The organism is Nitrosospira sp. CT (assembly GCF_059489795.1).
The window spans coordinates 1-95,953 of record NZ_JCAHZJ010000004.1; the positions used below are offsets into that span (position 1 = coordinate 1).

The window sequence follows — 95,953 nt, forward strand, 5'->3', positions numbered from 1 at the left end:
GCGTGCGCAACGTGACAACAGCTGCTTACACCCATCAGGACATGCCTTTCGAGATGCTGGTCGCCAAACTCGCTCCCAAACGACACTTGAGCCAGGCCCCGCTCTTCCAGGTAATGTTCAATCTGCTGAATATCGGGGAACGACGCCCTGAAGCTGTCTCGCAATCCCGGAGTGCTGAACCCGATGCTTTATCCGCTGACCAGTTAAACATCCCCGTAGCCGAATTCGATGAGCCCACGAAATTCGACCTCACCTTGTATGCCATGGAATACGATCGAACCATCAGGCTCGAGGCCGTATATGCGTTGAATCTTTTTGAGTCCGCTACCATGCAACGAATTCTTGGCCACTTTATAACGCTTCTGGAAAACATAGTTACTCATCCCGATTCACCGCTCTCCCGTTTGCGGCTCACCCGTGACATACCCTTGGGAAGGAACACTGTCGCATCCCAAATTCCTTTTAATCCGTTCCCGGAGCAGGCGATCGAGCAGTCTATAGGAAGCCGCTTCCGGGAACAGGCGGAACATTATCCCGATCACGTCGCGATCTGGATGAGTAACCATCGTTGGACTTACAGAAAGCTGGAAGAACTATCCAACCGGATTGCCAATGCAGTTCTTGCCATGCGAGGGGAAGGCGCAGAACGAATTGCGCTGCTCTTCCGCGACGGGGCGTACATGATCGCTTCAATGCTCGGTGTACTAAAAGCCGGGAAAGCGTATATTCCCCTGGATCCTGCTCATCCAGAGGCCCGGATTGAACAACTCATCGGCAGTTCCAGCGCAGCTGCAGTCCTGACAGACGTGACCGGCTTTTCTTCGGCGCATGTCCGGTCAATTCTGCTTGCCGAGACTGAATGCTACGACGTGAGTCTGCCGCCTCCGGTTTCTCCAGATGCAGTGGCCTATATTCTCTACACTTCAGGTTCTACAGGAGCGCCGAAAGGCGTAGTACAGACTCATCGCAACGTCCTGAGTCAGGTGCGCGCCTACAGCAATAATCTGCACATATGCGTAGAGGATCGCCTCACATTTGTCTCTTCATATGGCGTGGATGCTGCCGTTCAGGATGTATTCGGCGCCCTGCTGAATGGCGCGACACTGTATCCTGTTTCGGTGCGAGAGGAGGGTGTGGGTGCGCTTGTCAATTGCCTTGTGGAACATGAAATTACAGTTTTTCATTCGACACCCACCGTATTCCGTCACCTTGTCAATGACATACCGGAAAATGCCCGTCTCGAAAAACTCCGCCTCATTGCACTGGGTGGGGAAGTTATGTATCGGCGCGATGTCGACCTGTTTCGGGCGCACTTCAGCCCGGATTGCCTTCTCGTCAATGGTTATGGTCTGACTGAATCAACCATGGCGCTACAGTATTTTATCGACCACAAAACGCCATTGGTGCGGGATTCCGTTCCGGTCGGCTATCCGGTTGATGGCATCGAGCTTCTCCTGCTGGATGAAACCGGGGAATCGGCGGAGGTTTATTGTCCGGGAGAGATCGTATTGTGCGGTCCCTCTATTGCCCTGGGTTACTGGCGACAAGGCAGTATCGCGCCGTTTCCGGCGGGTACGAACGGACGACCTCTTTATCGGACCGGCGATCTCGGCCGTCGGCTTCCGGATGGCAGTATCGAATTCATCGGGAGACGGGATTTTCAGGTAAAGGTACGTGGTTATCGCATTGAACCGGGAGAAATTGAAAATCAACTTCTGGCCTGCCCTGGAGTGAACCAGGCAGCTGTTATCGCGGAAGAATCATGCGATGGCGATGGCGAAAGGCTTGTCGGATATGTCTCCGCACAGCCCGGACACGCCCTGGCCCCAGGTGATTTGCGGCGGCATCTTGCCAGGCAACTGCCCGATTACCTGGTACCGTCAACGTTTGTCATACTGGAGGAACTGCCCACAACCCCCAGCGGGAAGCTCGATCGCCAGGCGCTGCCCACACCGATTACGCTGACTGACAGCTTCGTCCCTCCGCAGAACGCTGCGGAGGCAAAGATTGCGGAAATCTGGCGGCAAATACTCGGCATCGAGAATATCAGTGTTCAGGACAACTTTTTTTCAATCGGCGGGCATTCGCTTCTTGCAACCCAGGTTATTTCGCGGCTGCGGGATGAATTCGGGGTGGAACTGCCGCTCCAGCAGATTTTTGAGACGCCCGTCATTGCGGATCTGGCGCTCGTTGCTACTGGCGCACAGTCGGAGAGCGTACCATTGCCAGCGATCCGGCCATTACCGCGATGGAGGCATCGCGCAAGCGTCTCCGCACTTGGAGAGGTCGAGCTTTCGGCAGACCTGAAAGCACTGCTGGACCGTTTTGCCTCTGCCGACAGTCCCGTTCAAACAGCACTTTAAGGAGATTAAGGAAACTAAGGAGGCAACAATGGACATCATACAGCAACGGGAAAGTCCTGAAATAAACCTCGTCGAGACCAATGACGAGGTTACGCTTTACATAGGTGACGGTCAGGCCATGCAAGGATGGGAACAAGCACTCATGTGGGAATCAGCCGATATCCTTTGCGGGTTTGGCTCGGAATTCCTCGAAGTGGGCTTGGGTTTGGGCATTTCAGCACTGCGGATCGCCGCCAACCCCGCGACCCGCCACCATACCGTAATCGAAAAATTTCCCAAGGTCATCGAGCTTTTTCGTGAACGTAATCCCTCGCCCCCGACACCGCTGGAAATTGTGGAGGCGGATTTTTTCGAGTATATCCATCAGATGAAACCGGAAAGCGTCGACGGCATTTTCTTCGACCCCTATCTCGTCCCGGTTTCACTATGGGATGAGGAAGAGTTATGGATGGAAGTAATGCCGGCGGTAACGCGCACATTGCGACAAGGCGGAGTCTTTATCCCCTGCTTCTCTACCCGCCCGGTGCTGCGATGGCAATTCGTCCATCACTTTGACCGGATCATGGTCGAGCGGCGATCCTATGCCTCGTACGCGACGACCGATTACGTCACAAGGAATAGCGGTGAAGCCTATATACAGTGCTTCATCCGGGTTCGATAGAAGTCCTGCGACCCGATCAATGTGCTATTGATCAGATGGATGCCAGCGGAGGCCTGACTCATAATCCCAAAATTCAACTGCGTTGATCGACGTGTTGACAGCAACGCAGCCGACCATGTTTCTTTTTGGCTTAAAGAGCAGCAATTGCCAGGAATCCGCAAGAGCATGATCATCGGAGTCAAAGAGAATCTTCGGCTCGTTATTCACGATGCCAATCTCGAAGCTGTCCAAGGGCTTGGAAAGTCCTCGTCCCAGCGCTTTGATGTAGGCCTCCTTGCAGGTCCACAGCATGAAAAATGCGTCATCCCGGGCATCATGAGCCATCCCATCCAGCCAGGCCTGCTCGCCAGTTGCAAAATATGAGGAAATCGACCCGAGCGAACTGAAATCCCGGACTGTCTCAACATCCACTCCTATCTCGGCTCCGCCTGTGACGGCGTGGATTATGCAATCGCCGGAATGCGTTACATTGAACTGCACTGAACTGTCGGGATATTGAAGAAACGGTTTGCCGTACTGATTTTTTTTGAACCGAATCCGCTCAGGAGCAAAACCTGTATATCGGGCCATCAACGAGCGAAGAGAGGCGCGGGCTAGAATGGATTGTTCCCGATCCTGACGGAAGTGGAAGCGGGCAGCATGAAGTTTCTCCTCTTCATCAAGAAGCGACAGGTGATAATCGAACGATATCCGCGTTTGCGCAACCGATACGAACCAGAGGTGAGCCGTTCGTTCGGGAAGTCCGATCACCGTGGAAGCTCCATCATTCATGCCCTATTCCCACATGTGCTGTTGTATGCCAAACGTATCCGCGTAGTTGCGCCGGTCCACAGAATGTGGCTATCAATTTTTTTGGTGACCGCGCCAACAGCATAGAAGCCTCCAACAATACCGTTAGCTAGTATCCGGCACGGGCCGCAGCATTATGAGATGGACTTACCCAACCGCATCAGCTTTTCGCAATGCACGAGACGTTGAGTGAGTATCACGCGAGTTCCAGGATGGAAGGAAGGAATACTTCGGTAACCAATATGGACTGGCCATGCAGTGTGAACAGGGAGCGGCGCGCCCACAGACTCGCCGGCTGTACCTGCAACTTGCGGCAGGCGCGGGTGAAAAGCGGATGAGCGGACGTCAGTTTCTTGAAGCGGAGCGGTGTACGCTTGACGATAGGATTGGTAAACAATACTGTCCCCAGCGACTTGTTACCAAGTCCAACCAGGCTGCGCCATGCGCCGCGCAAATCTTTCCGTGCCACCACGGAATGGGCAAATACCACTGGCGTCTCGCCGCAATATAAATACACTTCCCGCACTAACGCCAGTTCATCCCGCCGTAAATTCATCACTGCCAGCTCATCGCCGCAGACCGTTGCCAACGACTGGAACACGGGCTTGACGCTGAATTCCCCGCAGCAGCGGCGTTGAATAAGCTGGGTAAGAGAGCCGTGATTCTGCAACCAGCTACGGGCGCGGGGCGATATGGAAGAGAGTGCAGGATGCCAGTCCGATAGCGGGGCAGCATTCATTCCGGAAGAGCTGAAAAGGGTGAATTATGCCGCATAATCCAGCCCGGCTGAATCCCTCCCCACCTTTGCCTCCTTTGTCTCTTAACTTTCCCCTTGGAATAAAACTGGATCGTACCAATGCGGCAGGCGGGGCATTTGCCATCAAGGCCGCATCCGATGGGGCCCGTGGGCAATCCGTGAGGGATTTCTTGAATGAGTAGAAGGTACGATAACGGATGATATGGGAACGACGGGAAATTCCTTGATCTCTTGCGGGGCTGTCCTTGTCAGTCAGGACTCATTGGCGAGCATTACCGGGATTGATGCCTGCCACACCTGCAACCGTTCCAATCAGCGCGGCGAACCGGATAGGCTTGCAAAGATACTTCTGGAAACCTGCACTGACCGCTTTGACTTGCGCCTCTCCCTCACTCAGCACAGAGAGCGCAACCGCAGGAATATCCCTGCCTTTGTCTGGCGGAAAATTGCGCACAGCCTGAATGAACTGGTAACCATCGATGTGGGGCATGATGATGTCACTGACGATCACATCCAGCCTGTGCGCTTGCAGCTGTTTCAATCCCTCGGCGGCACTGAGGCAAACGATGACGTTGGCTTGATAGAAAGACAACATGCGTTTCGTGACATCCAAGGCTCCTGGTTCGTCATCCACGATCAAGACCTTGAGTCCGGAAAGAAGCACCAGATCTTCTATCTGCATCAGTGGCCTCCCTCGGATTTGATAATTTGCCCTTGCCATTGCCAGAAGGCATTGGTGGACGATCAAAGCAGACAGTATCACGAGCTACGTGCGCCAATCGTGCGGTATCGCACTCTACTTTTTCCTCCCCACCAGAATGCCGCAGGTTATACGCCTCGTCTTGAATCAAAGACAACGAGATCATCTTAAGTCCACCTTTTTTGGTACGGTAGCGAACATATTTCTGGTCCAAGAATGGACAAAAATGCGATCAGAAAAACACGAATTTTCCACACGTACGAAAAATTCCATTTGCTCGGCGAGTGGCAGAATGAGTTACGCGCAACACGAGAGCGAGCAGACCTTATGGGCAGGGATAACGAGAACTGGCGTTCGCTTTGGACGCTTGAAATGATTTCGCGAATTGCGGTGCACCGATCCGGCGTCACGGCCAGAGTGGCGCGCTCACCAGATGATCCAGGGAAAGACCGTATCTCGCTTGAAAATACGGCTAACGTGGATTTGTCAGACTGGGATCTGGACGAGCTTGCCGATGAAGTAATGGCGCTCTGGTTGGACGGAAATTTTGAGCGTGTTTGAAGGATGTGTCGGCATTATTGCCTTGGGGGCAATCCGGGCGGTTGCCGCAATCCACTTCACTCGGGCGAGAATGCGTCAATAAGGGAACGTAGCGCGCCCATCAATGTCAGCGCCCATATCAGCAATGCGAACCATCCCCAATAGTGCGGAATAACCGCCAGGGATTCATCTCCCGCCGCTTTCGCCAGAGCAAGGGTACAGGCCGCGTACATTCCCATCGGAAAGACTCTGCTCCATGCCGGAGGATCATAAACCTGATATTGCCGCCCCAATGCCAACCTGGACCAGGGAAAGACTTTAACGCACAGCGGTACAGGCCCGGTGATCCCGACGCACGTGAATTTACGGATATCCATGATCACCTGATAGGGAATCCACAATGTGCCAACGACCCAGGCAAATATCGTCATCCCCAGTGCACATTCCCGTATGCCGTTCCATGCGGGAAGGAGGGGTAAATGCGTGACAAAGTCCGCGCCCGCCAGCGTGATGATTGCGGCAGCGCCCATGCAGATCCAGTACGGCGCATCCCAATCGACAGTCTCGAATCGCCTGAAAAACAGGCAATAGGTTACCAGCGACACGATCACCAGGTACAGGATGAATCCAAGGATCCAGAACGCACCCACTGTTACGTAAGCGTAATCAGGTGGTGTTGCTATTGCCTCAAGCAGATGAGTGGCGAGCAGGGCCACTGAAACCGTGCCCACCACAACCAGCAGCGTCGCACCGCTCACGATTTCGTGGATGGGTTTCGAGCGCGCGGAGACGAGGTTGACGATAACTGAATAAATGCATATGAACCAGCCGACCAGCGCCACCAGCCAAAGTGACGCTGCCAGCCCGGCAGCATGCTCGAAGACAAACAGTTGCATACCAATCGTATTGGTTCCAATCACGAACGTCAGAAACAGCCAGGCGCGCTGCAGCGTCAGGAAATCCGCCTTCAGATCCGGCAGGAAAAATGCCATCCGTGCGACGAAGACGATGCATAGGGCCAGATAGAAAACCAGATTCAGTACGAAGAGCGCCTTTGCTATGGCGGAAAAGCTCATCGCTTCAAAGGCAAGCGATACGATACCGGTCGCCATCACCATGGCAAAGTAGGCAGGATGAAAATTCTTTATGCCGTTACTGATGATGGCCCGGTATCGGCTCATGATAGTGCCCGTTCATGAGGCGGAAATGATCAAGGTTTTCGTGAAAGCAACAGCAATAACATCGGTACGCCCAGCAAAGCGGTCAATACGCCTACGGGTAACTGTTGCGGCGCCCATAACGTGCGCGCCAGGGTATCCGCCAGTGTGAGAAAACTCCCCCCCAATAATACTGCCAGGAGCAGTAGCCAGCGAAAATTGCTGACTCCCAGCAGGCGAACGGCATGCGGCACAATCAGGCCGACGAAACCGATGACCCCCGCGAGCATCAGTGCTGCAACTGTGGCAAGGGAGGCGCAAAAATAAATCCCTATTTGCAACGGTAGCACAGCCACGCCTAAGGTTCTTGCCTTCATTTGACCCAATGTGAGAACGTTCAGGCTGCCGGAAAAAAGCAGGCTCACGGCGGATACGAGAATGAGCGTTATCCAGGCAGGCAACGGTTCTTCGGCACGCGAAACATCGCCCATCAACCAGAACAGCATGCCCTTGACATCGCTCGCGGGTGCAAGGGTAAGAATCAACGTTGTGAGCGCCCCGCAGCCAGCGGACAACACCACACCGGTCAGAAGCAGCCGGTAAAGATTCCAGTTGCCTGCGCGAAAACTCAGGCCGAATACAATGGCAACGGCCGCCAACGCTCCCGCCAGGGACGTCAGATTCGTAAGCAAAGTTCCCCATCCAAGGAGCATTGCAAGGAGTGCACCTACGGCTGCACCCCCGGAAACCCCCAGGATATACGGATCGGCGAGGGGATTGCGCAATAAAACCTGCAACAGCGCGCCCGCCAGCGCCAGAAGACCGCCACAGGCAAAGGCGGCCAGTACCCGTGGCAAGCGGAGTTGCCAGATAATCTGATGGGAGATGCTTTCGGTTGAAGACAGCAGCGCCTGAACGACGCTTGAAACCGGAATATGAACGCTGCCGAACAGCAAGCCGGTGAAAAGGCTGCCCATAGCCAGCAAACCGAAAAGAATCAGCAGCAGGGGGTAGGAATATCTGGCGAAGGTCGGTCCTGAGGTCATGTCAACGCGCAGACATATCCCCGCCGGAATGAAGCGAAGGCGAACAGTGCAACAATTCCTGGTTTCCGTCGGGTCGTTTCAGTATGGGCAGCATGGGCTGCTCTTTGCCACCCTCTCGCTCTCCCTATACCCCCACCTCTGACTGCTATCGCAGGCTGATGACGGGCCACCCGTTTTTTTCCGCATGCGCCCTGAGTGTTGCGTCAGGATCAACCGCCACCGGGCGGGTCACTTTTTTAAGGAGTGGCAGATCATTTAAAGAGTCGCTGTAAAACCAGCTTTCCAGGAAAGATAACCAGGTCAGGTTATGCTGATCCAGCCAGCTTTCCAGGCGCACTATCTTGCCCTCCTGGAAACAGGGGGGGCCGGAAACCCTGCCCGTGAATTCCCCATCCTTCTGCTCCGGCTCGGTGGCGATGAGATGATTTATGCCAAACGCCCTTGCAATCGGCGCCGTCACGAAACTGTTGGTTGCCGTAATGATGACGCACAAATCGCCGCCAAGCATGTGCCGATTGACGAGCTTACGCGCCTGCGGCGTGATCAGGGGCAGAATTCTTTTTTCCATGAAATCCCTGTGCCAGGCATCCAGCTGGCTGCGCGGATGACGCGACAGGGGCTTCAACTGAAAATCAAGGAACTCCTGGATATCCAGAGTGCCGGCCTTGTACTGCTCGTAGAATTCGATATTGCGGGCCTCATGGACTTCTCGGTCGAACACCCCCTGCTCGATCAGGTGCTGTCCCCACTGGAAGTCGCTATCGCCTGCAAGCAGCGTATTATCGAGGTCAAACAGAGCGAGGTTCATGAGGCCGGCTGCAATAGCTCGCGTACCAGCGGAACAGTTATTTTCCGGTGACTCGCCAGTGAATATTTATCCAGTTCGTCAAGCTTCGCCATCAGGGAAGTCAAATCGCGCCGCTCATGCCGCAGCAGGTAGTCACATACCTCCTGAGGCAAAGCAAGGCCGCGGCTGCTGGCGTGGTTTTTCATGGCTTCCATTTTTTCCTCATCAGTCAGTTCGTGAACCTCATACACCAGGCCCCATGCAAGGCGCGTAAGCAGATCTTCGCGCAGCTTCAACTGCCCGGGAGCAACAGAACCGCTTACCAGCAGGAATGCTCGCCCTTCGTCACGGATGCGATTATAGAGATGAAATAGTCCGATCTGGGCATCGGCGCCAAGGCGATCCACGTCGTCCACCATCACGCAATCTACCTCGCTGCCATTCGCAAAAGACGTTCTCTCGCCACACGCGAAATAAAGCGTGTTCATGTCATTGCGCTTGCACGCACTGGCCACACCCTGCAGCAGATGGCTTTTTCCGCAACCCGTTCCACCCCATAAATAAACAAAACGCTCGTGCTCCCGCGCCATTAGAATGTTATCCAGGGTTTGCAACAACTCGGCATTGCGGCCCGGCACGAAATTGGACAAGGCTGGTGGCGGAGGGATTATGTCCAGCGGTAATTGCTTCATCAACGAGGGGTCTGTTACTGGATATCAGGATAAGAAACAGGTGATACGGACGCAGACGCAGATCGGGAGTATTGTCCGAAAAACCGCTATCAAACTCGAACGGTCAGAGGAACGGTGTTGAGGCTCCGTGTTAGGTTCCTTGGGCGCCATTTGCGGTAAAATTGCGGCTTCAAACGCCACTCTATCTGTAACAGGACGAGAATTCAACTTGACCACATCCCAGCCTCCCGAAGAAAACCTTGCTCCTCTCTCTTACCGCGCCGCCGGTGTCGATATCGACGCGGGCGAACGCCTGGTGGAAAACATCAAGCCCTACGCAAAACGTACCCTGCGTCCTGAAGTGCTGGCTGGCATCGGCGGCTTTGGCGCGCTTTTCGAAATTTCCCGAAAATTCAACAATCCGGTACTGGTAGCGGGTACGGACGGGGTAGGTACCAAGCTGAAGCTTGCGTTCGAATCTGGCAAACACGATACGGTCGGCATCGACCTGGTTGCGATGAGCGTCAACGATATTCTGGTGCAGGGAGCAGAACCACTGTTTTTCCTGGACTATTTCGCGTGTGGAAAGCTGGACGTGGATACTGCCACCCTGGTAGTGAAAGGTATTGCCGCCGGGTGCGAGCAGGCGGGATGTGCCCTGATCGGCGGAGAAACCGCTGAAATGCCGGGCATGTATCCGGAAGGCGAATATGATCTTGCAGGTTTCGCTGTCGGCGCGGTCGAGAAGGATCGAATCATCACGGGCACAACCATTGAGGCCGGCGACGCAGTGCTGGGGCTTGCTTCCAGTGGCGCCCATTCAAATGGCTATTCCCTGATCCGCAAGATCATCGAAAAAAATAATGTGGATTTGTCCGCCGATTTCCATGGCAAGGCGTTAATAGATGTAATCATGGCGCCTACCCGGATCTACGTGAAGCCTCTGCTCGAACTCATGAAGCATGTACCGGTTAAAGGCCTGGCGCATATCACAGGCGGCGGTCTGCTGGAAAATATTCCGCGCATTCTGCCTGAAGGCCTTACGGCGATACTGAAGAAAGAAACCTGGGAGATGCCTCCGCTTTTTGCCTGGCTGCAGCGGGAAGGCAATGTGGCCGATAGCGAAATGCACCGCGTTTTCAATTGCGGCATTGGCATGGCCGTCATCGTGGCGCCGGAGTATATCGATACCGCCACGCAGTTGCTGCAATCAATGGGGGAAATCGGGCGGCGCATTGGCACCATTCGCGAGCAGTGCGCGGACGAATCCCGGACGATCATCGAGTGAGCAGCGTGAAGCAACGAGGCACAGGCGGGATCTGAATCCTGCTGCTGATCCATGAAGTCACTCGTAATCCTTATCTCCGGCCGGGGCAGCAATATGCAGGCACTGCTGGAAGCGAATCTTCCCGCCCGGATAGCGGCGGTCATCAGCAACAAGCCAGAGGCGCCAGGACTCGAAATCGCGCGTAGCCGCGGCTATGAAACCATTGTGCTGGACCAAAGGTCATACCCGGATCGCGAGGTGTTTGACCAGAAACTTGCAGAGGTCATTGATGCCTACGCACCGGATCTCGTTGCCCTGGCCGGTTTCATGCGCCTGTTGGGGGGTAGTTTTGTCAGCCGCTATGAAGGCAGGCTGATAAACATTCATCCCTCGCTGCTGCCCGCTTTTCCCGGTCTGCATCCCCACAGGCAGGCGTTGAAGGAGGGCGTGAAGGTGCATGGATGCACAGTGCATTTTGTCACCGCCGAAACAGATCGGGGTCCGATCATTATACAGGCGGCTGTTCAGGTTATACCTAGTGATACCGAGGAAACGCTGGCCGCGCGCGTACTGCAACAGGAACATCGCATTTATCCTGAAGCCGTGCGCTGGTTTATGAAAGACCGGCTGAAGCTCTCTGATAACAGTGTTGAGGTGAGCGATGCCGATTTCGACGATTCTGTTTTATATTCACCGGGATTATCCAAATGAGATTTTTATTTCTAACCCTGTTGTCGGGAGCAGTTTTTTTTGCTTTTCCCGCTTTTTCCGCTTGCGCTGCCTGCGGCACAGAAGTGCCCTCGCGGGTCGATATCAGTTATTCGGTTACATCCGGAAGCCTCGAAGCGGACATGAATGACACGCTGAAAATCACTCAGGAAAACGGCGAGCGCCGCTACAGCCTGTACAGCGAGGGCAAGGCCAAAGGCCTGTTGGCGCTGACACAACCGGACACCCTGGTGCGTGACAGTGAAGGCATCATCACGACGCAAGGGACGCTGCGGCCGGAGCGGTTTTCGGATCAGCACGGAAACAAGGTGCCCAAAGTGGCGATTTTCGACTGGGGCAAGAAACTGATCACCCTTCAGCATAAGCGCGGGGAAGAGCAAAAAGCGCTGCCTGCCGATGCCCAGGACAAGCTGAGCCTGCTCTACAGCTTCATGTTTACTTCCGCCCCCGGCAAAATGGTAAACCTGCACGAAACCGACGGAAAACACCTGGAGCCGGTTTGTTATGCGGTCAGCAAGGAAACACTCGATACTCCAATGGGCAAGCTCGAAACGATCGTGCTGACGAAGCAACTGGAAAAAGAAGGGGATCGGGATAAAAAAATCTGGCTTGCCGTCGATCACCATATGCTGCCGGTCCGCGTCGTGGCTACCGAGAAAATCGGCATCGTGACGGATCAGATGGTGACAAAAATAAGCTATGGAGAGTCGATGAACGGTATAAAGCAGGGCCGCCTGCAATAGGCCCGGCTGCGGCAAACCTGTAAAATCACCTGGACGTCGGAGAGGTTGTGCCGGGTAGCGCGTGCCACCTGCCCGAATACCTCCTTTGTGCCTGCCTGTCCTGCTATAGGACTGCTTTGTGTCCGCTTTTGGCTTCCCCCAGCAGTATCGATAATTGATGACAATACGTCTTACCCCTGCCCATCTCGACATGGCAACCGTTGCACTGCGCGCCGTACTTCCACTGCAGCATCCGGCTGATTCGTTACTGCGGCATTTTTTCCAGGACAATCGGAAACTCGGCGTGAACGATCGCGCGTTCATTGCTGAAACCGTGTTCGGTATTCTGCGCCACCGTTTTTTTCTGGAACGCGTCGTGGAAATTGCCACACCCCGCTCGCTCCTGCTGGCTTATTTAGCGAAATTCTCAGGAATGAACTTGCGCGAGCTGGTGCCCTTGGTGAGTGAAACAGAAGCAAAACGGCTTGCGGAAATGAAAGCCGTGTCGCTGGAATCGCAGTCACTTGGCGTCCAGGCCGAATTTCCGGAATGGCTGTTGGAAAAACTGCGAGAATTCATGGACGATGGCGCTATCCTTGATCTGGGCCGCTCGCTGCAAGCACCCGCGCCCCTCGATCTGCGGGTCAATACGCAGCTTGCGACGCGCGAGGAAGTCATCGAGCTGTTGAGAAAAGATGGAATCGAAGGAACACCGACGCCCTATTCCCCGATCGGCATCCGCCTCACCGGGAAGCCCGCGATCAACCGGCATGAAGTGTTCATGAGCGGCAAGATCGAAGTCCAGGATGAAAGCAGCCAGCTGCTGGGTTATCTGCTTGCGCCCAGGCGCCGGGACATGGTAGTGGATTTCTGCGCGGGAGCGGGAGGAAAGTCGCTGATGCTGGGTGCGCTGATGTGCTCGCAAGGGCGCATCTATGCTTTCGATAATTCGGAAAAGCGGCTGAACAATCTCAAACCCCGCCTCAAGCGCTCCGGCTTATCAAACCTCCACCCTCAGCTTATCGCGAATGAAAACGACATAAAGGTGAAACGGCTGGCGGGAAAAATCGATCGGGTGCTGGTGGATGCACCTTGCAGCGGGCTCGGAACCCTGCGGCGAAACCCGGATCTGAAATGGCGCCAGTCGCCGCAAAGCATCGAGGAACTCAAGCGTAAGCAAGCTGCCATTCTGTCATCTGCGGCTAACCTGCTTAAACCGGGTGGCAGACTGGTTTATGCCACTTGCAGCTTTTTACCGGAAGAAAACCGGGAAATCGTTGAGAATTTTATTGCGAATAACCCCCGCTTCAGCCTGCTGAATTGCGCCGAGTTGTTGCACCAGCAAAAAATTCCGCTCGACACCGGTGTGTTTATGCAACTCCAGCCCAGGCTGCATGGTACGGATGGTTTTTTTGCCGCCGCGCTGGAATCAGGAAAGGCTCAAACATGATGTCATCGGACCGTAGCTCCTCCATGAAGCAATATCTGGCCGGCTCCCTTGCCATACTTCTGGCAACCTCTGCCGCAGCGTTTGAGCCACCTTCCTATCGCAAGCCGCCTCCAGTCCTGTCCGCTTCCGGCACTGTGCAGGTTGCTTTCACGCCGGGGCATGATGCGGGGAAACTGATTGCGGACACCATCGATGGCGCTCGTACCCAGGTTCTGGTCCAGGCTTTCAGTTTTACCCATCGCAGAATCGCCGATGCTTTAATCGCAGCCAGGCATCGCGGAGTGGATGTGAAAGTCATTGCGGACAGGGAGCAGACCGAAAAAATTCCGACCAGTCTGATTACAAGAATGGCGTCACAAGGTGTGCTGGTATTCATGGACTCGAATCATAGCAGTGCCCACAACAAGGTGATGCTGATCGATGCAGGCAGCGCCCAAGCTACGCTGATTACCGGCAGCTTCAATTTCACCCATGCGGCGCAGCACAAGAATGCGGAAAACGTGCTCGTGATGCGGGGGAATTCCGCCTTGGTGAACCTTTACCTGGAAAACTGGCTGGACCATTTCAGCCATGCGCGGCCTTACCGCTGATTCAAGTGATTCAGGCGTGTAAGCATGTGCTTCCCTGAGCCGAAATGCGGCATGAGGGGAAAGTAATCTACGCGTGCTAGAATCTGCCGCCAGCCCATCCATTTCCGGCGCCGTCCATCTTCCTGTTTCAACGGATGCACTTCGACATTGAATTCCAGAGTCTGCTGAACAAACTGCTTGCTCATGCACAGCAAGTCCCCGTCCTGTGGCAGCTTGCTGTGTTGACTGCGAGCATGGGAATGGCGTGGTTGTTGCAAAGGCAGTTCATACGGCGCGCTCCGGCGCGTGTCAACGCCGGCGGGGCGCTAACCATCAGCGCACGCAGCTTGAGCCGGCTCCTGTTTCCATTTTTTGCGCTAGTCTTTACTGTCGTCGGCAAGTGGGCGCTGGACTACTGGTATCCGACGCCCCTGCTCAATATCATTATTCCGATTCTGTTCGCGCTCGTTCTGATCCGGGCCGCAGTCTACATGCTGCGCAAGGTGTTTCGCCGCCAGGAGTGGCTGCGCCCATGGGAACGATTCATCGGCTGGGCAGTGTGGATAGGATTCGCGCTTTACATCACAGGGCTTTTACCCGAAATTCTGGCCCTTCTCGATGACGTTTCACTGCATGTCGGCAAGCAGCGCATTTCGATATTGCTGATCGCGCAGGGTTTCATCGCGTTCACCGTCAGCATGCTCGTGGCGCTGTCGCTTGCGAGTTCGGTTGAAACGCGCATCATGATGGCGAGGGCGCTGAATATCAACCAGCGTGTCATTCTGTCGAAGATCAGCCGCACCATTCTGATCGTCATGGGGGTGACGGTCGCGCTGCCCATGATCGGCGTGGACATTACGTTTCTGTCCGTGTTTGGTGGCGCACTCGGCGTCGGGCTCGGACTGGGACTGCAAAAGATAGCGAGCAACTACATCAGCGGGTTTATCATCCTGCTGGACCACTCCCTCCATCTCGGCGATATAGTCACAGTGGATAACCGCAAAGGTGAGGTAACCTCGCTCACTACGCGGTATGTGGTACTGAAGAGCGAAGAAGGCACCAATATCCTCATTCCCAATGATGTTTTCATTACTTCGGCTGTCATCAACCATCCCTACTCCGATCGCCGATTGCGCCTTGTCTTTCCGATGCGGATCAGCTACGACAGCCCGATCGAGGCCGCGATGAAAATCATGTCGGAAGCGGCAAAGAGGCGTCAGCAGATATTGGCCGATCCTGCTCCCGCAGTGTATCTCAAGGAATTCGTCGATGGCGGGATTGTTCTGGAACTCGTCGCGTGGGTGGAAGAAGCGGAGAAGAATCTGCCCGCGCTACGGTCCGACATCAACCTTGATATCTGGCGGACATTCGGAGAAAACGGAATCAAGCGTTGACTGGAGGCTTTTCAGCCACTTCAGCCACAGCATTCCGTTTATAGCTTCTGCCTCCACTTGCCGCCAAGTTGGAGAATTGTCCGGATTCCTGATGCGGATGGTAATATTGTTCCGGAAGAAATCAGTGATATCCGAACTGTTATGGGCGCCTTGGTTTTTTATACCGTTATCTATTTCCTTGGCTATTACGCGGCCCACATGTTGAACGAGTTGTCGGGCCGGAAGCTGATCGCGAACCGCCGCATGGGGGGTCTGGTTCTCGCTCTCCTGGTTGGAACAGCACATGGCTACAAGATCATCAGCAGTCCGCCGCCTCATCATGGAGATGGAGCAGGTTTTGCGCTCGGCCTGTACGTACTCCTGCCTCTGGCCATCATTACGATAGCTGTCCTCTATCTCAACTGGCAGGATCGTCAGGATAACGAACGTTGATTTTATTGAGGCGTATGACGATGCTAGCAGACGATGTTATCTACGGGGTTGTCTTAGCGTGGAATTCGCCTTGACTCTTCTTGCCCCGCTAAAGGCAGGCTTTTCACCGCTGCTCCTTCAAATCTGCTGATCACGTCCGTAACAAAATGCTCGGAAAAGCCTGCGATAAAAGACCAGAATATCAGTTTTGCATATTCTTTGTGTCCTTCTCCATGTTGCTCGAAAATCGACAGGAAACTTTCCGAGGATGAATTGCTGTCAGGCAGAAAAACGGGAAACAGATCGCCGGATAGCAAACCGGAAAGAAAAAGTATAAAAAGCAAAAAAGCCAATACACCCCCAACCAGGGGAGAAAGAGCAGTGTAAACCCAGGACTCCGCTATCAACTCCAGATCGAACAAAGTCAAATCCTTCAGGCGGCGTTGAAGACCGACAAATCCGCCGATCACGCCACTGGCGAATACGAGCAGCGGCACTATATAGATGGACTCCCTCAATAGGGCAGCAGCGGTCAATGAGAGGCCATAAAGAATAACCAGTGCGATGAAAAGACGCCGCGTAACAGAAATCAGCAGTCGAGCAGGAATATTATTTGACTTAACGGCTTCCGTGGCAGGGTTATCTGGCTCATCCATATGGAGTGCGGCTTTACGCGGTTTTTTTCTGGATGAACTCGATCTTGTAGCCGTCAGGATCTTCCACGAAAGCGATCACGGTGACACCATGCTTCATCGGGCCTGCCTCGCGTGTAACCTTGCCGCCCCGCTTCTTCACTTCTTCACACGCCTGGTAGGCGTTATCGACTTCGATCGCAATATGCCCGTAACCGGTGCCCAGGTCATATTTGCTGGTATCCCAGTTGTGGGTGAACTCCAATACCGTTCCCTCAGCCTCATCCTGATAACCGACAAATGCGAGGGTAAACCTCCCCTCGGGATAATCTTTCCGGCGCAGCACTTTCATTCCCAGCACGTCCGTATAAAAAGCAATCGATTTTTCCAGATCGCCCACGCGCAGCATGGTATGAAGTATGCGCATTCAGATTTCCACCATCTCAAAATCTTCCTTACGCGCTGAACATTCGGGACAGGTCCAGTTCATCGGAACATCCTCCCACCTTGTTCCGGGCGGAATACCTTCCTGCGGAGACCCTTCGGCCTCGTCATATACATAGCCGCAAATCAGGCACATATAGCAACGGTAGACACGCACTTCGGTCGTTTCGGTGGTAGTCATGATGAGTAAGGGTATTTGGGTTAAAATATCATTTTACGGTATTAGTTCATGTCTCAGCCACCCCCCATCGTACTTTCTTTTGCTGCCAGCGACTCTACCGGGGGCGCCGGTATTCAGGCTGATATTCTCACTCTGGCCAGCATGGGATGTCATCCCCTTTCGGTCGTCACTGCCGTGACGGTGCAGGATACGGCCGGGGTAGATGATGTAATGGCGCTGGACCCAGAATGGGTGACGGATCAGGCACGCGCGGTTCTTGAGGACATGCCTGTGCATGTGTTTAAAATGGGTTTGCTGGGCAGCGTGGAAATTATTGCAGCGATTGCCGAAGTGGTTTCGGATTATCCCAACATTCCGGTCGTGCTGGACCCTGTGCTTGCGTCGGGCCGTGGCGATGAACTCGCCAATGAGGAAATGGTCGCTGCCATGCGGGAATTGCTGCTGCCGCAGGCAACCATCATCACGCCCAACAGCCTCGAAGCGAGGCGGCTGGCGCAGGATTATGAGGATGAGTCCGATATGCCGGATTTGCACCAGTGCGCAGCCCGATTGCTGCGTTTGGGATGTGAATATGTATTCGTTACCGGAACCCATGAAAACACTTCGCAGGTGGTGAACACCCTATACGGAACTACCGGCATCGTGCGCACGGATGCGTGGGATCGCCTGACTGGCTCATATCATGGATCAGGTTGCACACTCGCCTCTGCTATCGCCGCCACGCTTGCCAATGGATTGCCTATTGCAGAGGGTGTATATGAAGCGCAGGAATACACCTGGCAGTCACTGAAAGCCGGGTTCAGGCCTGGAATGGGACAACATCTGCCAGACAGGCTATTCTGGACGCGTGATGAGAACAGTGTCGAGGATCGAAATCAGGCGATGTAGCGCTGCCTCGCGGCGAGAAATAACCGGTCTATATGCGATCACGCCAGATACAGGAGATACAGCGAGTCTGGTCGCGATGACACGGAACGCGCTTGCCGGAGGTACGCGACTGGTTCAATACCGCAGCAAAACGATGAATGAGGAACTGCGCCGGGAACAGGCGCGCGCGCTCGCTCATCTCTGCCGTCAGTTTGAGGTTCCCCTCCTCATCAACGATCATATCGATCTTGCCCTCGAGGTTGGGGCGGATGGGGTGCATCTGGGACGGGAAGATGCACCCATTTCTCAAGCCCGGCTTAAACTGGGTCATGAAAAGATCATCGGGATTTCCTGCTACAACGAACTTGGGTCTGCCATCGAAGCCGAGTGCAGGGGGGCGGATTACGTTGCTTTCGGGGCTTTTTTTACTTCCGTCACAAAGTCCGATACCGTGCCTGCTTCCGTTGACCTGCTACAGCAGGGAAATCTTGAGATCAGTATTCCCATTGTCGCCATAGGCGGCATCAATAGCGATAATGCGCTGGAGTTGATCAGCGCCGGTGCGGATGCTGTAGCGGTCAGCAACGCTCTGTTTGGCGCACGAGATATCCGGTCCGAGGCCGACAAGTTTTCCGGGTTATTCAAGCGTCAGCCGTTTCATCCCTCATTGTCAAGGACCAGCCAATAATGTCACGTAACCAGCAATTGTTTGAGCAGTCGCAAAAATTCATTCCCGGTGGCGTCAACTCGCCGGTTCGCGCCTTCAAATCGGTCGGCGGTACGCCGGTTTTTTTCAGAAAGGGTGAAGGCGCCTATGCATGGGATGCGGATGACAAGTCCTACATAGATTATGTCGGTTCCTGGGGCCCTCTGATTCTGGGGCATGCCCATCCGGAAGTGATTGAGGCGGTCTATACGGCAGCAAAGAACGGCTTGACTTTTGGGGCGCCCACCGAGGCGGAACTCGAGATAGCGGAACTGCTGTGCCGGCTGGTGCCCTCCATTGAGCAAGTGCGGTTGGTAAGCTCCGGAACGGAAGCCGCCATGAGCGCAATCCGCCTTGCGCGCGGTTATACCGGGCGGAATCGCATCATTAAGTTTGAAGGCTGCTATCACGGCCATGACGACGCCCTGCTGGTGAAGGCAGGCTCCGGCGCCCTGACTTTCGGCCATCCAAGTTCCGCGGGTGTTCCCGCTGAAACGGCTTCCAGCACGGTTGTGCTCGATTACAATGATCTTGCCGGTGTTGAACAGGCTTTCGGTCAGTTCGGCGCCGAAATTGCGGCCGTCATCGTCGAGCCCGTGGCGGGCAATATGAATCTTATCGCACCTCGCCCCGGCTTTCTGCCGGGTTTGCGCGAATTGTGCACGCGTCACGGCAGCGTGCTGATCTTCGATGAGGTGATGACAGGCTTTCGCGTCGGACTTGAGTGTGCCCAGGGGCTTTACGGAATAAAACCCGATCTCACCACGCTGGGCAAAGTGATCGGCGGCGGTATGCCAATGGCTGCATTTGGAGGCCGGCGAGAAATCATGCAATGCCTTGCGCCAGTGGGGGCTGTCTACCAGGCGGGTACGCTTTCGGGAAACCCGGTTGCAGTCGCTGCCGGTCTCGCTACATTGAAGCTGGTGCAGGCACCGGGATTCTACGACAGACTGACCGCCCGTACCCGCGCACTCACCGAAGGGCTGGTCACAACCGCCAGGAAACATGGCGTGGTTTTCTGTGCACAGGCGGTAGGCGGCATGTTCGGCCTTTATTTCCGGGAAACGCTACCGGAAAGTTACGCTGAAGTGATGAGCTGCAACCGCGATGCTTTCAATGGATTCTTCCACGCGATGCTCGAGAAAGGTATTTATTTCGCCCCGTCAGCATTTGAAGCCGGATTTGTTTCCACGGCACACGGTGATGCTGAAATCAGCAAGACGCTAGCCACTGCTGAACAAATCTTCGCGGGGAAATAAAAACAGCGGGCAGTTGCCGCTGATAGCGAGGCAGTATCTTCCTTTGAAGATACTGCTCTGCGAACACAGGCTTAGGCTTGACTGCTGGGGTTGGACCGCATTCTGCCCCGCGCCCTCTCCGCGGCGGTCTTGCCGGACTCTGATCACGCGGACGGACGGCATCCTGCGCCTTATAGTCCTCCCGATTTTATCAGCATCGCCTCTGCGATAACTTCGGAATCCCCTGACTTTTATTACTTGCGCAGCCCCGAAATAAACTCGGACACCGCCTGCATTTCTTTTTCGCTCATCCGCGTTGCGATCACGTGCATAACCTTGTTCGCATCGTTTGCCCGTTGTTCTGTCCGGAAGGCGCGTAACTGGGCAGCAGAATACTGTGCATGCTGCCCGGCGAGCCGGGGATAAACGGGAGGAATGCCGGCGCCATTGGGGGAATGGCAACTGGAGCAGGCGGGTACACCGGTTTCAAGATTTCCGCCCCGGTATATTTTTTCCCCTTCCTCCGCGAGTTCCTTGTTGTTAGCCACCCCGGGATGGGGTTTCTGCTTGGCGTAATAAGCTGCGAGATTCCTTACATCCTCGTCGGAAAGCGGCGCAACCATGGCTGACATCACCGCGCTTTCGCGCTCTGCCGGCTTGCCGTCCTGCGACTTGAAATTATTGAGCTGCTTGATGATATACTCGGCATGCTGTCCAGCCAGATTCGGATTCTCAGGAATCATGCTGGTGCCACTCTCACCATGGCAGGCGACGCAAACCTGGGTGGCGATTTCCTGACCTTTAGCCGCATCTCCTGCCGTTTTGACAGGCTGAGGAGGCGTTTCCGCAAAAACGTGGCTGGACAGGGCCAATACAGCCGATGCGATAATCATCGAAATTAGCTTGATGCCTTGCATTCCTGGGACTCCGAAGAAAGTAATTTGGTATTTTGATTTGACTGTGCATTTTAAGGCAAAGGCCGTATAACAACAACAATAACAATGACTTTATCCGTAATGAGAGCATTATTTTTTCTATTGTTGTTTATCAACCTCGCTTTCGCGTTATATATCCAGCTTGAACCGGACGAAAGCAGGACTCCCCTCCCAGCAGAGCTTCAAGCGAAAACCGGACCTTCATCAGAGGCCGCCCCGCCACCCCCATCTATTTGCCTGGAATGGGAAGCCTTTGCCAAACCGGATGTGGTCCATGTCGAAGCAGCCATTTCCCGGCATAATCTCGACGGCAAACTGAAATCCCGGACCATGGGCATGGTGCCCTACTATTGGGTACACATTCCCCCGCTCACAAACAAACAACATGCCGAACGGAAGATAGGAGAGCTCAAGCGGCGCGATATTACCACCTACCAGATCGTGGAAGGCGACAGCAAGTGGAATAATGCGATTTCGCTGGGATTTTTTGAAAAAATCGAGGATGCCCGCGCCTTTCTGGCAGTCCTGAGGAATAAACGGGTCGTATCCGCCATTATCGGAGCAAGGAATGTCGAACAGGTCAAATTCGTCGCGGAGAACTCCTCGCCGGAGCTGGAGGGGCAACTGGAAAAATTAAAGGCGGAATTTCCGAATAGCCGTATCATCAGGACCACTTGCGAGCCAAGTGCAGGAACGCATGGCAAGGCAAAAACGGCGGCGCAATAAAGAGCTTGGAAAAACCCTTGAATGCAGAATGCTCCTTTCCCGCTTCGCCCGCTTCTCCCTCCTGTCATGCTCATGGACGTGTGATTTTTAGCGAAGTATTCTTCCGCTGCGGTTTTTCTGACCTTGCTGCGGATCAGCAAGTCTTGCAATAAGATATTCCCATCCTCATCATATAAGCTTTTCATTCACATTTATCGGCTCATGGCTTTGGAATCTGTATGACGGTGCATCTCAAATCCCCTGATGAAATAGAGAAAATGCGGGTAGCGGGCAGACTTGCATCGGAAGTGCTGGATTACATCACGCCGTTTGTCAAGCCTGGAGTGACGACCGATGAGCTTGACAAGCTGTGCCACGATTACATGGTGAATGTGCAGGATACCATTCCTGCGCCTCTCAATTATGCCCCTCCCGGCTATTCGCCTTACCCGAAATCCATCTGCACCTCGGTCAACCATCAGGTTTGTCATGGTGTACCGGGGCATAAGAGACTCAAATCCGGGGATATCGTCAACATCGATGTGACCGTCATCAAAAACGGGTATCACGGTGATACCAGCCGGATGTATCTCGTCGGTGAACCCGGCATCCAGGCGAAGCGCCTGTGCAAGGTAACTTATGAAGCAATGTGGCAGGGTATTGAAATCATCAAACCCGGAAAACGTTTGGGGGATATCGGCCACGCCATTCAGCAGTATGCGGAAGAACATGGATACAGCGTGGTGAGGGAATTCTGTGGTCATGGAATCGGGGCAAAATTCCATGAAGAACCACAGGTGCTTCACTACGGCCGCGCCGGCACAGGACTCGAACTCAAAGCTGGAATGATCTTCACCGTCGAGCCGATGATCAACGCTGGCAAGCCGCAGATTCGCCAGCTGGCCGATGGCTGGACCATTGTCACGAAGGATCACAGTCTGTCGGCGCAATGGGAACATACTGTACTCGTCACTGAATCAGGATATGAAGTGTTGACACACTCGGGTGGCACGCCGCCGCAGCCCACCCTTCGTTCCTGACGCCATGAAGGGGCTGAATGCAAGACCTTTCAGCCACGAAGCGGTCAGGCAGAAGCTGCTGAGCGGCCGCAAGTCGTTGCAGCGTCGCTACCACGAGAACAGAAACGGCGCAGCCCTGCTGCGGGATCATAGTCACCTGGTAGACGGCATTCTCCGCCAGGTATGGCATGAAATGAACATGCCCGGCTCTATCGCCTTGCTGGCCGTGGGTGGATACGGCCGAAGACAGCTTTTTCCCTATTCCGATATCGACCTTGTGGTATTGCTTCCGGACAAGGGGAGCGCCGCCGAGGCGATGGACAATGCACTCGGGACGTGCCTGGAGCACTGGATAGGATTGCTGTGGGATATCGGCCTGGATATCGGCCATAGCATGCGCACCGTCGCGGAATGTGGCGAAGAAGCAGCCAACGACATTACCGTGCAGACCAGCCTGCTTGAAGCTCGCCCTCTTGTCGGCAACCCCCATCTGTTCGATCGATTCCTGCGGGTGATGGAAGCCATGCTCGCACCCCGGAAGTTCTTCGTCGACAAGCAGCTCGAACAGCAGCAGCGTCATAAACGATACCAGGACGCACCCTACAAGCTCGAGCCGAACATAAAAGAGGGCCCCGGCGGATTGCGCGATCTGCAAAACGTACTGTGGATCAGCCGTGCCGCCGGATTCGGAAGAACCTGGCCGGAACTGGCGAAAAAAGGCTTCATCACCCGCCGCGAGGCCAGGCTCATCCAGCGTCAGCAGACTGTGCTGCAAGACCTCCGCATCCGGTTGCACTACCTCGGTGGCAGACGCGAAGACCGCCTGTTATTCGATTACCAGAATTCCCTGGCCGAAGAACTTGGCATCGCTGGGAAGCCGCCGCGCCGTCCCGGAGAGATGCTGATGCAACGGTACTACCGCGCGGCGAGATCGGTGACACAGGTCAATACCATTTTGCTGCTTACCCTGCATGCGGAAATTTTTCCGGACAAGGAGGCAGTGACGACGATCCTCAACGAGCGGTTTCAGAAGCGTGGCAACCTGCTGGAGATACGCGACGAGGATATTTTTGAGCGAAATCCCGGCGCGATACTGGAAAGTGTTCTGCTACTGCAACAAAACCCCGACCTGAAAGGCCGAAGCCCCGCGACGTTGCGAGCGATGTGGCGATCGACGCCACTCATTACGGCTTCATTTCGCCGCAATCCGCGTCATTGCGCCATGTTCATGGAAATATTGCGTCAACCTCGGGGACTGACACGCGAACTCCGGTTGATGAACCGCTATGGCATTCTGGGGCGCTACATCCCCGCTTTTGGCCGAATTGTCGGCCAGATGCAACATGATCTCTTCCATGTATATACAGTGGATGAGCACATCCTGATGGTCGTGCGAAATCTGCGCCGCTTCATGGCGCCGGAATTTGCCTATGAATACCCGCTCTGCAGCAGACTCATCAACGAATTCGAACGGCCTGAAGTACTCTATATTGCCGGATTGTTCCACGACATTGCCAAAGGTCGGCAAGGAGACCATTCCGTGCTCGGCATGGTTGACGCGAAGCGCTTCTGTGAACGCCACCGAATGCCTACAGAAGATACCGAACTGGTCGTCTGGCTGGTGGAAAATCATTTGCGCATGTCCGCCACGGCACAAAAAAAAGACATAGCGGATACGGACGTCATTGCGGATTTCGCCACAAGTATGCGAGATGAGCGGCATCTCATCGCGCTTTACCTGCTCACGGTGGCGGATATCCGGGGCACCAGTCCCAAGGTATGGAACGCATGGAAAAGCAAGCTGCTTGAGGATCTGTTCCACCGCACCCGGCAGTATCTTTGCGGCCAAATGGCGCTTACCGATATTTCACTGGAAAACCGCAAAAACAAGGTGCTGCAACTGCTACATGCGGATGATGGAACCAGACGCGCTTACGAGCGGTTCTGGTCGGGGCTCGATTCCAGCTACCTGATGATGCACGATCCCCGGGAAATTGCCTGGCACACCCAGCACCTGAGCCAGAGGATGAAGTCACCGACACCGATAGTCAAAACACGCACCGCCGAAACCGGGGCAGGGGTAGAGGTACTGGTTTATACGGCCGACCAGAAGGACCTGTTTGCCCGTATCTGCGGCTTTTTCGACCGTATCGACTACAATATCGTCCAGGCAAAAATCCACACAACCCGCGAGGGGTACGCGCTCGACAACTTTCTGGTACTGGACCCCTTCAATGGGGCAAACCATCATCCGCGGGAGTTTCAGTTCATTGAGCAGGAGTTGACACAGCTACTGGAGCAGCAGGCTTTACTGGCGCCCCCCGTGAAAGGGCGCCTGAGCCGCCACCTCAGGCATTTTCCGATCACCCCGCAAGTCAGCATCGAGCCAGACGACAGTGGGGCCTATTATGTGCTGTCCATCACGGCGGGCGACCAGCCCGGGTTGCTCTCGCGCATTGCGCAAGTGCTCGTGCAGTTTGGATTGAACGTCCACAGCGCCAGGATAAACACGTTAGGCGAGCGTGCCGAAGATACTTTCCTGATTACAGGAAGCATTTTGAGCGACTCCAGGTCAGTGATCCAGCTCGAAGCAAACCTTATAAAGGTGCTCCACACGTCACCGCAACCGGAGGCATCCGAAAAAGCGCCCGAAAAGCCTTCTGCCGAAGACCGGATTACCCCGCACTGATCTGCGCTGGTTCCTTATCGAATTCGGATGTCTCAGGTTGTAACTCGGCTTCCGAATATCCGAGACGTGCCCGTAACAGGTGTGCGGCTTCCACCATTTGCTTCAAGGCGGTCATGACTTCCCCCCATCCCCGCGTCTTCAGCCCGCAATCCGGGTTAACCCATAATTGATCAGGATCGATCACCTGGCAGGCTTTCTCCAGCAACTCCAGCATCTCCCGGGCGCGAGGAATCCGTGGGGAGTGTATGTCATAGACGCCCGGCCCGATCTCGTTGGGATATTTGAATAGGCCGAACCCGTCCAGCAGCTCCATGCGTGAACGCGACGTTTCAATCGTGATTACATCTGCATCCATATCGGCGATTGCTGGGAGGATGTCATTGAATTCCGAGTAGCACATATGGGTGTGTATCTGGCTATCATCCCTTACGCCCGAGCTGGCGACACGGAAGGCATGCACCGCCCATTCCAGGTATGCATTCCAATCGCGCTTTTTCAATGGCAGGCCTTCGCGAAAAGCGGGCTCGTCGATCTGGATAATTGCAATGCCCGCCTTCTCCAGATCCACAACCTCGTCCCGAATGGCAAGGGCGAGTTGCAGCGCAGTGACAGAGCGCGGCTGGTCATCACGCACGAACGACCACATCAGCATAGTGACGGGACCGGTCAGCATTCCCTTGACCGGCTTTCCGGTCTGGCTTTGCGCATATTGGATCCAGTCCGTCGTCATAGGCTCGGGACGGTAAATATCCCCGTATAGAATCGGTGGTTTCACGCAGCGTGAGCCGTAGCTTTGCACCCATCCATTCTCCGTGAAGACATAACCCCACAACTGCTCGCCAAAATACTCGACCATATCGTTGCGCTCGGCCTCGCCATGCACCAGCACATCGAGCCCGATTTCTTCCTGCTTTCTGATCGCCAGCCGTATCTCGTCGCGCATCGCTTCAAGATATTGCAAATTGCCGAGTTCTCCTTTCCTGAAAGCCGCACGCGCTTTGCGTATCTCCGCTGTCTGAGGAAATGACCCAATTGTTGTGGTAGGCAAAGGCGGAAGTTGCAGACGCTGCCGTTGCAGTTTCTGCCTGATCTTGAACGGGCTCTTGCGCCGGCCATCCTGTTCAGTCAGCCGATTCAAACGGTCCTGTACCACCGGATTGTGAATGCGCGGTGACTCCCGCCGAGCCCGTCTCGCCGCGGTGGAAGCATCCAGCTGCGGGCGTATCGACTGCTCACCCTGATTCAGCCCTTGCCCCAGGATAGAGACTTCTTTTAATTTCTGTACCGAGAATGCCAGCCAGTTTCTTATTTCAGCCTCCAGATTATTTTCCAGCTCCAGATCCACCGGACAATGCAGGAGCGAGCAACTGGGCGCAATCCAGAGCCTCTCTCCGAGGAGGGATTGGGCGTGCGACAAAACGGAGAAGGCGTGGACGAGATCTGCCCGCCAGATGTTACGCCCATCGATAATGCCCAGGGACAACACTTTTCCAGCCGGGTAACCCTCCAGAAAAATACCGAGTTGACCAGGCGCCCGGCACAAATCGATATGGAGGCCTTCCACGGGCAGCTTCTTCAATCGCTCGGCATGATTGTTCACGCCATCGAAATAAGTCGCTAAAAGAATTTTAGGGAGTCGCGCAAGTGCCGAGCGGCCTTGTGCTTGTCCGTCTGCCGGTTCCCGCAAACCAGCATAAGCCTGATCCAGACCCCGCAGCCAATCCTCGTCCAGGTCGAGGGCCAGCACAGGTTCGTCGATCTGTACCCATTCGACGCCTAGCGACGCAAGCCGGACGAGAATATCGCGATATACTGGTAACAGTTGGGGTAACAAATCCAGGCGGCTGAATTCCTGTTCGTCCTGCCGGATGACCTCTTTTCCAAGATACAGGTAGGTCAACGGCCCGATCAAGACGGCTTTAGGCTTGATGCCGAGCGCCTGCGCTTCGGCAACTTCCCTGAAGAGTTGCTCGGAAGCTATACGAAAGCAAGTGTGGGCATCGAATTCCGGGACGATGTAATGATAGTTGGTGTCGAACCACTTGGTCATCTCCATCGCAGGCTGATCGGCAGTGCCGCGCGCCATGGCGAAGTACAAGTCCAGTTCCGTTTCACCCTTGCCTGCTCCGAAGCGTTCAGGTATTGCACCCAGCAGTGCAGTCATGTTCAGCATCTGGTCATAAAGGGCAAAATCGCCCGCGGGAATAAGGTCAATACCCTGCTCGCGCTGCAAAAGCCAGTGCCGCTTCCGCAATTCCGCTGCCGTGGTTTTGAGTTGCTCATCATCGATATCGCCGCGCCAGTATGCTTCGAGTGCGCGTTTCAGTTCCCGTTGCGCGCCAATGCGCGGAAATCCCAGGTTATGTGTCAGTGCCATTGGTCATTCTCCTCGATCGTTCGGTCCCACTTCAATGTGTTCTGTGGAGTTACTGACAATTTTGTGGCAGACCTGGTTATGAATCAAATGAAATGTTGTAACATATCAATGAATACGATTCATAAGTCTCTACGTGACGATGACTTCCCTCTCTCTGCTCGAACTCCGACACCTACGCACCCTCGCAGCCCTGGATGAAACAGGTAGCGTCTCGCGTGCGGCAAAACGCGTGCATCTGACCCAATCGGCCTTGTCGCACCAGATCAAAGTGTTGCAGAACCATTACGGCTTGCCGATAGTGCGCCGCCAGGGACAAAACATCGAACTGACCGAAGCGGGAAAGCATCTTGTCACATTGGCGCGCAGGGTACTTGAGGAAATACAGGCTACCGAACGAAATCTTGCCAAAATGTCGGAGCATGCCTCGGGTAGTTTGCGCATCGTGCTTGAGTGCCACACCTGCTTCGACTGGCTGATGCCGCTGATGGACGCCTTCCGCCAGAACTGGCCGGAGGTCGAACTTGATCTGGTTTCGGGATTTCACAGCGATCCCCTCCAGCTTCTGGAAGAAGGCGGCGCGGACGTGGTGATCGGGTCGGAGCAGGTCGAGCGACGCGGTATCGTTCACCACCCGCTGTTTCGCTTCGAAATTCTTGCAGTTCTGGCGCCGGAACACCCGCTACGCGCGAAGAAAATCCTGCATGCACGCGACTTTGACGGCGAAACGCTGATTACCTATCCAGTACCGGAAGAGCGTATCGATCTTATCCGCAATGTGCTGAAACCAGCCGGCGTTCAACCTGAGCGGCGCACAGCCGAGCTTACGGTGGCGATCCTGCAACTTGTCGCCAGTCGGCGGGGTATTGCGGCGCTACCTAGCTGGGGCCTTAAAAACTATGTCGAGCATGATTATGTGACCGCGCGACGGATTGGTTCACAGGGACTGTGGAGCGACTTGTACGCGTCAACGCTGGCGGAAACCGCTACACGGCCCTATCTGCGCGATTTTCTGGTTACTGCAAGGAATACGTGCTTTGCAACGCTGGATGGAATCATTCCCCTGGAGCCGGCGGAGCAATAGGCGCCGGAGAGGTAACAGGGTGGAGAAACAGTTGTGGAGAAGAAGCGGAGAAGAAGTATAAAGAGAATAAGCGGGATAGACAGGCGGGTATAAGCAAGTACCTGGGTTTTATCAGTAAACTGGCAGGTCCTTCGGAGATGAAGGACCTGCCAGACGAAGTTTCCCTGGAATTTCCTCAGTGCAGCGTAACCGGCTCCTCTTCTTCGCAAGCGAGATCGGCGCAATACTTCTCATAAACGCCGTCCAGGAACCCCCACAGCGCCTCGCATGCGCGCATGGTCGCGGCGAGCACCTCGGCCTGCTTCTCCGGGGTGTCCGCAAACCGCTCGATCAACATCCATTCAGCCTGGGAATGATATACATCCGCTTCCTCGTGAACGCTGAAGAACTCGTAGCTTGAAGGATCGCTCATTCCGTAGTATCTCTCCAGCCCATCAATTTTTACCGAAGCGATCGAAGGCACCTGCGATTCAAAGGCGTGCAACGCGGCAAGACCTGCGTAGAACGGCTGGTTCAGGCAGATGTCGCGGAAGGTGGAAACCAGCCGTGCTGTTCCGGGCAGAGCAGAGGCCTGCGCAAGGTCCTTGTCGCTCGAACCCAGAGCCAGGGCAAAATTCTTCCACAGGGCCGGATGGTTCTTGTCACCATGCTCTTCGCTGATGAGGTTGTTGAGCACCTCCTGGCGCACACTGATGTCGCCGCTATTGTCTTCGCTATGAAAATGCGGCGTATTGAAATGTACAGCGCTCAGATAGGTCGGCTCGGCCAGCACATTGTGAAAATATTGCTCGGCATAACCGCGCAACTGCTCCTTGGTGAGCTTGCCTGCCGTCCAGGCCTGATAAAAAGGATGCTTCAACAAGTGCTTCGCATCAATGATGGAATCGACCTTTTGCTTGAAAGATGAGTGAGTTGTCATGGTTTTCCTCTAAAGCAGAGATGGTAATTCAGGGAATTTCCGGAGTAATCGGTTTGCATATCATCTACAAATAACGCGCGTAAGTCAAATTCGGTTCATTTTCTCGAACTGAAATCCTGCAATTTTTACCGTCTTTTGTGTAGGTCAATTTAAGGAACTATATGTAATAACCCGCATTTATTCCCGTCCCAGAGCATATGCGTCTTATTAATACTTGAATTCTGTGATCTGGCGTTTTCAGATTTAACTCATGTCAAAAAGCCCTCCCTCTTGTTCTGAAATCAACGGACGAAATAACTCTTCCCCCTGATTTACTACCTTACCCACTGCCGGTGTTACAGGCCATGCTTGCATCCTGTCAGCATCAAAGGGCTTGAGCAGGGATAGCAGGATCTCATCCCTTCTCAGGTTTGAGTCAAGCCACGTATCCCATGTATCCTGTGAAAGTATGACCGGCATCCGATCATGAATTGGCTGCATCAGCGCATTGCACTCTGTCGTGATGATGGCACAGCTCTCTTTCGTCTCTCCCGTATCGCTGTCCCAGGTTTCCCATAGGCCGGCAAACGAGAATGGTGCGCCGTCCCGGCTCGATATAAAATACGGCTGCTTGCGCCTGCCCTCCGTTTTCCATTCGAAGAACCCGGAAGCGGGGATCAGGCAACGCCGCTGGCGGAAGGACTGCCTGAACTTGGGTTTTTCGGCCACCGTCTCTGCCCTGGCATTATTCAATACGGGCAGCTTCTTCATATCCTTGATCCAGTAGGGAATGAGGCCCCAGCGCATCATGGAACCCATGCGGCCACTGTCAGTATCGCGCACGGCGAGGATTTCCATGGTTGGCGCAATGTTGTAGCGGGGCTTCAGTTCCGGTATGAATGAAGCACGATACCAGTCTGCCAACACAGGATCAGGATGATTCAAGCCGTAGCGTCCGCACATTTTCAGCTATCCTTCCAGAACAGGTTACACTTTTTTCATATTGCATCAGGCCGCACTCCTGGCAAACATTCTGCCCCTTGGGTTCTGACATCCCCCTGCCCCGTCTTCATAGGGCTTCAATCTCCGCTCCTAATACCACACTTGCCCCTGCTGCATCCCATTCCTGCGGGGTCGCCTGTTCCTAAGTGTTTACCCTGGTAACGCCTCTTCCCGGTTATCCCTGAGCATACCCTCGAACGGGCTTCCGAATGCCGCCAAGGGCTTGTTGCTGGTACAATCCTGATGAGCTATCAGGTGCAGGAGTCGTAATCAGGATTTCCAGGATTTCGCGCCTTTCACTCAGGCCGCACGCCTTCACTTTGCAAGCCTTTTATCGGGCTGAAGATTTATTCAACGCTTTTCTTAACTGAAACGCAGCTTTATTTTCTCAAGCAGGGTTGCCATGGATGAGCAATCGAGCCTGCTGGCGCTGTTTACCAGCAGCTTTCTTGCTGCCACGTTACTTCCGGGCGGCTCGGAAGCAGTACTATTTGGCGTGCTGACAGCTTACCCCGAGCTTTACTGGTCCGCTCTGGGGCTTGCTTCAGTCGGCAATACCATGGGGGGCATGAGTTCCTATGCGATAGGCCTCTTGCTGCCCGATGAGAAGTCACTGCTTAAAAGATTAGGGGGAAGCAAGCGGGGTTTGATCTGGGTACGCAAATATGGCAGCCCGGTCCTGCTGCTCGCCTGGGTGCCTGTCATTGGGGATGTGCTATGCGTGGCAGCAGGATGGCTTCGGATTAACTGGATATCGACCATGCTGTTCATGGCCGTGGGAAAGTTTGCCCGGTACTGGGCCATCGCCGCTGCGATCAGCCTATAGACAATCTATGGACCACTATGGACGAAATATACGGTCGCTTCAGTCCCGCTTCATGAGGCCCAAGCGCCATTGATGGGCTCAGGGAGCGGGCCACCATTGGCCAACGTTCCCCTCGTCGATATCAATCAATCGATCAATTTGTCTGGATTTATTTTGCTTCGGCGCTTTCCAGCAGCTTCTGCAGTTCACCGCTCTGGTACATTTCGGAAACAATGTCCGAGCCTCCGACAAACTCTCCATTAACATAGAGCTGCGGGATGGTAGGCCAGTTTGAGTAATCCTTGATGCCCTGGCGAAATTCCGGTTCCGCGAGCACATCCACTGCGAAAAGATCATCCACGCCGCAAGCGTTGAGGATTTTTACTGCGTGGGCCGAAAAACCGCACTGTGGGGCTGCCGGCGAACCTTTCATGTAGAGCACCACGGGATGCGTGGTGACTTGTTGCTTGATGATTTCCTGCGTATCCATATCTGACTCCTCAAAAAACGTTAGCTCTGCAAATCGGATTATCGAGGGAAAGCCCTCCACGGCAATTCTTCGATATATCTTATTATTATTGCATTTTAGCAGCTTCTCCCGGGAAACTCCTAAACCATCCACCGCTTACCCGCATTATTCCAGCAAGATCGGGATGGGAGAACATGTCCCTGAAGCCTGCTTCACTCAGGAGGCGTCTGCAAGCTTCCGCCTGATCGTAACCGTGCTCCAGCAGCAGTGAGCCTTCGGGCGCCAGATGAGCGGGAGCGGAAGCAATAATCAACCGGATGCAGTCAAGACCTTCTCCCTGGGCTACGAGTGCAATCTGGGGCTCGAAGCGCAGATCACCCTGGGCCAGATGAGGATCGTCCCTTGCTACATAAGGCGGATTGGATACGATCAGATCAAAGCTTTCGCCGGCCACCCCATCGAACCAGTCTGCCTCCATAACGCGCACATTATTCAGCTTGAATCGCGCGGCGTTGGCGTTGGCAACGGCAACCGCGGCGGCTGAAACATCGACTGCGGTAACCTCCGCCAGCGGACGATACCTGGCCAGGGTCAGCGCGATAGCGCCGCTGCCCGTCCCTAAATCAAGAATCCTGCACTGGCAATGCGGAGGAATCCGCGCCAGCGCGAGATCGATCAATAATTCGGTTTCGGGTCGAGGAACGAGTACCGCAGGCGTGACGTTGAACTCCAGACTGTAGAACTCACGCGTGCCCGTCAGATAAGCAACCGGTTCGCCCAAGGCCCGCCTGTCTGTCAGCAGGTAAAACGCTTGCGTCTGCTCGGCGGTCAGTTTCTGCTCGGGATGAGCAAGAAGGTAGGCATGATTTACGTTGAGGACGTACTGCAACAGCATCCGCGCGTCGATATCGGCAATGTTTCGGCGGGCTTGCCCCAGCGCTTCGAAAATTGTGATGGACGACACCGGAACGGAGAATCTACTCCGCCATTGCCGCTAACTGCTCGGCCTGATGCTCGGCCAGCAGCGCGGAGCAAAGCTCGTTCAAATCCCCATCCATGATCTGCTCGATCTTGTACAGCGTCAGGTTGATGCGGTGATCCGTTATCCGTCCCTGGGGAAAATTGTAAGTGCGGATACGTCCTGAACGGTCACCCGTACCTACCAGGGATTTGCGCGTTGCCGCCTGTTTGCTTTGCTGCTCCTGCATCTGCTTGTCGCGGATGCGCGCAGCCAGGACGCTCATCGCCTGCGCCTTGTTTTTATGCTGGGAACGGCCATCCTGGCATTCAACCACGATTCCCGTCGGCAGATGAGTAATGCGCACAGCAGAATCCGTCTTGTTGATATGCTGGCCCCCTGCTCCGGAAGCGCGAAAAGTGTCGATTCTCAGCTCGGCAGGATTGAGCGCGACATCCTCGATCTCGTCTGCTTCGGGCATCACTGCAACGGTGCAGGCGGAAGTATGGATGCGCCCCTGCGTCTCGGTCGCTGGCACCCGCTGCACCCGGTGCCCACCCGATTCAAACTTGAGTCTGGAATAGGCACCTTCACCGCTGATTTTGGCAATGATTTCCTTATACCCGCCGGCGTCGGACGGGCTTTGCGAGATGATTTCCACCTGCCAGCGCTGTCGTTCGGCAAAGCGTGCATACATGCGAAACAGGTCGGCCGCAAATAGCGCGGACTCGTCTCCCCCGGTACCGGCCCGGATCTCCAGAAAAATATTGCGCTCATCGTTCGGGTCTTTGGGCAGCAATTGCTTCTGCAATTCCGCGCTATAACGCACCTGCCTCTCTTTGGCATCCCGTATTTCGGCATCGGCAAACTCGCGCATGTCAATGTCAGCAGCCATCTCCTGCGCGGTATGAATATCCTGCTCGCTTTGCAGATAAGCGTTATACAAGTCGACCACGGGCGCAATCTCCGCACGTTCACGCGCCAGCTTGCGGTATTGATCGAGATTGACCATGATGCTTTCGCTGCTCAGCAGACGATTCAACTCCTCCAGGCGCACGCTGAGTTGCGTGAGCTTGGCAGCTATACTTTTGTTCATTCTGAGGGATGAAGGTGATACAGGCGGCTGATCAGGTCGACCAGATCGTCACGCTCGTCCTCAGCGGCGTGGTTGAGCGCGTAGGAGGGTAAATGGAGAAACTTGTTGGTAAGCCCGTTGCTCAGGGATTCGATGATTTTCTGCGGATCCTCACCTTTGGCCAGCAGTTTTTTTGCACGTTCCAGTTCATGACGTCGGTAACGCTCCGCCTGGTCGCGCAAGGCGCGTATGGTGGGCACAACGTGGCGCGATTCCAGCCAGTGCATGAAATTGACCACATTCGAGTCGATAATCGCCTCTGCCTGCGCCACCGCTCCCTGCCGGGAATCCAGACCTTCCTTAACGATATCGGCAAGGTCATCCACCGAATAAAGGAACACATCATCCAGCTCCGCCACCTCAGGCTCCACGTCTCGCGGCACAGCCAGATCCACCATGAAAATCGGTCGGTGCTTGCGTGCTTTGATAGCCCGCTCCAGCATGCCCTTGCCAAGAATGGGGAGCGTACTCGCGGTACAGGTGACGACAATATCGTGAAGCGCCAACTGGTCGGGAAGCTCATTCAGGGTGATGACTTGCCCGTTCAACCGATGCGCCAGGGCCTGCGCCCGCTCGACAGTCCGGTTGGCGACAGTGATGCGCTTCGGATGACGGGCAGCGAAATGGCTCGCACATAGCTCGATCATCTCGCCGGCACCGATGAATAACACGCGCTGCTCGCCGATGTCTCCGAAAATGCGCTCCGCCAACCGGGTGGAGGCCGCTGCCATGGAAACGGAATTTGTCCCGATTTCGGTGGAGCTGCGAACCTCCTTCGCAACAAAAAAGGTGCGCTGGAACAGCTTGTGCAACAGCATGCCGAGCGTGCCTGCGTGCTCAGCCGATTTTACTGCATCCTTCAACTGGCCAAGTATCTGGGGCTCGCCCAGCACCATGGAATCCAGTCCGCTGGCAACGCGAAAGGCGTGCTTCACGGCTTTTTCCCTCGGCAACCTGTAGAGATACGGCTCAAGCTCACGAGTCGGCAACTGGTGAAAATCCGCCAGCCAGTGGGTGGCTTCGTCCGGTTTATCGGTACTGCAATAAATCTCGGTGCGATTGCAGGTAGAAACAATCGCCGCCTCTCTCACCGGACGATGGCTTACCAGATCGTGCAACGCATCCTCCATGGCGTCCGCTGGAAACGACACCTGCTCGCGCACATCCAGCGGCGCGGTCTGGTGGTTGATGCCGAAGGCAAATAACTGCATCGAAGACACGTTAGCTCAGTACCGGCTGAATTTTAAAATTTCGTGATTATAGTATTACAAGCATTTGAATACCAACAATTGGAAGAGTTTCGGGTCTAGAAAAAAATATGGGAACAGTGTCAAGCGGGATCAGTAACCTGTACGTCAGGGAGGGAAACTTCATAGTTCAATTCGATTGATTGGGAGGGCAAGGCTGCAAGCTTCCTCAATGTAGTGCACTGTGGGCTCAAGGGGAACATCATTCCCAACATTAAGAATCTTTCCCAGGAAATCCCCGTGACTGGTATCCTGAGTCACAGCCCATTGTGCAATAGCTGGTCTTCAGATTACCTTAGCCACGCTTGATATCAATATCCGCGGAATCACCAAGACGAGTAGAGAGGATTGTGTGCGCACTAAAGCACAACTCTATCATTTAGCCCAAGAACCCCATGAACTCACCCTCCGATGAATCGCCGATCGAATTAAAGGCACCCGCCCTTGAGGTTGCCGCACCGATTGTTACCGAAAAAATATCTCTCCTTGACACTGAGCTAAGGGAAAGGAACTCAACGGCTCTTTGGATACTTGCATTCATCGCAGTCATTGCCGCGCTATATCTGGCACGGGCTTTCCTTGTTCCCCTATTGTTTGGCATCCTGGTAAGTTACACATTAAGCCCGGTGGTGGATTGGTTTGAACGCTATCGTATTCCGCGCGCGTTGGGAGCGATATGTGTACTGGGAGTGCTCGTCGGGGGCACCTCCTGGATGACTCTCTCTTTAAGCGCCGATGCGGCAACAATGGTTGAACAACTTCCCGAGACGGTGCGCAAGTTGCGGCAGAGTTTAGACATTTTGCGTGATGGAAACTGGAGTACCCTGCGCCATGTTCAGCAAGCTGTCGACGAACTCCAGCGCGTTGCTGTCGATGCCGGTCTGGAATCAGCAACAGGCCGCGCAGTCATAGTCAAGGAATCGGAGAATAGTGCGTGGTTGCGCGATCTTATGCTCACGCAGTCAGCGTTGCTGGTCACGTTTACCGCACAAGCCCCGGTAGTATTGCTGCTTACTTATTTCTTGCTGGCCGCAGGCAGCCATTTCCGACGCAAGCTTGTACGGTTTGTCGGGCCAACGCTTTCCCAGAAGAAAGATGCAGTGCGGATACTTGAAGAAGTAGACAGTCAAATCCAGCGCTACCTCCTTGTCATGTTGATATCGAATGCTTTAATTGCCGTCATGACCTGGCTGGCGTTCGAAATGCTGGGACTGAAGCATCCCGCCGTATGGGGGGTAGCTGCCGGAGTGCTGCATTTTATTCCGTACCTGGGAACTGTCGGAGTTGCGCTCGCCTGCGGCGTTGCCGGGGTGCTGCAATTTGGCTCGCTTGGCCAGGCATTCTTGCTGATAGCGGTATTTTTGCTTATTTCAGGCGTGGTGGGAATGGTGTTTACCACATGGCTACAGGGCAGATTTGCACGCGTGAATCCTGCAGTTCTGTTCATCGCACTGTTATTCTTCGCCTGGCTGTGGGGCATAGCAGGTTTACTGCTCGGAGCCCCATTACTGGCTATTGTCAAAGTAATCTGCGATCGAGTCGAATCGCTCAAACCGGTGGGCGAACTCTTGGGACAGTAATCAACTTTTTCATTGACGGATGGACGCCCCCGAAGAGGCAAGGCACTAGAGGCTGCTAATGCAGCACTCAGTGCATGGAACAATAGCGACACTACCAACGTTCCGCCGCGAGCTGTTAAGCAACTTAAGGTAATTTTTTTAAATGTGGCCTACCGAACAGTATGAGCTGCTAAAAAACGTTAATCTGATTTCCAATGCCGTATCGATTTACTGAAATAACGGCAAATCATCTCAATATCAGCAAATCATCATCTCTTAAATTTCGTAGAAAAAGGAGATCGACTTATGAATAAGGATCAAGTGAAAGGAACCGCGAAAGACATCGCAGGAAAAATTGAGGAAGAGGCCGGAAGGGCGGCAGGAAGTAAAGAGCATGAGGCTAAGGGCCTTGGCAAACAAGTTGCCGGCAAGGCACAGAAGAAATATGGAGACGCCAAGGAAGCCGTGAAGGACGCGGCAGACAAGCTTTAAATCAACTTTCCAGACATCCCCTTCCTCTCAACCAAAACCCGCTTCGGCGGGTTTTTGGCTATTTGATTCAGCCTGCAAGCCTTCCCCTTCTTTTTCTGAAGAAGACTTATATCACTCCAGAGTTGTCGGCCTGTTGGCTCCGGTAAGAATGGATCGGCATATCTCAAGGAGTCAAGGGATCAGGGCAGAAGCCCATCCATTTCACTTGCGTTTCACCTTCCTGCTGACTTCCTCCCAGGTGGCCCCTTAATAGAGGTCATGGATGCTGCCGAGCGTCCTGTGAACCGGGATTGTTTATTCGTTCGAGGATAGCTTTTCGCTGAGCTCTTCAAGAAAACCTTGCTGCCCAGGACGAATGCGTCGCTTTCCTTCGGGAAGGTCAAACCACTCCGCTCGATCCACCTCCGGGAACTCCCGGATTCTGCCGGAGCCTTTCGGCCATTCCATGCTGAAAGCATTTGAGATCAACCCTGAGGAATCCCAATCGCTTTCCGTAGCCCAGGCGTCCACCCGCTTCCCGCTGGGTTGCTTGCGCTGTGTAAGTGGAAGGAAGGGTCCCGATGGACGATGCCCGGTTTCCTCAAAAAACTCCCTCAACGCAGCCTGAAGCGGTTCTTCATCCTCCTCGTATTCGCCCTTTGCAATCGACCATGTGCCGAGATCCTTGTTTTTCCAGAACGGACCTCCAGGGCGGACAAGCAGAACCTCCAGCCGGCCATTCCGTCTGCGATAGGGCAGAATACCCGCGCTTTTCTTACTCATGCCGATTTGACACGCAATCCATGTGCTTTCTCAGAGAAACATTTATCGGAATATCTTTCTTCAGACGCAAGTTATTGCTATCCGTTGCAAAACATGGTTGGAGGATCGGAAATAGGTTTGTCATTAACCCCCACCATCACACTGTGGGGCAAAAAATTCTAACCCAATGAGGTAGGCGCATGCTGAGACGCGTGGGATTTAATCTGATCGATTTGATGCGCGGAACATCCTCCATAGCGTTGCTTCGCGAGCTGGAAAGCATACAGTTTGAGTCGAGCATGGCGATACAGCAGCGCCAAAAACAGCTGCTGGACGACTACTTCAGTGCCATTCGGGCATATCTTCCTCTCTATGCTGAATACCGTTCTTTTGAAGAACTACCGATAATTGACAAGGCTTTTGCAAACCGCAATCGAGAGCAGCTAACAAATTCCCATTACAGTGGGAGGCGAGTGCGTAAGAAAACTGGCGGGTCCACTGGAGAGCCGCTAGTTTTCTATACCGGAACTCAGTCCCAGTCTTACCTGTGGGCTGGGATCCCCTTGAGTTGGCGCGCGGCTGGCTATCGACTTGGCGAACCAGTCGCTTTTCTTGCCGGTTCATCGCTATTTGGTACTAGCTTCAAAGAGAGCGTTTACTATAAGCTCATGAACATCAAACTGTTCTCAGCCTTTGAACTTTCTGACGAACGCTTGCAAGCTTATACCAAGGAATTGATTGGCGAGGTGACTGGGCGAAGCAAGGATCTGGTTTCCGACCCGGAGGGCAATACTGTTCATTTCATGTTCTTTAATTATTTATTCCGTGAAGACAGCAGAATCTCCTCTTTCAGGTTTTATACTATTGTCATAAACTCATAATTAATCTTCATTGTCACGAAACGGGGAATGATTGGTCGGGTTATCTGAAGCGAACAACTTCTTCTCTCAAATTCGACCAGGTCGCCTTCGTGGAGAACCTCTCCTTCATATTGTCGGCGAGCGGCAAGCATAGATTCGTAGTTCGGGTAGATGACGTCGATACGGTATTGGCCGGAACTGAAAGAAAACATTGATCCATCAAAACTGAGCCCGGATGAGGCCGTGTACAGCGCAATAGCTTCCACCCTTGCAGCTTGCGTTATTACCGTGCTCTGAATGTGAAATAGTAGATATCAGTCTGACAATGGCTTAGTCCGTATATTTCACCAAACCTCGCCATTATCCAGTGATCCGGGTAAAATATCCGGACTAGCCACTGCTCTCCAAGCCAGTGCCTCTGTCGCCCCAAAAAAAAGAGCGTCCACTCGAGACGCTCAAATGTGGATAGTTTTTCTCGTTCCTAGGATTTTGCCGAGTTGAAGTTGCCAAGGAGAATCAGATCGCCCGGTACTGCGCAACTGCTGAACGAGATGTAGTTGTTCGATGGGAACAGCAGGTTTTTCAGCGCGAATACCGAAATGGAATCGAACTGGATGGATAGCTTTTCCGCAATCTGCGCCGGCACCTGGCTCTGTATCTGCTGATTGACCTGGGCTTTCAAGTCGTCGGAACCGCTAGGTCCTCCTCCCGACAAGTGACCACTGACCACCACGCCCTGACCGGAAGTCTTGATCTCGATGGCCTGGTTGCGCCCGCTTCCACCCACACCCAGTGGTAATGCTGCCTTCACTTCGATTGTCATGTCCGTGGCCAGCATGGAATCATTACAGCGGGTGCAACTCCAAAAGCATGGATAGACCGTTGTGCAGGAGTGTTGTTTATACTGCAATGACTGCCCGCGTGACCCGCTGTAATACATCTGCCCGTTTGGCTGCACAGTGATGGTAGTATCCGCCAGCGACCAGGACACATCGTTGCCACCGGGAATCGAGTAGGTATACTCGGTGGTCGATCCACTGCCATGACCGCTGCTGGTGGACGAGGTGTGGTTGAGTTTGCTCAAGTCCACGCTGCCGGTGACGCTGGCACTGGTGAATTTGGCGGACCACGCCTTGGCCGAACTGCCTGGATCGACTCCTTGCAGCGCCCAGCCACTGTTTCTCAAACTTTGCGGCAGCACATCCTTGAATATCAGCGCCGAGCGGACCATCATGCTGTTACTCTGGCCCTGCGGAATCGGTTCGGGGATATTGTTCAGGAAAGCCTGGGAGTAATTCAGCGCCGCCCGTCCCCCGGTCATGATGAAGAGCTGCAGCATCTCGTTATTGCCCGGTGTCTGAAGTGGCTTGAAGATAAAATCGCTCGGCTTGAGTGACTCCAGCGTGGGAATGGCGGTCAGGTCGAGCTGGTTGATCAGGTAGACCACGGGGTTATTGACGAAGTATTCCTTCACCGCCTTGTTGAATTCCACCTTGGTTGCGTCGCTCAGATCGATGTTGCTGATCGAGAACGTTCCCTCCTTCATGTCAAGCTGGACTTTCAAGACATTGTGATTGCTGTTATCAATCTTGACCGTCCCTGCCACCTTGGCCAGCTGAATCACCGCCGTCAAGGTTTCGCCGCCGATAGATTGAGGGGTATCACACTGTTCAGGAAATGGCCCCACTTTCGAACAGCGCTGCACGGAGCCGTTCAAAACCTCCATTCTCAGCATCGCCGTATTGTTGTTATTGTTGTTATTGATGCTGAAACTTAGAAGGGGGTAGCCGTATTCAATGGTAAAGCGGTTGATCACGGTCACGTCGCCCGGATATTTCTCCGAAGTGTTGACAACGATCTTGTTTTTGTAGGCTGTGTCCTTTTTCAGGGCTTCGTACTGGTCCTTCAGCGCTCTGTTGATCTCTTCCAGATTCATGTTGAACACCACATCCCAGCCGTTGGTGCAGCTTCCCTGAGCATACATCTGCTTCAGCAACGTGTCTGCGGAGGGCAAGGCTGGAGCCGCAGCAAGCAGCGGCCGGAAATCTTCAGCCGGTGGAGCTTTAAGCACCGTGGGCAAGCCTGATGCGAGCAGACGATTCAATGCGCGGCGCTGCATGACTTTCTGCGCATCCGCAATTCTTGCTTCCAGCACGAAGGACAACCGAATCGTCAAACTATCGCCATCGAAGCGCAGGCCCTTGTTCGTGCTCGTGTTCGGCAGCGAAATCTCCCCGATGGAAAAGGGCGTCACCCGGCTTACACCTTCAGACCAGGATTGCCCCCCGTCCGAAAACTTCGGCGAGTTGTCTTGGGCGTTATAGTTGTATATGCGCTCGCGCCACGGCGTGCGGAATGTCAGCGGATCACGATGCAGGTTTCGGTCATGAAAGGGCGTTCCGCTATAGGCCAGGCGCAGCAGATAAGTACCGCTTTCAGTCGACTTCACACCTTCCACGGAAGCAACCACGGAAACGATCCTGGCGTTGACGTATTGGTAGAATGCCGGCGCATCCAGGAAGATGGTAGTGCGAAAGATATTGCCACCAGTCAATTCCTCTGGCTTTACCCCTTCGATAACGTATTCGATCGGCTTCGTTCGTGCAACCTGATACTGCGCGAGCAGGGATTTGGCCTCCAACGTGGCGGCTTTCTGCTGGACTACCGCAGCGCTGAATTTAAGCAGGCTGTACGCTAGAACCGGAGTGGCGGGCTGAAGGTTGGCGTATTGAAGCGCCAAGTCCTGCATCAGGAATGCCTTGGCAAGAATTGTGAGCATCTGGTTCTGGATGAATGTCAGGTGCCCGGTCAACGCCACCAGATCGATTGCGGAACGGTCCAGGTCCTTCACCTGCGCAGGATGCAGCTTCTCCTGCAATTCCTCCAGCCGTTTTGCCTGGCGGCTGTTGATCTCTTTCTGCTTCTGGTTCGTATAGATGTCGCCCTGCAAGGCATGCAATGCGGATTCAGCGCCGGTTACCGCCTTGCCGCGCAGCACCATCGTGGCAAAAGCCGCTTGCAGGCTTGCTTTTTCCGGCATGACGTCCGGGCCCGATGCCATGGTCTGGTTGAACTGGATCGACATCTCGTCCCAGGAAAGCATCGAGGGATTGCCGAACTGCCCATCATCCAGATCATCCAGCGCGTGCTGGGCGTTTTCCAGAGACTTGGCGCCGGTGCTCGCGCCGGTATAGAGCTTGGACAGGGCGTTGAGCACATTCAGTGTCTTCTGAATCCGTTGCACGGTGAGGCCAAGGTCCTTCACTGCGGAGATGGAGGATGCCGGGACGGCGATGGAAGTGCCAAGGCTGAACAGATTGGTGGCCACTTCCAGGCCGAACTTGATCGCTTCCATGGTTTGCCATTGCTGCACCGCGGATTTATATTTCTGTACCGCCAGGTTCACTTCTCCCTGGGCTTCGAACAGTGACGCGCGCAGGTCGTTGATCTTGTTCTGCTGCTGGTCAGCCTCGGCCTTGCTCTGGGCAATCAGCGAATCGTAGAATCCTTCCAGGTCTCTCTGCTGCCCGGCATTCGCCTTGATCACATCACTGACCAGCTCGCCCGACTTGATGATGTTCTCATTGAGCGTCCTGCCGACATCAATCACCCGTTCTTCCAGACGCCGGGTGGCCATGCGCTGTTCGTTTTGCGCCACCTGCAGCTGTATCCTGTCCAGGTAGCTGAGTATGCTTTGCACATACTCCTCGTAGTCTGTGTAGGGCAGGATCGGAACGAAGCTGCCATATTCCGGATTGATGGCGTAGCTGGCGAGGTCCATCGCACGGACGCGCAATGCAAGCAGCTCTTCGCTGCCACTTACGCCTGATAGAAATTCCGCCACCCAGTTCAGATAATCGCGCACGAACTGTTGGAGACAACCATTAGCTTTGCCCGACTGATCGCTGATGACCGCTTCGGCAAATGTCATGGAAAACTGAAGGCTGTTCACAAGCAAAGGCACCGCCTCAGCGGGAGGCGCAACGCGGACGTCATCCGCGACAAAAGGCACTGCCTCCGGACCCCTCGCCTTCCAGGTTGAACCTGAGTCCATCCACGATGACACTGTAGCGTGAACCGGAACTGTTTCTGATCGCCAAGGCACCGAGAAACTCATCACACCCCAACTGCAGCGATTCAAATGCTTCATCCGCCAGGGAGATCGCTCTGGGTTGGCCTTGTACCCGCATATCCAGCACCTGCCCGAACAGCCGCACTTTTTTTCCGGGCACCTCGATGGTTTTGTTGCCGCCCACGGATAATACGTTGGCAAGAAGGATGAAACCCCGCACTTCTTCGGCAGCCACGAGCTGCATGTCTGCAAGATCCAGACGTGCCTTGTACGCATTGATAGTTGGAGTGGCAATGAAGGATACGACCCCGGCGGTATCCTGCGGCAGCATACGGACAAAATCGCGCTGGTCATAAATGGAAAAATTCGGCTGTATCGTCGTGCGGTACTTCTGCGCCATCGCGCCTTTGAAGATGCGCTGCCATATCAGCCCGCGCTTCTGCTCGATCATCACACTCAGGCTGGCAAGACGCACACCTATCACCGTCTGCTGGGCGAATTCCTGCTGGAGATCGGCAAGGGACAGTACGCAGTTGACATTGAACAGCGAGAACACGCTGTTCTTGTTTGACCACAGCTTATCCAGCCAATCGCCCCGCTCCAGGGTCGAATTGAAGACGGCGGAATTGCTCAGGGAAATGACGTTTCCGTACTCTTCCACGTAGCCGAAGATACCGGCGGCGCGGTCGGTCGTAAACTGGACAAAATTTTGCGAGCCAGGACCCGATAGCGGATTGCTGCCGTCCGCATAAGCGGACTTGATCCGCGCAAACTGTTCCGGCTGATAGGCAAACACCTGAAGGATGGTATCGCCCAGCTCCACGCCGGAAACATAATGGGTGCCAAACTCGCGGAAAGAATCGAGGACCTTGTTGGCATCATCCTTTGTCAGTTGATCGCCGTAATCCTGCAGCCGGCTGCGCCCGGTATGCCGCAACCTGGTCGAAGCCGAAGTGAAGGCAGGAGTGAGCCCATACTCGGGATCGGGCTGACGGGGACGCGCATGTACCAGAATGCCGCCCACCTCCGACGCATGGTTGTCCGCTCCATCCACCCTTACCAGTTTGACCAGCGCATAGCGTAATCCCGGCTTCGTCAAATCCACCCCGATGGTTTTTGAAAGTATTTCGAGGGAAGCCCGGCTGCCGGCAGCACCCGCCAGCAAGGCGCCCGGCCCAAAGGAAGGCGCATCGATGTCGCTGGAAGGCTTGACGATCTCATACGGAATCAGTTCGTCCAGCAACTCCAAAGCCGTTTCGTGAAGCGTAATCCCAGGGTAAGACCACGAGCCCCGATGCTCGACCGGCTCCACGGGCCTTAAATCCATCGCTTGGAGTTCGGCGGAATAGAGAATGTTGAGCAACCCCTTCTGCGGCTGCCAGTTCGGGTTGAGACCGCGAACGAGATTGGTGGAAAAACCGATGCTGAAATCCGGATTATTGTTCATGATTTATGCATATCCGCTGAAAGATTGGCAATGAGGATCAAACAGGTAATTCCTGCTTGAAGAGGAAGAGGCCTTGATACTGGCTGAGCCAAAGAGGATATACAGATGGTTAGCGCTTCAAGACTCAAGAATACGGGCAGATTGGCGCTCTATTTGAGGTTTTGCGGATATGGCTTTTTGGTGGCGGCTTTTGGGGGAAATCCAGAGGTGAAGCGGCGCATCCGCGAACACAGGAAGGAGGTTTTGCGATCGCCCTATTGCGCGGCACCTTCTCCAGTGCGCTCAAGAAGAAACTGTGGCCGACGCTGACTCCGGAGAAACCGGAGGGCGGCGAGCATGTCTACCGTATCATCGAGGCGACGACGAACGAAACTCGCCTTTGACCTCTTCATGCCGGAAGCAGGTTGCCAGATGGTCATTGACCATACCAGCGGCCTGCATGAAGGCGTAGCAGATGGTCGATCCCACGAACTTGAATCCCGCCTTGCCGAGCGCCTTGCTCATGGCGTGGGACTGGGACGTCCGTGCAGGCACTTGGGACATGCAACCCTAGGCATTTTGGACCGGCGTGGTCATCGACGAAGCGCCAGAGGAAGTTGCTGAATTACACAGGAATTACACATATATTTAACGCATCACAAGTCCGATATGCCGCTCTTATTCTATGACAGGTGATCCTCTACTCACTCTAAGAAGGGTCGAAACCACCTATCTCAACAATGTTGACCTACAGGAAGAACGTGTGTAGGTCATACCGGATCAGAATAGCTTGTTGTGGGACATACAACACTTCCTCCTCGCTAAAGGTTAAGGGGCGGAGGGAGTGAGGCCGACGAAATACCCCTGATAAAGGACGTTATCATTCACTAATGGGACCTTAAGAGGGGAGGGTAAAACGAGGAGGTAGACAATATTAATCTACCTGATTAATATTGATTTAATTGATGCAGAGGAATTGTATGAGTACTCGTGTTGTCACCGCCCATATCCCTAGTGAGCTCGCAGAACAAATTGACCAACTCGCGGTACGTCTTGATCGCCCCAAGGGGTGGATTGTTAAACAAGCTTTGACTTCCTGGGTTGCGCTCGAAGCCAAGCGGGAGCAACTTACCCGCGAAGGTTTGGCCGATGTTGATGCCGGACGTGTCGTAGATCATGCTTCAATTAGTGACTGGGCTAAAAGCCTTGATGAGTCTACTTAACGCATGGCGCTCAAATGGACAACGAGCGCGGAGCATGATTTGGTTCGACTCCATGCCTTTCTTGCATCTGTAAATCCTCGTGCAGCGGCGCGAGTGGTGCAGCAACTGGTGAGCGGCGCAGAACAGCTTTTGACGTTTCCGCAGTTAGGTGTACCGCTTGATGAATTTGCTCCACGCGATGTGCGGCGGGTGATCATCGGCGATTATGAGATGCGTTATGAATATACTCCCACCAGAATCTATATCCTTCGCCTGTGGCATGCTAGGGAGGATCGATAAGTGACGCAGGTATCAATGACGTTATTGAACATTATCCCTGGAGCAACAGCACTCCCGGCGCTGTTCACGCCCACCCCTGACGCAGGGAAACGCTTCATCGAGTTTTTCACTGCGAACATTCGCAATCCGAACACTCGCAAGGCTTATGCTCGCGCCGCAGCAGAGTTCGCCGTCTGGTGCGAGACGAATGGATTAACCGAGTTGCGCGACATCGAGCCGGTCCATGTTGCCGCCTACGTCGAGACATTGCAGGGGCGTCTATCCTCGCCGTCGGTGAAGCTGCACTTGGCAGCAATCCGTATGTTGTTCGACTGGCTGGTGGTTGGCCAGGTCATTGCAATGAACCCTGCGAGTTCAGTGCGTGGACCAAAGCATTCGGTCAGGAAAGGCAAGACTGCTGTTCTAGGTGCGGATGAGGCACGTACCCTGCTGGATTCCATTGACACCGACACCTTTATCGGCTTGAGGGATCGAGCCCTGATCGGTTTGATGGTCTATACCTTTGCCCGGATCGGAGCCGCGCTTTCCATGAAGGTCGAGGATATCTATGTGCAGGGTCGACGTACCTGGGTGCGCCTGCATGAGAAAGGTGGCAAGCAGCTGGAAATGCCTTGTCACCATAATCTCGATGAGTACCTGCATGCCTACATGAAGGCAGCATTGCTAACCGAGGCTAAGAGCATCCTGTTCTCCACGACACTTGGCCGTACCGGTCAGCTCTCCAACCGGCCGATGAGTCAGGCCGATGCATATCGCATGATCCGGCGGCGCGCGATGGAGGCCGGGATTCTTACTCGTATCGGCAATCACTCCTTCCGTGCTACAGGTATCACGGAATACTTGCGTAATGGTGGCAAGCTCGAGGTAGCGCAGCAAATGGCTGCGCATGAAAGTACGCGCACAACCGGTCTCTATGACCGGAGGAACGATCAGGTTTCACTTGATGAGGTCGAGCGAATTGTGATTTAGTCGATACCTGGGGGATCGCTCCTTTGGCTATCAGGTGATGTGTGTTTATGTCGGTCTGGCGTGATAGGCAGTACCGAAGTGTAAAATGTTCAAAATATCCATGTAATTATGTGGACAATCTTTTTTTAACGGACAAACAATAGATGCCATGGGGACGATCATGGGGACGGAAGGGGGAATATTCCCGCTCTCTGATCTTCTCCATCCGTCTTCCGCACCCCGGGTGCAGCGGCCGCAACACAGGCGCGAGGACGGGGAAAACCGCTAGCCGCGCCCGCCAATTTTTTCCTATATACTATATATTATGCACACCATTGTCATATCCAGTTCGATCGGCACGGATCGACTTCCAACTATCAGCCCGGTCGCTTGCGTAAGGCGAGTAATTTCTTCGCACGTTCAACGATCCACTCGGCATTGAACTCGCTCACTCGTCCGGCCGCAACTTGTGCCAAGGCTTGGTCGATATCCGCCTTGAGGGCCGCGAGTTCCTCCTGCCGGAGCTCCCGCCGGACTTTCCAGTCGTGCAGCGCCTCACGAATCACTTCACTCGCCGAGGCATAGTCGCCCTCATTGACCGCCGCTTTGATCAATTCCGCCAGTTCAGGGGTGAGCGTGATGGTCAGGCGCTCGAGCTCGGCCACGTCGATCTCCAGATAGCAGATCCTTGGAGATCATACTTGTCATACTGCTCGGCCGAATCCCGGGCGAAAATTTACCCAAATAGGTTATCATGGGTAAAAACTAGGAGGCTTTGATTAGCGCTTTCTTTATCTTCGAGATCGATTCCGTAAACTAAGTGAACCGTAATAAAACCAAAGCTAGTGTCCTTATCAGCCATTTAATATACCTTATGCTGACGCAGTTGCTCGATCCCTTTTACCCCGTCTAGGTCACAGAGCCTTTATTGCAGATCAGTTCCAGATCAAGATTAAAACAGCGAGAAACGCAAGTATGTATGTGCCCCAAAACAGTAGAACGCTGTTCATAGCGCCCTCCTTCTGCTCGAAGTTGATGGCCCATATCGTCACCCTTTCAATTTGTTAAATCTGTGCGGAAGCCGGCACACCTCCAGTTCTTCAAGGGCAAATTCCTCCACTCGAATACCAGTAAGGGAGTGGGAACACTTTCGCATGAGGCGCTGTTTTCCCGAGTTTTTTCACAGCCTGGCAATGCGAAAATTCCCTCGTTAATTCCTACAGACACCTTCTTGGGGCGTGTAGGAATTCAGGGCTACTGCTCTCCCTACGTGCCTTAATCTTTCGTCAAGCTATATCGGCCCTGTTATCCAGGATTTTTGCACGTGCGAGTGATAACTCTGTTCTTCCAAACTGCTGCCCAAGCTGTCTGAAACAACGCTGCAACAAATCTGACCAACCCAAATAGTTCTATCTGAGACAGAGGCTTAAGAAACTTATCCACAGCCCTATCCCACGTCTATCCACGGTAACAGGGGAAAACCTCATTAATAGCTTCCTGGTTCGGGTTACCAACAATTTGCAGCATATCCTCTTGAGGTGCTTCTTCGGTTATTTTTTATTGAGCCATTCGCACTTCAAACATCAATTCGCAAACAAATTCTACTGAACTATGTTGGTAACCGAGCAGATCAGTCTGTACGCCGAGCAAGGCGCATTCAAGCTCTTCCTGTATTAACCCTGGTGCGTGCTTATGTGTTTAGAGCTTGACTGGGCCAGCCATAAAGCTATGCGTGCCACCGTACGGAACGAGTTGGGCATAAGTTTATTATTTCAATCCAGCAATTTCGCTGGTTTGAGATGAAGGAGCAATCATGAAACCTATCTTCTTTTTAAAAAACACTACTCGTTCCATCCTGCTTGCCGGCCTGATATCTGGAGTAGCTAGCTTGGCTTACGCCCAAACCAGTGGCACAGGAACTGGCGGGGCAATGTCCGGCCAAGGCACTGGGGCGGGATCGGGTTCATCAATGGGATCAGGGAGCTCAGGAATGTCGGGGTCCGGAAGTTCCGGAACATCGGGAACACGTGGCTCCGGCGGAACATCGGGGACAGGGGGCTCTGGTGGAACCTCCGGAACAGGTGGTTCCGGCGGAACATCCGGGACAGGGGGCTCTGGTGGAACCTCGGGGACAGGCGGCTCTGGAGGGGGAGCAGGCGGGTACTAAATTGCAGTGTGGGATAGGGATGTGGCTTCAGTTCACATCCCTATCCCCTAATTAATTAATTAATAGTAAATTCTCGCGAAAATACTGCTGCTTGACGTTTGTGTCTCTGGTCTTTTCCCCGGAAAGGGCCACAATCCTACTCACGCAAGAAATCCAATTTCAGCGCCGCCTAGGCTTTGAGCAAGCCAGCAGCTTCGGGCTAATGACATCAACAGGAGGGCTAGCCGGAAAATATGCCGTTCTTCCACCTTGCCGCGTAGATGTTTTGGCATTTGTTCGTCATCGAACAGATATCGGATTGAGATAAATCTATGGTGAGGGCGTCTAAATAAGTGAGATAAGAACGGTTAGGTGTGAGTGTGGAAATGGCATGGTAAGTGTATCTGCTATCTTTGGGCTCAAGCTGAACGCTGTTTTTCGAGTAAATGCCCTCCTCCCGCTTGAAGCAACCCAATCAGAATCAGAACTATCTCAACCAGAGCCATCCCAGCCGGAATCGTCTCCTGGCTGCTTTGCCTGACCCTGAGCACTTAATACCCCATCTGGAATTAGTCCCCATGGCGCTTGGGGATTCCCTATGGAAAGCCGACCGACCGCTTCCTGCTTATGTCTATTTTCCGACTTCCGCCATCATTTCCCTTCACCACATCCTGGAAAATGGCTCATCCTCGGCAAGTGCTGGCGTGGGGTGTGAGGGCATGCTCGGTATGCCACTGTTGACAGGATGCGAAAGCGCTCCAAGCTGGGCTACAGTTCACATCGCCGGTCTCGGCTACCGCCTGAAAGGCGCGCTCCTGCTACAGGAATTCAACCAGAGGGGGCCACTGCAACGCTTGTTGCTGCGTTACAGCCATGCGCTTATCACGGAGGTCGGGCAGAGCGCGGTATGCACGAGACATCATAAAATCGGGCAACAGCTATGCTGCTGGTTGTTGCTAGCCCTGGATCGGCTCGGCTCTCAGGAACTTGTTATGACCCAGGAATTGATGGCGAGCATTCTAGGCGTGCGACGCGAGGGTGTTACAGAGATTGCCGGAAAATTGCAGGAAGCGGGGACGATCCGCTACCGCCGGGGCCACATCACGGTTATTGACCGGGACGGGCTCCAAAAGGAGGCTTGCGATTGCTATGACATCATTAGAAAGGAATTTGACCAGGTATTTGATGATGTGCTGACGTACGAGGAGAGGCATGAGAAAAGCAGCATAGTCCCGAAGGCCAATTCCTTGGCATGAGTTGAATCTCATTGTGGATTAGGGACAGCAACACAGCTACGAACAATCGAGGCAGAAAAATCCACGTAGATGGGAGCCTGCATCAGGATACCTAAACTGAAAAAGGAGGAATTATGATGCAGGAAAGGATACGGACTGAGCGCATACGCGAGCATGTGACTAAACTGGCTTCCGATATCGGGGAGCGTAACCTCTACCAATATGACGGGTTGGCGGCAGCGGCAGCCTTCATCGACCGGTCTTGGGGCGCTCTTGATTACCATGTCAATCAGCAGTTCTACGAAACAAAAGGGCGGCGCTTCGCGAATCTGGAGGTGGAGATCACCGGAACCGACAGGCCGGAGGAAATCCTCATTCTCGGGGCCCATTACGACACGCATCACGGCTCCCCGGGTGCAAACGACAATGGTTCCGCCATCGCCGCGCTTCTTGAACTTGCCCGTGCATTTTCAGGAAAAACCTTCCCGCGTACTGTGCGTCTGGTCGCCTTCACGAACGAAGAACACCCCTTTACCCGTACTGCCACAATGGGGAGCCGGGTTTACGCACGTCGATGCCGTGAACGTGGGGAAAAGATCAGGGCAATGATCTGTCTTGAGACCATCGGTTACTGCTCTGGGCAGAAAGGAAGCCAGCGGTTGTCATTCATGGGACTGCTGCTGCCGAGGCGAGGAGATTTCATCGCGCTGGTGGGCAACAATCGTTCGAAGGAATTGTTGCGGGAGACCAATCGTCTGTTTGATTTGTGTCCGAATCTCCCCTGCGAAGCGCTGACGCTTCCGACCAACTTTCCCGGTGCGTGGAGTTCCGATCATTGGTCCTTCTGGAAAGAGGGATATCCCGCAGTAATGCTCACCGATACCGCGCCTCTGCGCTATAGGCACTACCATACGCCAGAGGATACACCGGACAAAGTAAACTACGATTTCCTGACCAGAGTCATCGATGGGCTGGAGGCAGTGGTCCCGGGCCTTGCCCGTTCAGTTGCTTAAATTCAGGAAAATTAACGCCCTGGTTGTTTCTCTTGCAGAGCGTAATCTCTCGGCCTGAATCTGGGGCGAAATTTTACCCACGATAAAATAGGCTATCACGGGTAAAGTTCGCTACCAGTAAGATCATTCTCCTTTTCGGAGTCTTTCGGTTATTTTAATAGCCAATTCGGCCCATCCCCTCTGTATCTAATAAACATTAGAATGATAAAGCTATAGGGTGCTTTTTCTGATCTTTGAAACCAGAATCAAGGCCTGTAGCGATTCGAACGTAATAACTTCTAATAAAACGCAGTGATTATAATAAGGAGTACAACAATGAATAATTTTTCCAAGATAGCGATAGCTGCTTTAGCGTTCGGAGGTTCCATTTCCGCTGCATCGGCCGCAGGCGTCATTACCAGTATAAGCGCAAACGGTGACGGTCTGGGATCGTTTAACTACACGATAGATGATACCAATCGAGTGCTGGATCTGACCAAAGTCTTCAATAGCGTTGATCCAATTGTCCTGACATTCACTGTCGAACATAGCACAGGTCCGGGCAATCCCTACACGGTGAAAGAGGCGCTCATCAATAGCTCCAGTCAACTTTGGACCGACTTTCACTACACTATCGGAGAACCTGATCGGGGCAATGGAGTCGTGTTCACCCAGCACAACAACTCGGTACTTTCCGGCTTCTCGCTCGATCAGTCGAGCGGGCCGCGTAATCTCGACTTCAGCGGAAGCCTTGCCAGCGGCGATCCTGCTGTCACCGCGGGCTTTATGATCAGCCCCTTCGATCCGGGCCAAGGCAACACGATGACCTTTACAATCACTCAGGTTCCCACCATTGGTCAGGTTCCCCCCGTTCCTGAACCGGAAACCTATGCCCTGCTGCTTGCAGGGCTCGGGTTGATGGGCGCCATGGTGAAAGGCAGGAACAGTAAAAAAAGCGCTTGAACTGATCTGACTCTGGCGCCAGCCCCTCCTCCCGGGAGGGGTTGTCTAAACCCAATCTCCATCAGTCTGTTTCCTGCCCTTCACCTTTTCAAGTGAGCACTCATAAGCCCTTTGCGTTCTTTCTGGGCTTCCAGTCACTGAAACCCCCTTCTCTTGTTATCGATCCCATGATTCGGAGAACCTCGGTTGTTGTTGCCAGGGTTCATGACATCTATATCTTCGTCATAGATACCGATTCTCGCCTTTTCAAACTTCCACGAACCGCTGTCACTCATGGTCAAGTGGCCCTACGTCCAGAATTTCATTCCCATTATTGAATCGCACGAATTTCCCTCAGGATTTCGCTGGTAGGAATGTAGGCGTACCGGTCGGAGCGGCTGTAATGCTTGCTCTGGGCAAAGATCAAGGGTGCAATTTGTATCAATACTTGGACTCGATTCATAGTTCGAGCTCCGTCTGGTGATCCAGTAAGTAAAGCCAAGCACTTTGTCCAAAAGACAGTGATCACCTAGTCGTTGTTTTCCGCAGCCGCAGCGGGCGTACTGGCCAAAATTCCAAGACGGAGAGAATGTGACGATCAAAGCTACAAAAGTGCAGTGTTCAAGGCCAGTGCGATGCTCAAGACAGCGGTAAACCATGCCTGAAGGCATTTCGCACGTGCGAAAATATCTCCATCTAACTACAAGCTCTAAAAAGGGGCCTATAATAAATGCGACTTGGGGGAAAAATGGGGTATATACCGGAGGGTTAATAAAGCGCGTCCGGCCTGGAAGCTTCCATGAGTTCGGGTTGAGAAGGTGTACGCCCTTAAGGGTCCTGACATCTTGGGTATGAACTGTGGCCGTGCTTTCACCAAATTTTATCGGAACCCGATATATTAATGCGAGTGGAATATGGCCTCGCCCATCAGGGACCGCTTCATGCCACGATCCTGATGCAGCAATGTGTCTTGCTGGTTGCGGTGAAGAGGATGCGTTTGTCGTTCTTCAGCACCTTGATCCATGACTCGATGTAGCCGGCATGGTTGGGAATCATGAACTTTAGGAGAACATGATGAGTAACCCCATTCTTTATACTATGCCGGGTACCTGTGCGTTGGCACCCAACATTGCCGTTGCCTGGCTGAATGCTCCTGTGACGATCAAAACGATGGAACATGGCGATCAAAAAAAAGAGGAGTATCTGTCTATCAACCCAAAAGGTAAGGTGCCGGCCCTGCAATTTGACGACGGCGATGTATTAACTGAAGCTGCGGCGATTCTGGCGTATCTCGGCGCCGAATATGGCAAAGAGGGCTATGCGCGCAATCAGAAGCTGGGGCGCAAGGAAGCCGAAGCGCTGAGTTACATGACTTCTGAAGTTCACGCAACCTATGGCCCCCACTTTGCAGCACAAGCATTCGCAGACAGCGAGGCGGCTCAAGAAGAAATCAAGACCAAAACGTATGAAAAGCTGGCAGCGCATTACGCTCGCATGGAGGGAAATCTAGCAGTTGCCGGAGACTGGTACCTGAAGGAACGGAGTTTTGCCGATGCCTATCTCTATGTGCTCACTCGATGGATCGAACAGACCCCACTATCGATCGACAATTATCCAAATCTAAAAAGACATCGTGCGCGAATGGAAGCCGATGAAGGCGTGAGGCTCGCTTTGCAACGCCAGAATATGGAACCAGTTTCATACCTCGCACAAAACCGATAATGTCCATTTCTCTATAGGTTTGAAAGGGTGCGGTACATCATGCAGTGGCAGTTCCGTCGTTCTTCATTGCTCTTTCGCTGGAGATAAAGGAGCTTGACAGGATCTTTCAGAAACCCGAATTTCGCGTTCAAGAAAATAATTAAGTGCTGTACGCAATACCGCGATTGCGGCAAGCTTGCCTATATCATCCCAAGTTGGAGAAATAGCGGTTTTTAGTATGTCAGCTGCCAGCATGAACTCAAGCGACAAGGATAGCCAGCGACCTAACCTGAGCCGTACATCAATCTTTCTCTGCTCCGGTTCTGGAGGTCTAATCAAGAACAGTCTTAAAGCATGATAGGTAGCTTCAAAAACCGCCAGCGCAATGATTATGGCAGCTACCGCTTCGACGCCTGAGGCTAGATAAATGGTATAGGTTTTAATGGGCTCCATACATTGCCCGCTGCGCAATTTCAACAGCTCGCTAAGTTCGTCGGAGATCGAATAGTTCGCCAAAATCGACAATCGGCAGACGCGACGCGCCTATATACATACGACTTGCGCCGTTTCATGCAATTACCGGAATTCGTAAACCGAGGTTTCGGATCATCACCCGCAGCCCACCATCTTTGCTGATTGTAATTTTTTCGAAACCCGCCCACCGTGCATTTTTCTGAAATTTTTCCAGGATAGGATAACGTGTGAGGTGGCGGCCCTCCAAATGGTTCTGCTACCTCGCTGGCATGATAATGCTATACAGGGCATTGCCTGCCACATCCGCGGACTGGTCCGCCAATCCCGAGGGCACTCTGCATTACACCGACGATGTGGCCTTGTTCTCGGCGACCCGGCGCCTCAATCTGGAGGGAGACCCGACGCAACCGGTGTTGGATTCGAGCCTGCTCGGCAAGGGTTCGGACATGGTCTTCGAACCGGACCTGAATGTGATGCATTCCTTGACCTCATCAAGATGGGGGCGCACGGAGATTTCCGCTCGAGCGCAGGCTTTTATCTATACGCTCAATTCACGCTTCAACCATGCGAGTTTCGGCATCGAGGCATTGCACGAGCTAGTGCCGGGAACGAAAGTGCGGGTCCGCTTCTACTCGTCGCCGAACCTCTTTTTAGGAGATAATAAAAGCAGGCGCGCGGATTCCCTTGCTGAGGAACGGGTGACTAGCTACATTGGATCAGTACGCTTGGAGCAGCGCCTGTCGGATGACTGGGAAGTGCGATTGCTAACCCGCTATGGCGCCCGATTGTACAATAATCCCTTCGCAGAGAGAGACACCACATTCTGGACAGTCGGTCCACACCTCGTATGGCATGCAACAAACCGTGTTAACTTCACGCTAGGCTATCACTTTGAGAAGGGATTGGCGGATGGCCGCCACCAGCCAGTTCTGAAGGACGATACTTCCTATACCAATCATTATGTGGCGTTTGGATTAGAATCAGAGATCACGGAACGCCTCGGAGTCCAACTGGGCCTGCATTATGAACGCAACAATTGGCTCAGCAGCGTCGAAGGAGACGAACGGAAAGGCGGGCATGAAACCGTGATCGTGGGGGAGTTAAACGCCAGGTATAAACTTTCCGAACGATGCCGCTTGCGAGCCGGCTTTCAACGGTCGCCCCGGAAGCAAAGCTTCGAAGAAGATGTTGTGTACAACACCAATGTCTCGGTGGGTGTGTCGTATCAGTTTTGAACTTCCGGTTAATCTAGCCACCCTGGCCAGGCTGGCGCTTGATTGTTGCTGGCAACTACTCCGGCTCCCTGTCAATACATCTCACCTCACGTCAAACGTAGAGGACTGTCGAAGGAGAGGATTCTGTCAGTGGTGACGGAAGCGGTATTGCTTAAAAAGGCTGATGCAATGCGCAGCTTGAAGAAGGATCAGCTGGTGATGAGGGTGGATGAAGAACTCTCAAGCTTGAGACAGTTACCGGACAATCCTGCTCATCCAGCTTGACCACCTCCATACCTCAAGACGAACCCACCTCTCATTAAAGCTAGCTCTAATGAGAGGCCGATTAATCCCCCAAAAAGCCTATCACTAAATACTTTTTTGACTTTTGATCGATGCCCTATCACATCATTTTTAAACTGTGTGAGAGCAAATTGATCAGGGCTATGAGGTAATCGTAGAGGCTTGACATAGCTCATCGAGCTCACAAGTTGTTGTAATGTGTGAGGCTACAGGCTACACTCGCTCATGATCGAGAGTTTCCGTCACAAGGCCCTGAAAAGGTTATACGGAAAGGGCGACCGTAGGGGTATCGGGGCAAACATGGTTGCCAGAGTTGAGGAAATTCTCACAATTCTGGAGGCAGCCGAGACAGTCGAGGAAGCCGATATCCCCGGGTATCGGCTCCACCCGCTCACCGGCAATCTCAGGGGATTTTGGAGTGTTCGCGTTACCGGAAACTGGCGGATCATTTTCCGCTTCGAGAATGGAGCGGCGCAGGATCTGGACTTAACCGATTACCATTGAAGGAGCTGAAAATGGCCATGAAAAATCCTGTTCATCCAGGGCGTATTGTGAAAAGCGCAATCGAAGAGCTGGATTTAAGTGTTACCGCGGCTGCCAAGGCGTTAAACGTGTCACGGCCTACCCTGTCCAGTCTCATCAACGAAAAGGCCGGCATATCGCCAGAGATGGCGGTAAGACTATCAAAATCCATGGGAAGCACTCCTGCTTTCTGGATGCGGCTGCAGATGATTTTCGATCTTGCCCAAGTCGAGGCACGGGCGGACACCATTATCGTCAACCAGGTTGTCCAGCCACATCCGGCCACAGGAGGCCAGTGAAGATTTCGGGAAAGAATTGGAAAATAAAAATGCCAGAACCAATCTTCAAAGCAGTTCGGAAGGCATGAAAGGAACAGAAAAGGGATCAGAAGTAGGATTTTTGGCCACGGGTCTTGTCCGTGCACGTTGGGAAACGGCGCAGCGTTGGTATGAGGTTGAGCTTGTTCATGACTTGCTAGGTGATTGGGTCCTTATGCGCCGTTGGGCAGCAAGGCTTCCAGGCGATACGGAGAACTGTCCCATCTGGTAGCGGGAGAGACCGAGGGAAGGCAATTTATTGAACGAATCCATTTAGTGAGACTACGGCGCAAGCCCGCTTACTGGCGGGTCTATTAATCGCTCATGCGCTGTGGACTGCCCAAGTCGCGGATTACATCCCGGATGGGCTGGGCAAGCCGGAAACATCCGATTCAGGGGTCGTAACGATTATTGTGAGCCACCGTACAGATGAGAATCAGCATATTTCTTAAGATGCAATTACTATGGCATAGATCATAGTAACTTAGTTAGCCCCATCAGTTGATGGCAAGCCGTAGGCAACAACGGGAAGTACGTTTTGGTGCCGTTTGTACCTTAAATTAACAGAGACACTTAAATGGGGGACAAGTATGGATGCCTTCTTAGATGATCCACTCGAAAACTGGGACCTGGACGAAAACTGGGACCTGGAAGAGATCCCAGCATTAAGAGAACTTTGGCAAAACGAGAATATTCCCTGGAAGTGGGAACACGCAAGTATTACTCCCGAATCGTTGGAGTAAAAATCCGCGGCGCAGAATGGGTCTGCGGCGATACCCATTCTGCAATATAACATTAGTCACGGCTTAGCTCGCGCCAAGTGATATTTTGAGACTCAGGAAAAAATACCTTGGCAGGGCTTTGCCGTCGCCTGGTGGCGAAGGATCAATGCAAGGACGCGCGTGCGAGGCTTGCTCTAACGATAGAGCTTTTCAGCGAAGAATGGAGGTGTGAAGCAGTGGTTTTACAGTTGAGCAAAATTATTCGGGTGCTGGGGACAAGCACAGCGCCCATTTCGGTATTGCGTTATTGTTCCCGTCCTCCTAGAAGCAGATAAGCAATTACAAAGTGAGCTTCGGCATCATTACCACCTTTCATGTAATCGCTCGAGGAGTAAAAAAGAATTCAGGCTGAAACGGAAAAGTTATTCAGCTTTACGTCTGTCTCTGCTTGCAGGATCACTCTCCCTCGAGTGTTGGGGCATGCTGATAGGGCCTGGCATCCGCTGGCATGCTTATCAGGAAAGTTGTTCCGCGGTGTTCTGCACTATCAACTTCAATACTTCCACCATGACTTTCCGCAACACTGCGCACGTACGGCAAACCTATGCCCCAGCCTTTCTTGTTCCCTTCCCTTGCCGCTGCTGCTCTTTGGAATATCTGGAATATGGACTCTATTTGTCCCTTGGGAATGGGCTCTCCTTCATTATGTACGGTCAGTACCACACGTCCATGTACTGGATCAATTTTGATCCTGACAGGAGTGTCAGAAGCTCCATATTTGACGGCATTGCCAAGAAGGTTTTCCATCGCCCTTTTGATGGCTTCCCGATCCCACCAGACTCTGGTAGAGCGGGCAATGAGTTGAAAACGCGGTCCATGCGCGAAATTGAATTGCTCACACACTTCCTTCGCGAGCTCCTGCATGTCGAATTCTTCGAGCCGAAGCTGTAGCCGTTCTCCACTCTGGAATCGGGCCGAATCGAGCAAATCCTGAATCATTCCGTCCATACGATCGAGGCTTGCAACAATTTGCCCTGCAAATTCCTTTATCCTGTCCAACTCTGAGGAGTGTTCAATCAATTGGGCAGCAAGTTTTGCATTTGATAATGGATTTCTCAGGTCATGGGTCAGAGCGGCCATGAATCTTTCGCGCAGCGCTAATTGCGCAAGGGCGAAGGCATTTACTGCCTCACGCACTGACCCATCAATGGAAGCATTGATCCGGTAAATTTCGTCATCGTTAAGCTGAACGCCATTCCCCTTTAAAACCTCAAAGATCGTCCATCGCAGTATCTGATATTCAAATATGACTGAATGGACGTTGTAGCTCGTCAGCCTAGCGCGCTCGCCACCATGCTCACTCGCTACAGTGTTGCTTTCATTTCCCGTGGCCCTGGGGTAGCCCGGGGTAATCGCTTCTGCGATGTTGTCATATAGGGACGGGAAAGTATTGATCAGGATCGGGTGGGGCAGCTGTTCAGCTTCCTCAAGGGATTGCCGAACCCTTTCTGCCCATTCCCACAGGACCTCATCCCGAAGCTCCAACATCCTCCTGGCATTTGGGGACAGCTTTTCAAGGTCGAGATTCTGGTCAGTTGCCAAAGTCATAAATGATTGCCCTTGTCTGTAGGATCCAAAAACCAGACTACGGTTGCAACGTCTGGCTCGGATATAAAGAAGAAACAAATTAGGTTTGCCACACACCGAATCAGGGGTACCCGTTGTGTGACCGGTGGAACGGCGCGCATTTTAGCGTCCCGTCACGGCCTGGTCTAGGATATTGTGAGATTGCTAAGGGACATTCGTGAGCTGTAGCGGAGCAAAAGGTAATGTTCTCGATCAAAATGGCGTAGTGGTTGAGCCATGCGGAAGACGGGCTATTCTGCGAAGAGAACGTTTCTTAAAACAAGAGTGTGGCTTACCGCGCAGTATGAGCTTTTGGAGTTGCCCCTATTAAACCGGACAGGATGCGGTTAGTAACTGGCTGCGGATGAATTGTCTTGGCGACTTCATCTTGAGCCCCTTGTGAGGATGATATTCATTGTAATCCTCGAACCATTGGTCAAGCTGTGACATGACGGTTTTGGCATCGGGACGATCATGGACATAGACATAATCCCGCTTGAAGGTCTTGACGAAGGCTTCGGCCATGCCGTTGGATTCGGGACTTCTGACGGGAGTAAAACAGCTGATGAAGCCCATATCCTGTGCAAAAGCAGTCGTCTCTCTGGCGGTGTAACAGCTGCCATTGTCACTGAGCCATTCCACGCTGTGCGGGAGTCGGTTAATACTCCCGAAGCGTTGCTCAATGGATTCAATCATCAGATCGCGCACCATCTCCCCGGTAATGCCGCCGGTGGTGGCAACGTGGCTGATGATTTCACGGTCACAGCAGTCCAGCGCGAAGGCAACGCGCACCACTTGCCCATTCCAGCAGGGAATCTCAAAACCATCCGAGCACCAGCGCAAATTGGAACGCAAGGTGATCACTTTGCCTTCATGAGAAAGTTGAGGCCGTTTGCCCGTATATCGGGCCAGCAACAGCCCGTTCTGACGCATGATGCGATAGACCCGCTTGTGATTGACAGCAGGCTTGCCCATTCCTTCCAGTTTGCGGTTAAGAAGAGCACAAATCCTTCTGTATCCGTAAGTTGCCCGGCCATCCACCAGTTCGCGGATCAAGGGCAACAGCCAGGCATCGTCGGCTTTGTTATAGCGGCAGCGAAAAGACTTTTCCTGCGGCCTCATCCGTTCCACAAGATGGGAGCGCGCCACACTCATCGTGTTGGCAATGGCCTTCACAGCGAATCGTCCCCTGACAGCAAGGGCATGCGCGAGATCAGTTTTTTTTCATGGGCAAGCTTCACCGCTTCGGTGAGAATCTCGTTCTCCAGGGTTTTCTTGCCCAGCACCCGCTCCAATTCGCGAATTCGCTTCTTCAACTCCCGTACCTCGGCCGCGGACACTACCGCATCATCGCTACGAACAGCTTCCTTGCCTCCTTCAGTCATGAGCTTCCTCCAGCGAAATAACAAGCTGGGAGAGATACCATATTTGCGTGCCACATATGAGACACTCATGCCCGGCAAGCGCGATTCCTCAACAGCTTTTAATTTCTCACCCAGGGTCCAGCGCCTGCGGCGCTCAACACCGGTTACTACTTCAATACGTTCAAAACCCGAAGCACTATGCATAGCACCAGGCATATGCCTATCTCCTGTCATCAGTGCATCTGTGTCCGGTTCAATTGGGGGCTACTACATCAAGCTGCCTCTGTGTATTCTGGTCTAGCGTGCTTACCCGAATATACCCTACTCGCTGTGCTGCCATTGCTGCCTCCCTCTCTGAATAATTGTCAGATTGAAGTCTAGGACCTTTCAAATGGGCATGTCAACTAATGGGATATAAACCCTAGTCTGACGCAAATTAGTGGTCAAAGTGTCAGGCTCCTTCTGTCAGTTTTGGGTATACCCTAATCGGACTATAAACACCAGACACGGCGCTAAGGGAACTGGAGTGTCCTATAAGTCACATATTGTTGTTGCTAAATAGTAAAGCTTTGACACCACAGTCTCGGGGAATACATGCTCCCAAGACTCCGGAGTGCCAACTGTGCTTATGATATGCCCTCCCCCCATTCGACCGCTAAATGCTTCCATATGTCTAAGGGTGAAGGCTGGCGCACTGCAATCAAACTCAGTGAGCCTCTTATTAGATGCTATCTTGTTACCTCGTACATCTTGTGGTTTCTTGTAGTCCCACAGCGTCCACGCCTTGGTTCCTCTTCCGGCTTTATGTAATGAGTCCGCATCAATATATACTGTATAGGAATCCGTCCTGGCGGCTTCCATCCACTTCTCAGCTAACGCGTTCGTACTCACATGCATCAACACCACCAGCCCTATCACCGCCTTATTCATACCCCATAGCCTCCAGTTAATTAACTCATGCGCATTCTAATTGAAGACCACCCACTAGCCATCACTGGAACACGGCTCCAGCTTCTCTAGGGGTGACGGCTATACTTGAGGAAAGACTGTGCGTTACTGATACACAGATTAATGAGGGACGGCGCAAACTTGAGGAAGAGGCGAAGAAACGGAAGGCTGCTATGGAAGCTGAGGTAGAGGCTAGGACAGAAGGCGATAGGGATATTCAGAAGTTGATTGAAGAAGCAGTTATAGGCGGGATACGCCTGGAAACTATGGGAGTAGTTTGGTTGGCCTTGGGCTTAACATTGTCCTCGCTCTCGGGGGAGATAGCTTGTTTTATTAGCAAGCTGTGGGGAACGTAAGGCAAGCCTCCAAATAGAAAGGAGGAGTACCCCTCAGCACTCCTCCAATCGTAATCTCCAAAATCCCCTCAAGTAATTTTCAGCAGTATTCCCCGTTGACCCCCTAAAAGTAGTGTGACCAAAGCCCCTAGCAGAAGCCGTTAAACATTCATATAAGAGGATAACTATAGGTAAACCAGGAGTGCTCCATAGATAAACCGGTAGTTCCCCAGTAGTAGCCTAATCAGGCCCTCTTAAAAGTTAGTGTGAGGGGTAGCCCTCGGTATTCCAGAAGCGCTCGAAGGAACCTACTCGGATATAAACAGCGGAAAAGCCGTAGAACTCAATAACGGATTTGCGGAAGGTGATGCTGAATGTTGCCATGATGGTGAGACCTCCTCTTGTTACTGGCGCTATGGCAGGATTGCCGCACTCAGTAAGACGAACTATAGATTCATTGAATCCATCTGTCAACTTCTTTTTCCCCCACCTTAATCAGTAGGAGTTCCCAAGCAGCTAGGGGCATAGCTCTGTAGTTAACTGTACCAGCAGGAGCTAACCAGTTGTGCATAGTCCTTAACGAGACATGTAAGAGGCCAGCAGCTTGCTCCCTGGTTAGCTTATGCTTCTTTAGTAGTGCCCTTATCTCGTCCGGGGATGGTGTTTCCAATGTGAGTGTATCCATCGTCCTCCTGATTGAAAGGTATTGTTCTAACTGAGCTTTCTATCGCTCCATATTAGATTAACATAAATCTAAGGTGGCTCTATCTTAATCAAGACAAAAGTCTTTTTGATATCAAGACTGTCTTTGATAAGGCTGTCATGAGATGAATGAGGGGGTAGAGGGGGGGGGTTTTCCCCCGATTTCACGGACACATCTAAAAAGGCTGATAATGAGTCAGGAGGTGTGTCATGGCAACGCGAAGGAAATACGCAGCGGAGTTCAAGCAGGAAGCGGTACAACTGGTTCGGTCTGCCAATGTGCCGGCAAGCCAGATCGCGCGTGATCTGGGGATTGATCCCAATATGCTGAGCCGCTGGTGCCGGGAAATGGGCTCGGTTGGTAATAAAGCCTTTCAGGGTCAGGGCAGGCCACGTGATGAGGAAATGGCTGCGCTCAAACGTGAGCTGATCCAGGTCAGGAAGGAACGGGATTTTTTAAGAGAAGCGGCAGCGTTCTTCGCGAAAGCGTCGAAATGAGATATCGCATGATCGAACGCTGCCGCGATACCTTCCCCATTCGCCTGATGTGTCGTTGTCTGCATGTATCAACCAGCGGTTACTATGATTGGCGAGATCGGCCCTTGAGTCAGAGAGCGCAGGATGACCGACGCTTGCTGGAGCGCATCAGGAAGATTCATGATGGCAGCGATGGGGTGATGGGCAGTCCACGAGTCTGGAAGGAATTGCGTTATGAAGGTGAGGCATGCGGGTTGAACCGTGTGGCACGGCTGATGCGAGAGCAGGAATTGCATGGCATCCCGCAGCGTAAACGCTGGCACAAGAAGGTCTGTGGCCTTCGACCAGAGAATGTGCACAATCACCTGCAGCGGGACTTTACAGCAAGTGAGCCCAACAGCCGGTGGGTGGCGGACATAACCTATGTGCGCACCCAGGAAAGCTGGCTTTATCTGTGCGTGGTCGTGGACCTGTACTCGGGCATCGTGGTCGGCTGGTCGATGAGCCACTGCCAGGATCGACAGCTGGTGCTGCAGGCCGTACTCATGGCACTTTGGCAACGCGAGGCAAAAACTGCGGTCATCCTGCACTCAGATCGCGGCTGTCAGTTTACCAGTGACGAGTATCAACGTTTCCTGCAAGGACACAATCTGATTTGCAGCATGAGCGCTGTCGGTAGTTGTGCTGACAACGCGGCAGCAGAGAGCTTCTTTGGCTTGCTCAAGCGGGAGCGAATATATCGTCGCCAGTATCGAACCCGGGCTGAGGCGCGCACGGATATCTTCGACTATATCGAGCGATTCCATAATCCGCGAAAACGGCGACAGCTGGAAATGCGTCAGAAGCAGGATTCAGGCTTAACCAAACCGTCCGGAGAAATGGGGTAAAACCCGGGATGAATCGTAACGCTGGAGCGTAGGGTACCCTGAGACAAATTTTTGGTGAAATTACTTACCGGGGTGGGGTAAAGAGCCATACTTTGACAGCGATGTTTTGCATTTCTGGCAAAACCACAGGTCATCGTCCACCTGGAGTATAGATTTTTTATGTTCGCCGAAACAGTTTGTGCAGAGAAAGTGACACGGTTCTCCATTCGCTGACTCCAACTTTAGAGAATACACGAGCCTACCCGGTATCAATTCGCGCAGTTCGTATCTCGCTGCTTCAGTCTTCCATTCATACACCTGCTCCAACTTCATCTCAAGGTCGCGTATCAGTTCCTGGTCTCTTAACCGCGCCTCTTGGGTCTCTAGTGCTACCATCTGTGCGTCCATGAGTTTGGAATTCACATCTGAAATGGCAGTCCTGATTGCTTGTTCATTCTTAAGGCCAATAGCACCTTTTAAAAGCTCACTGAGAGTTTTGAAACTTTGAATGGCGGTGACGAGTTCCAAAGCCATGGGTATCCTTAAAATCTGATATACAGGGAATTATCGGTATCCGCGATTTTAATCTATACCAACTTCTCTTGATAATGGAGGTTAATCCCTGTGACCTGGCCGCTTCTCTGAGGATTCCACTTGTAGCCCGAGGATTACTCCAAAACAATCTTATCCATCCACATCTTCAACTGCCCCAGTCCGTACCCCAAGCCGTACTTGTCCCCAATGTCTTCCTTACCCCATCCCCCTACTGCATCCTGAATATCCTTAGGTGCCCCCACATTACGCAAACGGTCTCTGATGGTATGGCGAAATTCATGGTTTGTTTTATGGACCCCGAGACAAGACTCAATCCATTTATTGAGCGTATTGGAAGCGTGAGTCGCCTTGCATTTATCCTTATTGGTGTACCGAGGGAAGGCATAGACTTGTCCCGGCTGTGCTGCCTGGACAATTCTCTGTGCTGCCCATAGGGACACTCCCACCAGGGGGACATTTCGCTTACTGGATTCGTTCTTCAGCGTTCGCCAAGGGTGAGGCCGAAAGGAGACATATGGGACGGAAGTATCTAAGTGCAGGTCCTTCAACGCTAGTCCTACAGCTTCAGCTAGGCGGCATCCCAAGTCAATCTGTAGGGCAACTAGCCACCGTAAGTCATCGTCCCTTTTCTTGCACTCTTGGATGAGGATAACTAGTTGACCATTATCGAATGGTTCCCTGGCTTTCGAGTCTTGCCCTAGTCCTGGGATTCTTAATCCCAAAAACGGGTTTCTCTTGGGTATCTCCCTTTCGTTTATAGCTACGTTGAAGACCGCCCTTATAATGCTTATCTGTCGTTCTATTGTTGTAGTCTTACCGCCTTCCGCAATTCCTCTTGTAACAAATTCATTTGCATCTGCTCGGCCTATCTGCTCAAATTCCTTATCTCCAACCAGCGTTATCAGTCTTGCCCACACTCGCTCGGTGTCTGCCCGGAACTTGATATTATTTTTATTCTTGTGGCCGTTGAGGTAGACGGGGAGGGCATCGCTAAGGCGAAACTTTGGTTCCTCATTCAGTAGCCGTAGTGCTTCTACTTCAGCAGGTTCCAAGTATTCCTCAGGGTCCGCGTTCTCGTACACCTCCGGGTCGCCTTGTGAGTGCGCTTCGTGTTTCCTCTGGAGAAGCCCTATGAAAGAATCAACTCCATGCTCATCATTGTTCGCTGGCAGAGGCTTGAGGCCATACTGGTCAAGCAGCTTTACTGCCGCTTGCCGAATGCTTAACGGCTGTAAATCAGGGTTGCCCCGCATTGCCGTCCAAGTAGACTCATATTGTCTATTGAGGTCTCGTACCTTCTTGGCAACCTGAGCGGGTTCATTGGTCTTGAGATTGACTTTGATATGCGTTGTACCGGGGTAACGCGGGAGTAAGTCTTGGGGAATCTTCCTTTGGTAATAATAGGTATTACCGCGCTGATAGACGTACTTGATAGACACGCTGAAAATGCGACCGAGCAATAGTTTCATTAGATGGTACCACAAAAGTACCACCACAAGAAGACTATATGCTGGATAACCTATTGATTTTTAACTGCTTGAAGACTTACAGCTGGTGCCGGGAGGGGGAATCGAACCCCCATGACCTCGCGGTCGCGGGATTTTGAGTCCCGTGCGTCTACCAATTCCGCCATCCCGGCAAAGCTTTTCCTGTTCTTTTTCAGGAGGGGCATTATCACTGAAAACCTCATTTGCGGCAACCCGTAGCGCGATTCCTGCTGCCGGTATAATACGCGTGATGAAAATTCAGGATTTCGACTTCGACCTTCCCCCTGAACTGATTGCGCAGTTTCCAGCAGAGAAGCGGGGCAATAGCCGCATGTTGCATCTCGACGCTGCAAGCGGCGCATTGCAGGACAGGAGGTTTGCCGATCTCCCGTCGTATTTGCGCGCCGGCGACGTGGTCGTTTTTAACGATACCCGCGTCATCAAGGCGCGCCTGTATGGCGTGAGAGATACCGGCGGCAGGGTGGAGGTGTTGGTGGAGCGCGTGCTCGACAGGCAGCGCGTAATGGCTGTTATTCGCGCCAGTCATTCACCGAAACCGGGATCAAAGCTTTTCCTTGCTGACGCGATCGAGGTTACCGTCCTGTCCCGGGAGCATGATTTTTATACCCTGCAATTCGAGCACGAGGGTACAGTCATCGAGTTGCTGGAACGTTACGGCAATCTGCCGCTACCTCCTTACATATCACGCCCAGTGGAAAAATCTGACGAGCTGCGGTATCAGACCATTTATGCGACTCGGCCTGGCGCAGTGGCCGCTCCGACCGCAGGCCTACATTTCGATGAGCCCATGCTGGAGTTGTTACGGAAAATGGGGGTGGTGATGGCGCATGTGACGCTGCACGTGGGGTCCGGCACTTTCCAGCCGGTCCGGGTGGAAAATATTGCCGATCACAGAATGCACAGCGAAATTTTTGATGTGTCTGCGGAAACCGTGGAATGCATTAAGCATGCGAAAGCCGAAGGTGGGCGGGTACTGGCAGTGGGCACCACATCGCTCAGGGCGCTGGAAGCCGCGGCAGCAGCTACGGAGAAGCGAGCGGAACCAGATGATAATGGGGAAGATGGCGCTCAGATAAAATGCGGAGCGGGCGAAACCGATATTTTCATTACGCCGGGTTATCAATTCCGAGTGGTGGATTGCCTGCTGACCAACTTTCATTTGCCACGGTCGACGTTGTTAATGCTCGTGTCCGCGTTCGGCGGGGTCGAAAATATCCGGCAGGCGTATCGACATGCGATAGAAGAACGCTATCGCTTTTTCAGCTTTGGCGACGCGATGCTGATCGAAAGGGCAGGGGGGATATAGATTAAAGCCTGGAATAACGAATCTGCGGACACAATCGTTTGCCTCCAGTCATAGCGCTATCCTCTAAAAAACTGCTTGGTCTTCTTTCTATAAAACTGCCTTATTCAGTAGCTTGATCCATGAAATTTCAATTGCATCGCATTGACGGCCTGGCCCGTCGCGGCACCTTGTCGCTCACACACGGCGTTGTGGAGACGCCTGCTTTCATGCCGGTGGGTACCTATGGTGCGGTAAAAACAATGTCACCTTCGGATTTGCGAGCAATCAACGCCCACATAGTGCTTGGCAATACCTTCCACTTGTGGCTGCGCCCCGGCCTCGAAGTCATCGAAGCGCATGGTGGATTGCATCGGTTCATGGGGTGGGACGGCCCCATACTGACCGACTCCGGCGGATTTCAGGTATTCAGCCTCGGCGTTTTGCGAAAAATCACGGAGCAGGGGGTGAAGTTCAAGTCCCCCGTGAACGGTGATACGTGCTTTCTTACGCCCGAGGAATCGATGCGCATCCAGCATGTGCTCAATTCTGACATTGTCATGATATTCGATGAATGCACGCCTTATCCGGCGGATGAGCGGGCGGTGGGAGAATCCATGGAATTGAGCATGCGCTGGGCGAAGCGCTCAAGGCAGGCGCACGATGAAGGTGGAAACCGCAACGCGCTGTTCGGTATTGTCCAGGGGGGGATGTATGAAAATCTGCGCGATGAATCCCTGGCGGGGTTGCTGGACATGGGCTTCGATGGTTATGCAATCGGAGGGCTTTCAGTGGGAGAGCCCAAGGCCGACATGCGGCGCATTCTCAGACATACCGCGCCCCGCCTGCCGGTGGAGAAGCCCCGGTACCTCATGGGTGTAGGCACTCCCGCTGATATCGTGGATGCGGTGGCGCAAGGTATAGACATGTTCGATTGCGTGCTGCCGACACGCAATGCGCGCAATGGATGGTTGTATACGCGAGCAGGGGTCATCAAGCTGCGCAACAGCCAGTATCGCCTCGATACCCGTCCGGCGGACGAACAATGCACCTGCTATACTTGCCGGCATTTCAGTCGCGCTTATCTGCACCATTTGCAGCGAACCGGCGAAATTCTGGGTGCGCGCCTCAACACGCTGCATAACCTGTATTATTATCAGCAGTTGATGGGCGAAATCCGCACTGCAATCGAAAGCGGGCAGTTCCAGGAATATGCGCAAGCGTTTCAAGCACAAACGGCCTCGTGATAAAATCATGTTCTTTTTATTCCATTACCGGAGAATGCCATGTTGATTAGTGCAGCCTACGCTCAGGCCACCGCACCCGCCGCACCGCCCGGGGCCGATTTTATGAGTCTGCTCCCGCTGATCGCCATATTCGTTGTGTTTTACCTGCTGCTGATTCGTCCGCAGGCGAAGCGCGCCAAGGAACAGAAGCTGATGATCGAGGCGTTGCAAAAAGGCGATGAAGTGACAACTGCGTCGGGCGTGCTGGGTCGGGTGGCCAGGATCAGCGGAAATTACATCGTCCTGCAGGTTGCAGAAAATGTGCAGGTAGTCATACTGAAGTCATCTGTTCAAACCCTGCTCCCCAAGGGAACATTGAACACCATCGAAAAAGAATAATTGAAACTATTGTAAACACTGTACGACGCGGGCGTTTCGCCCCTTCTCCTCCTCTGTCTACTCCAAAAACATGAACCGCTATCCTGCCTGGAAATACCTCCTTATCGCGGTTTCGATACTGCTTGGCCTGCTCTATACCCTGCCGAATTTCTATGGAGAGTCGCCGGCGGTACAGATTTCGCCACTAAGGACTGCGGCCAAGGCTGATACCGGGTTGCTGAATCGCGTTGAAGAAGCGCTCAAGGAAGCCAACCTGCCAACCAGCGGCATGTTTCTGGAGGGGGGCAGCATCAAGGTGCGCTTTGCCGATACCGATGCGCAGATCAAGGCCAGGGATATGCTCCAGTCGCTGTTGGGCAACGGCTACATGGTGGCACTGAATCTCCTGCCCAATTCTCCCCAATGGCTGGCCAGCGTCGGCGCACTGCCGATGTATCTTGGGCTCGATCTCCGGGGGGGCGTCCATTTCCTGCTGGAAGTGGATATGAAAGGCGCCCTCTCCAAAGCCCTTGATCGCTTCGGTTCCGATATCCGCGGCAGTCTGCGGGAGAAAAAAATTCCCTATGCGGGCCTCGACAAGCGCGGCTCGCTGATCGTCGTCAAATTCCGCAATGCGGAATCGCGCGCGCAGGCAGAGGCGGAAATCAAAAAGAACTACCCTGACCTGGATTTGCGGGGAGAGAATGTCGGCACCGAGTTCCATCTGGCGGCCACATTGAGGCCGGAGGCGCAGAAGCGAATCCAGGACGCTGCCGTACAGCAGAACATCACCACCCTGCGCAACCGCGTCAACGAGCTCGGCGTGGCCGAGCCTATCATCCAGCAGGCCGGAGCGGACCGGGTGGTGGTGCAACTGCCGGGTGTGCAGGACACCGCCAAAGCCAAGGATATTCTGGGACGCACGGCCACGCTCGAAGTCCGCATGGTTGACGAGGAACACGACCTCAGCGACGCCTTGAGGGGACAGATTCCCTTTGGCTCGGAGCTGTACAACGAACGCGGAGGCGGCCCGCTGCTGGTAAAAAAACAGGTAGTACTGACAGGTGACCGGATCAACGATGCGCAGCCGGGCTTCGACAACAATAACCAGCCCGCGGTCCACCTCAACCTGGACAACAGCGGCGCCCGCATCTTCCAGCAGCTTACCCGCGATAACGTCGGCAAGCGCATGGCCATTCTGCTGATCGAGAAAAACCAGGCTGAAGTGGTCACCGCCCCGGTGATCCGGGAAGAAATCGGCGGTGGAAGGGTGCAGATCAGTGGCCGCATGACTTCCGAGGAAGCGAGGGATGTGGCGTTGCTGCTGCGCGCAGGGGCGCTGGCTGCTCCCATGGATATCGTCGAAGAGCGAACCGTGGGTCCGAGCCTGGGCGCGGAAAACATCGAGAGCGGATTTAACTCCACCCTTTATGGTTTCGCGATGATTGCCGTTTTCATGACCATCTATTATCTGGTGTTCGGCTTCATCTCGGTGCTGGCACTCGGCGTCAACCTGCTGCTGCTGGTCGGTCTTCTTTCGATTCTGCAGGCAACCCTGACGCTTCCCGGCATGGCCGCCATTGCGCTTACCCTGGGGATGGCCATCGACGCCAACGTGCTCATCAACGAACGCATACGCGATGAACTGAGGGAGGGCATGCCGCCGCAGGGCGCGATAAATGCCGGTTACGAGCGCGCTTGGGCGACCATTCTCGATTCCAACATCACTACCCTGATTGCGGGTATCGCTTTGTTTGCGTTCGGGTCGGGCCCGATAAAGGGATTTGCTGTCGTGCTGTGCCTGGGGATCCTGACTTCCATGTTCAGCGCGGTGATGGTCTCGCGCGGCTTCGTCAATCTGGTATATGGCAACCGCCGCAAGCTGGAACGGGTTTCCATCGGGCAGGTGTGGAAGCCTGTGACCAACAAGCGTTGACAGCGGAAAAAGCGTATCTTTGAGAGAATAAGGGCCATCAATGGAATTTTTCAGGTTCAAGCGCGACATCCCTTTCATGAGCTGGGGGAAATACACGACGACCATTTCCCTGGTTACTTTTATCGTGGCCGTTTTTTTTCTCGTTACCAAAGGGTTGAATCTGGGGGTTGATTTTACCGGCGGAACGGTCATGGAAGTCAGTTACACCCAACCGGCAGATCTCAACCGTATCCGGGGTACCTTGATCAAACTCGGAATGGCTGATGCCAGCGTGCAGAATTTCGGTACCTCCCGGGATGTGCTGATACGCCTGCCAGCCAAGGCCGACATGTCGAGCGCAAAGCTTTCCGAGACAGTGATCGCCGCGTTGCACGCGGATAACGAGGCGGCGGAGCTGCGCCGGGTAGAGTTTGTGGGTCCCCAGGTAGGCAAGGAGCTGGTGGAAAACGGCGCACTGGCCTTGCTGATTGTGTCGCTGGGGATCGTCGCTTACCTGGCAATACGGTTCGAGTGGAAATTCGGCGTTTCCGGCATCATCGCCAATCTGCATGACGTCGTGATTATCCTGGGGTTTTTCGCATTCTTCCAATGGGAATTTTCACTCACGGTTCTTGCCGCCATACTGGCGATTCTGGGGTATTCCGTAAACGAATCAGTGGTGGTATTCGACCGGATACGGGAGAATTTCCGCAAAATGCGCAGGGCGTCGGTGTCGCAAGTCATCGACAACGCCATTACCAGAACCATGTCGCGTACCATCATCACGCATGGCAGCACCCAGATGGTCGTGGTATCGATGCTGCTTTTCGGCGGCGAATCACTGCATTACTTCGCTCTGGCGCTCACCATCGGCATTCTGTTCGGCATTTATTCCTCTGTGCTGGTCGCAAGCCCCCTTCTCATGCTGTTGGGTGTCTCGCGCAAGGATATTGTCAAACCCGAAAAGAAACCTGAACCGGAAGCAGTACCTTGAACTGGAATCCGTAATCAAAACCCAGGCTTTTCCCTTCCCGGAAGCCTTTCATATTCATTCAGTCTATTTTGGAAATTATTGCCACCTTTATCGACATCATCCTCCACCTTGATAAACACCTGATCTGGCTGGTGGAGAATTATGGCAGTTGGGTTTATCTCATACTGTTCCTGATAATTTTTTGTGAAACAGGCCTGGTGGTGACTCCGTTCCTGCCAGGGGATTCACTGCTGTTTGTCGCGGGCGCTATCGCAGCTACAGGCGCGATGGAGGTAACCGGGCTGGCAGCCCTGCTCATGCTGGCCGCATTCTGCGGAGATAATACGAATTATTGGATCGGGCGCTATTTCGGCCCGAGAATATTCAAGCGGACTGACTCGCGCCTGCTGAATCGCGCCCATCTGGAAAAAACCGAAGCCTTTTATGCCAGGCATGGTGGAAAGACCATAATCTTTGCACGTTTTCTGCCTATCATCCGTACTTTTGCGCCGTTTGTCGCAGGTATCGGACGAATGGTTTATCCCCGTTTCATGGCTTACAGCGCCTTCGGCAGCATTTTCTGGATCAGTTTCTTCGTGTTCGGAGGATTCTTCTTTGGCAATGTGCCGATAGTAAAGAATAATCTGACCTTCTTCATTTTCGGCATCATTATCATTTCGGTTCTTCCAGGGTTGATACAGTTCATGCGGAGTTGGCTCGGAAATCGCGCCCCAGCCCGCGTCCGCTAGAACGACTATGAATCTCGTCATTCCGGGCCTGCCCCGGAATCCAGCAAACCGGAATCCAGCCCAAACCAATAATGGCGTACTTTGAATGTCATACCGGCTTCCGCCGATATGACATTTGTATTGTTTGCTCAGGAATTAATAGTCGACACTCTTGTCAGTTGCGGATGTCTCTCCATTCGCAAAGCCAGGACCCGTCCACCCCTGTAGATTGACAAGGGTAATGTCTCCCAGCGCGTGTATCCAGTCATCGCGTTCATTCAGGCAGGGAATGTAATGAAATTCATGACCCCCGGCCTGGATAAAAATGGTCTTCCCCTCCATGGCGATTTCTTCGAGCGTTTCAAGACAGTCGGAGACGAAACCGGGGCAGACGACATCGAGACGTCGTATCCCTTGCCTGCCTAGCTGCTCCAGAGTGTCAGCCGTGTAGGGCCTCAGCCATTCCGCCCTCCCAAAGCGGGACTGAAAGCAGATCTGATACTGGCTTGCATCCAGTTCCAGCGCTTCTGCCAGTAAGAGGCCCGTTTTCCGACATTCATCCTGGTAGGGGTCCCCTTTGTCCACCGACGAGCGGGGTATTCCATGAAAGCTCATTACGAGCTTATCCGGTCTGCCTGCTTTTGCCCAGTGGTCGCGCACGTTGTTTGCGAGCGCAGCGATATATCCGGGATGATCGTGATAGTGTTTTACCGTGCGCACAGCGGGGATATTACGCAGCTTTGCCAGTTGCGCGAATACCTCATCGAACGCTGAAGCAGTGCTGCTGGCAGCGTATTGGGGATAGAGCGGTAGTACGAGCAGCCGGTCACAACCCTGTTCCCGGAAGCGCTCCAGCATTTCCACTACCGACGGACTGCCTATGCTCATTGCGTATTGCACCACAGGTGCGGGATGAAAGCGTTTTGCCAGAAAATCCTGGAGCAGCCGGGTCTGGCGGGCAGTGTGAACCTTGAGCGGCGAGCCCTCCGGCATCCACACCTGCGCATACTTCTCCGCCGATTTTTTCGGTCTGGTATTGAGTATGATGCCGTTGAGGATGGGCCACCACAGCCACCGCGGAAATTCTATAACGCGCGGATTACTGAGGAACTGCTTGAGATAAGGGCGTAGTGCTTCTGGAGTGGGCGCCTCCGGCGTCCCGAGATTGATCAGCAGGACTCCGGTCTGGCTGGGGGCGCTCTGATGGGAAGCAGGCTCGGGGGAAATCAAGGCGGGATGATTCCGGAGATTCCCTAATGCAGGGACAATGCGCTTGACAGCAGCCTTGCCGTCATATCGACGACAGGAATGACACGTTCGTAAGCCATCCGGGTGGGGCCGATGACGGCAACCGTACCGACCATTTTCCCATCCACCCTGTAAGGAGCCGTAACAACGCTGAATTCATCCATGGTGACCACCCCGCACTCTTCCCCGATAAAGATTTGCACACCTTCCGCCTTGCGGCTGAATTCCAGCAACTGCAGCAACGCCGTCTTGCGTTCGAAGAGATCGAACAGCTTTTTCAGGCTTGCCATATTGCTGGATAAATCCTGGACGTCCAGAAGCTTGCGTTCACCAGCCACTATTACGGCCTCGCTGTTTTCCCTGATTGCCGCGTCGCCTGCATCGATGGCGGCGGTCATCAGCGAGGTCATGTCTTGGCGTAACTGCTTCAGTTCACTTTGCAGACGGGTACGGATCTCGTCGATGGCGCAACCGGCATAATTGCGATTGATGAAATTCGCCGCTTCCGTCAGTTCAGACTGGCTGTAATTCCTGTCGGTGAAAAGTACGCGATTTTGAACGTCTCCTTCCGGAGTGACAATGATGAGCAGAACACGTTTTTCCGACAGCGACATGAATTCTATGTAACGGAATATGGCGCTGTTACGCTTGGGGCTGACTACCACCCCGGCAAAGCGGGTAAGTTCGGCCAGCAATTGCGAGGCGGAGCTGATCAACCGTGAGGGATTGTCCGGATGGAGTTGATCCTCCAATTGATGAATCTGGATGACATCCAGAGGTTTGACCACCAGCAGCGTATCCACAAAAAAACGGTAGCCCTGATGAGTAGGTATACGGCCGGCAGAGGCGTGCGGGCTGGCAACCAGGCCCATTTCCTCGAGATCAGCCATTACGTTTCGAATCGTGGCCGCGCTGAGATCCAGTCCGGAAAATTTTGAGAGCGAGCGCGACCCCACCGGCTGGCCTTCGCTTATATAGCGTTCCACCAGGGTCTTAAGCAAAATCTGTGCGCGTTTATTCAGCATTCGGATATTCTACACCAGGATTTCATTTTCGGCCTTTCTGTTCCTGCGAAAAGGAATCGTACCTCATCTTTTGATCTTTAATCGGGTGAAAAGATTCCATAAGGAGTTTCGGCGTGAGCCGGGCAGAGTGAGACGGGAAGGGGCAAGCCCCCCATGGTGAACCCTTTGTCACCTCCCTGCCGATATGGTTTAATCTCGACAGGAGAAGAGCCATTTCGCGGCTCGAAGGTAGCAGAAGTAGCTAAGGGTATTAAGGGTATTTATTCAATAGAATGAGTTCTTCCTTCCAGACAGTAGCGCTGATAGGCAAGCACAAGAATCCCGGCGTCGTAACACCATTGTCGAGTTTGGCGCGCTATCTGCAAAGCCGGAGCCTGACTGTGCTGCTCGACAACCTTACTGCCGCAAGCATGGGTGAGGACAGCTATCCGGCTGTCGCTATGGAAGAGATCGGCACGTACGCCGACCTCGCGATTGTCCTGGGCGGCGATGGTACCATGCTCAATATTGCGCGGAAGCTTGCGCCCTTCAATGTGCCGCTGGTCGGCATCAATCAGGGACGCCTCGGCTTTCTTACGGACCTGTCCATTGATACCATGCAGCAAGTGCTTGGCGCCATACTCGAAGGTCAATATATTACGGAGCAGCGCATGCTGCTCTATGCGGAGGTGGCGCGCAGCAATGTCACCACCTTTGGCGGGCTGGCGCTGAACGACGTGGCTGTCAACCGGGGAATTGGCGGCAACATGATCGAATTTGAAGTGCGCATCAACGACGAATATGTTTGTTTGCTGCGCTCCGACGGCCTGATTGTTGCCACGCCAACCGGTTCGACGGCGTATGCATTGTCAGCGGGAGGCCCTATACTTCATCCGAGCCTCGATCTGGTTGCACTGGTGCCGGTCAGTCCGCATACTCTGAGCAATCGCCCGATCGTTGTCGGACCGGATGCGGTGGTGGAAATCCTGATGCAGCGTACAGCGGTTGCCCGTGTTCATTTCGACAGTCATTCCCATTTCGACCTGGAGGAAAACGACAAGGTGATGGTTCGGCGGTCGCCTCATAGGGTAACATTGCTGCATCCCTCCGACCACAGCTACTACCGCATGTTGCGGGAGAAACTGGGTTGGAGCGGTCTCCCCAGAAACCCGACCTGAACGCTGTGGAGTTTCTATGCTGAAGTTTCTTGCCATTCGCGATTTTGTCATCGTTGACCGGATAGACCTGGAATTTGCTCCCGGTTTTACCGTCCTTACCGGGGAAACCGGCGCTGGCAAATCCATTCTGATTGATGCACTCTCACTCGTGCTGGGGGAGCGGAGTGATGCGAGTGCGGTCCGTAACGGCTGCGAGCGGGCGGAAATCAGCGCCGAATTCGAGGTGGCGGATCTGCCCGACGTGATTGCCTGGCTGCATGAAAACGGATTCGAAAACCAGGAAGAAGAGGGTGTCTGCCTGTTGCGCAGATTGGTGGATGCAGGTGGCCGCTCGCGCAGTTTCATCAATGGAAACTCCGCTACTTTACAGCAATTGCGGGCGATTGGAGAAAGTCTGGTAGACATTCAGGGGCAGCACGTTCATCAGTCCATGTTGCGCAGTGAAGTGCAGCGTGAACTGCTCGATTCTTATGCCGGGAGCAAGCCGTTGGCCAGGCAAGTGGCGGAAGCTTACCGCCGGTGGCAGGCAGCGCGGCAGCAGCGCGAGGCATGGGAGCAGAATGCAGCAGCTTTCGCTCGTGAACGGGAAGAACTGGAGTGGCAGGTAAACGAGCTTTCTACCTTGAATTTCTCGAATGATGAATGGGAAAGCCTGCAGGCCGAACACAGCCGCTTGTCCAATGCCGCCAGTCTGCTGGAGACGGCTCAGGCAGGGCTCGAAGCACTGTCAGAGGGGGAGTTCGCAGTCCTCTCGCAGATCAACTCGGTAATTTCACGGCTACATCAGATGGTGGACTACGATCAGAGCCTGAAAGCGGTTCTCGATTTACTTGAACCGGGTCAGATCCAGTTGCAGGAAGCCGTGTATGAGCTTGGCCGCTATCAGCAGCGGCTGGAACTGGATCCGCAGCGCTTGTCGCAAGTCGAGGAACGGTTGGCGGAGATTCATGCCGCAGCGAGAAAGTATCGGGAGGCGCCGGAAGAGCTGCCTGAACTGTTGAAAGGCTTTACCGAACGGCTGCAAGCATTGGGGAGCAAGGGAGATGTGGAATCCCTGGCAAGGGAGGAAGCCGTTGCGAGCAGTGAATATAGTGAACTTGCAAAAAAATTGACTATTGAGAGGTCAACCGCCGCCAGTACCTTAAGTCAACAGGTTACCGCCGCAATGCAAACGCTGGCGATGGCCGGCGGTGAATTTTCGTTGGCGTTGCTGCCTCTTGAGCAGGGAACGGCACACGGCATGGAACAGATCGAGTTTCAGGTTGCGGCCCACAAGACCCTGCCATTGCGTCCGCTCGCAAAGGTCGCGTCGGGAGGCGAACTGTCGCGCATCGGTCTGGCGATCAGCGTGATTACTGCCAAGCTCGGCACGGTTCCCACCTTGATCTTTGACGAGGTAGACGTGGGGATCGGCGGGCGGGTGGCGGAAATCGTGGGCACCCTGCTGAAAAGGCTGGGCAGGGAGCGCCAGGTGTTGTGCATTACCCATCTGGCGCAAGTCGCATCGGCCGGAGATCATCAATGGCGAGTGAGCAAATCAGCTGATTCTGCGAGTGGAGGAAAAGTGACAAGCCGTATCGTTGCGCTTGACAGACAGGAGCGGGTCGAGGAAATTGCGCGCATGCTCGGCGGGACGAAAATTACAGATACGACCCGTAGTCATGCTGCGGAGATGCTGCTTTCCGCCGGGGAAGCAGACGGCACTGATCAATCACCGATGCATCCAACCATATAACAGAACGCCATTTTTTCAATTTGTCTCGTGCCTGAATAATGTGAGGGTTTGCGGTAGCGAGGTGTGCGAGGCGAATGGTGCTGGGGCAGGATACCCGCCTTATCTTGCCACTACTGCTTTCAGGCTTTGCAGTATGAGGGAACCCAGCTGCGCTGAATTATATGTGCAGGCAATTGATTAAAATCAAAGGTAATACCGTCCTTGATCATCCGGTTAACATTGAGTAACTGTCTGATTTCAGGAATATCGTTAAAAAACAATATATAAAACGGCTTAAGCAGTGCTTTCGATATTTTCATGCCTATCGGCCCGATAAAATTTCTGCGCTGCCCTACATGCGCTACCTCATCAATGGTAATTTCATCCAGCAGTTCTTTTAGCCGCTGACAGACTTCGGGTTCCTCGGCCAATACCTCGTCGAACAGTCGGTATAAATGGCAATAAAAAGTTACCCCCATCAATTCAGTTACAAAAGCGGGAGGGGCCATCAAAAGTTCCGGAAATTTTGGAAACTGCTCGTAAATCTTTTCCTTGATCGGATCCAAAGGCACCCATTCCACTCTATCGAGGCCGCAGGTACGCAACATTTCGTCAAAAAGCCGTATGTGGCAGAACTCTTCCGCCAAATGCACCCGGCTGATCTTATCTTCCACTGTGTATGAGGATGCCATGGCGGGAACGGCATCCCAGGCCGCTTTTATTCCTACCCATTCGTGTCTTGCGAATTTGTAGATACATGTCAGCATTAGCGTCGTGCGATCCAGGGACGAAGGATCGTCCTGCATCTCGACATAATTACGATAAAAGGCTTCAGGATTGGCAAGCGGTCGGCGCAAGTTGACCGGATGATCCTGAAAATGCTTGAGTCTGGCGCGCTTTTTTTCCAGATCTTTGTCATCCTCGAAAAATTGCCCGCCATGTTGCTGGGTAAATTCCCAATAGCTGTCAAAGTTTTCCCGTCTTTGCTGCTTCGTTGCGGGAGAAAAAATGGAGAGGTATCTTGCTGATGCCATAGGCTTCGGGGCTCCGGTTAGGGGGCATGAGGATCATGCAGGCTGCTTATAACAAAATAAAATGAATGGAATGTGACGGGCGCCGGAATGCCCGATAAGGCAATGGAGTGGGTGCTCCCTTGGAGTCCCAGTATGTCAATCAGCATCTGTCAGCATCTGGGAAGCGAAGCGTTTTTTGCGGGAAAAGTTGTTTCAGCGGTTCCTTAGGTTACTCGTGCGGTTCGGCCAATGCCATAAACTCGGCACGCTGCGCCGCATTTGTTTTCAGGTCGCCGAGCATGGCTGACGTTACCGTTTCTTCCCCGGCAACGGCGATCCCTCTCGATTCCATGCACATGTGGCGGCAGCGGATAATGACGCCGACCGCTTTGGGTTGCAGGTGCTCGATCAGGGATTGTGCAATCTGTTGGGTCAGGCGTTCCTGTACCTGCAGGCGAGCGGCAAAACAATTGACCAGTCGCGTCAATTTGGACAACCCGACGATATGACCGCTCGGTAGATACCCGATGGTTGCATGGCCAAAAAAGGGGGCGAGGTGGTGTTCGCAATGCGAGTAGACGGGTATCTGTCTCACCACAATCAATTCGTCGTAGCTTTCACCGCCATCTGCGAACGTCTTGAGGATCGTCGCGGGATCCTGCTTGTACCCGCGCGTCCAGTGAGTCCACGCACGTGCCACACGCCCCGGCGTTTCGCGCAGACCCTGGCGACTGGGGTCTTCGCCGAGGGAGCGCAACAGTCGCTGCCAATCGCCGATCCCGAATTCTGAATCACTTGAGTCCATGTTCACCCTGCCTTTATTCTATCGAGAGGGGATATGTATAAACCAGATATCGATCCCATATCACTGTCGGCAAATCGAGCTGAAGTGCCTGCGAGTGCCGGAAGAGCCGGACACGGGTCTGGATTCACGTCAGAAATCGATCCCGAAACGTTGAATCCGCGTTGCAACACGTTTTCATGATAGCACAAGGCGAATTGATAACTGTTCAGTATTTTGAATAATGGATATACTTCAGCCCAGCAGCTTCAGACCAAAGAACATGAAGATAGCCACCTGGAACGTAAATTCTCTTAAAGTTCGCCTTCCGCAGGTTCTGGAATGGCTGGCATTGAATCAGCCGGACGTGTTGTGCCTCCAGGAGACCAAGCTGCAGGATGAGCATTTCCCCGTAAGCGAGATTGCGGCTGCGGGCTATCAGATGATCTATTCCGGCCAGAAAACATACAATGGCGTCGCGTTGCTCAGCAGGCAGCCGGTGAGCGAAGTCATTACCGGCATGCCCGGCTTTGAGGATCCACAAAAACGTCTTCTTGGTGGCGTTCACGACGACGTTTGCATCGTTTGCATTTATGTTCCCAATGGGGAGCACGTTACGTCCGAGAAGTATCAATACAAGTTGAGATGGCTTGCAGCGCTGCGGGAATGGCTGCGCGAGATGCTGAGCAGGCACCGGAAGCTGGTGGTACTGGGGGATTTCAATATCGCTCCGGAAGACTGCGATGTACACGACAGCAAGTTATGGGAAGGAAAAGTCCTGTTCAGCGAGCTGGAGCGCGCGGCCTTCCAGGAAGTGCTGGATCTCGGCTTTATTGACAGCTTTCGCCTGTTCGATCAGCCTGAGAAATCATTTACCTGGTGGGATTATCGAATGATGGCTTTCCGCCGCAACATGGGTTTGCGGATAGATCACATCCTGCTGAGCCGCGAGCTTGTGAGCATGTGCACGGCTTGTGTCATAGATAAGGCTACGCGCAGACTGGAGCGGCCATCCGATCATGCGCCCGTGATTGTGGAGCTTGGTGGGATCGGGCAGGAAAAGGAAAGAAGGCCGGAATCAGAAGCTCTCATCCGCCTCTCGGCAAACGAGCCATGAGAAGCGCCAGTTACAGCTCTTCGCGGATCGTCTTCGATGAGAAGGGAAAGGCTGACTGTCAGGCGGCGTCAGGCAGTGTCAGGCAGCAACGCGCACTAGCGAATTGTACGGGGCTCGATCAGACCCATGGAAAGCGCACGCGATATGGCTTGCTGGCGATTGACAACGCCCAGTTTCTGGACGGCATTCTGCAGGTGAAAAGTTACTGTCCGCTCCGAAATCTTGACGATGTTGGCGATTTCCCATCCGGTTTTACCCTCGGCGGCCCATAGCAGACATTCCTGTTCCCTTTCCGTCAGGTTGGTCTTCTTCACGGGTAACGGACCTTTACTGAGGACAATGCGCTGCACCGCCTCATGCAGATAGCAGGTTAACAGTTGTGCTTTACCCATTGTGGCGAGAATGTCATTCTGCGCCTCACGCGACTCCCTGGAGGTAGCCAGGCTTAACATGGCGGCTTCACCGCGTCCGCCATGAACCGAAAAACTCGCTCCGCTGACCAGCCCGCAATCCTTGGCCTCGTTTCTTACCCGTGTCTCTTTGCATCCCTTGAAAATCTCTTTCTTCCATACGATCGGAATAGACGTTCTGGCGCAATGCGAAACCGTAGGATCGAAATTGGCATAACCTTCCTTGTCATAATGTTTACGCCACTCCTCCGGATAACAACTGAGGATGAAGCGATAAGGACGGGTAAGAGAAGTGTTCACCTGAACACCATACAGAAAATGCTCGAATCCCATTGCGCGGGCAATGGTTGTGGTAGCGCTGTGCAATTCGTCCACCGAATCGCAATTCATCAATGATTCGAATAAGGTCAAATTATCCATGATTTCCCTCTCATGATACTCTGCGTTATGAGCTGAGATATTTGTATGTGAAGCCTTTACCAACCGTTCCCGCTGATTCCTGCCCATGGCATTCCCGCTACCGGGTCTGGCAACGCTTCCGTTATCCCTGCACTTTCCTGTTTAATGGCAAATGGAACTGAGCCGGAGAAAATGCTTCCCTATGCGTAAATCATCTAACGTATCCTGACTTGACAATAATAGTAATAGTATAGGGTGATCTCGTTTCCAAACTATGACAACTATCTATGCTGAACGCTTGCCATGTTGAACCTTCACTGCAGGGCGAGGACTCTTCCAGGAACTTTCAGGAATATTGTGCAGAAAATCGGTATTTTATTTTCCGGCAGATTAAGACATTATGCGTGATATTGGCTTTTTCGAAAGGAGGAAAAGAGGGTAAAAAGAGGCACATTTCGGCGTGTTCCCTGTCACTTTCCATAAGCCAGTATGGGTCTGGGCCTGCGCCAGAATTTCCGCGAATCGCTGCGCGTCGCGGTGAAACTTTTGTCGCTGCTCTCACCAGGCGCCGTCAGCGTTATCTCATCGAATTGTCCGCGCCTGAGCATCCTCCATAGCGGATCAAACCACCGTCGCTCCATTTCTTTGATGCTTTCGCGCCAGCCGTACGCGTCCCGATATTGGGCTCTTCCCTGCAATTCATCCAGCACCACCAGATGCCTCCCCGTCCTGACAGAGGTCTCCCACACCGTTGCATCGACAGGAAGGGGCGCGTAATCGATATTACACGCCGAGGCCAGCGAAACTGCAAGAACCTCGTTGCTCCAGACATGCGTATACGGCGAAACTAGCGATTCAGGCAGCGTCCCCCCTCCCCAAAACCAGACGCTGTTGATTGCAAGTTCTCCACGCGCCTCGCGAGTCTGATTCAGAGGGTGCTCGTGCAGCAACATCTGAACTTCATTGATCAGGCTGCGCCAGAAGGTGTTGTTCGCCCCGAAGGGCAGCTTGTTCCGGATATCCCGATTTACAGCTTCACTGAGTAAATGGGTATGCGGCAAGGCCGGTTCCAGCAGGCGAAGATACCAGCGGTCCGGTCTTAGTGGGAAGAGGTTTATCCCCTGATTTGCGGAGAAATGGCGGTTCAACAGCCCGGTGAATTGCCTGGCTTCTTCCAGTGAAATGTGAAAAACATGGCTGTCGGCTAACAGGATATGGTCGCGCTCAAGGCGTAAATGCACCGGATCAGCTCGGATCCAGTGACTTTTTTCCGTTTTTATCGCTTCTCCGTCCTCTCCGCCATCGGTTTGCAGGGTAATGGGTGCAACCGGCCAATCCTGCTGTTTTGCGGCGCCGAAAGCGCGGCAAAGCCACGCCTCTATCCCCTCCGGTTTATTTTCTGTGACGGAACATTTTGCCAGCAGGTTCTCCAGGCCGGGCAGGGGTAGATCGCGGTAGATTTCAGGAAGCGCCGGGTCCGGCCAGAAGAGCGCCGGTACCAGCAAATGCAGATTCATTATTCAGGCAATTCAGGGCAACTTAGGTGAATAATATCAAACGTGCGGAAAGCGTCGCAGAAACAGCAAATAGAAAGGCGAAAAAGAGGCAGGCAGAGCATTCGACCGAAACCAAGGGAGGGAAGGCCAAATCACCCGTTCAACTTGAACGCCTAGCCGCCGGCAATCATCATCCGATCTATGAGCAATGAACCACATTGCTTGGAACCCCGCACGATTACATCGTTCCCTACTGCGGAGATGCCACGCAACATGTCTTTCAGATTTCCTGCAATCGTTATTTCCTCAACCGGATAGCGGATTTCTCCGTCTTCCACCCAGTATCCTGCTGCCCCTCTGGAGTAATCGCCGGTAACGTTGTTTACACCGTGGCCGAGCAACTCGGTCACAAGCACGCCTTTATCCATTTTCCTGAGGAGTTCGGCAAAAGTCGTCCCCGCGCCATTGTCCAGCAGCAGGTTATGGTTGCCGCCGGCATTTCCGGTTGTGACAAGTCCCAGTTTGCGGGCGGAGTAACTGCCGAGAAAATAGCCCTGTACCACCCCATTTTCCACTATATTACGGTCGCGGGTCGCTACCCCTTCATTATCGAAAGGTCCGCTGCCCAGGCCTTTTTTCAGATGCGGCCGTTCGCGTATCTGGATATCGGGCGCAAATATCTGCTTGCCGATACTGTCGAGGAGAAATGAGGACTTGCGGTAAAGACTGCCCCCGCTCACTGCCCCGACGAAATGCCCGATCAGGCTGGGTGCAATCGGAGCCTCGAACAGGACGGGAACTTCGCAGGTAGCGATTTTCTTCGCGCCCAGGCGCCCAACACTACGTGTTCCGGCTTTCTTCCCGACTGCATCGGCATGCTCCAGGTCGGAAGCATCACGTGCCACGCTGTACCAATAGTCACGCTGCATGCTGTCACCGTGGCTCGCAATCATCGCACAGCTGATGCTGTGGCGGGAAGAAGGATAGCCCCCCATGAATCCCAGGCTGTTTGCGTAGACAAACTGTGATTCGCCCAGCGAGACGCTGGCCCCTTCAGAATTGGTAATGCGCTTGTCAATTGCAAATGCGGCTGCTTCGCAGGTTTGTGCCAGTTCTATTGCCTGTTCGACCGGCAAGTCCCAGGGAAAATACAATTCAAGATCAGGAAATTCTCGCGCCAGCAAGTCGGGATCGGCCAATCCCGCGCAATCGTCCACCGCTGTATGTCGGGCAATCGAGAGCGCCGCCGTGACCGTATCACTTATCGCCTGCGGCGAAAAATCCGAAGTGCTGGCATTCCCGCGCTTCTGCCCGACATAAACTGTTACTGACAGTCCCTTGTCGCGGTTGTATTCTATCGTTTCCACCTCTCCCCGCCGCACCGTGACATTCTGGCCAAAACCATCTGAGACATCGGTTTCGCAGGCGCTGGCGCCCCCCTTGCGCGCATGGTTCAGGACATCCTGCGCGATTTGCTGAAGCATTGAAAACGAATAGGAAAAACGTTGTGAAGGCATGGCGTTATCATTCATAGGCGGCGACTTCAGGGAATTCAGGGAGTTCAGGGGTTATAGGGATTTATTGGGTAGCTATCCTGTACTGTAACTTGCCCAGGAGCCGGGAGGGCAGCCCATGAGGAGTCAGATGATGTGTCAGTGGCGTATGATAGCAGTTTATTAATTTGGGAAGCGCCTTGGAAGAGAATCTGGCAGATAATTCTGAACGGGAAGCGCGGCCGAGCAAGACCAAGCGCAAGAAGGAAATGCACGCGCTCCAGGATATAGGCGAGTCGCTCGTTCAACTTGATTCAAAGCGTCTAATCGAACTCGGTCTGTCTGACACCTTGATGGAGGCTGTACTGGAGGCGAAGCGCATACGGAAGCATGGCGCCCTCCGCCGCCAGATGCAGCTTATCGGCAAACTGATGCGCGATGTCGACGCAGAACCCATTCGGAAGAAACTCGATCTATGGGGAAATCTAAGCGCCGAAAGTACGGCGCGCCTGCATCAGCTGGAACGCTGGCGCGAGCGCCTGATGGCGGACGAGCAGATGCAGGCCCTCAATGAACTGGGGCAGAAATACCCCACCGCGGATTTGCAGCAGTTGCGCACACTCGCTCGCAACGCTGCGAAGGAGAAGCTCGCAAACAAGGCTCCTAAAAGCTTTCGCGCATTATTCCACGAATTGCAGAAGATCATTCCTGCTACAGACGAAAGACGTAGCGAAGGAATCGACTAATCGCAGGTGCAATTTTCTGGGGGACGGCGCGACAGATATTTTCGGACCTAGAATTTGATCCCCGTACCCACCAGGCGGGATGAGGTTATCTTGTAAGCAAACTCCGCTGGTTCAAGGCTATCCCGCTCGTGCCCCGCTACTTCGGCCTGAGGGTACATGAAAAATGGCAGTTCGCCCAATACGCTGTCTCGTGCCAGCCTGATATCCCGGCTGTGGTTGAACGCCACCCAGTTCATTTCCCATGAGCCAAAAAGTTTTTCACGTAATTCGACCACTCGCGGGTGTTCAATGGGGAGTCCCTCATCCAGCGCAAGTTGACGCACATCCGCGGGATCCACAGGTACCCAGCCAAGGCCGGCCAGATAAAATTCAGGGCGGCAATGCTGGGCTGTAGTGATATCTTCTGCCTGACCAAGCGTTTTGTGCGCAATCGATTCGTCGATGCGGATGCCATAATTATCTCTCGCGGGGATGCCCACCGCGCGCGCCAGTCCTACAAACAACGCGTTCAGATCGGCGCACTTGCCGCCAAGATGACCGCTTTCCAGCATGGCTTTGATGTTACCCCGGCCGCAGCCGCGTGTGGCCGGGTCGCGATAGGAATTTTCGACTACCCAGTCATATATCGCGCGCGCTTTCTGCAACTGCGATTGGGCTTTGGCCTCCTTGGTAATGGATAACGCAGTTTTGCGGACGATGCCGTCCAGCGGAATAAATCTGGTGGACTGCAGATAACGCTTCACGTCCGCGGGAAGTGCGCTCGATTTACCTTCCCTATAGCGCTCCAGGTTGACAGCGCGATCCGATGTTTTGATCACGCTGCTCACCGTTACGCTGCGGGGGCCGCCACGGTTCCATTCAGCGTAAAACATGGGCGAGGTTGTTCCAGGAACATTCTCGAATCTGGCCATGCTTGCGGTCCCGCTCCAGACACTTCCCTGGGAAAATTGATGGGGAGAATCCTCCGTATCCGGCAGTGGTAGCCACAAACGTGCTTTTTTTCCATCCTCCGGAAGATCAATTTTATAAGTTACACGATAAGTGTAGCGTCGCGGCGGAATAACCGGTTGACCAGTCTGCTGGCCGAATACTGATGGCGCGACGGGAAATAATGCGGCGCTCACCCCCGCCAGTTTGATAAAATCCCTTCGTTTCATAATCCTCTCCCTGCCATGGCCTTGCATATCAAAATCGAAAAGTACGAATCTAATCCGGTGTTCCACCCAAGTCAACGGGTCGATCTTCATTTTCTCTCATGATTTCCCGTTCCATTGATCTGCTTCCTTCCATCGAGCTGGAAACGGCCGTTCATCCTGCTCGTACGATCATCTGGATGCATGGCCTGGGGGCCGATGGCAGCGATTTTGTACCCATTGTGGATGAGCTTGCGCTGCCTTCCATCCCGGCCGTCCGTTTCGTGTTTCCCCATGCATCCATGAGACCGGTCAGCATCAACCGGGGAATGGTCATGCGCGCATGGTATGACTATGATATTGCCGATGGAAGCGCGGCGCTTCAGGAGAATATGGCAAGCCTGCGGGAGTCACAGCGGGCCATCGAAGCCTTGGTGAGCCACGAAGTGCAGCGGGGGGTCAAGCCAGAGAATATCGTTCTGGCGGGCTTCTCTCAGGGAGGTGCTCTTGCGCTGTTCGCCGGTTTGCGCTATCCGGAAAAACTGGCGGGAATCATGGCGCTTTCATGTTATCTGCCAGTACCGCAGACTCTTGCGGAAGAGGCGCACCATGCCAATTTCGCCGTGCCGATCTTCATGGCCCACGGTGTGGCCGACAATGTAATTCCGATAACCCTGGCTGCTGCATCACGCGAGCAATTGCTGGAATCGGGGTATCCGGTAGAATGGCGCGAGTACGGAATGACGCACACTGTCTGCAGGGAAGAGATACAGGATATCCGTAACTGGCTGCAACGCGTGCTGGCCTGAGCAGAATTACTTTCCGTAATCCATCCAGGTACAGCAAGTGCAGCAAGTGCAATTGCAGGCGATGTCTCCCGCTTTATCCTCCTGGCCTTTGGATGGCCAGGTTACCCTCTTCACAAAACTTTAACACCTACCTGAAACATTCTTCACACAAGCTTGCTCTATACTGAGTAGTGTGGGGCATCTGCAAGTATCTTAATTGTGACTGGAGGAAGTGCCATGCATGCGTCTATCCAACAACAGAACGCTGACAAACTCCCGGGTCCGGTACCGGGATCGGCATCAGCTCAAGGAAGCACAGTGGCGCAAAGGATCGCGCATATCGATGATGATCCGGATATTCGGGATACTGTCAGGCGAATTCTGGAAGCAAACGGGTATGCAGTCGAAAGTTACCAGACCATGAATGACTTCATGGTGTCGCTATGGAATTCAACCAATCCCCCTGATCTGGCAATTCTCGACGTGATGGTTGAAACAATGGATATAGGTCTGGAAGCGTATGTGGAAATACACAAACGTTTCCCCGAGCTTCACCTGATATTCATGACTTCACTCGGCGAGGAAATTCGTCCTTATTTCACTGGCCTCTCTGATGAATGGATTCTGATCATGGAAAAACCGGTCGAGCCGATCAGTTTTTTATCGATCATTCGTAGCCGGCTGGAGAATAACGAACCCTGAAGCAAAATTTTCCCGGAGACTTTAACCATGGCGGTTGTCAAGTTTTCCTGGAATCTGTCCGACAAAAATCGCTTCGAGCTTCCCGGAGTGGGGACAAACGGCGCCAAGCTCAGCGATGAAGTATTAATCAATAATGCCCGATGGTTTATTATCTTTCGGTGGGGCGTTATCGGAGTTCTTCTGCTTTTTCAGGTGCTCGCGCTCATTGCCTCGGACGAGCTTACGAAAATCGGCATTACCCACCAGCAAGGGTGGCCGCTTGGGGTAACGCTGGTATTATTTATTGCAAATGTCATTTACATTCAAGCTCTGGATTTTCAGCGGCACACAAAATATAACTCGCCCGTCATAAATATCTGGGCTCAGATCATTGTCGATCTTCTATGTCTGTCGGTAGTCGTACATTTTATCGGTAGCATTGCGACTCCGGCTCCCTTCTTTTACGTGCTGCATATAACGCTGGCGTGCATCTTTTTCTCGACCCTGGAAAGCCTGGTGGTGACTGCTCTGGTATGCGTCATGTATGCCACTGTTTTGCTGGATGAACATCCGCTTATTTTTATGGCGCCGCAAGCGCTGACAATCGATCCTGGCATATCCGTTCTGAGTCCGCTCAAGATCAATATTTTCCTGTGGATGTTTACGCTCGATGTGCTCTTTATCATTGTCTGGTATGTCGTCTCAAGACTGGCGATTGTAGTGCGCATTCATGAGCACAATCTTGTCGATGCCTACGAAGTAATCAGGCGTGCGCAAGTGGAGAAAGACCGGTATGCGGTACTGATGACACATCAGCTTAAAGCCCCGCTCGATGCTATCCGCAGCAAGATAAGCCTCATAAAAGGAGGATATTGCGGCGAGGTATCGCCCGAAATAAGAGAAGTGATATCGAAGATCGATCATCGCGCTTCCGGCATGGCCGCCCTCATTCTGGATGTTCTCAAGCTGGAACGGTTGAAAGCCGCGGCGCGTGACAATAATGCAAGAGAGCAGGTCAGCATTGAAACAGTGATCCACAAATGCATCGATAAACTAGGGCCGATCGCCAGTTCCCGCCATATCGACGTAAAGGTATCGCTCCAGGACTTCGCCGTTGAAGGCATTCCCAATCAGCTTGAAATACTGCTTGAAAATGTCATTTCAAACGCGATCGCTTATTCATATGACAACACAACGGTAGAAATTGTAGCTGCCGTTGAAGGCGCAGGTTCATACGGTACAGTAACCGTTACCGATCATGGGATAGGAATCGGCGAAAAAGACCTGCCGCATATTTTCGATGAATATTTTTACACTCCGCGAGCGGCATTGCACAACAGGACTTCGAGCGGAATAGGCTTATCGATCGTCAAGACCGTAGCCGAAAACAACAAACTACAGATCAGGATTTCCAGCGAACAGAATGTCGGGACAGCTTTTTCCGTTATTTTTCCCACGATAATATCGGTACCCATTCCCAAAACGGAGGTGCATTCGGGAGTACGAGGTTCGCATCTTGTAAGTTCACAAAGCCGCCCACTTGACTCGGGCAAAGACGGAAACGAACTGGCCTCCACTCATTGAAACGTGCCGAGAAGAAGCTTCGGATCCCATCACGACATTGGCTCCGACACCCATTTCTTTCTCATGATCTTGATCTGGCCTTTGTGTGTCTTGCTATCCAGCCGCTTTTTCTGGGAGCTCGGCGTCGGTCTGGTCGGCTTGCGCTTTCGCGGCAACTCAACGATGCTGTCGACAAGTTCGTGCAGGCGTCTTAAGGCCTCCTCCCGGTTTTTCTCCTGGCTGCGATACTGCTGAGCCTTGATAATGATCACGCCTTCCCGGGTGATACGCTGATCGTGGAGCTTCAGCAAACGCTCCTTATGAATATCGGATAGCGACGAAGCGGTAATGTCGAAGCGCAGATGAACGGCGCTCGATACCTTGTTTACATTCTGCCCGCCTGCACCCTGCGCGCGAATTGCCTTTATTTCGATCTCGTGGTCGGGAATATCTATTTTTCCTATTTTTCCGAGAGCTGCCATCACTTTTCCTGCCTGCTGCCCCATTCAGGTGAGAACGCTCTTGGCGCGAAACCGAAATCGCCGGTCGCTTCCGTATGGGCAAAACAGAGGTCGACATTCATTCGTGTTGCCATTTCGATGGTGATCTCTTGCTTGCCGGGGAGCAGCATGGCTGAACGTATCGCCAACCGGTAGAGCCACAGGGGGGCGATCAGGAAATGTGCAGGCTTGCCGAGTGAACTGAAAATTTTCTCCACCATCTGGCGGTAGCTTAAAGTCTCGCCGCCGCTCAGGTTGTAGGCTTTATTGAAAGTCAGGGGCTGGAAAAGCGCGGTCACGCACGCCGCCGCGAGATCTGCCGCATGGATCGGTTGCCGCAGCCCGACAGCTTGTCCGATTAATGGAAAAAAGCCGTAACGACGGATAAAGCCTGCAATTCTCGTAATATTCTTGTCGCGAACACAATCATAAACCAGTGTTGGACGAAATATTGTCCATTCAATTCTGGACGCACTGCAAAAGTGGCGGACAGCCTCTTCCGCTTCCGCCAGCCGGATTGCCACCTTTCTTTCTGCCGTATGAGCGGAATGCGATTTGCTGAACACGCTGGTGGAACCAAAGCCGATCACGCGTTTCAGTTGAAGCGTATTCAGTACCGGCAGCAGCGGTGGAAGGAGCCAGAGTGGGGCGAGATGAATGAGAATTTGTGCGTTTACGTCAGGTATCTGTTCTGGCTGGCTAATGTCTGCCTGATTCCAGATCAATTTTTTATTGGAGGGCACTGCTTCCGCCGACCGACGACTGATCGCATGAACCTCATAGCCGGCATCCAGCAGGTTTGGCAGCAGGAATGCTCCGATAATACTGGTAGCGCCAGTGACCATGATTTTATGGCTAGAAGCTGGAACAGTCATTTGATTTGTCAGCGCGGGGAACAGTGCCGTGGATTTTGCAGGATTGGAATCGGGATCGGAACCAGAGATCGAGAAACAGGCTGCTGGTTTCACCTTGATCGTGCCAGTCTCCCCGTATACTGGATGCAATGAACTGTGGCAATCACCCCAAAACGCAACCATATTCCCGCTGCCACCAGCCATATCAAAGCGCCAGGATATTCCTGCCGGAAGAACTTCCGATAGAAGCGCATCATTCCCCTGTGCTTGTGCCATTCCACGAAGATCGGGCGGGATCTGCTGCATGTTCCCTTATGGTGCACTACCGGCGCATCAGGCACGAAAAGTATCTTCCAGCCTTTTTTCCGGAAACGCATGCACCAGTCGAGGTCCTCGCAGTGAAGAAAATAACCCTCATCCCATGGGCCAACATCCCGGATTGCCTCCTGCCGCACCAGCATGAGTGCGCCGGAAATAGCCTCCACTTCTAGTGGCCCCAGTGGTAAAGAATGCTTATGCAGATGAAAATCAAAAAACAGCCGGGGCCAGTAACGTTCAAGACGATACAAACCAAAAGCGCGCACAAGCGAGCGCCATGGTGTCGGCACGGCACGACGCCCTCCTGCCTGCTCGGTCCCATCCTGATTGATTAAAAGCCCACCCACCATGCCGGCTTGGGGGGTCATTTCCAATACATGGAGCAGGCGTGGCACCGAATTTTTACTCAGGATGCAATCGGGGTTGAGAAACAGAACATGAGGCTCGCAAGCAGCTTTGGCCCCGAGGTTGCAGGCTGCGGCAAAACCGAGATTGGCTGCGTTGCGCATGATTTTAAGCTTTACTTCGCTGGGAAAGCGCTCGGCGCAGAGCTCGAGGCTTCGATCCGAGGAGGCGTTGTCCACTATCAGCACTTCAGTCACCTGTGGCAGTGCTGATTCAATACAATCCACTAAGATTTGCCCGGCATTGTAATTGACGATTACAACCGAGACGCAAAGGGGATTCGAATTATCATCCATCTCGCCTGGCAGTTCTTCCGCGTAAAACGCTTCTTCTTTCAAAACATAAGCCGCACAAATCCTTTCTGTTTTATTGAAGGGAAGTTATTATGTGTGCGACACAAGCAACCACGAGGGTGATTATGCTCCTGAAGTGCGGTTTTTGGATCAAGCTTCAAATGGGTTAATCACATCCACACCTGCCGGGACAAAATGTTGAACATTCCTGGTAGCAACCTTCAGACCATGAGTCAGCGCTGCGCAGCAATCAACAAATCAGCACTATCATTTCCCAACCGGACTGAAAGGTTTCCCCAATGCCAGGCTATAGCGGATGTAACCGGTAATATGCGGTCACCATAGAGACGCAACAAATCTTCAATCCACCGCGTGAGTAATGCGGCGAATGCCGGGTCGGTGGTGCGTTTCTTTTCGATGCCGCGTTCGATTTCCCCAATACTTACGACACTTAGAAACAAATCTGTGTCCTGATAGCCCGTGAGCCAGCGAATGACCTGAGGAGATGTGTCATGTTTGCGGAGTTCTGAAAGAACAACCGTATCCAGGAGAATCATGAGAAATCCACGCCACGCAGTGCCAGAGAAGCATGATCGATATCGGCTTCATCTTCTCCTTCCTTCTGCTTGGGTTATCACCAGCAGGTGAGCGACAAAGCCGGGAGCCGCCATTGGCTCGGGCCCATTTATTCCTCGAACTGGTCAGATTATCTGGTCTGATTATGATCGGTTTCATAGGCAAGTCAAGGACAGCAGCGTGACTGATCACCAGTCGTATTCGCTCCAGATCCACTCTGCGAATGCTGTTTTTGCGTCTACAACTCCTGGTCCCGGTGCTGGTGCGTGACATCGCGTAGTGGGAGGTCTGGGCACCCAAGCGTGAGTCTGGGGAAGCTGGCGTTTTTCTTGTGGATGAGAATCTTTTCTTTCAATAACTGATTACTGGCTTTGATGAGATCAGTATAGTGGGTATTTTCAACGCCCCAGATCGTGGATTGCTGAGACTCCTTGTGCCCGACCAGAAATGGGTCGACCGTCAGTATGTTGAGTGCCTCTTGCCTTTCAAGATAGCGATCTATCGTGTTCGTTGTCACGTCGTGGTTATTTTCATCCCACCGCGCAATCGTATCGTAGACGCGTTCACTGTAAACATTGAAAACCATGCTCATCAGCTTATTGATGACTGCGAACTGCTGATCTCGGAATTTGTATAGACCCAACACATCAACGTCCTTATCCAGATCGGCTATCAAACCTGCGAATATATCCCAGGTAATGTCAGCATCATTCAGGCATTCTTGGATGTCTCGCCACCGCATCTCAAAATCGGATGGAAACTCGACATCGTCTTCACAGATCATGATTTGCCGCAGACCTTGCTGGCGCGCGAGCATGATGAGGTACTTGTAGCTCATCGCGCAACCGATCCAGCTTTGGGTATGCCTTAGTCCAGGAAAACATGAAAACCCGAAAGGATTTTCTTCGTTAAATGCTGCGGCGCGTTCTACATATTCAGGCAGGCTAAGACAGACGGTGTCACTTGGCAGTTCGGTTTTGTGCCCCGCCAAGTGCCAGAACTCCTCGAACGAAATATTATCCGTTGCCAACAGGAATCGGTAGAAGAAGTAATCGAACCGATTTGGTTGCTGTTGAAGCAGCAGGCGATTTTCTGCAATTCTCTGCAAACGCAAAGAATCGTTTTCCAGCCAGTACTGCACCCGCTCGATCATTGCGGATATGTCGTCAATATCGACAAAATCAATTAATTTCATAAGGTCGGTTTGCTGGTCCATATCGACGTAACGCTCGGATATAACCAGCTTATGCAATAACAAGTATTCCCAGATTCGAGTGCTTTCGAGCAAAGCGTCTGCGCAGTGATGGATGTTGACTACTAAGCGCGCGCGCGCCAAGATGCGATACAACGACTCACCGTACATATTATCGATGGTCTGTACTCGGAAGTGCCGTTTGAGTTCGTGCAGGAATTTTTGCCGTCGGCAGCTAGTCTCGTCACCATAAAAAAGGATGTCGAAATCCTCTAACCCGAAGTCTAGCTCCGGTCCATAATCGGCGAGGTAGTCTGGCGGAACATAAAAGATCTGGCGGAGGCTCAACCCCCTGTGTGTGAGAAAGCCGATATTGGCGGTGGAATAGTCGAGGATGGCGGTAGCTTTTTGCAAAACGCGAAGATAATCATCAGTAAACCAATTTGAGTTGACCGCCTGCTCGAGCTGAAAGACGATATAAAAAGACGGTAGCTGTGCAAACTTCTGGGGACAAATAACGAAGTGGAGACTGTTCGCATAGCCGTTAGGGGGCGGCTCATGAATGATGCTTGCATTGATCCCAAGCCGGGACAGGGCAGCCGAGATGGATTGCCCCATATAAAGGTGTTGGGGGCTAGTTAGAATGACAACGGACGGCGTTGACCCCGATCGCAAAAGCAGTTTGGGTGTGGTGGCCGACGGCGCAAGAATACGACGCCCGCCACCCTGTCTGATGCTCTTGATTAAACGTGATAGGGTAGTTAGTAAACCCAGTTTTCGCGCGTATGAGAAATATCCATGGAGGACTTCAGGATGTTCCCCGAAATATCTCGTTGCCGCAGCAATACGGGCGCACTGAGTCCGTACCGTTCGAATGGTTTCTCTTAACACTTGATCTATCTATTACAGCTTGCTCGTCAGGTTGGACAAATTTACTTTTTGTTCCAAAGACTGCGGAGGGGCGGCTCTATGCAATACTTTCAGCTTCAAAGAACATTGTGAGCCATCTGCGGACTTTCTGGAACGGGCAAAACTTCCCCATTGACAGTCTGCTTCCTGTATCATCACGATGTTCAACTGATCGTGTCAGAACTTGTCCAAAAACGAGCGCTTCCCCCCAGCTAATTCATTTTGCTGTCCGCTCCTCTTGACTCTTGATGCGGCACCCTCAGAAAACAGCCTATGCATCGGAGACAAATAGTCAGGCGGTAAAATAATCATGCAATACTTTGGCGATTCGACCAGCTGCCTTGCCGTCACCATAAGGGGAAACACCACGAGCCATTTTTTTATAGGCCTCTTTATCATCCAGCAAGCGCTGCGCTTCGTTAACAATTAGGGTGGAATGAGGCCCAACCAACTTAACCACACCTTCTTCAACCGCTTCTGGCCGTTCTGTTTCGTCTCGCAGCACTAATACTGGCTTGCCAAGTGCGGGAGCTTCTTCCTGCACCCCACCTGAATCACTAATAATAATATATGCCTGTTTCATCGCTGCTATGAAGGGAGCATAATCCAATGGCGGACAAAGATGGATATTAGGACAGTTGCTCAAGATCCTATAAGCCACCTCTTTCACATTGGGGTTTGGATGTACGGGATAAAGAAATTGGACATCAGGGTTTTTTGTTGCTAGTGTGTAAATTGCATCACATATATCCCGAAAGGGAGCGCCAAAATTTTCACGCCGGTGTGCCGTTATTAGAATAAGGCGCTTCTCGGAATCAAGGTCTACGTCAAGGCTCACATCCTTAGCTGCTGTCATCATCAGTGCATCAATTACGGTATTGCCCGTAACCACAATATCCTTGTCAGCAATTCCTTCGTGGAGCAGATTTTGACGTGAGCTCTCGGTAGGCGCAAAATGCCAACGCGCTAGCCTACCAGCAATAACTCGATTAGCTTCTTCCGGAAATGGGTTCTTCATATCCCACGTGCGCAATCCTGCCTCAACATGACCAATAGGGATATGATGATAAAAACAGGCCAGGGCTACAGTCATCACTGTAGTAGTATCGCCTTGTAGTAAAACGACATCCGGTTTTTCAGCCTTAAGAACATGGCCAAGCTCCAGCAGGAGTCGGGCAGTCAGTGTCGTTAACGCCTGATCGGGCCTCATAATATCGAGGTCAATGTCAGGTTTTATATCGAATAGTCTTAATACTTGATCCAGCATTTGTCGATGCTGGGCTGTAGCTAATACACGAACGTTTGCCCAAGTCTCATTTTTAAGCGCCAGGATGACTGGCGCCATTTTGACGGCCTCGGGCCGGGTGCCAACTACACAAAGAATCTTCCTTATGATCCTACCCCCCGAAAAAGCGCTCACCAACGCTTGATCCAGCGCTTTTTTTCAAAAACATTAGCGAGACTAATTGTGTTTAATAATTGCGTTTGAAGCAATTTCGCGTTTTTTTCGATCTGCCAATAATGGCTGTATAGCCTTGCATTAACGTCTCTGCTTTGGGATCAATCAAACTGATGTGCCCCCGGTAGTAGTGCCAGGGGCGTTCTAGCAAAGTCCCAGTTATGACCCGCCCCCGAAATCAGTACCGGTCTAAAATGGAAAATTCCGGCTCCTGACCCGCCCCCGAAATCA

The 95,953-nt window shown here is 53.2% G+C and carries 93 protein-coding genes and 1 tRNA gene; 47 read left to right on the forward strand and 47 right to left on the reverse strand.

What is annotated here, in order from left to right; translation table 11 throughout:
* A partial coding sequence (locus tag AC52W5_RS00515) for a non-ribosomal peptide synthetase (RefSeq protein ID WP_495669563.1) occupies positions 1–2,363 on the forward strand: 2,363 nt, incomplete at its 5' end.
* Between the two features lie 28 nt (positions 2,364–2,391).
* Positions 2,392–3,024 (forward strand): class I SAM-dependent methyltransferase, encoded by a 633-nt coding sequence (locus tag AC52W5_RS00520; protein WP_495669564.1) that lies wholly within the window; start codon positions 2,392–2,394, stop codon positions 3,022–3,024.
* A gap of 24 nt (positions 3,025–3,048) precedes the next feature.
* On the opposite strand, the gene AC52W5_RS00525 is transcribed toward AC52W5_RS00520, so the two are convergent.
* The 3 genes from AC52W5_RS00525 to AC52W5_RS00535 all read right to left on the reverse strand — a co-directional run bounded on the left by AC52W5_RS00525 (position 3,049) and on the right by AC52W5_RS00535 (position 5,252).
* A complete protein-coding gene (locus AC52W5_RS00525) occupies positions 3,049–3,795 on the reverse strand; it encodes a 4'-phosphopantetheinyl transferase family protein (RefSeq protein ID WP_495669565.1) in 747 nt (248 codons plus the stop codon).
* Between the two features lie 214 nt (positions 3,796–4,009).
* A complete protein-coding gene (locus AC52W5_RS00530; RefSeq protein WP_495669566.1) occupies positions 4,010–4,552 on the reverse strand; it encodes a chorismate--pyruvate lyase family protein in 543 nt (180 codons plus the stop codon).
* Positions 4,553–4,829: 277 nt separating this feature from the next.
* Entirely contained in the window at positions 4,830–5,252 is a 423-nt protein-coding gene (locus tag AC52W5_RS00535) for a response regulator (protein ID WP_166637052.1), read from the reverse strand.
* Positions 5,253–5,486: 234 nt separating this feature from the next.
* On the opposite strand from AC52W5_RS00535, the gene AC52W5_RS00540 reads away from it, so the two are divergent.
* Positions 5,487–5,831 (forward strand): hypothetical protein, encoded by a 345-nt coding sequence (locus tag AC52W5_RS00540; RefSeq protein WP_495669567.1) that lies wholly within the window; start codon positions 5,487–5,489, stop codon positions 5,829–5,831.
* 56 nt (positions 5,832–5,887) lie between these two features.
* Here the strand turns inward: AC52W5_RS00540 and AC52W5_RS00545 are convergent, their stop codons facing one another.
* From AC52W5_RS00545 to hda, 4 genes are all read right to left on the reverse strand, one after another.
* A complete protein-coding gene (locus AC52W5_RS00545) occupies positions 5,888–6,991 on the reverse strand; it encodes a tellurite resistance/C4-dicarboxylate transporter family protein (RefSeq protein WP_495669568.1) in 1,104 nt (367 codons plus the stop codon).
* Between the two features lie 29 nt (positions 6,992–7,020).
* Positions 7,021–8,013, reverse strand: a complete 993-nt coding sequence (locus AC52W5_RS00550; RefSeq protein ID WP_133669886.1) for an iron ABC transporter permease — start codon at positions 8,011–8,013, stop codon at positions 7,021–7,023.
* Between the two features lie 145 nt (positions 8,014–8,158).
* Positions 8,159–8,821: a histidinol-phosphatase gene (locus tag AC52W5_RS00555; protein ID WP_495669569.1), complete on the reverse strand. Its 663-nt coding sequence runs from the start codon at positions 8,819–8,821 to the stop codon at positions 8,159–8,161.
* Positions 8,818–9,492 carry a DnaA regulatory inactivator Hda gene (gene hda, locus AC52W5_RS00560; protein ID WP_074975125.1) on the reverse strand — a complete coding sequence of 225 codons (675 nt, stop codon included), beginning with the start codon at positions 9,490–9,492 and terminating at the stop codon, positions 8,818–8,820. The genes AC52W5_RS00555 and hda overlap by 4 nt, the downstream gene beginning before the upstream one ends.
* 208 nt (positions 9,493–9,700) lie before the next feature.
* Between hda and purM the strand changes: the two genes are divergently transcribed.
* From purM to AC52W5_RS00585, 5 genes are all read left to right on the forward strand, one after another.
* Positions 9,701–10,759: a phosphoribosylformylglycinamidine cyclo-ligase gene (gene purM / locus AC52W5_RS00565; protein ID WP_113066467.1), complete on the forward strand. Its 1,059-nt coding sequence runs from the start codon at positions 9,701–9,703 to the stop codon at positions 10,757–10,759.
* Positions 10,760–10,810: 51 nt separating this feature from the next.
* The gene (purN, locus tag AC52W5_RS00570) at positions 10,811–11,449 is read left to right on the forward strand and encodes a phosphoribosylglycinamide formyltransferase (protein ID WP_107762844.1); all 639 of its coding nucleotides are present in this window, start codon (positions 10,811–10,813) and stop codon (positions 11,447–11,449) included.
* A complete protein-coding gene (locus AC52W5_RS00575) occupies positions 11,446–12,210 on the forward strand; it encodes a DUF3108 domain-containing protein (RefSeq protein ID WP_495669570.1) in 765 nt (254 codons plus the stop codon). Before purN ends, AC52W5_RS00575 begins: the two co-directional genes overlap by 4 nt.
* Before the next feature lie 163 nt (positions 12,211–12,373).
* Positions 12,374–13,639 carry an RsmB/NOP family class I SAM-dependent RNA methyltransferase gene (locus AC52W5_RS00580; protein ID WP_495669629.1) on the forward strand — a complete coding sequence of 422 codons (1,266 nt, stop codon included), beginning with the start codon at positions 12,374–12,376 and terminating at the stop codon, positions 13,637–13,639.
* On the forward strand, positions 13,636–14,229 hold the full coding sequence (locus tag AC52W5_RS00585) for a phospholipase D family nuclease (protein WP_495669571.1): 594 nt from the start codon (positions 13,636–13,638) through the stop codon (positions 14,227–14,229). Before AC52W5_RS00580 ends, AC52W5_RS00585 begins: the two co-directional genes overlap by 4 nt.
* Here the strand turns inward: AC52W5_RS00585 and AC52W5_RS00590 are convergent.
* Positions 14,220–14,414, reverse strand: coding sequence for a hypothetical protein (locus tag AC52W5_RS00590; protein WP_166637051.1), 195 nt, complete (start codon positions 14,412–14,414; stop codon positions 14,220–14,222). The genes AC52W5_RS00585 and AC52W5_RS00590 overlap by 10 nt on opposite strands.
* A 33-nt stretch (positions 14,415–14,447) precedes the next feature.
* Between AC52W5_RS00590 and AC52W5_RS00595 the strand changes: the two genes are divergently transcribed.
* The gene (locus AC52W5_RS00595) at positions 14,448–15,602 is read left to right on the forward strand and encodes a mechanosensitive ion channel family protein (RefSeq protein WP_495669572.1); all 1,155 of its coding nucleotides are present in this window, start codon (positions 14,448–14,450) and stop codon (positions 15,600–15,602) included.
* A 141-nt stretch (positions 15,603–15,743) separates the two neighbouring features.
* Entirely contained in the window at positions 15,744–16,034 is a 291-nt protein-coding gene (locus AC52W5_RS00600) for a hypothetical protein (RefSeq protein ID WP_495669573.1), read from the forward strand.
* Positions 16,035–16,087: 53 nt separating this feature from the next.
* Here AC52W5_RS00600 and AC52W5_RS00605 read toward each other — a convergent pair whose 3' ends face one another.
* The 3 genes from AC52W5_RS00605 to AC52W5_RS00615 are packed head-to-tail and all read right to left on the reverse strand — an operon-like array spanning position 16,088 to position 17,270.
* A complete protein-coding gene (locus AC52W5_RS00605; RefSeq protein ID WP_495669574.1) occupies positions 16,088–16,669 on the reverse strand; it encodes a hypothetical protein in 582 nt (193 codons plus the stop codon).
* 13 nt (positions 16,670–16,682) lie between these two features.
* A complete protein-coding gene (gene gloA, locus AC52W5_RS00610) occupies positions 16,683–17,072 on the reverse strand; it encodes a lactoylglutathione lyase (RefSeq protein WP_495669575.1) in 390 nt (129 codons plus the stop codon).
* The gene (locus AC52W5_RS00615) at positions 17,073–17,270 is read right to left on the reverse strand and encodes a rubredoxin (RefSeq protein WP_011381910.1); all 198 of its coding nucleotides are present in this window, start codon (positions 17,268–17,270) and stop codon (positions 17,073–17,075) included.
* A 48-nt stretch (positions 17,271–17,318) separates the two neighbouring features.
* Between AC52W5_RS00615 and thiD the strand changes: the two genes are divergently transcribed.
* From thiD to hemL, 3 genes are read left to right on the forward strand one after another with little or no spacing between them, the layout of a single operon-like run.
* Entirely contained in the window at positions 17,319–18,158 is an 840-nt protein-coding gene (gene thiD, locus AC52W5_RS00620; RefSeq protein WP_113066473.1) for a bifunctional hydroxymethylpyrimidine kinase/phosphomethylpyrimidine kinase, read from the forward strand.
* Complete coding sequence (gene thiE, locus AC52W5_RS00625) at positions 18,121–18,825, forward strand: thiamine phosphate synthase (RefSeq protein ID WP_495669576.1); 705 nt, start codon at positions 18,121–18,123, stop codon at positions 18,823–18,825. The genes thiD and thiE overlap by 38 nt, the downstream gene beginning before the upstream one ends.
* A complete protein-coding gene (hemL, locus tag AC52W5_RS00630; protein WP_495669630.1) occupies positions 18,822–20,102 on the forward strand; it encodes a glutamate-1-semialdehyde 2,1-aminomutase in 1,281 nt (426 codons plus the stop codon). Before thiE ends, hemL begins: the two co-directional genes overlap by 4 nt.
* Positions 20,103–20,335: 233 nt before the next feature.
* Here the strand turns inward: hemL and AC52W5_RS00635 are convergent, their stop codons facing one another.
* Positions 20,336–20,998, reverse strand: a complete 663-nt coding sequence (locus tag AC52W5_RS00635; protein WP_074975115.1) for a c-type cytochrome — start codon at positions 20,996–20,998, stop codon at positions 20,336–20,338.
* Between the two features lie 84 nt (positions 20,999–21,082).
* Between AC52W5_RS00635 and AC52W5_RS00640 the strand changes: the two genes are divergently transcribed.
* The 3 genes from AC52W5_RS00640 to AC52W5_RS00650 all read left to right on the forward strand — a co-directional run bounded on the left by AC52W5_RS00640 (position 21,083) and on the right by AC52W5_RS00650 (position 25,429).
* Complete coding sequence (locus tag AC52W5_RS00640) at positions 21,083–21,742, forward strand: SPOR domain-containing protein (protein WP_495669577.1); 660 nt, start codon at positions 21,083–21,085, stop codon at positions 21,740–21,742.
* A gap of 218 nt (positions 21,743–21,960) precedes the next feature.
* Positions 21,961–22,761, forward strand: coding sequence for a type I methionyl aminopeptidase (map, locus tag AC52W5_RS00645; protein ID WP_113066478.1), 801 nt, complete (start codon positions 21,961–21,963; stop codon positions 22,759–22,761).
* A 4-nt stretch (positions 22,762–22,765) separates the two neighbouring features.
* Entirely contained in the window at positions 22,766–25,429 is a 2,664-nt protein-coding gene (locus AC52W5_RS00650) for a [protein-PII] uridylyltransferase (RefSeq protein WP_495669578.1), read from the forward strand.
* Here AC52W5_RS00650 and metE read toward each other — a convergent pair.
* Entirely contained in the window at positions 25,416–27,806 is a 2,391-nt protein-coding gene (gene metE, locus AC52W5_RS00655) for a 5-methyltetrahydropteroyltriglutamate--homocysteine S-methyltransferase (protein ID WP_495669579.1), read from the reverse strand. The genes AC52W5_RS00650 and metE overlap by 14 nt on opposite strands.
* Before the next feature lie 139 nt (positions 27,807–27,945).
* On the opposite strand from metE, the gene AC52W5_RS00660 reads away from it, so the two are divergent.
* Positions 27,946–28,887, forward strand: coding sequence for a LysR family transcriptional regulator (locus tag AC52W5_RS00660; protein WP_495669580.1), 942 nt, complete (start codon positions 27,946–27,948; stop codon positions 28,885–28,887).
* Between the two features lie 175 nt (positions 28,888–29,062).
* Here the strand turns inward: AC52W5_RS00660 and AC52W5_RS00665 are convergent, their stop codons facing one another.
* Both AC52W5_RS00665 and AC52W5_RS00670 read right to left on the reverse strand, forming a co-directional pair.
* Complete coding sequence (locus tag AC52W5_RS00665) at positions 29,063–29,806, reverse strand: 4-aminobenzoate synthase (RefSeq protein WP_074975110.1); 744 nt, start codon at positions 29,804–29,806, stop codon at positions 29,063–29,065.
* Positions 29,807–30,049: 243 nt separating this feature from the next.
* Positions 30,050–30,748 carry an SOS response-associated peptidase gene (locus AC52W5_RS00670; protein WP_495669581.1) on the reverse strand — a complete coding sequence of 233 codons (699 nt, stop codon included), beginning with the start codon at positions 30,746–30,748 and terminating at the stop codon, positions 30,050–30,052.
* Between the two features lie 442 nt (positions 30,749–31,190).
* Here AC52W5_RS00670 and AC52W5_RS00675 point away from each other — a divergent pair, with 442 nt between their 5' ends.
* On the forward strand, positions 31,191–31,613 hold the full coding sequence (locus AC52W5_RS00675; RefSeq protein WP_495669582.1) for a YqaA family protein: 423 nt from the start codon (positions 31,191–31,193) through the stop codon (positions 31,611–31,613).
* A 148-nt stretch (positions 31,614–31,761) separates the two neighbouring features.
* Here the strand turns inward: AC52W5_RS00675 and grxD are convergent, their stop codons facing one another.
* From grxD to hemA, 4 genes are all read right to left on the reverse strand, one after another.
* A complete protein-coding gene (gene grxD / locus AC52W5_RS00680; protein WP_133669870.1) occupies positions 31,762–32,082 on the reverse strand; it encodes a Grx4 family monothiol glutaredoxin in 321 nt (106 codons plus the stop codon).
* A gap of 85 nt (positions 32,083–32,167) precedes the next feature.
* Entirely contained in the window at positions 32,168–33,025 is an 858-nt protein-coding gene (prmC, locus tag AC52W5_RS00685) for a peptide chain release factor N(5)-glutamine methyltransferase (protein WP_495669583.1), read from the reverse strand.
* 13 nt (positions 33,026–33,038) lie between these two features.
* On the reverse strand, positions 33,039–34,115 hold the full coding sequence (gene prfA, locus AC52W5_RS00690) for a peptide chain release factor 1 (RefSeq protein ID WP_495669584.1): 1,077 nt from the start codon (positions 34,113–34,115) through the stop codon (positions 33,039–33,041).
* Positions 34,112–35,365, reverse strand: coding sequence for a glutamyl-tRNA reductase (hemA, locus tag AC52W5_RS00695; RefSeq protein ID WP_107762865.1), 1,254 nt, complete (start codon positions 35,363–35,365; stop codon positions 34,112–34,114). Before hemA ends, prfA begins: the two co-directional genes overlap by 4 nt.
* Positions 35,366–35,796: 431 nt before the next feature.
* Here hemA and AC52W5_RS00700 point away from each other — a divergent pair, with 431 nt between their 5' ends.
* Together AC52W5_RS00700 and AC52W5_RS00705 are read left to right on the forward strand one after the other, a co-directional pair.
* Positions 35,797–36,981, forward strand: coding sequence for an AI-2E family transporter (locus AC52W5_RS00700; protein WP_495669585.1), 1,185 nt, complete (start codon positions 35,797–35,799; stop codon positions 36,979–36,981).
* Between the two features lie 285 nt (positions 36,982–37,266).
* Positions 37,267–37,452, forward strand: coding sequence for a CsbD family protein (locus AC52W5_RS00705; protein ID WP_107762867.1), 186 nt, complete (start codon positions 37,267–37,269; stop codon positions 37,450–37,452).
* Between the two features lie 294 nt (positions 37,453–37,746).
* Here AC52W5_RS00705 and AC52W5_RS00710 read toward each other — a convergent pair whose 3' ends face one another.
* Positions 37,747–38,214 carry an NUDIX hydrolase gene (locus tag AC52W5_RS00710; protein ID WP_495669586.1) on the reverse strand — a complete coding sequence of 156 codons (468 nt, stop codon included), beginning with the start codon at positions 38,212–38,214 and terminating at the stop codon, positions 37,747–37,749.
* A gap of 179 nt (positions 38,215–38,393) precedes the next feature.
* Here AC52W5_RS00710 and AC52W5_RS00715 point away from each other — a divergent pair, with 179 nt between their 5' ends.
* Positions 38,394–39,074: a hypothetical protein gene (locus tag AC52W5_RS00715; RefSeq protein WP_495669587.1), complete on the forward strand. Its 681-nt coding sequence runs from the start codon at positions 38,394–38,396 to the stop codon at positions 39,072–39,074.
* A gap of 460 nt (positions 39,075–39,534) precedes the next feature.
* On the opposite strand, the gene AC52W5_RS00720 is transcribed toward AC52W5_RS00715, so the two are convergent.
* The 3 genes from AC52W5_RS00720 to AC52W5_RS00730 all read right to left on the reverse strand — a co-directional run bounded on the left by AC52W5_RS00720 (position 39,535) and on the right by AC52W5_RS00730 (position 45,115).
* Entirely contained in the window at positions 39,535–43,065 is a 3,531-nt protein-coding gene (locus tag AC52W5_RS00720) for a hypothetical protein (RefSeq protein ID WP_495669588.1), read from the reverse strand.
* Entirely contained in the window at positions 43,046–44,572 is a 1,527-nt protein-coding gene (locus AC52W5_RS00725) for a hypothetical protein (protein ID WP_495669589.1), read from the reverse strand. Before AC52W5_RS00725 ends, AC52W5_RS00720 begins: the two co-directional genes overlap by 20 nt.
* A 348-nt stretch (positions 44,573–44,920) precedes the next feature.
* Positions 44,921–45,115 (reverse strand): DNA-3-methyladenine glycosylase I, encoded by a 195-nt coding sequence (locus AC52W5_RS00730; protein ID WP_495669590.1) that lies wholly within the window; start codon positions 45,113–45,115, stop codon positions 44,921–44,923.
* 416 nt (positions 45,116–45,531) lie between these two features.
* Here AC52W5_RS00730 and AC52W5_RS00735 point away from each other — a divergent pair, with 416 nt between their 5' ends.
* The 3 genes from AC52W5_RS00735 to AC52W5_RS00745 are packed head-to-tail and all read left to right on the forward strand — an operon-like array spanning position 45,532 to position 47,022.
* Positions 45,532–45,774, forward strand: a complete 243-nt coding sequence (locus AC52W5_RS00735; protein WP_495669591.1) for a CopG family ribbon-helix-helix protein — start codon at positions 45,532–45,534, stop codon at positions 45,772–45,774.
* 3 nt (positions 45,775–45,777) lie between these two features.
* The gene (locus AC52W5_RS00740; RefSeq protein WP_495669592.1) at positions 45,778–46,053 is read left to right on the forward strand and encodes a type II toxin-antitoxin system RelE/ParE family toxin; all 276 of its coding nucleotides are present in this window, start codon (positions 45,778–45,780) and stop codon (positions 46,051–46,053) included.
* A 15-nt stretch (positions 46,054–46,068) separates the two neighbouring features.
* Positions 46,069–47,022 (forward strand): tyrosine-type recombinase/integrase, encoded by a 954-nt coding sequence (locus AC52W5_RS00745; RefSeq protein WP_495669593.1) that lies wholly within the window; start codon positions 46,069–46,071, stop codon positions 47,020–47,022.
* Between the two features lie 356 nt (positions 47,023–47,378).
* On the opposite strand, the gene AC52W5_RS00750 is transcribed toward AC52W5_RS00745, so the two are convergent.
* Entirely contained in the window at positions 47,379–47,666 is a 288-nt protein-coding gene (locus tag AC52W5_RS00750) for a ribbon-helix-helix domain-containing protein (protein ID WP_495669594.1), read from the reverse strand.
* Positions 47,667–48,908: 1,242 nt separating this feature from the next.
* On the opposite strand from AC52W5_RS00750, the gene AC52W5_RS00755 reads away from it, so the two are divergent.
* From AC52W5_RS00755 to AC52W5_RS00770, 4 genes are all read left to right on the forward strand, one after another.
* Positions 48,909–49,223 (forward strand): hypothetical protein, encoded by a 315-nt coding sequence (locus tag AC52W5_RS00755; protein WP_495669595.1) that lies wholly within the window; start codon positions 48,909–48,911, stop codon positions 49,221–49,223.
* A 502-nt stretch (positions 49,224–49,725) separates the two neighbouring features.
* Positions 49,726–50,403, forward strand: a complete 678-nt coding sequence (locus tag AC52W5_RS00760; RefSeq protein WP_495669596.1) for a Crp/Fnr family transcriptional regulator — start codon at positions 49,726–49,728, stop codon at positions 50,401–50,403.
* A gap of 113 nt (positions 50,404–50,516) precedes the next feature.
* Complete coding sequence (locus AC52W5_RS00765; RefSeq protein ID WP_495669597.1) at positions 50,517–51,395, forward strand: M28 family peptidase; 879 nt, start codon at positions 50,517–50,519, stop codon at positions 51,393–51,395.
* A gap of 315 nt (positions 51,396–51,710) precedes the next feature.
* Positions 51,711–52,337, forward strand: a complete 627-nt coding sequence (locus AC52W5_RS00770) for a PEP-CTERM sorting domain-containing protein (protein WP_495669598.1) — start codon at positions 51,711–51,713, stop codon at positions 52,335–52,337.
* Positions 52,338–52,647: 310 nt separating this feature from the next.
* On the opposite strand, the gene AC52W5_RS00775 is transcribed toward AC52W5_RS00770, so the two are convergent.
* Positions 52,648–52,779 (reverse strand): hypothetical protein, encoded by a 132-nt coding sequence (locus tag AC52W5_RS00775; protein ID WP_495669599.1) that lies wholly within the window; start codon positions 52,777–52,779, stop codon positions 52,648–52,650.
* A 476-nt stretch (positions 52,780–53,255) separates the two neighbouring features.
* Positions 53,256–53,372 (reverse strand): zincin-like metallopeptidase domain-containing protein, encoded by a 117-nt coding sequence (locus AC52W5_RS00780; RefSeq protein WP_495669600.1) that lies wholly within the window; start codon positions 53,370–53,372, stop codon positions 53,256–53,258.
* Between the two features lie 15 nt (positions 53,373–53,387).
* Here AC52W5_RS00780 and AC52W5_RS00785 point away from each other — a divergent pair, with 15 nt between their 5' ends.
* Positions 53,388–54,038 (forward strand): glutathione S-transferase family protein, encoded by a 651-nt coding sequence (locus tag AC52W5_RS00785; RefSeq protein WP_495669601.1) that lies wholly within the window; start codon positions 53,388–53,390, stop codon positions 54,036–54,038.
* Positions 54,039–54,101: 63 nt separating this feature from the next.
* Here AC52W5_RS00785 and AC52W5_RS00790 read toward each other — a convergent pair whose 3' ends face one another.
* Positions 54,102–54,533 (reverse strand): DUF1622 domain-containing protein, encoded by a 432-nt coding sequence (locus tag AC52W5_RS00790; protein ID WP_495669602.1) that lies wholly within the window; start codon positions 54,531–54,533, stop codon positions 54,102–54,104.
* Between the two features lie 185 nt (positions 54,534–54,718).
* Here AC52W5_RS00790 and AC52W5_RS00795 point away from each other — a divergent pair, with 185 nt between their 5' ends.
* From AC52W5_RS00795 to AC52W5_RS00805, 3 genes are all read left to right on the forward strand, one after another.
* Positions 54,719–55,726: a hypothetical protein gene (locus tag AC52W5_RS00795; protein WP_495669603.1), complete on the forward strand. Its 1,008-nt coding sequence runs from the start codon at positions 54,719–54,721 to the stop codon at positions 55,724–55,726.
* A gap of 507 nt (positions 55,727–56,233) precedes the next feature.
* On the forward strand, positions 56,234–56,512 hold the full coding sequence (locus AC52W5_RS00800) for a type II toxin-antitoxin system RelE/ParE family toxin (protein ID WP_495669604.1): 279 nt from the start codon (positions 56,234–56,236) through the stop codon (positions 56,510–56,512).
* A gap of 11 nt (positions 56,513–56,523) precedes the next feature.
* On the forward strand, positions 56,524–56,829 hold the full coding sequence (locus AC52W5_RS00805; RefSeq protein WP_495669605.1) for a HigA family addiction module antitoxin: 306 nt from the start codon (positions 56,524–56,526) through the stop codon (positions 56,827–56,829).
* 1,196 nt (positions 56,830–58,025) lie between these two features.
* Here the strand turns inward: AC52W5_RS00805 and AC52W5_RS00810 are convergent.
* From AC52W5_RS00810 to AC52W5_RS00820, 3 genes are all read right to left on the reverse strand, one after another.
* Positions 58,026–59,177 (reverse strand): sensor histidine kinase, encoded by a 1,152-nt coding sequence (locus AC52W5_RS00810; protein ID WP_495669606.1) that lies wholly within the window; start codon positions 59,175–59,177, stop codon positions 58,026–58,028.
* Between the two features lie 345 nt (positions 59,178–59,522).
* Positions 59,523–60,775 (reverse strand): IS3 family transposase gene (locus tag AC52W5_RS00815; protein WP_495669607.1). Its coding sequence is split into 2 segments (ribosomal slippage): positions 59,523–60,421 and positions 60,421–60,775, totalling 1,254 coding nucleotides; the frame shifts between segments, so codons are not numbered across the junction.
* Between the two features lie 315 nt (positions 60,776–61,090).
* Entirely contained in the window at positions 61,091–61,489 is a 399-nt protein-coding gene (locus tag AC52W5_RS00820; RefSeq protein ID WP_495669608.1) for a surface-adhesin E family protein, read from the reverse strand.
* 92 nt (positions 61,490–61,581) lie between these two features.
* Between AC52W5_RS00820 and AC52W5_RS00825 the strand changes: the two genes are divergently transcribed.
* Both AC52W5_RS00825 and AC52W5_RS00830 read left to right on the forward strand, forming a co-directional pair.
* Positions 61,582–61,863, forward strand: coding sequence for a hypothetical protein (locus AC52W5_RS00825; protein ID WP_495669609.1), 282 nt, complete (start codon positions 61,582–61,584; stop codon positions 61,861–61,863).
* A gap of 891 nt (positions 61,864–62,754) precedes the next feature.
* Positions 62,755–63,908, forward strand: a protein-coding gene (locus tag AC52W5_RS00830; protein ID WP_495669610.1) for an IS3 family transposase whose coding sequence is annotated in 2 segments (ribosomal slippage) — positions 62,755–62,995 and positions 62,995–63,908 — 1,155 coding nt in all. Because the reading frame shifts where the segments join, the coding sequence is not laid out codon by codon here.
* Between the two features lie 60 nt (positions 63,909–63,968).
* Here AC52W5_RS00830 and AC52W5_RS00835 read toward each other — a convergent pair.
* The 3 genes from AC52W5_RS00835 to AC52W5_RS00845 form a co-directional block, all read right to left on the reverse strand.
* Positions 63,969–64,421 (reverse strand): hypothetical protein, encoded by a 453-nt coding sequence (locus tag AC52W5_RS00835; protein WP_495669611.1) that lies wholly within the window; start codon positions 64,419–64,421, stop codon positions 63,969–63,971.
* A 134-nt stretch (positions 64,422–64,555) separates the two neighbouring features.
* Complete coding sequence (locus AC52W5_RS00840; protein WP_495669612.1) at positions 64,556–65,911, reverse strand: DUF6538 domain-containing protein; 1,356 nt, start codon at positions 65,909–65,911, stop codon at positions 64,556–64,558.
* An 83-nt stretch (positions 65,912–65,994) separates the two neighbouring features.
* Positions 65,995–66,081, reverse strand: a tRNA-Leu gene (locus AC52W5_RS00845).
* A gap of 98 nt (positions 66,082–66,179) precedes the next feature.
* Here AC52W5_RS00845 and queA point away from each other — a divergent pair.
* From queA to AC52W5_RS00875, 6 genes are all read left to right on the forward strand, one after another.
* Positions 66,180–67,256: a tRNA preQ1(34) S-adenosylmethionine ribosyltransferase-isomerase QueA gene (queA, locus tag AC52W5_RS00850; protein WP_495669631.1), complete on the forward strand. Its 1,077-nt coding sequence runs from the start codon at positions 66,180–66,182 to the stop codon at positions 67,254–67,256.
* 119 nt (positions 67,257–67,375) lie between these two features.
* Positions 67,376–68,479, forward strand: a complete 1,104-nt coding sequence (tgt, locus tag AC52W5_RS00855; RefSeq protein WP_495669613.1) for a tRNA guanosine(34) transglycosylase Tgt — start codon at positions 67,376–67,378, stop codon at positions 68,477–68,479.
* Between the two features lie 39 nt (positions 68,480–68,518).
* On the forward strand, positions 68,519–68,857 hold the full coding sequence (yajC, locus tag AC52W5_RS00860) for a preprotein translocase subunit YajC (protein WP_074975918.1): 339 nt from the start codon (positions 68,519–68,521) through the stop codon (positions 68,855–68,857).
* Positions 68,858–68,927: 70 nt separating this feature from the next.
* Positions 68,928–70,772 (forward strand): protein translocase subunit SecD, encoded by a 1,845-nt coding sequence (secD, locus tag AC52W5_RS00865; RefSeq protein ID WP_495669614.1) that lies wholly within the window; start codon positions 68,928–68,930, stop codon positions 70,770–70,772.
* Between the two features lie 40 nt (positions 70,773–70,812).
* On the forward strand, positions 70,813–71,745 hold the full coding sequence (gene secF / locus AC52W5_RS00870; RefSeq protein WP_495669615.1) for a protein translocase subunit SecF: 933 nt from the start codon (positions 70,813–70,815) through the stop codon (positions 71,743–71,745).
* A 68-nt stretch (positions 71,746–71,813) separates the two neighbouring features.
* Complete coding sequence (locus AC52W5_RS00875) at positions 71,814–72,473, forward strand: DedA family protein (protein WP_074975921.1); 660 nt, start codon at positions 71,814–71,816, stop codon at positions 72,471–72,473.
* Positions 72,474–72,608: 135 nt separating this feature from the next.
* Here AC52W5_RS00875 and hemH read toward each other — a convergent pair whose 3' ends face one another.
* On the reverse strand, positions 72,609–73,682 hold the full coding sequence (hemH, locus tag AC52W5_RS00880) for a ferrochelatase (protein WP_495669616.1): 1,074 nt from the start codon (positions 73,680–73,682) through the stop codon (positions 72,609–72,611).
* 23 nt (positions 73,683–73,705) lie between these two features.
* Positions 73,706–74,725 (reverse strand): heat-inducible transcriptional repressor HrcA, encoded by a 1,020-nt coding sequence (gene hrcA / locus AC52W5_RS00885; RefSeq protein WP_074975923.1) that lies wholly within the window; start codon positions 74,723–74,725, stop codon positions 73,706–73,708.
* A gap of 272 nt (positions 74,726–74,997) precedes the next feature.
* Between hrcA and AC52W5_RS00890 the strand changes: the two genes are divergently transcribed.
* Together AC52W5_RS00890 and recN are read left to right on the forward strand one after the other, a co-directional pair.
* Complete coding sequence (locus AC52W5_RS00890) at positions 74,998–75,882, forward strand: NAD kinase (protein ID WP_495669617.1); 885 nt, start codon at positions 74,998–75,000, stop codon at positions 75,880–75,882.
* Between the two features lie 16 nt (positions 75,883–75,898).
* The gene (gene recN, locus AC52W5_RS00895; protein WP_495669618.1) at positions 75,899–77,617 is read left to right on the forward strand and encodes a DNA repair protein RecN; all 1,719 of its coding nucleotides are present in this window, start codon (positions 75,899–75,901) and stop codon (positions 77,615–77,617) included.
* A 119-nt stretch (positions 77,618–77,736) separates the two neighbouring features.
* Here recN and AC52W5_RS00900 read toward each other — a convergent pair whose 3' ends face one another.
* Together AC52W5_RS00900 and folE are read right to left on the reverse strand one after the other, a co-directional pair.
* Positions 77,737–78,630, reverse strand: a complete 894-nt coding sequence (locus tag AC52W5_RS00900) for a hypothetical protein (protein WP_074975926.1) — start codon at positions 78,628–78,630, stop codon at positions 77,737–77,739.
* 208 nt (positions 78,631–78,838) lie between these two features.
* Entirely contained in the window at positions 78,839–79,414 is a 576-nt protein-coding gene (folE, locus tag AC52W5_RS00905; RefSeq protein ID WP_074975927.1) for a GTP cyclohydrolase I FolE, read from the reverse strand.
* Between the two features lie 259 nt (positions 79,415–79,673).
* On the opposite strand from folE, the gene xth reads away from it, so the two are divergent.
* Positions 79,674–80,507, forward strand: a complete 834-nt coding sequence (xth, locus tag AC52W5_RS00910) for an exodeoxyribonuclease III (protein WP_495669619.1) — start codon at positions 79,674–79,676, stop codon at positions 80,505–80,507.
* Between the two features lie 95 nt (positions 80,508–80,602).
* Here the strand turns inward: xth and AC52W5_RS00915 are convergent, their stop codons facing one another.
* The 3 genes from AC52W5_RS00915 to pmbA form a co-directional block, all read right to left on the reverse strand.
* Positions 80,603–81,337: a LuxR family transcriptional regulator gene (locus AC52W5_RS00915; protein ID WP_133668831.1), complete on the reverse strand. Its 735-nt coding sequence runs from the start codon at positions 81,335–81,337 to the stop codon at positions 80,603–80,605.
* A 449-nt stretch (positions 81,338–81,786) separates the two neighbouring features.
* Positions 81,787–82,833 (reverse strand): phosphoglycerate mutase, encoded by a 1,047-nt coding sequence (locus AC52W5_RS00920; RefSeq protein WP_495669620.1) that lies wholly within the window; start codon positions 82,831–82,833, stop codon positions 81,787–81,789.
* A 152-nt stretch (positions 82,834–82,985) separates the two neighbouring features.
* Positions 82,986–84,329 (reverse strand): metalloprotease PmbA, encoded by a 1,344-nt coding sequence (gene pmbA, locus AC52W5_RS00925; RefSeq protein ID WP_495669621.1) that lies wholly within the window; start codon positions 84,327–84,329, stop codon positions 82,986–82,988.
* Positions 84,330–84,505: 176 nt separating this feature from the next.
* Here pmbA and yjgA point away from each other — a divergent pair, with 176 nt between their 5' ends.
* Entirely contained in the window at positions 84,506–85,051 is a 546-nt protein-coding gene (yjgA, locus tag AC52W5_RS00930; RefSeq protein ID WP_113066307.1) for a ribosome biogenesis factor YjgA, read from the forward strand.
* A gap of 47 nt (positions 85,052–85,098) precedes the next feature.
* On the opposite strand, the gene AC52W5_RS00935 is transcribed toward yjgA, so the two are convergent.
* Entirely contained in the window at positions 85,099–86,208 is a 1,110-nt protein-coding gene (locus tag AC52W5_RS00935; protein WP_495669622.1) for a transglutaminase-like domain-containing protein, read from the reverse strand.
* A gap of 98 nt (positions 86,209–86,306) precedes the next feature.
* On the opposite strand from AC52W5_RS00935, the gene AC52W5_RS00940 reads away from it, so the two are divergent.
* The 3 genes from AC52W5_RS00940 to AC52W5_RS00950 all read left to right on the forward strand — a co-directional run bounded on the left by AC52W5_RS00940 (position 86,307) and on the right by AC52W5_RS00950 (position 89,237).
* Complete coding sequence (locus AC52W5_RS00940) at positions 86,307–86,993, forward strand: dienelactone hydrolase family protein (protein WP_113066305.1); 687 nt, start codon at positions 86,307–86,309, stop codon at positions 86,991–86,993.
* 216 nt (positions 86,994–87,209) lie between these two features.
* Positions 87,210–87,674, forward strand: coding sequence for a response regulator (locus tag AC52W5_RS00945; protein WP_113066304.1), 465 nt, complete (start codon positions 87,210–87,212; stop codon positions 87,672–87,674).
* Positions 87,675–87,701: 27 nt separating this feature from the next.
* Positions 87,702–89,237, forward strand: coding sequence for a sensor histidine kinase (locus AC52W5_RS00950; RefSeq protein WP_495669623.1), 1,536 nt, complete (start codon positions 87,702–87,704; stop codon positions 89,235–89,237).
* Positions 89,238–89,266: 29 nt separating this feature from the next.
* Here the strand turns inward: AC52W5_RS00950 and arfB are convergent, their stop codons facing one another.
* The 6 genes from arfB to wecB all read right to left on the reverse strand — a co-directional run bounded on the left by arfB (position 89,267) and on the right by wecB (position 95,683).
* On the reverse strand, positions 89,267–89,698 hold the full coding sequence (gene arfB, locus AC52W5_RS00955) for an alternative ribosome rescue aminoacyl-tRNA hydrolase ArfB (protein ID WP_074975935.1): 432 nt from the start codon (positions 89,696–89,698) through the stop codon (positions 89,267–89,269).
* Positions 89,698–90,561 (reverse strand): SDR family oxidoreductase, encoded by an 864-nt coding sequence (locus tag AC52W5_RS00960; RefSeq protein ID WP_495669624.1) that lies wholly within the window; start codon positions 90,559–90,561, stop codon positions 89,698–89,700. The genes arfB and AC52W5_RS00960 overlap by 1 nt, the downstream gene beginning before the upstream one ends.
* Before the next feature lie 119 nt (positions 90,562–90,680).
* Complete coding sequence (locus AC52W5_RS00965; protein WP_495669625.1) at positions 90,681–91,631, reverse strand: glycosyltransferase family 2 protein; 951 nt, start codon at positions 91,629–91,631, stop codon at positions 90,681–90,683.
* Between the two features lie 188 nt (positions 91,632–91,819).
* Positions 91,820–92,143, reverse strand: a complete 324-nt coding sequence (locus AC52W5_RS00970; RefSeq protein ID WP_495669626.1) for a type II toxin-antitoxin system VapC family toxin — start codon at positions 92,141–92,143, stop codon at positions 91,820–91,822.
* Positions 92,144–92,400: 257 nt separating this feature from the next.
* A complete protein-coding gene (locus tag AC52W5_RS00975) occupies positions 92,401–93,972 on the reverse strand; it encodes a hypothetical protein (protein WP_495669627.1) in 1,572 nt (523 codons plus the stop codon).
* 583 nt (positions 93,973–94,555) lie between these two features.
* Positions 94,556–95,683, reverse strand: coding sequence for a non-hydrolyzing UDP-N-acetylglucosamine 2-epimerase (gene wecB / locus AC52W5_RS00980; RefSeq protein ID WP_495669628.1), 1,128 nt, complete (start codon positions 95,681–95,683; stop codon positions 94,556–94,558).
* Positions 95,684–95,953: the final 270 nt, after the last annotated feature.

Coding starts and splice junctions, on each gene's coding strand:
- AC52W5_RS00540 (WP_495669567.1), top strand. CDS start 5,487: ATGGACAAAAATGCGATCAGAAAAACACGAATTTTCCACACGTACGAA.
- AC52W5_RS00940 (WP_113066305.1), top strand. CDS start 86,307: ATGATTTCCCGTTCCATTGATCTGCTTCCTTCCATCGAGCTGGAAACG.
- AC52W5_RS00730 (WP_495669590.1), bottom strand. CDS start 45,115: ATGTCCCAAGTGCCTGCACGGACGTCCCAGTCCCACGCCATGAGCAAG.
- AC52W5_RS00605 (WP_495669574.1), bottom strand. CDS start 16,669: ATGGATGAGCCAGATAACCCTGCCACGGAAGCCGTTAAGTCAAATAAT.
- AC52W5_RS00735 (WP_495669591.1), top strand. CDS start 45,532: ATGAGTACTCGTGTTGTCACCGCCCATATCCCTAGTGAGCTCGCAGAA.
- AC52W5_RS00650 (WP_495669578.1), top strand. CDS start 22,766: ATGAAGGGGCTGAATGCAAGACCTTTCAGCCACGAAGCGGTCAGGCAG.
- AC52W5_RS00960 (WP_495669624.1), bottom strand. CDS start 90,561: ATGGTCACTGGCGCTACCAGTATTATCGGAGCATTCCTGCTGCCAAAC.
- AC52W5_RS00525 (WP_495669565.1), bottom strand. CDS start 3,795: ATGAATGATGGAGCTTCCACGGTGATCGGACTTCCCGAACGAACGGCT.
- metE (WP_495669579.1), bottom strand. CDS start 27,806: ATGGCACTGACACATAACCTGGGATTTCCGCGCATTGGCGCGCAACGG.
- AC52W5_RS00670 (WP_495669581.1), bottom strand. CDS start 30,748: ATGTGCGGACGCTACGGCTTGAATCATCCTGATCCTGTGTTGGCAGAC.
- AC52W5_RS00800 (WP_495669604.1), top strand. CDS start 56,234: ATGATCGAGAGTTTCCGTCACAAGGCCCTGAAAAGGTTATACGGAAAG.
- AC52W5_RS00820 (WP_495669608.1), bottom strand. CDS start 61,489: ATGAATAAGGCGGTGATAGGGCTGGTGGTGTTGATGCATGTGAGTACG.
- recN (WP_495669618.1), top strand. CDS start 75,899: ATGCTGAAGTTTCTTGCCATTCGCGATTTTGTCATCGTTGACCGGATA.
- prfA (WP_495669584.1), bottom strand. CDS start 34,115: ATGAACAAAAGTATAGCTGCCAAGCTCACGCAACTCAGCGTGCGCCTG.
- AC52W5_RS00890 (WP_495669617.1), top strand. CDS start 74,998: ATGAGTTCTTCCTTCCAGACAGTAGCGCTGATAGGCAAGCACAAGAAT.
- hda (WP_074975125.1), bottom strand. CDS start 9,492: ATGAAGCAATTACCGCTGGACATAATCCCTCCGCCACCAGCCTTGTCC.
- AC52W5_RS00835 (WP_495669611.1), bottom strand. CDS start 64,421: ATGGCTTTGGAACTCGTCACCGCCATTCAAAGTTTCAAAACTCTCAGT.
- tgt (WP_495669613.1), top strand. CDS start 67,376: ATGAAATTTCAATTGCATCGCATTGACGGCCTGGCCCGTCGCGGCACC.
- AC52W5_RS00805 (WP_495669605.1), top strand. CDS start 56,524: ATGGCCATGAAAAATCCTGTTCATCCAGGGCGTATTGTGAAAAGCGCA.
- AC52W5_RS00840 (WP_495669612.1), bottom strand. CDS start 65,911: ATGAAACTATTGCTCGGTCGCATTTTCAGCGTGTCTATCAAGTACGTC.
- AC52W5_RS00575 (WP_495669570.1), top strand. CDS start 11,446: ATGAGATTTTTATTTCTAACCCTGTTGTCGGGAGCAGTTTTTTTTGCT.
- AC52W5_RS00660 (WP_495669580.1), top strand. CDS start 27,946: ATGACTTCCCTCTCTCTGCTCGAACTCCGACACCTACGCACCCTCGCA.
- AC52W5_RS00665 (WP_074975110.1), bottom strand. CDS start 29,806: ATGACAACTCACTCATCTTTCAAGCAAAAGGTCGATTCCATCATTGAT.
- AC52W5_RS00780 (WP_495669600.1), bottom strand. CDS start 53,372: ATGATTCCCAACCATGCCGGCTACATCGAGTCATGGATCAAGGTGCTG.
- AC52W5_RS00715 (WP_495669587.1), top strand. CDS start 38,394: ATGCTGAGACGCGTGGGATTTAATCTGATCGATTTGATGCGCGGAACA.
- AC52W5_RS00770 (WP_495669598.1), top strand. CDS start 51,711: ATGAATAATTTTTCCAAGATAGCGATAGCTGCTTTAGCGTTCGGAGGT.
- AC52W5_RS00775 (WP_495669599.1), bottom strand. CDS start 52,779: ATGAATCGAGTCCAAGTATTGATACAAATTGCACCCTTGATCTTTGCC.
- AC52W5_RS00600 (WP_495669573.1), top strand. CDS start 15,744: ATGGGCGCCTTGGTTTTTTATACCGTTATCTATTTCCTTGGCTATTAC.
- AC52W5_RS00935 (WP_495669622.1), bottom strand. CDS start 86,208: ATGAAACGAAGGGATTTTATCAAACTGGCGGGGGTGAGCGCCGCATTA.
- secF (WP_495669615.1), top strand. CDS start 70,813: ATGGAATTTTTCAGGTTCAAGCGCGACATCCCTTTCATGAGCTGGGGG.
- AC52W5_RS00635 (WP_074975115.1), bottom strand. CDS start 20,998: ATGCAAGGCATCAAGCTAATTTCGATGATTATCGCATCGGCTGTATTG.
- AC52W5_RS00760 (WP_495669596.1), top strand. CDS start 49,726: ATGGCGCTTGGGGATTCCCTATGGAAAGCCGACCGACCGCTTCCTGCT.
- AC52W5_RS00555 (WP_495669569.1), bottom strand. CDS start 8,821: ATGAACCTCGCTCTGTTTGACCTCGATAATACGCTGCTTGCAGGCGAT.
- AC52W5_RS00915 (WP_133668831.1), bottom strand. CDS start 81,337: ATGGATAATTTGACCTTATTCGAATCATTGATGAATTGCGATTCGGTG.
- AC52W5_RS00615 (WP_011381910.1), bottom strand. CDS start 17,270: ATGACTACCACCGAAACGACCGAAGTGCGTGTCTACCGTTGCTATATG.
- thiD (WP_113066473.1), top strand. CDS start 17,319: ATGTCTCAGCCACCCCCCATCGTACTTTCTTTTGCTGCCAGCGACTCT.
- yajC (WP_074975918.1), top strand. CDS start 68,519: ATGTTGATTAGTGCAGCCTACGCTCAGGCCACCGCACCCGCCGCACCG.
- AC52W5_RS00675 (WP_495669582.1), top strand. CDS start 31,191: ATGGATGAGCAATCGAGCCTGCTGGCGCTGTTTACCAGCAGCTTTCTT.
- AC52W5_RS00970 (WP_495669626.1), bottom strand. CDS start 92,143: ATGATTCTCCTGGATACGGTTGTTCTTTCAGAACTCCGCAAACATGAC.
- AC52W5_RS00640 (WP_495669577.1), top strand. CDS start 21,083: ATGACTTTATCCGTAATGAGAGCATTATTTTTTCTATTGTTGTTTATC.
- AC52W5_RS00535 (WP_166637052.1), bottom strand. CDS start 5,252: ATGCAGATAGAAGATCTGGTGCTTCTTTCCGGACTCAAGGTCTTGATC.
- hemA (WP_107762865.1), bottom strand. CDS start 35,365: ATGCAGTTATTTGCCTTCGGCATCAACCACCAGACCGCGCCGCTGGAT.
- AC52W5_RS00585 (WP_495669571.1), top strand. CDS start 13,636: ATGATGTCATCGGACCGTAGCTCCTCCATGAAGCAATATCTGGCCGGC.
- AC52W5_RS00975 (WP_495669627.1), bottom strand. CDS start 93,972: ATGGGGCAATCCATCTCGGCTGCCCTGTCCCGGCTTGGGATCAATGCA.
- xth (WP_495669619.1), top strand. CDS start 79,674: ATGAAGATAGCCACCTGGAACGTAAATTCTCTTAAAGTTCGCCTTCCG.
- AC52W5_RS00950 (WP_495669623.1), top strand. CDS start 87,702: ATGGCGGTTGTCAAGTTTTCCTGGAATCTGTCCGACAAAAATCGCTTC.
- AC52W5_RS00725 (WP_495669589.1), bottom strand. CDS start 44,572: ATGAACAATAATCCGGATTTCAGCATCGGTTTTTCCACCAATCTCGTT.
- grxD (WP_133669870.1), bottom strand. CDS start 32,082: ATGGATACGCAGGAAATCATCAAGCAACAAGTCACCACGCATCCCGTG.
- AC52W5_RS00900 (WP_074975926.1), bottom strand. CDS start 78,630: ATGGCATCAGCAAGATACCTCTCCATTTTTTCTCCCGCAACGAAGCAG.
- thiE (WP_495669576.1), top strand. CDS start 18,121: ATGAGAACAGTGTCGAGGATCGAAATCAGGCGATGTAGCGCTGCCTCG.
- AC52W5_RS00530 (WP_495669566.1), bottom strand. CDS start 4,552: ATGAATGCTGCCCCGCTATCGGACTGGCATCCTGCACTCTCTTCCATA.
- gloA (WP_495669575.1), bottom strand. CDS start 17,072: ATGCGCATACTTCATACCATGCTGCGCGTGGGCGATCTGGAAAAATCG.
- AC52W5_RS00740 (WP_495669592.1), top strand. CDS start 45,778: ATGGCGCTCAAATGGACAACGAGCGCGGAGCATGATTTGGTTCGACTC.
- pmbA (WP_495669621.1), bottom strand. CDS start 84,329: ATGCCTTCACAACGTTTTTCCTATTCGTTTTCAATGCTTCAGCAAATC.
- AC52W5_RS00520 (WP_495669564.1), top strand. CDS start 2,392: ATGGACATCATACAGCAACGGGAAAGTCCTGAAATAAACCTCGTCGAG.
- arfB (WP_074975935.1), bottom strand. CDS start 89,698: ATGGCAGCTCTCGGAAAAATAGGAAAAATAGATATTCCCGACCACGAG.
- AC52W5_RS00545 (WP_495669568.1), bottom strand. CDS start 6,991: ATGAGCCGATACCGGGCCATCATCAGTAACGGCATAAAGAATTTTCAT.
- AC52W5_RS00590 (WP_166637051.1), bottom strand. CDS start 14,414: ATGAGCAAGCAGTTTGTTCAGCAGACTCTGGAATTCAATGTCGAAGTG.
- AC52W5_RS00785 (WP_495669601.1), top strand. CDS start 53,388: ATGATGAGTAACCCCATTCTTTATACTATGCCGGGTACCTGTGCGTTG.
- purN (WP_107762844.1), top strand. CDS start 10,811: ATGAAGTCACTCGTAATCCTTATCTCCGGCCGGGGCAGCAATATGCAG.
- queA (WP_495669631.1), top strand. CDS start 66,180: ATGAAAATTCAGGATTTCGACTTCGACCTTCCCCCTGAACTGATTGCG.
- AC52W5_RS00710 (WP_495669586.1), bottom strand. CDS start 38,214: ATGAGTAAGAAAAGCGCGGGTATTCTGCCCTATCGCAGACGGAATGGC.
- AC52W5_RS00745 (WP_495669593.1), top strand. CDS start 46,069: ATGACGTTATTGAACATTATCCCTGGAGCAACAGCACTCCCGGCGCTG.
- AC52W5_RS00705 (WP_107762867.1), top strand. CDS start 37,267: ATGAATAAGGATCAAGTGAAAGGAACCGCGAAAGACATCGCAGGAAAA.
- map (WP_113066478.1), top strand. CDS start 21,961: ATGACGGTGCATCTCAAATCCCCTGATGAAATAGAGAAAATGCGGGTA.
- AC52W5_RS00700 (WP_495669585.1), top strand. CDS start 35,797: ATGAACTCACCCTCCGATGAATCGCCGATCGAATTAAAGGCACCCGCC.
- secD (WP_495669614.1), top strand. CDS start 68,928: ATGAACCGCTATCCTGCCTGGAAATACCTCCTTATCGCGGTTTCGATA.
- AC52W5_RS00550 (WP_133669886.1), bottom strand. CDS start 8,013: ATGACCTCAGGACCGACCTTCGCCAGATATTCCTACCCCCTGCTGCTG.
- folE (WP_074975927.1), bottom strand. CDS start 79,414: ATGGACTCAAGTGATTCAGAATTCGGGATCGGCGATTGGCAGCGACTG.
- AC52W5_RS00765 (WP_495669597.1), top strand. CDS start 50,517: ATGATGCAGGAAAGGATACGGACTGAGCGCATACGCGAGCATGTGACT.
- AC52W5_RS00945 (WP_113066304.1), top strand. CDS start 87,210: ATGCATGCGTCTATCCAACAACAGAACGCTGACAAACTCCCGGGTCCG.
- AC52W5_RS00810 (WP_495669606.1), bottom strand. CDS start 59,177: ATGACTTTGGCAACTGACCAGAATCTCGACCTTGAAAAGCTGTCCCCA.
- hrcA (WP_074975923.1), bottom strand. CDS start 74,725: ATGCTGAATAAACGCGCACAGATTTTGCTTAAGACCCTGGTGGAACGC.
- AC52W5_RS00920 (WP_495669620.1), bottom strand. CDS start 82,833: ATGAATCTGCATTTGCTGGTACCGGCGCTCTTCTGGCCGGACCCGGCG.